The 112,865-nt window shown below is 73.0% G+C and carries 104 protein-coding genes, 3 tRNA genes and 1 pseudogene (2 of these 108 only partly in view); 78 read left to right on the forward strand and 30 right to left on the reverse strand.

Features of this window, described 5'->3' with window-relative positions:
* Nucleotides 1–1,451, reverse strand: the 5' portion of a protein-coding gene (ilvD, locus tag AC5L3Z_RS13550; protein ID WP_494841980.1) for a dihydroxy-acid dehydratase. It extends 397 nt beyond the left edge of the window; 1,451 of the gene's 1,848 nt are visible here — the first part of the coding sequence; the start codon lies at nt 1,449–1,451; its stop codon lies beyond the left edge, outside the window.
* 110 nt (nt 1,452–1,561) lie between these two features.
* Here ilvD and AC5L3Z_RS13555 point away from each other — a divergent pair, with 110 nt between their 5' ends.
* The 5 genes from AC5L3Z_RS13555 (at nt 1,562) to serA (ending at nt 9,950) form a co-directional block, all read left to right on the forward strand.
* A complete protein-coding gene (locus tag AC5L3Z_RS13555; protein ID WP_494841982.1) occupies nt 1,562–3,973 on the forward strand; it encodes a putative bifunctional diguanylate cyclase/phosphodiesterase in 2,412 nt (803 codons plus the stop codon).
* A 236-nt stretch (nt 3,974–4,209) separates the two neighbouring features.
* Nucleotides 4,210–6,135 (forward strand): acetolactate synthase large subunit, encoded by a 1,926-nt coding sequence (locus AC5L3Z_RS13560; RefSeq protein ID WP_494841984.1) that lies wholly within the window; start codon nt 4,210–4,212, stop codon nt 6,133–6,135.
* 122 nt (nt 6,136–6,257) lie between these two features.
* Nucleotides 6,258–6,773 carry an acetolactate synthase small subunit gene (gene ilvN, locus AC5L3Z_RS13565; RefSeq protein WP_088963577.1) on the forward strand — a complete coding sequence of 172 codons (516 nt, stop codon included), beginning with the start codon at nt 6,258–6,260 and terminating at the stop codon, nt 6,771–6,773.
* Nucleotides 6,774–6,890: 117 nt separating this feature from the next.
* Entirely contained in the window at nt 6,891–7,904 is a 1,014-nt protein-coding gene (ilvC, locus tag AC5L3Z_RS13570; RefSeq protein WP_494841987.1) for a ketol-acid reductoisomerase, read from the forward strand.
* 447 nt (nt 7,905–8,351) lie between these two features.
* The gene (gene serA / locus AC5L3Z_RS13575; RefSeq protein ID WP_494841989.1) at nt 8,352–9,950 is read left to right on the forward strand and encodes a phosphoglycerate dehydrogenase; all 1,599 of its coding nucleotides are present in this window, start codon (nt 8,352–8,354) and stop codon (nt 9,948–9,950) included.
* Between the two features lie 60 nt (nt 9,951–10,010).
* Here serA and AC5L3Z_RS13580 read toward each other — a convergent pair whose 3' ends face one another.
* A complete protein-coding gene (locus tag AC5L3Z_RS13580) occupies nt 10,011–10,367 on the reverse strand; it encodes a hypothetical protein (RefSeq protein ID WP_494841991.1) in 357 nt (118 codons plus the stop codon).
* 359 nt (nt 10,368–10,726) lie between these two features.
* A complete protein-coding gene (locus tag AC5L3Z_RS13585) occupies nt 10,727–11,602 on the reverse strand; it encodes an FAD:protein FMN transferase (protein WP_494842189.1) in 876 nt (291 codons plus the stop codon).
* Nucleotides 11,603–11,824: 222 nt separating this feature from the next.
* Between AC5L3Z_RS13585 and AC5L3Z_RS13590 the strand changes: the two genes are divergently transcribed.
* Both AC5L3Z_RS13590 and AC5L3Z_RS13595 read left to right on the forward strand, forming a co-directional pair.
* Entirely contained in the window at nt 11,825–12,856 is a 1,032-nt protein-coding gene (locus tag AC5L3Z_RS13590; RefSeq protein ID WP_494841993.1) for a 3-isopropylmalate dehydrogenase, read from the forward strand.
* Nucleotides 12,857–13,036: 180 nt separating this feature from the next.
* On the forward strand, nt 13,037–14,134 hold the full coding sequence (locus AC5L3Z_RS13595) for a branched-chain amino acid aminotransferase (protein ID WP_334518983.1): 1,098 nt from the start codon (nt 13,037–13,039) through the stop codon (nt 14,132–14,134).
* A 527-nt stretch (nt 14,135–14,661) separates the two neighbouring features.
* Here AC5L3Z_RS13595 and AC5L3Z_RS13600 read toward each other — a convergent pair.
* From AC5L3Z_RS13600 to AC5L3Z_RS13615, 4 genes are all read right to left on the reverse strand, one after another.
* On the reverse strand, nt 14,662–15,399 hold the full coding sequence (locus AC5L3Z_RS13600) for a tyrosine-protein phosphatase (RefSeq protein WP_494841995.1): 738 nt from the start codon (nt 15,397–15,399) through the stop codon (nt 14,662–14,664).
* Between the two features lie 56 nt (nt 15,400–15,455).
* Nucleotides 15,456–15,914, reverse strand: coding sequence for a PRC-barrel domain-containing protein (locus tag AC5L3Z_RS13605; protein WP_494841997.1), 459 nt, complete (start codon nt 15,912–15,914; stop codon nt 15,456–15,458).
* A gap of 157 nt (nt 15,915–16,071) precedes the next feature.
* The gene (gene ahpD / locus AC5L3Z_RS13610) at nt 16,072–16,602 is read right to left on the reverse strand and encodes an alkylhydroperoxidase, AhpD family (RefSeq protein ID WP_494841999.1); all 531 of its coding nucleotides are present in this window, start codon (nt 16,600–16,602) and stop codon (nt 16,072–16,074) included.
* Between the two features lies 1 nt (nt 16,603).
* Nucleotides 16,604–17,164 (reverse strand): peroxiredoxin, encoded by a 561-nt coding sequence (locus AC5L3Z_RS13615; protein WP_494842001.1) that lies wholly within the window; start codon nt 17,162–17,164, stop codon nt 16,604–16,606.
* A gap of 359 nt (nt 17,165–17,523) precedes the next feature.
* Between AC5L3Z_RS13615 and cimA the strand changes: the two genes are divergently transcribed.
* Nucleotides 17,524–19,125, forward strand: a complete 1,602-nt coding sequence (cimA, locus tag AC5L3Z_RS13620) for a citramalate synthase (RefSeq protein WP_494842003.1) — start codon at nt 17,524–17,526, stop codon at nt 19,123–19,125.
* A 14-nt stretch (nt 19,126–19,139) separates the two neighbouring features.
* Here the strand turns inward: cimA and AC5L3Z_RS13625 are convergent, their stop codons facing one another.
* Entirely contained in the window at nt 19,140–20,126 is a 987-nt protein-coding gene (locus AC5L3Z_RS13625; protein ID WP_494842005.1) for an endonuclease/exonuclease/phosphatase family protein, read from the reverse strand.
* Between the two features lie 346 nt (nt 20,127–20,472).
* Between AC5L3Z_RS13625 and AC5L3Z_RS13630 the strand changes: the two genes are divergently transcribed.
* From AC5L3Z_RS13630 to AC5L3Z_RS13665, 8 genes are all read left to right on the forward strand, one after another.
* Entirely contained in the window at nt 20,473–20,994 is a 522-nt protein-coding gene (locus AC5L3Z_RS13630; protein ID WP_494842007.1) for a hypothetical protein, read from the forward strand.
* Between the two features lie 197 nt (nt 20,995–21,191).
* Nucleotides 21,192–22,241, forward strand: coding sequence for an AAA family ATPase (locus AC5L3Z_RS13635; protein WP_494842009.1), 1,050 nt, complete (start codon nt 21,192–21,194; stop codon nt 22,239–22,241).
* An 11-nt stretch (nt 22,242–22,252) separates the two neighbouring features.
* The gene (locus AC5L3Z_RS13640; protein WP_494842011.1) at nt 22,253–23,242 is read left to right on the forward strand and encodes a DUF58 domain-containing protein; all 990 of its coding nucleotides are present in this window, start codon (nt 22,253–22,255) and stop codon (nt 23,240–23,242) included.
* Nucleotides 23,239–24,198 carry a VWA domain-containing protein gene (locus AC5L3Z_RS13645; protein WP_494842013.1) on the forward strand — a complete coding sequence of 320 codons (960 nt, stop codon included), beginning with the start codon at nt 23,239–23,241 and terminating at the stop codon, nt 24,196–24,198. The genes AC5L3Z_RS13640 and AC5L3Z_RS13645 overlap by 4 nt, the downstream gene beginning before the upstream one ends.
* A gap of 32 nt (nt 24,199–24,230) precedes the next feature.
* Nucleotides 24,231–25,091 carry a S1C family serine protease gene (locus tag AC5L3Z_RS13650; RefSeq protein WP_494842015.1) on the forward strand — a complete coding sequence of 287 codons (861 nt, stop codon included), beginning with the start codon at nt 24,231–24,233 and terminating at the stop codon, nt 25,089–25,091.
* Between the two features lie 107 nt (nt 25,092–25,198).
* Nucleotides 25,199–25,498 (forward strand): hypothetical protein, encoded by a 300-nt coding sequence (locus AC5L3Z_RS13655; protein ID WP_494842017.1) that lies wholly within the window; start codon nt 25,199–25,201, stop codon nt 25,496–25,498.
* A gap of 9 nt (nt 25,499–25,507) precedes the next feature.
* Nucleotides 25,508–25,933 carry an alternative ribosome rescue aminoacyl-tRNA hydrolase ArfB gene (gene arfB, locus AC5L3Z_RS13660; RefSeq protein WP_494842019.1) on the forward strand — a complete coding sequence of 142 codons (426 nt, stop codon included), beginning with the start codon at nt 25,508–25,510 and terminating at the stop codon, nt 25,931–25,933.
* Nucleotides 25,934–25,983: 50 nt separating this feature from the next.
* Nucleotides 25,984–26,373 carry a DUF4180 domain-containing protein gene (locus AC5L3Z_RS13665; protein WP_494842021.1) on the forward strand — a complete coding sequence of 130 codons (390 nt, stop codon included), beginning with the start codon at nt 25,984–25,986 and terminating at the stop codon, nt 26,371–26,373.
* Between the two features lie 57 nt (nt 26,374–26,430).
* Here AC5L3Z_RS13665 and AC5L3Z_RS13670 read toward each other — a convergent pair whose 3' ends face one another.
* Together AC5L3Z_RS13670 and AC5L3Z_RS13675 are read right to left on the reverse strand one after the other, a co-directional pair.
* Nucleotides 26,431–27,309, reverse strand: a complete 879-nt coding sequence (locus tag AC5L3Z_RS13670) for a 3-methyladenine DNA glycosylase (protein WP_494842022.1) — start codon at nt 27,307–27,309, stop codon at nt 26,431–26,433.
* A 33-nt stretch (nt 27,310–27,342) separates the two neighbouring features.
* Complete coding sequence (locus tag AC5L3Z_RS13675; RefSeq protein ID WP_494842024.1) at nt 27,343–28,779, reverse strand: hypothetical protein; 1,437 nt, start codon at nt 28,777–28,779, stop codon at nt 27,343–27,345.
* Between the two features lie 166 nt (nt 28,780–28,945).
* Between AC5L3Z_RS13675 and AC5L3Z_RS13680 the strand changes: the two genes are divergently transcribed.
* The 4 genes from AC5L3Z_RS13680 to AC5L3Z_RS13695 all read left to right on the forward strand — a co-directional run bounded on the left by AC5L3Z_RS13680 (nt 28,946) and on the right by AC5L3Z_RS13695 (nt 30,442).
* Complete coding sequence (locus AC5L3Z_RS13680; RefSeq protein ID WP_334534542.1) at nt 28,946–29,749, forward strand: fumarylacetoacetate hydrolase family protein; 804 nt, start codon at nt 28,946–28,948, stop codon at nt 29,747–29,749.
* A 106-nt stretch (nt 29,750–29,855) separates the two neighbouring features.
* Nucleotides 29,856–29,927 (forward strand) — tRNA-Gln (locus AC5L3Z_RS13685).
* 137 nt (nt 29,928–30,064) lie between these two features.
* Nucleotides 30,065–30,137, forward strand: a tRNA-Glu gene (locus tag AC5L3Z_RS13690).
* 232 nt (nt 30,138–30,369) lie between these two features.
* Nucleotides 30,370–30,442: transfer RNA gene (locus tag AC5L3Z_RS13695), tRNA-Glu, on the forward strand.
* A gap of 774 nt (nt 30,443–31,216) precedes the next feature.
* Here the strand turns inward: AC5L3Z_RS13695 and AC5L3Z_RS13700 are convergent.
* Complete coding sequence (locus AC5L3Z_RS13700) at nt 31,217–31,903, reverse strand: IclR family transcriptional regulator (protein WP_494842026.1); 687 nt, start codon at nt 31,901–31,903, stop codon at nt 31,217–31,219.
* Between the two features lie 49 nt (nt 31,904–31,952).
* On the opposite strand from AC5L3Z_RS13700, the gene leuC reads away from it, so the two are divergent.
* The 4 genes from leuC to AC5L3Z_RS13720 all read left to right on the forward strand — a co-directional run bounded on the left by leuC (nt 31,953) and on the right by AC5L3Z_RS13720 (nt 36,997).
* Complete coding sequence (gene leuC, locus AC5L3Z_RS13705; RefSeq protein WP_494842027.1) at nt 31,953–33,398, forward strand: 3-isopropylmalate dehydratase large subunit; 1,446 nt, start codon at nt 31,953–31,955, stop codon at nt 33,396–33,398.
* A 15-nt stretch (nt 33,399–33,413) separates the two neighbouring features.
* Nucleotides 33,414–34,001 (forward strand): 3-isopropylmalate dehydratase small subunit, encoded by a 588-nt coding sequence (gene leuD, locus AC5L3Z_RS13710; RefSeq protein ID WP_494842029.1) that lies wholly within the window; start codon nt 33,414–33,416, stop codon nt 33,999–34,001.
* A 171-nt stretch (nt 34,002–34,172) separates the two neighbouring features.
* Complete coding sequence (locus tag AC5L3Z_RS13715; RefSeq protein ID WP_494842030.1) at nt 34,173–34,784, forward strand: HU family DNA-binding protein; 612 nt, start codon at nt 34,173–34,175, stop codon at nt 34,782–34,784.
* 146 nt (nt 34,785–34,930) lie between these two features.
* Nucleotides 34,931–36,997, forward strand: a complete 2,067-nt coding sequence (locus tag AC5L3Z_RS13720) for an endonuclease/exonuclease/phosphatase family protein (RefSeq protein WP_494842032.1) — start codon at nt 34,931–34,933, stop codon at nt 36,995–36,997.
* A 73-nt stretch (nt 36,998–37,070) separates the two neighbouring features.
* Here the strand turns inward: AC5L3Z_RS13720 and AC5L3Z_RS13725 are convergent, their stop codons facing one another.
* The 4 genes from AC5L3Z_RS13725 to cofC all read right to left on the reverse strand — a co-directional run bounded on the left by AC5L3Z_RS13725 (nt 37,071) and on the right by cofC (nt 41,258).
* Nucleotides 37,071–37,955 (reverse strand): NUDIX hydrolase, encoded by an 885-nt coding sequence (locus AC5L3Z_RS13725; RefSeq protein WP_494842034.1) that lies wholly within the window; start codon nt 37,953–37,955, stop codon nt 37,071–37,073.
* A gap of 93 nt (nt 37,956–38,048) precedes the next feature.
* Nucleotides 38,049–40,352, reverse strand: coding sequence for an RNA degradosome polyphosphate kinase (locus AC5L3Z_RS13730; RefSeq protein ID WP_494842036.1), 2,304 nt, complete (start codon nt 40,350–40,352; stop codon nt 38,049–38,051).
* Between the two features lie 54 nt (nt 40,353–40,406).
* Nucleotides 40,407–40,604 carry a cold-shock protein gene (locus AC5L3Z_RS13735; RefSeq protein ID WP_494842038.1) on the reverse strand — a complete coding sequence of 66 codons (198 nt, stop codon included), beginning with the start codon at nt 40,602–40,604 and terminating at the stop codon, nt 40,407–40,409.
* 24 nt (nt 40,605–40,628) lie between these two features.
* The gene (gene cofC / locus AC5L3Z_RS13740; protein ID WP_494842040.1) at nt 40,629–41,258 is read right to left on the reverse strand and encodes a 2-phospho-L-lactate guanylyltransferase; all 630 of its coding nucleotides are present in this window, start codon (nt 41,256–41,258) and stop codon (nt 40,629–40,631) included.
* Nucleotides 41,259–41,385: 127 nt separating this feature from the next.
* Between cofC and AC5L3Z_RS13745 the strand changes: the two genes are divergently transcribed.
* The 5 genes from AC5L3Z_RS13745 to AC5L3Z_RS13765 all read left to right on the forward strand — a co-directional run bounded on the left by AC5L3Z_RS13745 (nt 41,386) and on the right by AC5L3Z_RS13765 (nt 46,443).
* Nucleotides 41,386–42,111, forward strand: coding sequence for a lysophospholipid acyltransferase family protein (locus AC5L3Z_RS13745; protein ID WP_494842042.1), 726 nt, complete (start codon nt 41,386–41,388; stop codon nt 42,109–42,111).
* Between the two features lie 76 nt (nt 42,112–42,187).
* Complete coding sequence (locus AC5L3Z_RS13750) at nt 42,188–43,195, forward strand: NAD(P)H-dependent glycerol-3-phosphate dehydrogenase (protein ID WP_494842044.1); 1,008 nt, start codon at nt 42,188–42,190, stop codon at nt 43,193–43,195.
* 7 nt (nt 43,196–43,202) lie between these two features.
* Nucleotides 43,203–44,333 carry a cystathionine gamma-lyase gene (locus tag AC5L3Z_RS13755; RefSeq protein ID WP_494842046.1) on the forward strand — a complete coding sequence of 377 codons (1,131 nt, stop codon included), beginning with the start codon at nt 43,203–43,205 and terminating at the stop codon, nt 44,331–44,333.
* 136 nt (nt 44,334–44,469) lie between these two features.
* Nucleotides 44,470–45,261 carry a putative protein N(5)-glutamine methyltransferase gene (locus tag AC5L3Z_RS13760; RefSeq protein ID WP_494842047.1) on the forward strand — a complete coding sequence of 264 codons (792 nt, stop codon included), beginning with the start codon at nt 44,470–44,472 and terminating at the stop codon, nt 45,259–45,261.
* 129 nt (nt 45,262–45,390) lie between these two features.
* Nucleotides 45,391–46,443 carry an ROK family protein gene (locus AC5L3Z_RS13765; protein WP_494842049.1) on the forward strand — a complete coding sequence of 351 codons (1,053 nt, stop codon included), beginning with the start codon at nt 45,391–45,393 and terminating at the stop codon, nt 46,441–46,443.
* 43 nt (nt 46,444–46,486) lie between these two features.
* Here the strand turns inward: AC5L3Z_RS13765 and AC5L3Z_RS13770 are convergent, their stop codons facing one another.
* Together AC5L3Z_RS13770 and AC5L3Z_RS13775 are read right to left on the reverse strand one after the other, a co-directional pair.
* A complete protein-coding gene (locus tag AC5L3Z_RS13770) occupies nt 46,487–46,687 on the reverse strand; it encodes a DUF397 domain-containing protein (RefSeq protein WP_494842051.1) in 201 nt (66 codons plus the stop codon).
* 6 nt (nt 46,688–46,693) lie between these two features.
* Nucleotides 46,694–47,539, reverse strand: a complete 846-nt coding sequence (locus AC5L3Z_RS13775) for a helix-turn-helix domain-containing protein (RefSeq protein WP_494842053.1) — start codon at nt 47,537–47,539, stop codon at nt 46,694–46,696.
* A 256-nt stretch (nt 47,540–47,795) separates the two neighbouring features.
* On the opposite strand from AC5L3Z_RS13775, the gene AC5L3Z_RS13780 reads away from it, so the two are divergent.
* A complete protein-coding gene (locus AC5L3Z_RS13780) occupies nt 47,796–48,017 on the forward strand; it encodes a hypothetical protein (RefSeq protein ID WP_494842055.1) in 222 nt (73 codons plus the stop codon).
* 144 nt (nt 48,018–48,161) lie between these two features.
* A complete protein-coding gene (locus AC5L3Z_RS13785) occupies nt 48,162–49,253 on the forward strand; it encodes a D-alanine--D-alanine ligase family protein (protein ID WP_494842057.1) in 1,092 nt (363 codons plus the stop codon).
* 41 nt (nt 49,254–49,294) lie between these two features.
* Here the strand turns inward: AC5L3Z_RS13785 and AC5L3Z_RS13790 are convergent, their stop codons facing one another.
* Entirely contained in the window at nt 49,295–49,942 is a 648-nt protein-coding gene (locus AC5L3Z_RS13790; RefSeq protein ID WP_494842059.1) for a DUF3515 family protein, read from the reverse strand.
* Nucleotides 49,943–50,176, reverse strand: a complete 234-nt coding sequence (locus tag AC5L3Z_RS13795; protein WP_132184827.1) for an Lrp/AsnC ligand binding domain-containing protein — start codon at nt 50,174–50,176, stop codon at nt 49,943–49,945.
* Between the two features lie 122 nt (nt 50,177–50,298).
* Between AC5L3Z_RS13795 and AC5L3Z_RS13800 the strand changes: the two genes are divergently transcribed.
* Together AC5L3Z_RS13800 and AC5L3Z_RS13805 are read left to right on the forward strand one after the other, a co-directional pair.
* Complete coding sequence (locus tag AC5L3Z_RS13800; RefSeq protein WP_494842061.1) at nt 50,299–51,237, forward strand: thiamine-phosphate kinase; 939 nt, start codon at nt 50,299–50,301, stop codon at nt 51,235–51,237.
* A gap of 28 nt (nt 51,238–51,265) precedes the next feature.
* Complete coding sequence (locus AC5L3Z_RS13805) at nt 51,266–51,727, forward strand: GNAT family N-acetyltransferase (protein WP_494842063.1); 462 nt, start codon at nt 51,266–51,268, stop codon at nt 51,725–51,727.
* A 159-nt stretch (nt 51,728–51,886) separates the two neighbouring features.
* On the opposite strand, the gene rpmB is transcribed toward AC5L3Z_RS13805, so the two are convergent.
* Complete coding sequence (gene rpmB / locus AC5L3Z_RS13810; RefSeq protein WP_007456456.1) at nt 51,887–52,078, reverse strand: 50S ribosomal protein L28; 192 nt, start codon at nt 52,076–52,078, stop codon at nt 51,887–51,889.
* 329 nt (nt 52,079–52,407) lie between these two features.
* Between rpmB and AC5L3Z_RS13815 the strand changes: the two genes are divergently transcribed.
* Nucleotides 52,408–54,033 carry a DAK2 domain-containing protein gene (locus AC5L3Z_RS13815; RefSeq protein ID WP_494842066.1) on the forward strand — a complete coding sequence of 542 codons (1,626 nt, stop codon included), beginning with the start codon at nt 52,408–52,410 and terminating at the stop codon, nt 54,031–54,033.
* Nucleotides 54,030–56,231: an ATP-dependent DNA helicase RecG gene (gene recG / locus AC5L3Z_RS13820; RefSeq protein ID WP_494842068.1), complete on the forward strand. Its 2,202-nt coding sequence runs from the start codon at nt 54,030–54,032 to the stop codon at nt 56,229–56,231. The genes AC5L3Z_RS13815 and recG overlap by 4 nt, the downstream gene beginning before the upstream one ends.
* 373 nt (nt 56,232–56,604) lie before the next feature.
* On the opposite strand, the gene AC5L3Z_RS13825 is transcribed toward recG, so the two are convergent.
* The gene (locus AC5L3Z_RS13825) at nt 56,605–58,104 is read right to left on the reverse strand and encodes a cell wall anchor protein (protein WP_494842070.1); all 1,500 of its coding nucleotides are present in this window, start codon (nt 58,102–58,104) and stop codon (nt 56,605–56,607) included.
* A gap of 315 nt (nt 58,105–58,419) precedes the next feature.
* Here AC5L3Z_RS13825 and rsmD point away from each other — a divergent pair, with 315 nt between their 5' ends.
* The 9 genes from rsmD (at nt 58,420) to AC5L3Z_RS13870 (ending at nt 66,126) form a co-directional block, all read left to right on the forward strand.
* Nucleotides 58,420–58,983: a 16S rRNA (guanine(966)-N(2))-methyltransferase RsmD gene (gene rsmD / locus AC5L3Z_RS13830; RefSeq protein WP_494842072.1), complete on the forward strand. Its 564-nt coding sequence runs from the start codon at nt 58,420–58,422 to the stop codon at nt 58,981–58,983.
* The gene (gene coaD / locus AC5L3Z_RS13835) at nt 58,980–59,471 is read left to right on the forward strand and encodes a pantetheine-phosphate adenylyltransferase (RefSeq protein WP_334533452.1); all 492 of its coding nucleotides are present in this window, start codon (nt 58,980–58,982) and stop codon (nt 59,469–59,471) included. Before rsmD ends, coaD begins: the two co-directional genes overlap by 4 nt.
* 135 nt (nt 59,472–59,606) lie before the next feature.
* Complete coding sequence (locus tag AC5L3Z_RS13840) at nt 59,607–60,104, forward strand: SPFH domain-containing protein (protein ID WP_334533455.1); 498 nt, start codon at nt 59,607–59,609, stop codon at nt 60,102–60,104.
* Between the two features lie 109 nt (nt 60,105–60,213).
* Nucleotides 60,214–60,777, forward strand: a complete 564-nt coding sequence (locus AC5L3Z_RS13845; protein WP_334533458.1) for a YceD family protein — start codon at nt 60,214–60,216, stop codon at nt 60,775–60,777.
* Nucleotides 60,778–60,782: 5 nt separating this feature from the next.
* Nucleotides 60,783–60,956 carry a 50S ribosomal protein L32 gene (gene rpmF / locus AC5L3Z_RS13850; RefSeq protein WP_088646032.1) on the forward strand — a complete coding sequence of 58 codons (174 nt, stop codon included), beginning with the start codon at nt 60,783–60,785 and terminating at the stop codon, nt 60,954–60,956.
* 114 nt (nt 60,957–61,070) lie between these two features.
* Complete coding sequence (locus tag AC5L3Z_RS13855; RefSeq protein WP_494842075.1) at nt 61,071–62,048, forward strand: phosphate acyltransferase PlsX; 978 nt, start codon at nt 61,071–61,073, stop codon at nt 62,046–62,048.
* Nucleotides 62,045–62,830 (forward strand): ribonuclease III, encoded by a 786-nt coding sequence (rnc, locus tag AC5L3Z_RS13860; RefSeq protein WP_494842077.1) that lies wholly within the window; start codon nt 62,045–62,047, stop codon nt 62,828–62,830. The genes AC5L3Z_RS13855 and rnc overlap by 4 nt, the downstream gene beginning before the upstream one ends.
* Nucleotides 62,823–63,680: a bifunctional DNA-formamidopyrimidine glycosylase/DNA-(apurinic or apyrimidinic site) lyase gene (gene mutM, locus AC5L3Z_RS13865; protein WP_494842079.1), complete on the forward strand. Its 858-nt coding sequence runs from the start codon at nt 62,823–62,825 to the stop codon at nt 63,678–63,680. Before rnc ends, mutM begins: the two co-directional genes overlap by 8 nt.
* 223 nt (nt 63,681–63,903) lie before the next feature.
* Nucleotides 63,904–66,126, forward strand: coding sequence for an MMPL family transporter (locus tag AC5L3Z_RS13870; RefSeq protein WP_494842081.1), 2,223 nt, complete (start codon nt 63,904–63,906; stop codon nt 66,124–66,126).
* 76 nt (nt 66,127–66,202) lie between these two features.
* On the opposite strand, the gene AC5L3Z_RS13875 is transcribed toward AC5L3Z_RS13870, so the two are convergent.
* Nucleotides 66,203–67,063, reverse strand: a complete 861-nt coding sequence (locus tag AC5L3Z_RS13875) for an endo alpha-1,4 polygalactosaminidase (RefSeq protein ID WP_494842083.1) — start codon at nt 67,061–67,063, stop codon at nt 66,203–66,205.
* Between the two features lie 144 nt (nt 67,064–67,207).
* Nucleotides 67,208–68,305: a CAP domain-containing protein gene (locus tag AC5L3Z_RS13880; RefSeq protein ID WP_494842085.1), complete on the reverse strand. Its 1,098-nt coding sequence runs from the start codon at nt 68,303–68,305 to the stop codon at nt 67,208–67,210.
* Nucleotides 68,306–68,676: 371 nt separating this feature from the next.
* Between AC5L3Z_RS13880 and AC5L3Z_RS13885 the strand changes: the two genes are divergently transcribed.
* From AC5L3Z_RS13885 to AC5L3Z_RS13895, 3 genes are all read left to right on the forward strand, one after another.
* Nucleotides 68,677–68,871, forward strand: coding sequence for a hypothetical protein (locus AC5L3Z_RS13885; protein ID WP_036374707.1), 195 nt, complete (start codon nt 68,677–68,679; stop codon nt 68,869–68,871).
* Between the two features lie 294 nt (nt 68,872–69,165).
* Entirely contained in the window at nt 69,166–72,777 is a 3,612-nt protein-coding gene (smc, locus tag AC5L3Z_RS13890; protein WP_494842088.1) for a chromosome segregation protein SMC, read from the forward strand.
* The gene (locus AC5L3Z_RS13895) at nt 72,777–73,397 is read left to right on the forward strand and encodes an HAD family hydrolase (protein WP_494842090.1); all 621 of its coding nucleotides are present in this window, start codon (nt 72,777–72,779) and stop codon (nt 73,395–73,397) included. The genes smc and AC5L3Z_RS13895 overlap by 1 nt, the downstream gene beginning before the upstream one ends.
* Nucleotides 73,398–73,484: 87 nt before the next feature.
* On the opposite strand, the gene AC5L3Z_RS13900 is transcribed toward AC5L3Z_RS13895, so the two are convergent.
* Entirely contained in the window at nt 73,485–74,435 is a 951-nt protein-coding gene (locus tag AC5L3Z_RS13900) for an SMP-30/gluconolactonase/LRE family protein (protein ID WP_494842092.1), read from the reverse strand.
* A gap of 77 nt (nt 74,436–74,512) precedes the next feature.
* Here AC5L3Z_RS13900 and AC5L3Z_RS13905 point away from each other — a divergent pair, with 77 nt between their 5' ends.
* Nucleotides 74,513–75,487, forward strand: coding sequence for an ArsR/SmtB family transcription factor (locus AC5L3Z_RS13905; protein WP_494842094.1), 975 nt, complete (start codon nt 74,513–74,515; stop codon nt 75,485–75,487).
* A gap of 19 nt (nt 75,488–75,506) precedes the next feature.
* Here AC5L3Z_RS13905 and AC5L3Z_RS13910 read toward each other — a convergent pair whose 3' ends face one another.
* The 3 genes from AC5L3Z_RS13910 to AC5L3Z_RS13920 form a co-directional block, all read right to left on the reverse strand.
* The gene (locus AC5L3Z_RS13910; RefSeq protein ID WP_494842096.1) at nt 75,507–76,037 is read right to left on the reverse strand and encodes a DinB family protein; all 531 of its coding nucleotides are present in this window, start codon (nt 76,035–76,037) and stop codon (nt 75,507–75,509) included.
* Between the two features lie 76 nt (nt 76,038–76,113).
* Complete coding sequence (locus AC5L3Z_RS13915) at nt 76,114–76,551, reverse strand: MarR family winged helix-turn-helix transcriptional regulator (RefSeq protein ID WP_494842098.1); 438 nt, start codon at nt 76,549–76,551, stop codon at nt 76,114–76,116.
* 25 nt (nt 76,552–76,576) lie between these two features.
* Nucleotides 76,577–78,289, reverse strand: coding sequence for an alkaline phosphatase D family protein (locus AC5L3Z_RS13920; RefSeq protein ID WP_494842100.1), 1,713 nt, complete (start codon nt 78,287–78,289; stop codon nt 76,577–76,579).
* A 147-nt stretch (nt 78,290–78,436) separates the two neighbouring features.
* On the opposite strand from AC5L3Z_RS13920, the gene ftsY reads away from it, so the two are divergent.
* The 10 genes and pseudogenes from ftsY to AC5L3Z_RS13970 all read left to right on the forward strand — a co-directional run bounded on the left by ftsY (nt 78,437) and on the right by AC5L3Z_RS13970 (nt 88,498).
* Complete coding sequence (ftsY, locus tag AC5L3Z_RS13925) at nt 78,437–79,615, forward strand: signal recognition particle-docking protein FtsY (protein ID WP_494842102.1); 1,179 nt, start codon at nt 78,437–78,439, stop codon at nt 79,613–79,615.
* Nucleotides 79,616–79,622: 7 nt separating this feature from the next.
* Complete coding sequence (locus tag AC5L3Z_RS13930) at nt 79,623–80,486, forward strand: aminoglycoside phosphotransferase family protein (protein ID WP_334522890.1); 864 nt, start codon at nt 79,623–79,625, stop codon at nt 80,484–80,486.
* 215 nt (nt 80,487–80,701) lie between these two features.
* Nucleotides 80,702–82,099: an ammonium transporter gene (locus tag AC5L3Z_RS13935; RefSeq protein WP_494842104.1), complete on the forward strand. Its 1,398-nt coding sequence runs from the start codon at nt 80,702–80,704 to the stop codon at nt 82,097–82,099.
* Between the two features lie 25 nt (nt 82,100–82,124).
* Nucleotides 82,125–82,463 (forward strand): P-II family nitrogen regulator, encoded by a 339-nt coding sequence (locus tag AC5L3Z_RS13940; protein WP_170285500.1) that lies wholly within the window; start codon nt 82,125–82,127, stop codon nt 82,461–82,463.
* Between the two features lie 15 nt (nt 82,464–82,478).
* Nucleotides 82,479–83,262 (forward strand): annotated as a pseudogene (locus AC5L3Z_RS13945) ([protein-PII] uridylyltransferase); the annotation flags it as partial.
* A gap of 44 nt (nt 83,263–83,306) precedes the next feature.
* Nucleotides 83,307–84,890 (forward strand): [protein-PII] uridylyltransferase, encoded by a 1,584-nt coding sequence (locus tag AC5L3Z_RS13950; protein ID WP_494842191.1) that lies wholly within the window; start codon nt 83,307–83,309, stop codon nt 84,888–84,890.
* 97 nt (nt 84,891–84,987) lie between these two features.
* On the forward strand, nt 84,988–85,890 hold the full coding sequence (locus AC5L3Z_RS13955) for an ABC transporter ATP-binding protein (protein WP_494842106.1): 903 nt from the start codon (nt 84,988–84,990) through the stop codon (nt 85,888–85,890).
* Entirely contained in the window at nt 85,880–86,701 is an 822-nt protein-coding gene (locus AC5L3Z_RS13960; protein ID WP_494842108.1) for an ABC transporter permease, read from the forward strand. Before AC5L3Z_RS13955 ends, AC5L3Z_RS13960 begins: the two co-directional genes overlap by 11 nt.
* Nucleotides 86,702–86,720: 19 nt before the next feature.
* Nucleotides 86,721–87,845, forward strand: a complete 1,125-nt coding sequence (locus tag AC5L3Z_RS13965; RefSeq protein WP_494842110.1) for a sensor histidine kinase — start codon at nt 86,721–86,723, stop codon at nt 87,843–87,845.
* Nucleotides 87,842–88,498, forward strand: coding sequence for a response regulator transcription factor (locus AC5L3Z_RS13970; RefSeq protein WP_494842111.1), 657 nt, complete (start codon nt 87,842–87,844; stop codon nt 88,496–88,498). The genes AC5L3Z_RS13965 and AC5L3Z_RS13970 overlap by 4 nt, the downstream gene beginning before the upstream one ends.
* Nucleotides 88,499–88,583: 85 nt before the next feature.
* Here the strand turns inward: AC5L3Z_RS13970 and AC5L3Z_RS13975 are convergent, their stop codons facing one another.
* The gene (locus AC5L3Z_RS13975; protein ID WP_494842112.1) at nt 88,584–89,639 is read right to left on the reverse strand and encodes an LCP family protein; all 1,056 of its coding nucleotides are present in this window, start codon (nt 89,637–89,639) and stop codon (nt 88,584–88,586) included.
* A 530-nt stretch (nt 89,640–90,169) separates the two neighbouring features.
* Here AC5L3Z_RS13975 and AC5L3Z_RS13980 point away from each other — a divergent pair.
* From AC5L3Z_RS13980 to AC5L3Z_RS14015, 8 genes are all read left to right on the forward strand, one after another.
* Entirely contained in the window at nt 90,170–91,300 is a 1,131-nt protein-coding gene (locus AC5L3Z_RS13980) for a glycosyltransferase (protein ID WP_494842113.1), read from the forward strand.
* Between the two features lie 13 nt (nt 91,301–91,313).
* Nucleotides 91,314–92,516: a glycosyltransferase gene (locus AC5L3Z_RS13985; protein WP_494842115.1), complete on the forward strand. Its 1,203-nt coding sequence runs from the start codon at nt 91,314–91,316 to the stop codon at nt 92,514–92,516.
* The gene (locus AC5L3Z_RS13990) at nt 92,513–93,676 is read left to right on the forward strand and encodes a glycosyltransferase (protein ID WP_494842116.1); all 1,164 of its coding nucleotides are present in this window, start codon (nt 92,513–92,515) and stop codon (nt 93,674–93,676) included. Before AC5L3Z_RS13985 ends, AC5L3Z_RS13990 begins: the two co-directional genes overlap by 4 nt.
* Nucleotides 93,673–94,890, forward strand: coding sequence for a glycosyltransferase (locus AC5L3Z_RS13995; protein ID WP_494842118.1), 1,218 nt, complete (start codon nt 93,673–93,675; stop codon nt 94,888–94,890). Before AC5L3Z_RS13990 ends, AC5L3Z_RS13995 begins: the two co-directional genes overlap by 4 nt.
* Before the next feature lie 4 nt (nt 94,891–94,894).
* Nucleotides 94,895–96,358, forward strand: coding sequence for an oligosaccharide flippase family protein (locus AC5L3Z_RS14000; protein WP_494842119.1), 1,464 nt, complete (start codon nt 94,895–94,897; stop codon nt 96,356–96,358).
* A gap of 148 nt (nt 96,359–96,506) precedes the next feature.
* Complete coding sequence (locus tag AC5L3Z_RS14005) at nt 96,507–97,883, forward strand: tyrosine-protein kinase domain-containing protein (protein WP_494842121.1); 1,377 nt, start codon at nt 96,507–96,509, stop codon at nt 97,881–97,883.
* A 14-nt stretch (nt 97,884–97,897) separates the two neighbouring features.
* Complete coding sequence (locus tag AC5L3Z_RS14010; protein ID WP_494842123.1) at nt 97,898–99,289, forward strand: O-antigen ligase family protein; 1,392 nt, start codon at nt 97,898–97,900, stop codon at nt 99,287–99,289.
* Nucleotides 99,286–100,362 carry a glycosyltransferase family 4 protein gene (locus AC5L3Z_RS14015; RefSeq protein WP_494842125.1) on the forward strand — a complete coding sequence of 359 codons (1,077 nt, stop codon included), beginning with the start codon at nt 99,286–99,288 and terminating at the stop codon, nt 100,360–100,362. Before AC5L3Z_RS14010 ends, AC5L3Z_RS14015 begins: the two co-directional genes overlap by 4 nt.
* Nucleotides 100,363–100,398: 36 nt before the next feature.
* Here AC5L3Z_RS14015 and AC5L3Z_RS14020 read toward each other — a convergent pair whose 3' ends face one another.
* The gene (locus AC5L3Z_RS14020) at nt 100,399–100,965 is read right to left on the reverse strand and encodes an arsenate-mycothiol transferase ArsC (RefSeq protein ID WP_494842127.1); all 567 of its coding nucleotides are present in this window, start codon (nt 100,963–100,965) and stop codon (nt 100,399–100,401) included.
* Between the two features lie 566 nt (nt 100,966–101,531).
* On the opposite strand from AC5L3Z_RS14020, the gene AC5L3Z_RS14025 reads away from it, so the two are divergent.
* From AC5L3Z_RS14025 to AC5L3Z_RS14040, 4 genes are all read left to right on the forward strand, one after another.
* A complete protein-coding gene (locus AC5L3Z_RS14025; RefSeq protein ID WP_494842129.1) occupies nt 101,532–102,842 on the forward strand; it encodes a sugar transferase in 1,311 nt (436 codons plus the stop codon).
* Between the two features lie 150 nt (nt 102,843–102,992).
* On the forward strand, nt 102,993–104,549 hold the full coding sequence (gene ffh / locus AC5L3Z_RS14030) for a signal recognition particle protein (protein WP_494842131.1): 1,557 nt from the start codon (nt 102,993–102,995) through the stop codon (nt 104,547–104,549).
* A 67-nt stretch (nt 104,550–104,616) separates the two neighbouring features.
* A complete protein-coding gene (locus AC5L3Z_RS14035; RefSeq protein ID WP_494842133.1) occupies nt 104,617–105,195 on the forward strand; it encodes a Uma2 family endonuclease in 579 nt (192 codons plus the stop codon).
* 75 nt (nt 105,196–105,270) lie between these two features.
* Nucleotides 105,271–106,350 (forward strand): amidohydrolase family protein, encoded by a 1,080-nt coding sequence (locus AC5L3Z_RS14040; RefSeq protein ID WP_494842135.1) that lies wholly within the window; start codon nt 105,271–105,273, stop codon nt 106,348–106,350.
* Between the two features lie 160 nt (nt 106,351–106,510).
* On the opposite strand, the gene AC5L3Z_RS14045 is transcribed toward AC5L3Z_RS14040, so the two are convergent.
* Nucleotides 106,511–107,107: a TetR/AcrR family transcriptional regulator gene (locus tag AC5L3Z_RS14045; protein WP_494842136.1), complete on the reverse strand. Its 597-nt coding sequence runs from the start codon at nt 107,105–107,107 to the stop codon at nt 106,511–106,513.
* 175 nt (nt 107,108–107,282) lie between these two features.
* Here AC5L3Z_RS14045 and proS point away from each other — a divergent pair, with 175 nt between their 5' ends.
* The 8 genes from proS to lepB form a co-directional block, all read left to right on the forward strand.
* Nucleotides 107,283–108,689 carry a proline--tRNA ligase gene (gene proS, locus AC5L3Z_RS14050; protein ID WP_334522919.1) on the forward strand — a complete coding sequence of 469 codons (1,407 nt, stop codon included), beginning with the start codon at nt 107,283–107,285 and terminating at the stop codon, nt 108,687–108,689.
* A gap of 67 nt (nt 108,690–108,756) precedes the next feature.
* The gene (locus AC5L3Z_RS14055) at nt 108,757–109,404 is read left to right on the forward strand and encodes a ribonuclease FAU-1 family protein (RefSeq protein WP_494842137.1); all 648 of its coding nucleotides are present in this window, start codon (nt 108,757–108,759) and stop codon (nt 109,402–109,404) included.
* 286 nt (nt 109,405–109,690) lie between these two features.
* Nucleotides 109,691–110,155, forward strand: coding sequence for a 30S ribosomal protein S16 (gene rpsP / locus AC5L3Z_RS14060; protein WP_334613294.1), 465 nt, complete (start codon nt 109,691–109,693; stop codon nt 110,153–110,155).
* On the forward strand, nt 110,130–110,390 hold the full coding sequence (locus tag AC5L3Z_RS14065; RefSeq protein WP_172862164.1) for an RNA-binding protein: 261 nt from the start codon (nt 110,130–110,132) through the stop codon (nt 110,388–110,390). The genes rpsP and AC5L3Z_RS14065 overlap by 26 nt, the downstream gene beginning before the upstream one ends.
* 2 nt (nt 110,391–110,392) lie before the next feature.
* Nucleotides 110,393–110,947 carry a ribosome maturation factor RimM gene (gene rimM, locus AC5L3Z_RS14070; protein ID WP_494842193.1) on the forward strand — a complete coding sequence of 185 codons (555 nt, stop codon included), beginning with the start codon at nt 110,393–110,395 and terminating at the stop codon, nt 110,945–110,947.
* 16 nt (nt 110,948–110,963) lie between these two features.
* Nucleotides 110,964–111,752, forward strand: coding sequence for a tRNA (guanosine(37)-N1)-methyltransferase TrmD (gene trmD / locus AC5L3Z_RS14075; RefSeq protein WP_494842138.1), 789 nt, complete (start codon nt 110,964–110,966; stop codon nt 111,750–111,752).
* 144 nt (nt 111,753–111,896) lie between these two features.
* Complete coding sequence (rplS, locus tag AC5L3Z_RS14080; protein ID WP_030335223.1) at nt 111,897–112,253, forward strand: 50S ribosomal protein L19; 357 nt, start codon at nt 111,897–111,899, stop codon at nt 112,251–112,253.
* A 193-nt stretch (nt 112,254–112,446) separates the two neighbouring features.
* Nucleotides 112,447–112,865: the 5' end (the start) of a signal peptidase I gene (gene lepB, locus AC5L3Z_RS14085; protein ID WP_494842140.1), read on the forward strand. Its footprint extends 472 nt past the window's final position; only the first 419 of its 891 coding nucleotides appear in the window; the start codon lies at nt 112,447–112,449; its stop codon lies beyond the right edge, outside the window.

A 112,865-nucleotide genomic window follows, 5' to 3' on the forward strand; every position in this document is an offset into this window, starting at 1 on the left:
TCGTAGCGGATCACCACCACGTCGCCGGCGACGACCTCCTTGGCCAGGATGGCCGTCACCGCGTCGTCCTGCGACTCGTACACCTTCGCCGGACCGCGGAAGGTCAGGCACTCCTCGGGCACCCCGGCGGTCTTCACCACGCAGCCGTCCGGGGCGAGGTTGCCGTGCAGGATGGCCAGCCCGCCGTCGGCCGAGTACGCGTGCTCCCGGTCCCGGACGCAGCCGCCGGCCGCGTCGGTGTCCAGCGACGACCAACGGTTGGTGGTGGAGAACGGCTCGGTGGTGCGCACCCCGCCCGGCGCCGCGTGGAACAGCTCGACCGCCTCCGGCTTCGGCGAGCCGCCCCGGACGTCCCAGTCGGCCAGCCACTGGGTCAGCGTGGGGGAGTGCACCGCGTGCACGTCCCGGTGGAGCAGGCCGGCGCGGTCCAGTTCGCCGAGGATGGCCGGGATTCCGCCGGCCCGGTGCACGTCCTCCATGTGGTACTGCGGCGAGTTCGGCGCCACCTTGGCCAGGCAGGGCACCCGGCGGGAGATGGCGTCGATGTCGGCCACCGAGAAGTCCAGCTCGGCCTCCCGGGCGGCGGCGAGCAGGTGCAGGATCGTGTTGGTGGACCCGCCCATCGCCACGTCCAGGGCGACCGCGTTCTCGAAGGCGGCGCGGCTGGCGACCGCGCGGGGCAGCACCGAGGCGTCGTCGCCGTCGTACCAGCGCTTGGCGATCTCCACGGCGGTGCGGCCGGCCTCGACGAAGAGCGACCGGCGCGCGGCGTGGGTGGCCAGCGTCGACCCGTTGCCGGGCAGGGCCAGACCGATCGCCTCGGTCAGGCAGTTCATCGAGTTGGCGGTGAACATGCCGGAGCAGGAGCCGCAGGTGGGGCAGGCGGAGCGTTCGATCTCGCCGAGCTGCTCGTCGGTGACCGCCTCGTTGGACGAGGCGATCATCGCGTCGATCAGGTCGATCTTGGAGTGCACGATGCCCTCGATCGCCACCGTCTTGCCGGCCTCCATCGGCCCGCCCGAGACGAAGACGGTCGGGATGTTCAGCCGCAGCGCGGCCAGCAGCATCCCTGGGGTGATCTTGTCGCAGTTGGAGATGCAGACCAGGGCGTCCGCGCAGTGCGCGTTGACCATGTACTCCACCGCGTCGGCGATCAGCTCCCGGCTGGGCAGCGAGTAGAGCATCCCGCCGTGGCCCATGGCGATGCCGTCGTCGACGGCGATGGTGTTGAACTCGCGTCCCACCCCGCCGGCCTCGGCGACCGCGTCGGCGACCAGACCGCCCATGTCCTTGAGGTGCACGTGACCGGGGACGAACTGGGTGAAGCTGTTGGCGATGGCGACGATCGGCTTGCCGAAATCGTCGTCGGTCATCCCGGTGGCCCGCCAGAGGGCCCGGGCGCCGGCCATCGTCCGACCGTGGGTGGATGTCCTCGACCGCAGCTCAGGCATGGATACCAGTCTGACACCGCCGCCGCGACGCCCCCCGCCGGTCGCGCCGTGTCCCAACAGATGCACACCCGGTGCCCCGCGGGAGGCCGCCATCCGGCACCCTGGAGGGCGTGGGTTCACCTCCGGGCATGGTCGCCGTCGCGGTGCTGAGCGGCCTGGTGGCCGCGGCCGCCACCGTGCTGCTGGCCGGGTCGGCCCGGCGCCGCACCGGCCCGCACCGCCAGTCGTACACGCTGCTGGCCGCCGCCGCGGCGCTCGCCCTGGTCGGTCTGCTGGTCGGGCTGGGGGTGGTGCTCGGCGACGCCGACCACCCGCGCCATCCGGCGCGACTCAGCGGCTGGCCCCTACTGATCTCCATCGCGGTGGCGGCGAGCGGTCTGGCCGCCGCCGCCGGCCTGCTCCGCCTGCCCGGCGCGGTGGTCTCCCGGGCGGCGACCGCGCGGCTGCTGCTCGACGCGCTGATCATCGCGACGGCCCTCTGGTTCGTCGGCTGGGTGCTCTTCTCCGCCCCGACCCGGCTGCTCGGCACGGCCACCCCGGTGGCCTGCCCGGCGATCCTGCTGGCCACGGTCAACGCCGCGCTGACCGTCGGGCTCACCCTGATCGTGCTGCTGCGCGCCGACCCGCCCCGGGAACGGCTCGGGCTGCTCGGCCTCGGCGTCACCACCACCGCCGTCGGCGGGCTCGGGGTCGTCGGCGGCGTCTGCCAGGGCGGCCCCACGATGGCCCTGACCAGCGCCGCGCTGCTTGCCCTGGGCCTGCTGGCCGTCGCGCTGGCGGTGCACCGGGGGGAGCAGCCCGGCCAGGTCGACGTGGACCTGATCCGCCGCGACGGCGCGTACGCCTTCGTCCCGATGTTCGCGATGGCCGCCTCGGCGATGTACCACCTGGCCGAGGGGGGCCGGTTCGACGCGCTGGGCATCGTCGCCGGCAGCGTCGAGGGCTTCGCCCTGGTCGCCCGGCAGTACCTCACCCTCAACGACATGCGCGGGTACGCCGGCCGGCTGGCCGAGCGGGAGGCGCACTTCCGGGAGCTGGCGCACACCGACTCGCTGACCGGGCTGGCCAACCGGCGCGGCCTGCTGCGGGAGATGCAGCGCTGCGCCGACGAGGGTGTCGGCTGCGTGCTGCTCGGGCTCGACCTGGACGGCTTCAAGAACGTCAACGACATGCGCGGCCACGACGTCGGCGACATGGTGCTGGTCGAGGTCGGCCGGCGGCTGCGCGGCAACCTGCGCCCCGGCGACCTGGCCGCCCGGCTCGGCGGGGACGAGTTCGCGGTGCTGATGCGGGGCCGTCCGGACGACGCCGGCCCGGTCGCCGAGCGGCTGCTCGGGGTGCTCGGGCGGGCGTACGAGCACCCGGGCGGGCCGGTCTTCCTCTCCGTCAGCATCGGGGTGGCCGGCCAGTGCGGCGAGCCCGACCAGGTGGCGCTGCTGCGCCACGCCGACTCGGCGCTGCGCTACGCCAAGCAGCGCGGCAAGAACCGGATCGAGCGCTACGACGGCACCCACGACCAGATGCTGCTGCGGCGGACCCGGGTGGAGCACGAGCTGCGCGGGGCGATCGAGCGCAACGAGCTGCGGCTGGTGTGCCAGCCGGTCGCGTCGCTGCCCTCGGTCCGCCCGGTCGGCGCGGAGGCGCTGCTGCGCTGGCACCATCCGGAGCTGGGCAACGTCCGCCCCGACGAGTTCATCCCGCTCGCCGAGGAGTGCGGGATGATCGCCAAGCTGGGCGCCTGGGTGCTGCACCAGGCCTGCTGGCAGCTGTCCCGCTGGCTGGCCGACGGCCACGACGTCTGGGCGTCGGTCAACGTCTCCCCGCGCGAGCTGCACGCCCCGGAGTACGTCGTGCAGGTCGCCGAGGCGTTGCGCGCCCACCACGTGCCGCCGCAGCGGCTGGTGCTGGAGGTGACCGAGCACGCCGTCGCCACCGACCTCGACGAGCTGATCCGGCGGCTGACCGCGCTGCGCCACACCGGGGTGCGGATCGCGCTGGACGACTTCGGCGCCGGATACTCCTCCCTCGGGCAGCTGCGCCGGCTGCCGATCGACATCCTGAAGATCGACCACAGCCTGGTCGCCGAGCACGAGCCGGTCCGTCCGCTGGACCGGGACGGGCCGGCCTTCGCGCCGATGGTCGACATCGTCATGCGGCTGGGCCACCAGCTCGGCCTGGAGGTCATCGCCGAGGGGGTGACCTCGCCCACCGAGCTGGCCGCGGTGGTCGCCGCCGGCTGCCGGTTCGGCCAGGGGGCGCTCTTCGGCTGGGGAGTGCCGGCCGAGCACCTGGAGGCGATGCTGGAGGCCGCCACCTCGCCGGGTGCCCGGCCCGCATCGCCGCCGCCACCACCGCCGGCCGCCCCGGTGCGCCCCGGCCCGTCGCCGCTCCTGCCCCGGCTGCGGTCCCATCCGCCCGCGGCGAAGCCGTCGGTGCCCGCGCCGCGCGTCGGTGGGACGGGATCATCGCAGGTCGGGCCGGTCGTCGGCCCCTCTCGGGGAGACGACGTCCCCCGTTCGTGAACCAACATGTGGGATCAGTTGACTCATCGCGTGAGATGCGTCAGGCTGGTCCACATGTCGTCGATCCGGTCGCTGCGAGTACTTACCTGAGCGCACTCTCCTTCATCGAGAGTGCGCTGGCCCCGTGCATCTGCACGAGGGCCGTTTTTATTGCCGTCGGACCCCACCGGGGCGGGCACCCGCCCGCGTCACACGTGTCGAAGCCGCACCCACTCCAGCCGAAGGCCTGAACCGCAATGACGAGACCCACGCCAGAGACCCTCGCCCACTCCGCCCGGCGGGCGCGTACGGCCGCCGAGCCGGCCAGCGACGCCGACCACACCCCCGCGCCGCGCTCCGGCGCCGTTCCGGCCACCCCGGCCGGTGGTGGCCGGGCCGTCCCGGACGGAGCCGCCGCGACCGTACGACCGGTTGCGCCGGCCCAGGTCTCCGGCGCCGGTTCGCTGGTGCGCTCCCTCGAGGCGCTCGGCGTCGAGGTCGTCTTCGGCATTCCGGGCGGGGCGATCCTGCCCGCCTACGACCCGCTCTACGACTCCAGCGTCCGGCACATCCTGGTCCGTCACGAGCAGGGGGCCGGGCACGCCGCGACCGGGTACGCGCAGGCCACCGGCCGGGTCGGCGTCTGCATCGCCACCTCCGGCCCGGGCGCGACCAACCTGGTGACCCCGATCGCCGACGCGTACATGGACTCGGTGGCGATGGTGGCGATCACCGGCCAGGTGGCGCGGCCCTCGATCGGCACGGACGCCTTCCAGGAGGCGGACATCCAGGGCATCACCCTGCCGATCACCAAGCACAACTTCCTGGTGCAGACCCCGGAGGAGATCCCGCAGGTGCTCGCCGAGGCGTTCCACCTGGCCTCGACCGGGCGGCCCGGGCCGGTGCTGGTCGACATCCCCAAGGACGTCCTCCAGGCGCCGACCACCTTCGCCTGGCCGCCCGCCCTGGACCTGCCCGGCTACCGGCCCACCCTGCACCCGCACGGCAAGCAGATCCGCGAGGCGGCCCGGCTGATCTCCAGCGCCCGCCGCCCGGTGCTCTACGTCGGCGGCGGAGTGCTCAAGGCCGGCGCCACCGAGGGGCTGCGCAAGCTGGCCGAGCTGACCGGCATCCCGGTGGTCACCACGCTGATGGCGCTGGGGGCGTTCCCCGACTCGCACCGCCAGCACCTGGGCATGCCCGGCATGCACGGCACCGTCGCCGCGGTCTACGGCCTGCAGAAGGCCGACCTGATCGTGGCGCTCGGGGCGCGCTTCGACGACCGGGTCACCGGCAAGCTCGACTCGTTCGCGCCGGACGCCACCGTGGTGCACGCCGACATCGACCCGGCCGAGATCGGCAAGAACCGGCACGCCGACGTGCCGATCGTCGGTGACGCCAAGCACGTCATCGACGAGCTGATCGCCGCGGTCACCACCGAGCGCAACGCCGGCCGCCGGGCCGACCTCGGCGACTGGTGGACCCAGCTGGACGACCTGCGCGAGCGCTATCCGCTGGGATACGAGGAGCCGTCCGACGGCACCCTCTCCCCGCAGTACGTGATCAAGCGGCTGGGCGAGATCGCCGGCCCGGACGCGATCTACGTCGCCGGCGTCGGGCAGCACCAGATGTGGGCCAGCCAGTTCATCTCGTACGAGAAGCCGGGCACCTGGCTGAACTCCGGCGGCCTCGGCACCATGGGCTACGCCGTTCCGGCGGCCATGGGCGCCAAGGTCGGCAGGCCGGACACGGTGGTCTGGGCGGTGGACGGCGACGGCTGCTTCCAGATGACCAACCAGGAGCTGGCGACCTGCGCGCTGGAGGGCATTCCGGTCAAGATCGCCGTGATCAACAACGGCAACCTCGGCATGGTCCGGCAGTGGCAGACGCTCTTCTACGGCGAGCGCTACTCCAACACCGAGCTGGGCACCCACAAGCACCGCATCCCGGACTTCGTCAAGCTGGCCGAGGCGCTCGGCTGCGTCGGCCTGCGCTGCGAGACCGCCGAGGACGTGGACAAGACGATCGAGGCGGCGATGGCGATCACCGACGCCCCGGTCGTCATCGACTTCACCGTCGGCAAGGACGCCATGGTCTGGCCGATGGTGGCCGCCGGCACCAGCAACGACGAGATCATGTTCGCCCGTGGCGTCCGCCCGGCCTTCGACGAGGACGAGATCTAGGTCATGACCGAATGCACCGAGCGCAGCGAGGGCCATGAGGGCATGACGAGGAAGGCTTTGGTCATGACCGAATGCACCGAGCGCAGCGAGGGCCATGAGGGCATGACGAGGAAGGCACTTCAATGACCCTGCACACCCTGTCCGTCCTGGTGGAGAACAAGCCGGGCGTCCTCGCCCGGGTCTCCGGCCTCTTCTCCCGGCGCGGCTTCAACATCGACAGCCTCGCCGTGGGCGAGACCGAGAACCCGGACGTCTCCCGGATCACCATCGTGGTCAACGCCGAGTCGTCCCCGCTGGAGCAGGTCACCAAGCAGCTCAACAAGCTGGTCAACGTACTCAAGATCGTGGAGCTGGACCCGCAGGTCTCCGTCGCCCGGGAACTGCTGCTGGTCAAGGTCCGCGCGGACCGCAACGCCCGCGCGCAGGTGCTGGAGACGGTGAACCTGTTCCGCGCCCGGGTGGTCGACGTCGCCCCGGACACGCTCACCATCGAGGCCACCGGCACCCCCGACAAGCTCGACGCGCTGCTGCGCGACCTGGAGCCCTTCGGCATCAAGGAGATGGTCCAGTCCGGCACGGTGGCGATCGGGCGCGGCTCGCGCTCGATCACCGCCGGCCCCGCGCTGCGCGCCGCCTGACCCGACCTCGCCGGCGCTGCGCGCCGCCCGATCCGACCTCGCCGGCGCTCCGCGCCGCCCGAACCACCACACAAGTCCACGACGGGCCGCTCGGACCGCCGTACGAAAGGGAAGTCAATGAGCGTTGAGGTGTACTACGACGACGACGCCGACCTGGGCCTGATCCAGGGCCGCAAGGTCGCCGTGATCGGGTACGGCAGCCAGGGCCACGCCCACGCGCTGTCGCTGCGCGACTCGGGCGTCGACGTGGTGATCGGCCTGCCGGCGGGCTCGCGGAGCCGCCCGAAGGCCGAGGAGCAGGGCCTGCGGGTGCTCACGCCGGCCGAGGCGGCGGCCGAGGCCGACGTCATCATGATCCTGGCACCGGACACCGCGCAGCGCGCCCTGTACACCGAGGCGATCGCGCCCAACCTGGCCCCCGGCAAGGCGCTCTTCTTCGGCCACGGCTTCAACATCCGGTACGGCCTGATCAAGCCCCCGGCCGACGTGGACGTGGCGATGGTCGCCCCGAAGGGCCCCGGTCACCTGGTCCGCCGGCAGTACGTCGACGGCAAGGGGGTGCCCTGCCTGGTCGCCGTCGAGCAGGACGCCAGCGGCACCGCCTTCAAGCTCGCCCTGGCGTACGCCAAGGGCATCGGCGGCACCCGGGCCGGCGCCATCCGGACCACCTTCACCGAGGAGACCGAGACCGACCTCTTCGGCGAGCAGGCGGTGCTCTGCGGTGGCGCGGCGGCGCTGGTGCAGACCGGCTTCGAGGTGCTGACCGAGGCCGGCTACGCCCCCGAGGTGGCCTACTTCGAGTGCCTGCACGAGCTGAAGCTGATCGTCGACCTGATGTACGAGGGCGGCATCGCCCGGATGCGCTACAGCGTCTCCGACACCGCCGAGTACGGCGACCTCTCCCGTGGCCCCCGGGTCATCGACTCCCGGGTCAAGGAGGAGATGCGCAAGATCCTCGGTGAGATCCAGTCCGGCGAGTTCGCCCGCGAGTGGGTCGCCGAGGACGAGGCCGGCCGCCCGAACTTCGCCAAGTGGCGGGCCGAGGGCGCGGCGCACCCGATCGAGGAGACCGGCCAGAAGCTGCGCTCGATGATGAGCTGGGTGGACCGGCCGATCACCGAGACCGCCTGACGGACCTTCCCGCACGGGGCCACGGCCCGCGACCCGACGCTCTCCCCGGCGTCGGGTCGCGGGCCGCGACTTTCACCTGTTGGGACCGGGTGATCATCGCCTCGGCCAGCCTCGGCCCGTACCGGAGCGGGGCGCGGCGGGCGAGTGGGCGCAGCAGCGCGACACGGACGGCCGGTGACATGGGCGAACTCCCTCCCCCGGGGGGTTGTGGATCCGTTGTAGCGGAGCGGTTCCACCGGGGGCACCGGATGAACGGCGGATGACCGGCGTGCGACGACGCTGTGTGAGGGCGCTCACCCCGCAGTCCGGGACACGCCGGCCGGTGCGGCACCTACCATCCCAGGTAGGTGCGTTGCCGGCACCTGACGGCCATGGCAAGGATCAGCGCAGGGCGCACCGCGGCGCCCCGTCGCCCCGGCCGACCGCATACGACGTCTACGAGGACCGATGAATCCTGTCGTACTGATCGCCGAAGAACTCGCTCCCGCCGCCATCGAGGTGCTCGCGCACGACTTCGACGTACGCCACGTCGACGGCACCGACCGCCCGGCCCTGCTCTCCGCCCTCTCCGAGGCCGACGCGGTGATCGTGCGCAGCGCCACCCAGATCGACGCCGAGGCGATCGCCGCCGCGCCGCGTCTCAAGGTGGTGGCCCGGGCCGGCGTCGGTCTGGACAACGTCGAGGTGCCGGCCGCCACCGCGCGGGGCGTGATGGTGGTCAACGCGCCCACCTCCAACATCGTCTCCGCCGCCGAGCAGGCCGTCGCGCTGCTGCTCGCCGTCGCCCGCAACACCGCCAGCGCCAGCGCGGCGCTGAAGGCGGGGGAGTGGAAGCGGTCCAAGTACACCGGCGTGGAGCTGCAGGGCAAGACCGTCGGCGTGGTCGGCCTCGGCCGCATCGGTGTGCTCTTCGCCCAGCGCATCGCCGCCTTCGGCACCCGGCTGATCGCCTACGACCCCTACATCCAGCCGGCCCGCGCCGCCCAGCTCGGCGTCCGCCTGGTCGGCCTGGAGGAGCTGCTGCGGGAGGCCGACTTCATCTCCATCCACCTGCCGAAGACCCCGGAGACCGTGGGCCTGATCGGTGAGAAGGAGCTGGCCGTCGTCAAGCCCGGCGTGCGGATCGTCAACGCCGCCCGGGGTGGACTGGTCGACGAGCAGGCCCTGGCCGACGCGATCGCCGAGGGCCGGGTCGCCGGCGCCGGCGTCGACGTGTACGCCAAGGAGCCGTGCACCTCGTCGCCGCTGTTCGCCTTCGACAACGTGGTGGCCACCCCGCACCTGGGCGCCTCCACCCACGAGGCGCAGGACAAGGCCGGCCTGGCCGTGGCCAGGAGCGTCAAGCTGGCGTTGCAGGGCGAGTTCGTGCCGGACGCGGTGAACGTGCAGGCCGGCGGCGTGGTCGCCGAGGACGTCCGCCCGCTGCTGCCGCTGGCCGAGAAGCTCGGCCGGGCGTTCACCGCGGTGGCCGGCGGGGTGGCCGCCAGCGTCACCGTCGAGGTGCGCGGCGAGATCGTCAGCAACGACGTCTCGGTGCTCAAGCTCGCCGCCACCAAGGGGCTCTTCAGCTCCGTGGTGGAGGAGCAGGTCACCTACGTCAACGCGCCGCACCTGGCCGCCGAGCGGGGCGTCGAGGTCACCCTGGACACCCAGGCCGAGACGGTCGACCACCCCAACCTGGTCACCGTCCGCGGCGCGCTGCCCGACGGCCGTACGGTCAGCGTCTCCGGCACGGTCACCCAGACCGGCGTCCGCGACGTCATCAAGCTGACCGAGGTGGACGGTTTCGACGTGGAGATCGGCGCGGAGGGCATCCTGCTCTTCCTGCGCTACGCCGACCGGCCGGGTGTGGTCGGCACCGTCGGCACGCTGCTCGGCGAGGCCGGCGTCAACATCGCGGCGATGCAGGTGGCGCGTCGGGAGGCCGGCGGCGAGACGCTGATGACCCTCACCGTCGACCAGGCGCTCGGCGCCGACCTGCTCACCTCGGCGGCCGACTCGATCGGCGCGACCTCGGCCAGCGCCGCGGACCTGCGCGACGAGTAGTCCACACGCGACGCATCGGGGGCTCGGCCGTCACGGCCGGGCCCCTCGTCGTACGGGGAGTCAGGGAGCCACGTAGGACGGTGGCGGGTAGACCGAGCCGTCCTGGGCGTCGAAGAGCATCAGCCCGTGCTCGCCGGCCAGCCGCTCGATGTCGAGCAGAACCTGGTCCTCGCAGGTCGGCACCAGGTTGAGTTCCACGTGGTCGCTGGCCGCGTGCAGCGGCGCGACCTCCCACGGGGTGCCCGGGACGGCCGGCCGGTCCGGATAGGTGGCCGTGATGGCCCGGTAGAAGCGAACCACCCGGGGGTCCGGGTACTGGTCGCTGTGGCGTCCCTCGCGGCACCGCCGCACCGCCGCCCGGACGTCCTCGGGCGTGGCCCCGTCAGGCAGGGCCCACACGCTCAGATCGAAACTCACGGCGCACAGCGTGCCATCAACCCTTCACCCGGACGCAACTGACCCGCCGTGCGGCGGGGAGAGGATGTCGCAGGTCCGGCCCAGACGGTCCGCTGTGGAGACTCTTGCGTCGAGTTGCGTCGATTCGCTAGCGTACCGGTGCGGTCGCCGGCTGGCGGGGGTGTCCGACCCGTCTTCGGGTGACGAGGTCAGGCGTCCGACCGGCCGGTCCGCACCCCTCGATTGCGCGAGCCACGCGCACTCGTCGCTGACCGGCCCCCACGGTCGTTGCCGAGACCGTGGGGGCCGATCGCGGGGCCCGCCGACCGCGCCACGGTGTGGACCCCCTCCACACCTCGGCCGGCGCGCCGCCCGGCGCCTCAGCGGCGCCGGTGGGCGAAGAGAGCCTGATATCCCGAGTCGTTGCGGAACCATGCCAGCCCGGTCGGGCCGGCGGCGTACAGCGCGGTGGCGTAGGCGTCGGCGACCGTGAGGTCGGGCCCGACGACGGTGGCGGCGACCAGCTGCTCGGCCGGCTCGCCGGTGTGCGGGTCGACCACGTGGCCCCGCCGGCCGCTGACGCCGGAGGTGCCCACCGCCCCGGCGGTCATCTCCAGCACCAGCGGTGCCCGGCGTCCGTCGGTCGGGTGGTGCACGGCCACCCGCCAGGGGCCGCCGTGCGCGGCGTGCCCGCGGACGGTCAGGTCGGCGCCGGAGAGCACCGCGTAGTCGACGATGCCGGCGGCGCGCAGCCGGGCCGCGGCCCGCTCCACCGCCCAGCCGTTGAGCAGGCCGCCCGGGTCGAAGCCGCCCGGTACGGCCCAGGCGTCGAACCAGCCGTCGGTGGCGGCGCGCATCGCCGCGCAGCGGTCCACCAGGTCGGCCAGCGGCGGGTACGACTCGGGGCTGATCTCGTCGCGCCGCAGCCGGGAGACCAGGCTGTCCGGGCGGGTCGGCCCGTAGGTGAGGTCGATCGCGCGCAGCTCGGCGACGGCGTCGCGCAGCGCGTCGCCGACGGTGCGGCGGCCCAGGTGCTCGGGGGCGTTCAGCAGGAGCGAGTACTCCGCGGTGCCGGTCCGGACGGTGTGCTGGACGGCGATCCGGTCGGCGGGGGCGGCGTTGGGACGGTCGACCCGGTGGCTGCGCGTGCCCAGCCGCAGGTCGGGTCGGCGGAGGGTGAACGCCGCCTGGTCCACCCACCGGGTGCGTGGCTGTTCGTCCGTCCGTACCGTTGCGTGCCGCTGGTCGATCCGCATCACGACTGCTCCTTCGCCGACGGTGCCGCGGCGCCGCGGCGGAATCCGTCCCGGGCCCCCGTGACCCGTTCGTCTGTGACCCTAGACAGCGGAGATGACTGCACCATGAATGTCACCTGGGAGACTCCTGAGGCTTCGTCCGTCCCGCATCCTGGAAGACGCGTACCGGGGGACGGGACGGCGACGTACGGTGCACGAATACGACGAGGTGAGGAGCGCCAGGTGGCACGGATCGCGGTGGTGGCCGGGGACGGGATCGGACCCGAGGTGGTCGGGCAGGCCCGCAAGGTCCTCGACGCCGTGCTCCCCGGGATCGAGGCCACGGAGTACGACCTGGGCGCCGCGCGGTACCACCGCACCGGCGAGGTGCTGCCCGACTCCGTGCTGGCCGAGCTGGCCGGGCACGACGCCATCCTGCTCGGCGCGGTCGGCGACCCGACCGTGCCGCCGGGGGTGCTGGAGCGCGGCCTGCTGCTGAAGCTCCGCTTCGCCTTCGACCAGTACGTCAACCTGCGTCCCGCCCGGCTCTGGCCCGGCGTGTCCGGCCCGCTGGCCAGCGTCAAGCCGGGCGAGGTGGACCTGGTGGTGGTCCGCGAGGGCACCGAGGGGCTCTACGCGGGCGCCGGCGGCACGCTGCACCGGGACACCCCGGCCGAGGTCGCCACCGAGGAGAGCCTGAACACCCGGCACGGCGTCGAGCGGGTGATCCGGGACGCCTTCGCCCGGGCCTCCCGCCGGGAGCGCCGCAAGGTGACCCTGGTGCACAAGACCAACGTGCTGACCCACGCCGGGTCGCTCTGGGCCCGCGCCTTCGACGCGGTCGCCGCCGAACACCCCGACGTGACCACCGAGTACCAGCACGTCGACGCCGCCGCGATGTTCCTGGTCACCCAGCCCCAGCGGTACGACGTGGTGGTCACCGACAACCTCTTCGGCGACATCCTCACCGACATCGCCGCCGCGGTCACCGGCGGCATCGGGCTCGCCGCCAGCGGCAGCATCAACCCCGACGGGACGTACCCGTCGATGTTCGAGCCGGTGCACGGCTCGGCGCCGGACATCGCCGGCAAGGGCCTGGCCGACCCGGTCGCCGCGGTGCTCTCCGCCGCGCTCCTGCTCGACCAGCTCGGCCACGCCGACGCCGCCGCCCGGGTGGCCGGCGCGGTCGCCACGGAGCTGGCCGGCCGGACCCCGGGCGTACCGCTGCGCACCGAGGAGGTCGGCGACCGGCTCGCCGGCCACGCCGTAGCCTGACCGGGCGGTACGCCGCCCGGTCCCACCCGGGTCCAGCCGGCCCGTCCCGCGCCGCACCCGATCGGGTGCGTTCGATCCGCGGGGCGGAGCTATCCGCTGAACGACCGTTCGGGGTAAGTTTCTGGCACCAGATCCGGTGTGCGGCACCGCACGCCGTCCAGCCGCAGGGAGGTCAGCGCGATGAGCGGTGGTGACAAGCTCGATTTCGAGATCCGTCCGAATCCCGCGCCGGTATCCGCCGCTGACCGGGCCGCCCTGCTGGCCAACCCGGGCTTCGGCCGGGTCTTCACCGATCACATGGTGACCATCCGGTACGCCGAGGGCAAGGGCTGGTACGACGCCCGCGTCGAGGCCCGCGCGCCGATCCCGATGGACCCGGCCGCCGCCGTCCTGCACTACGCGCAGGAGATCTTCGAGGGGCTCAAGGCGTACCGGGCCGCGGACGGCTCCGTCACCATGTTCCGGCCCGAGGCCAACGCGGCCCGGTTCATCGCCTCCGCGCAGCGGCTGGCCATGCCGGAGCTGCCGGCGGAGACGTTCGTCGAGTCGCTGCGCCGGCTGGTCGAGGTCGATCGGGAGTGGATCCCGGAGGGCCCGGACGCCAGCCTCTACCTGCGGCCGTTCATGTTCGCCAGCGAGGTCTTCCTCGGTGTGCGGCCGGCCAACGAGTACCTCTACTGCGTCATCGCCTCGCCCGCCGGGGCCTACTTCGCCGGCGGGGTCAAGCCGGTGACGGTCTGGGTCTCCCCGGACTACACCCGGGCCGCGCCCGGCGGCACCGGCGCGGCGAAGTGCGGCGGCAACTACGCCGCCTCGCTGGCCGCCCAGGCCGAGGCGATCGAGGCCGGCTGTGACCAGGTGGTCTTCCTCGACGCGGTGGAGCGCCGGTTCGTCGACGAGCTGGGCGGCATGAACGTCTTCTTCGTCTACGACGACAACACGCTGGTCACCCCGCCGCTGACCGGCACGATCCTGCCGGGCATCACCCGGGACGCGGTGCTCACCCTGGCCGCCGCCGGCGGGCACCGGGTCGAGGAGCGGCCGGTCAGCTTCGCCGACTGGCAGGCCGACGCCGCCAGCGGGCGGCTGCGCGAGGTCTTCGCCTGCGGCACCGCCGCGGTGATCACCCCGATCGGCCGGGTGCGCTTCCCCGACGGCGAGTTCCTCGTCGGCGGCGGCGAGCCGGGCCGCTCGACCATGGCGCTGCGCGAGCAGCTCGTGGCGATCCAGCGCGGCGAGGCCGAGGACTCGCACGGCTGGGTGCGACGGGTGCTCTGACCTCCGGTGCCGTCTGCCGGCCCCGCCTGAGCGGGGCCGGCAGACCGCTCTCGGGCCGGCCCTTTCCGGGTCCGCCGCTCTCGGGCGGGGCCTCCTGGCCTCGGCGCTCTTCGACGGGGCCGGCGGGGAACTCGCGGTTGGCCGCTCGGCCACCACAGCTCCCGTTGGGACGACCTCCTGGGTGCGGGCCCTTTAGAGCTGATGACGCGAACGAATCGCCGGGTTGGGTCGGCCCCGCTGTCGGACGATGGGCGCCGGTCGGATCGACAGGCCGGTGGTGGGTCCGCTCGCGGTGATTCGTTGACGTCATCAGCTCCAAAGGACGCGCTGAGGACCCGCCGACCTTGGACGAGGTGGTGCCGTTCGGTCTCAGGGCGAGGTGGTGCCGCCCGCTGTCGGTGCGCGGAGTTGCCGTCCGGTCTCGGTGTGAGGTGGTGGCGCCTGGTTTCGGCGCACGGTGGCGCCGTCCGACCTTGGCGTGGGGTGATGTCGCCCCACGGCGCCGGCCGCGAGGTGGGGACGGGCTACTACTCCAGCAGGTGGTCGCGGAGGGCGGTGAGCTGGGCGTCGGTCAGGCCGGCCCGGCGCAGGTAGTCCGCCACCGTGCCGTACCGCTGCCGCAGCTCCGCCAGGAAGAGCGTCATCGCCGCGGCCGGGGTGGTGAGCGGCGGCAGCCCCGCCGGCATCTGCTGGCCGGTGCTGGCGAACCAGGCCTGGAACCGCGACGCCGCCTCGGTGCTCAGCGCGTAGTCGGCGGCGATCTCGGCGTCGGAGACCCCGAGCGCGGCCAGGGTGAGGCCGCAGACGAGGCCGGTGCGGTCCTTGCCCGCCACGCAGTGCACCAGCGCGGGCGCGTTCGTCTCGTCGGCGATCAGCCCGACCGCCTCGGCCAGCCCGGCGGCGCCGGTGTCGGCGAGGTCGGCGTACCGGTCGGCGAGGTAGCGCGGGAGGTCCGCGCCCTGCCGGTAGGGGCGCTCAGCCCAGTCGACGTGCTCCGGGTGGATGTGGCGGTAGGCCAGCCCGTCCCGCTCGGGCACCCGACCGTCCCGCTCCACCTCCGCGGGCCGGCGCAGGTCGATGACGGTACGGATGCCGAGGGCGGTGAACGCCTCCAGGTCGGCCCCGTCGAGGCGGTGCGGTGAGTCGGAGCGGTAGAGCCGGCCCCAGCGCACGGTACGTCCGTCGTGGCCGGGGTAGCCACCGACGTCGCGGAAGTTGAACATCGCCGAGAAGGGGATTCTGCGATTGACCTCGATGGCGTCCACGTCGACACGGTAACGGCCGGCGGGGCCTCGCCCCACCGGCCGTCAGGTCGGATCGTCTACCGTGCGGTGCCCGGGGGCATGTTGCCGTAGCTCTCGTCGTAGTAGCCGCCCAGCCTGTCCCGGTACGCCGGGTCGCTGTGGCTGTTCTCGTCGTACTCCGGTGCGGCCTTGATCTGGTCCTTGTCGCGGTCCACGTGCACCTTGCGGTCGTCGTGGTTCACCTGGTTGACGGTGCCGGCCGGCAGCATCACCTTCTTGCCGAAGATCCACGGGCCGGTGTCGACGACCAGGTAGCTCCCGCCGACCTCGTGGCTCGCGCTGTCGATCTTGCCGATGCTGCCGTCGGTCGCCTCGACCTTGTAGCCGACCAGGTCGGCGTCGGCCACCCCGGCGTGGTCGCGGTAGCTCCACGGGTCGAACGGCCCGCCGGGTGCGCCCCCGGCGATGGCGCCCCGACCGTCATCGATCATCGGGTCGGTCGCGCCGTGCGTGCTGTGCGGGTCGAGCCTGTCCATGACTGCTCCTGCCTCGACTGCGGTAGTCGTATCGGAGTGAACGTGCTCCGTGTCCGATGGAGCAGGTACCCGGGCCGGGGAGCCTCCACACTCGGTGACCGGAAACGACGATGGGCCGACCCGCGGTACGCGGTGTCGGCCCATCGGGGTGACCGGGTCAGGCCAGCGCGGCCTGCGCGTCGAGCGCCACCGCGGCGGCGTGTACGACGGCGGCGATGCGCAGCCCCTCGTGCACCTGCTCCCGGGTGAACCCGGTGGAACGCAGGGTCTTCTCGTGCGACTCCAGGCAGACGCCGCAACCGGTGATCGCCGAGACGGCGAGGCACCAGAGCTCGAAGTCGCCCTTGTCGACACCCGGCTTGGCGATGATCTGCATCCGCAGCCGGGCCGGCATCGACGCGTACTGGTCGTCGCCGATGAGGTGCTTGGCCCGGTAGTAGACGTTGTTCATCGCCATGATGGTGGCGGCGCCCTTGGCGGCCTCGACCGCCTCGGGGGTCAGGTGCGTGGCCGCCTCGGCGGCGATCTCCCGCAGCACGACCGGGTTGCGAGCCGCGACCGCGCAGGCCAGGGCGGTGCCCCAGGCCTGCTCCGGCTTCAGCGTCGAGGTGGCGACGGTGGAGCCGAGGTTGAGCTTGATGTCCTTGGCGTACTCGGGCAGCGCCGCCTTGACCGCGTCCAGACCCATGTCAGATCCCGGCGCCGGCGAGGAGCGCGTTGGCGTCCAGGGTCTCGCCGCCCTTGTTCCAGTTGCACGGGCAGAGCTCGTCGGTCTGCAGGGCGTCGAGCACCCGCAGCACCTCCGAGACGTTCCGGCCGACCGAGCCGGCGGTCACCATGGCGAACTGGATCTCGTTGTCCGGGTCGACGATGAAGGTGGCGCGCTGGGCGACGCCGTCGGAGCCGAGGACGCCGCAGGCGGCGGTCAGCTCGCGCTTGATGTCGCTGAGCATCGGGAAGGGCAGCTCGCGCAGGTCGGGGTGGTCCTTGCGCCAGGCGTAGTGGACGAACTCGTTGTCCACCGAGACGCCGAGCACCTGGGCGTCGCGGTCCGCGAACTCGTCGTTCAGCCGGCCGAACTCCGCGATCTCCGTCGGGCAGATGAAGGTGAAGTCCTTCGGCCAGAAGAAGACCACCCGCCACTTGCCCTCGTGGGACTTGTGGTTGATCGTCTCGAACGCCTTGTCGGCCTCGAGCGACACGCAGGCGGTGAGTTCGTACTCGGGGAAGCGGTCACCGACAGTGAGCACGGGTCCTCCTTGACAGCGGCCTGGCGGCGACGCCAGGCCGGTAACTGGATCGGTTCCAGATACTTCCGCAGCGCTGTTTTCTCCAGGTGGCGGCCGGGTGACTTGTGAAGTCGATCACCGACGGCGGGTTCCGCTCCGGATCGGAGGGCCGATCGGCTATGGCCACGGTGCGTCACGATCCCGCCATGTGGATTTCGCCTCCCAAAACCGCGGGCGAGGTGGCAGAGTAGCGATCGTGACCAGCACCGTCCTGATTATCGGCAACTAGCGCGCCGGCCTTCCCTCCGCCGAGCGCGCAGACCTCCCGCATCCGCGGGGGGTCTTTTTGTTGCCGCTCCACCTTTGTTGAAGGGACTCCCATGACGTTCCAGGTCTACGACACCACGCTGCGCGACGGCGCCCAGCGCGAGGGGCTGAGCTACTCGGTGGTCGACAAGCTCGCGGTGGCCCGACTGCTCGACGAGTTCGGGATGGGCTTCATCGAGGGCGGCTGGCCCGGGGCGGTGCCGAAGGACACCGAGTTCTTCCGCCGGGCCCGGACCGAGCTGGACCTGCGGCACGCGGTGCTGGTCGCGTTCGGCGCCACCCGCCGGGCCGGGCTGGACGTGCGGGCCGACCCGCAGGTGCGGGGGCTGCTCGACGCCGAGACCCCGGCCGTCGCCCTGGTCGCCAAGGCGGACATCCGGCACGTCGAGCGGGCGCTGCGCACCACCGGCCCGGAGAACCTGGCGATGATCCGCGACACCGTCGCCCACCTGGTCGCCGAGGGCCGGCGGGTCTTCGTCGACGGCGAGCACTTCTTCGACGGCTACCGGCACGACCCGGCGTACGGCGCCGCGGTGGTGGAGACCGCGCTCGCCGCCGGCGCCGAGCGGTTCGTGCTCTGCGACACCAACGGCGGGATGCTGCCGTCCATGGTCACCGCCGCGATCGCCGACCTGACCGCGCGCACCGGCATCGCCCCGGAGCTGTTCGGCATGCACGCGCAGAACGACACCGCCTGCGCGGTGGCCAACACCATCGCCGCCGTCGAGGCCGGGGTCCGGCACGTCCAGGGCACCGCCAACGGGTACGGCGAGCGCCCCGGCAACGCCGACATCTTCGCCGTCGTCGCCAACCTCCAGCTCAAGCTCGGGCTGCCCGTCCTGCCGGACGGCTGCCTGGAACAGATGGTGCGGGTCTCGCACGCCATCGCCGAGATCGCCAACATCGCCCCCGACACCCACCAGGCGTACGCCGGGGCCGCCGCCTTCGCCCACAAGGCGGGGCTGCACGCGAGCGCGATCAAGGTCGACCCGTTGCTCTACAACCACGTCGATCCGTCGGTGGTGGGCAACGACATGCGGATCCTCGTCACCGAGATGGCCGGCCGGGCCAGCGTCGAGCTCAAGAGCCGCGAGCTGGGCCTGGACCTGGCCGGTCATCCGGAGGCGCTCTCGAAGGTGACCAGCCGGGTCAAGGAGCTGGAGGCGGGCGGCTGGTCGTTCGAGGCGGCCGACGCCTCGTTCGAGCTGCTGGTCCGCTCCGAACTGCCGGACGCCGCGCCGCCCCGGCCGTTCGCGCTGGAGTCGTACCGGGTGCTGGTGGAGCACCGGGAGGACGGCGCGGTGGTCTCCGAGGCCACCGTGAAGATCCGGGTACGCGGCGAGCGGGTGATCGCCACCGCCGAGGGGAACGGCCCGGTCAACGCCCTGGACGAGGCGCTGCGGGTCGGCCTGTCCCGGCACTACCCGGAGCTGCGCGACTTCGAGCTGGCCGACTACAAGGTGCGCATCCTGGAGGGCAGCCACGGCACCGGCGCGGTCACCCGGGTGCTGCTGGAGACCGCCGACGGCGCCGGCCGCGACTGGACCACCGTCGGCGTGCACCCCAACGTGGTCGAGGCGTCCTGGCACGCCCTGGTCGACGCGCTCACCTACGGCCTGGACCGCGCCCGCGTGGCCGGGGGCGCCGCTGCCTGACGCCCCGTCCCGGCTCAGCCCGCCGCCGGCAGGCGCAGCTCGGCCAGGACCGCCCGGTGGTCGCTGCCGGGCACCGGGTGCACCGCCACGGCGCGGACGGCGATCCGGCGGTCGACCAGGACGTGGTCGATGGTGACCGGTGGGATCGGGTCGCCGTCGTACGGGCCCCAGGTGCCGTGCAGCCCCGCCCCGGCGGCGTCGGCCGCGTCCACGTACCCGCTGTCCAGCAGGGCGCGCAGCGGCGCGTGGTCGAGGGTGGCGTTGAAGTCCCCGGCGAGCACGCTCAGCGGGCCGTCGGGGGTGGCCCGGGGCTGGGCCCGCAGGTCGGTGAACCACTCGTCGACCACCTCGACGGCGTACGGCGCGGCCGGGTGCGCCGACTCGACCCGCAGCGGGGGCGCGCCGGGTGCCGTCAGGGTCGCGTACGCCTGGGTGAACTGGAAGCCGGCGTTGCGCCGGAAGCCGTCGTCGGAGAGCGGGAACCGGGCGTAGATCCCGGAGCCGGTGGTGCCGACCTCCGGGTTGAGCGTCCGGTGGGGAAGGAGCGCGGTCAGTCCCAGCCGGTCGAGCTCGGTCCGGGACCACGGGGTGAACTCCTGCACCGCGAGCACGTCCACCCGGTGTCGGCGTACCAGGTCGACCAGCGTCCGGCTGTCGGCCTCGCCCTTGAGCAGGTTGGCGGTGAGCAGCCGCAGCACCGGCCCGCCGGTGGCCGGCTGCCCGGAGCCGACCGCGCGGGGCGCGACCGTGCCGATCAGCGTCACCGCCACCACGGCCGCGGCCACCGCCGGCCACCGGCGCCGCAGGGCGAGCGCCAGCACCAGGGGCGCCAGGCTCCCTCCCGCGACGTACGGCGTGAAGGCCATCGCCTGCACCAGCGGTCCGCGCTCCAGGCCGGCGAGGCGGGCGACCGCCCACAGGGCCGCCGGCGCAACGGCGAGCCAGCAGAGCAGGGTCGTCGCCCGACGTCGAGGCGCCGCCGCGGGCGCTGTACCGGTCATGATCGTCAGGGTAGCGGCGGTCCTCGCCGCCGTGGGGCGCGGATACTTTTCATGAATGGCGCAGCGCTCGCATCTCACGATTTCAAATAGCGTGCCGAGAATCGCAGCATCTATTGATCTACTATTGACGCTCGGCTTTTTCCGGTGCTACCTTCCTCCTGGTTGTGGCGCCGCAACAGAGCGTAGTAATACCTGATCAGAGCGGGTATGAGATGTTGCAGAAGCAGCATTTCAGGTGCGGGTGAAGGCGTTCTGCTTTCGTCTATCCGGCTCATCCCCAGATTTCGCCCGGCTCGTGGAAATGCGAGTCGGCCGTATCACCACGGTCAAAAAAGGGAGACCTGTCATGGCCACATTCTTCAGGCGTAAGGCGGCGGCGGTGACGCTCGGCGTCCTGGCGCTCACCCTCACCGGTGGTGGGATCGCCGCCGCCCAGCCGACGACCAAGGCTCCGGCCGAGGTCGCCCAGCCCGGGGCCCGGCAGCCCGGCGTCGGCACCCAGCCGCCGGTGTCCGAGGCCGGGGCCCGTCAGGCCAGGGCGGCCATGGACATCACGCTGGCCCCGCCGGCGGCCGGCACGGTCGCCTGGGCCGTCGTCGCCAGCAACGGCACCCTGCTGTACAAGTCGCCGAACGTCGTCTCGACGACCAAGTACGGCCCGGGGCAGTACCAGGTGCTGCTCGACTACGACGTGCGCCGCAAGGCGTACGTTGCCACCATCGGCACCACCGACCAGTTCAACGTCCCGCCGGGCGGCGAGGTGTCGGTCGCGCCCCGCAACCTGACCCCCAACGGGGTCTTCGTCCAGACCCGGACCTCCGGCGGCACGCCCGCCGACCGGCCGTTCCACATCCACATCGCCAACTGACCGCTGACCGCTGACCGCTGACCGCGACGGTGCCGGCCCCCACGGGGTCGGCACCGTCCGGTGCCATTCGCCCGCTCCACCCCCGGCTACGCGGTTGCCGACCGCCCGGGCGGCTCGTCCCGCTCCGGGCGGGAAACGGCCCCCCAAGGGCTGATATTCCGACGTTTGCCCACCCAGCGGGCCGGGAAGCAAGCACCGTGACGGACATCTCGGACACCCTGGCCAGCCTGCCCACCTCGGCCGACCCCGACACGCCGGGCGCCGAGCTGGAACAGACCCTCTTCGAGGTCAGACGCGTGATCGTCGGGCAGGATCGGCTCGTCGAACGCCTGCTCACCGCGTTGATCGCCGACGGGCACTGCCTGCTGGAGGGCGTGCCGGGCGTGGCGAAGACACTCGCCGCGCAGACCCTCGCCACCGTCGTCGGCGGCACGTTCTCCCGGATCCAGTTCACCCCCGACCTGGTCCCCTCGGACATCGTCGGCACCCGCATCTACCGGGCGTCCCGCGAGAACTTCGACATCGAGCTGGGCCCGATCATGGCCAACCTGGTGCTGGCCGACGAGATCAACCGGGCCCCGGCGAAGGTCCAGTCGGCGCTGCTGGAGGCGATGGCCGAGCGTCAGGTCTCCATCGGCGGCCGGAGCTGGCCGGTGCCGGAGCCCTTTTTGGTGCTCGCCACCCAGAACCCGATCGAGTCCGAGGGCGTCTACCAGCTGCCGGAGGCGCAGCGCGACCGGTTCCTGATGAAGGTCGTCGTGGACTACCCGAGCGACGCCGACGAACTGGCCATCCTCTACCGGATGAGCACCGACCGGCCCCGCGCCCACCAGGTGCTCGACCCGGCCCGGCTGCGCGCGCTCCAGCAGCGCGCCGCCCAGGTCTTCGTGCACCACGCGATCGCCGAGTACGTCGTCCGGCTCATCCTCGCCACCCGCGACCCGGGGCGGTTCGGGCTGCCCGAGATCGCGCCGCTGCTGGCGTACGGGGCGAGCCCCCGGGCCACCCTCGGCCTGGTCGCCGCCGCCCGCGCCCAGGCGCTGCTGCGCGGTCGGGAGTACGTGCTGCCGGAGGACGTCCGGGAACTGGCGGTGGACGTCCTCGCCCACCGGCTGGTGCTCTCCTTCGACGCGGTCGCCGACGGGGTGGCCGCGGAGGCGGTGGTGCGCCGGCTGGTCGACGCGGTGCCGCCCCCAGTGCTGGCCACCGGCCGGCCCGAACAGGCGACCGACCTGGCGGCGGCGTGAGGCGCGCCGCCGTGCCGGCGCCCGCCCACCCGGGCCTCGCCGAACTCACCCCCGACCAGCGGCTGCGGCGACTGGAGCTGACCGTCACCCGACGGCTCGACGGGCTGCTCCAAGGCCAGCACCGGGGCCTGCTGCCCGGACCGGGCAGCGAGATCGCCGGCAGCCGCGAGTACCGCCCCGGCGAGGACGAGGTCCGCCGGATGGACTGGGCGGTGACCGCGCGGACCACCGTGCCGCACATCCGCGAGGTCGACGCGGACCGGGAGCTCTCCACCTGGCTGCTGGTCGACGCCAGCCCCAGCATGGAGTTCGGCACCGCCGAGCTGGACAAGCGCGAGCTGTCGGTGGCCGCGGTGGCGGCGATCGGCTTCCTCACCGCCGGCACCGGCAACCGGCTCGGCGCGCAACTGCTCACCTCGGCCGGGCTGCGCCGGTTCCCCGCGCGCAGCGGCCGTACCCACCTGCTCGGCCTGCTCCGCGCGCTGCTGACCGCGCCCCGCGTCGGCGGGCACGACGGACCCGCCCCACCGGTGGACCCGCCCCACCTCGGTGAGGGGCTCGCCGGGCTGCAGCGGGTGGCGAACCGGCGCGGGCTGGTCGTGGTGGTCTCCGACTTCCTCGACGGGCTGCCCGACGACCACGACGACCCGGCCGCCTGGGAGCCGGCGCTGCGGCGGCTGGCGGCCCGGCACCAGGTGCTCGCGGTCGAGGTCACCGACCCTCGCGAGCTGGAACTGCCGGACGTCGGCCTGGTCACCCTGGTCGACCCGGAGACCGGCCGGCGGCGGGAGGTGTGGACCGGCGACGCGGCCCTGCGCCGCCGCTACGCCAGCGCCGCCGCCGCCCAGCGCGAGCAGGTACGCCGCGCGCTGCGCCGGTCCGGCGCGACCCACCTGACGCTGCGCACCGACCGGGACTGGACCGCCGACATCGTGCGGCACGTGCAGGCCCAGCGCCGGCTGGCCGCGGCACCCGCACCGACCCGGGGAGGTCGCTCGTGACCTGGCAGTCGCCCGTCCGACTCTGGCTGCTGCTGGGGGTGCTCGCCCTGGTCGTCGGCTACCTGCTGATGCAGCGCCGGCGCAGCCGGTACGCCGTCCGCTTCACCAACCTGCGGCTGCTCGACCGGGTGGCGCCGAACCGGCCGGCCTGGCGGCGGCACGTGCCCGCCGGCCTCTTCCTGGCCATGCTCGCGCTGCTGGTGGTGGGCTTCGCCCGGCCCAGCGCGGAGGTGCGGGTGCCCCGGGAACGGGCCACCGTGATGGTCGCCGTGGACGTCTCCACCTCGATGCTCGCCACCGACGTGGAGCCCGACCGGCTGGCGGCGGCGAAGGAGGCGGCCCGCCAGTTCGTCGACGGGCTGCCCGACGAGTTCAACGTCGGGCTGGTCGCGTTCGCCGGCAGCGCGGCGGTGCTGGTGCCGCCGAGCACCGACCGGGGGGCGCTGGACGACGGCATCGGACGGCTGGCCGAGGGGATCACCGGTGTGCAGGGCACCGCGATCGGCGAGGCGATCAGCGCCTCGCTCGGCGCGGTGAAGAGCCTGGACGCCAAGGCGGCGCAGCAGCCACCACCGGCCCGGATCATCCTGCTCTCCGACGGGGCGAACACCTCCGGCGCGGACCCGATGGAGGCCGCGGCGGCGGCCGTGGCGGTGAAGGTGCCGGTGCACACCATCTCGTTCGGCACCCCGGACGGGTTCGTCGACCGGGGCGGCCGGCCGATCCAGGTGCCGGTGGACGGGCAGACCCTCCGGGCCGTCGCCGACGAGACCGGGGGCGGCTTCCACGAGGCCGGCTCCAGCGAACAGCTCCGCGAGGTCTACGAGGACATCGGCTCCTCGGTGGGCTACCGCAAGGAGCGCCAGGACATCTCCGCCCGGTTCATCGGCCTCGGGCTGGTGTTCGCCATGGGCGCCGCGGCCGGGTCGATGCGGTGGTTCTCCCGCCTGCCCTGAGCCCGTCGGACCGACCAGTGAGGAGCGGACGTATGGCAGTGCAGACCGGACTGGGCGAGCCGCGGGGCCCGTGGTTCCTCTCCCCGGAGCTGGGCCCGGACGGGCGGCCCCGGTGGGACGTACCCGGGTCGGGACAGGAGCCGTCCCGGCGGCGCTGGGGTGGGCGGCTGCTCGCCGCGGCGGCGGTGGTGGCCCTCTCCACGGTCTCCGGCGCGGTGGCCGGTGGCTGGGTGGCCGGCCACGACGCGCCCGGACCCGCGGCGGCCTCGGCCGCTCCCGTCCCGGCGGAGCTGGTCACCGCGGCCCGCAAGACCGTGCCGGGCGTGGTGTCGGTGCTGGCCGGCGGGGCCTCCGGGTCCGCCGCCACCGGGTCCGGGTTCGCCATCGACAACCAGCAGCACATCATCACCAACGACCACATCCTGGCCAAGGGCGGCGGGGGTGCGGTGACGGTGGAGATGCCGGACGGCCGGCGGTTCGCCGCCGAGGTGGTGGGCCGGGAACCGGGCAGCGACCTGGCGGTGCTCCGGGTGCCGGCCGCGGCCGGGTTGGCCCCGCTGCCGCTGGCCAAGCCGCGCACCACGCGGGTGGGGGAGCCGGTGCTGGCGGTCGGCTCGCCGCTCGGCCTGGCCGGCACGGTGACCGCCGGCATCGTCAGCGCGCTCGACCGGCAGGTACGCCTCGGTACCAACCGGCGCAGCGCGGTGCAGACCGACGCCTCCATCAACCCCGGCAACTCCGGTGGCCCGCTGGTCAACGCCCGGGGTGAGGTGGTCGGGGTGAACACCGCCATCGCCACCATCGACGGCAACGGCTCGATCGGCATCGGCTTCGCCATCCCGATCGACCAGGTGCAGCAGACCGCCGACACCATCATCGGCAAAGGCGGCTGAGTCGGGACGCGCCAGGACCGGCCGGTCGTAACGGGAAAACTGTCGGATTCCTGCCGCGGGACCATCGGCCCATAGAAATATCACGCTGGGTATGGATACTGGCGTGGGTGGAGCTTCCTCTCATGGCGGTCCTGCTGGCGGTGGGACTCTTCCTCGGTTGGGCGGTCGGCGCCCAGTACGCCCGGGCCCGGCGCGGGTGGACGGACTACAAGGCGGCCAAGAACGCGGTGCCCGGCGCCCGGCGTACCGCCTGGCTGTTGATCCGGGCGGTCACCACCAAGGTCGGCGTCATCGCGCTGCTGCTCGTCGGCGCGGTCGCGTACGCCGCCGTCGGGCCCGATCACGAGCGGGCGGAGCCGGCACCCAGCCCCTCGCCCAGCGCCACGGCGACCACCCCGGGGCGTTAGCCTCGGGACGTGGACGACGGACTGCGGGTGACCGACCGGTGGGTCGTACCCGCCGCCGAACTGCGGGAGCGGTTCTCCCGCTCCTCGGGGCCGGGTGGGCAGGGCGTCAACACCACCGACTCCCGGGTCGAGCTGAGCTTCGACCTGGCCGCCTCGCCCAGCCTGCCGCCGACGCTGCGCGCCCGGGCGCTGGAACGCCTGGCCAACCGCCTGGTCGACGGGGTGCTGACGATCGCCGCCAGCGAGCACCGGGCGCAACTGGCCAACCGGGAGGCGGCCCGGGAACGGCTGGCCGAGCTGCTGCGCGCCGCCGTCGCGCCGCCGCCCCCGCCCCGGCGACCCACCCGCCCCTCCCGGGGCGCCAAGGAACGCCGGCTGGCCGACAAGAAGCGCCAGTCGCAGCGCAAGCGGGACCGGCGGGTCGACGGGGACTGAGCGGCGAAATCCGGCTGCCCCGCCCCGGCCCGCCCGCCTACGCTGCCAGCATGTCCGCCGACACCCTGGTCACCCTGCACGGCCGCGCCGTGCTCTCCTGCGCCCCCGACGGCCCGCGACTCTGCGGCGGCGACGACGCGATGGACGTGATCGGCGCGGCGCTGGGTCACGGCGCGGACCTGGTCCTGCTGCCGGTACGACGGCTCGCCGCCGAGTTCTTCACCCTGCGCACCGGGGTGGCGGGGGAGGTGGTGCAGAAGTTCGTCAACTACCGGCTGCGGCTGGCCGTGGTCGGCGACATCTCCGCGCACGTCGCGCGCAGCACCGCCCTGCGGGACTTCGTCACCGAGTCCGACCGCGGCGACCAGCTCTGGTTCGTCGACACCATGGCCGAGCTGGAGGAGCGCCTGCGCCGCCGCGACCAGCGAGTTACCGGGTAGGCGGTCGAGGCCGGCGGACGCGCCACCACCCGGCGGGGTGAGCCCGACCGCTCCCGGTCAGGCGGCGAGGAGCCGGTCGCACTCCGCGATCAGACGCGAGCGCAGCGGCGCGGCTCGTTCCGCGAACGACCGCTGCGCCTGCACGTACTCGTGCCGGCCCTCGACCGTCTCGACCCGCACCGGCGGACAGCCCAGCGCGGAGAGGTCGTACGGGGAGGCCCGCATGTCCAGCGTGCGGACCTCCCGGGCCAGCGCGAAGCACTCCGCCACCAGCTCGCTCGGCACCAGTGGGGAGAGCTTGTACGCCCACTTGTAGAGGTCCATGTTGGCGTGCAGGCAGCCCGGCTGCTCCAGCGCGTGCTGGCTCTCCCGGGTCGGGGTGAGCAGGTTCAGCGGCCGGGCCGGCGCGGTGAAGAACCGGTACGCGTCGAAGTGGCTGCACCGCACGCCGCGCTCCTCCACCACGGCGGCGGTCCGCTCCGGGCTCAGCCGCAGCGGCCAGGCGTTGTGCCGGACCTCGTCCTGGGTCTGCCGGTAGACCATCGCCCACTCGTGCATGCCGAAGCAGCCGACGTGGGCGGGCCGGCCGGCGGTCGCGGCGAGCAGCCCCCGGATCCACTCGATCGAGTCGGCCCGCCGGGCGCGTACCCGCTCGGTGTCGAGGGTGACCCCGGCGGGGTCGGCACGGTAGTCCCGGCCGAACTCGGCGGGGTCGGCGTCGCGCAGCAGCACCCCCGCGCCGGGGTGCCAGCGGCGTAGCTGGGCCGGCCGGTGCGAGTAGTAGGTGAAGAGGAAGTCCTCCACCGGGTGCCGCCCGCCGGCGCGGCGGCGGGCCAGGTGCGGCGCCAGCCAGGCGTCCACCCGCTCCTCGTGAGCGCGTCGCCGGGCCTGCCAGTCCGCCGCGTCGAGGACGGCGGGAGCGAGGGCGGCGGTCACGGCCCAAGGGTACGACCGCCGCCCCGGGCCCGGTCAGGGCACGTCCACCCGCACCCCGGCGGAGAAGACCCCGCTGCGCAGTTCGAGCTGCTTCGGCTGCTGTGCGCCGCGCAGGGTGAAGACCAGCGGCAGCACCACCCGGCTGCCCGCCGACACCGGCTGGGCGAAGACGTCCCGCCCCAGGTTCGCCAGCTGGGTGGCGTCCTCGTCGGTGCTCACCCAGTTGCCGTCCGGCAGGTAGGCCCGCTGGAGCTGACCGTGCCAGGTCTGCTGCTCCGGGGTGACGTTGCGCACCCCGACCGTCGCCTGGCACCGCCGGTTCGCCGCCATGCCGGGCTCGCAGCTCATCCGGTAGACGGTGAACTCGAACGCCTGCTCGCGCAGCGGCACCCCGAGCGCACCGGTGGCGCTGCGGCCCTTCCAGGCGCCGCTGGTGGGCTGCTTGGCGGTGTCGATCGCGGCCACCCGCTGGCTGCCCGTCCAGACCGCCGCCAGGACCACCCCGGCCAGCACCGCCACGGCCACCCCGACCATCAGCCAGGCCGGCGGGGTGCGGCGTCGCCCGGCGGGCCCCGGCGCGGCCGGCCGCGGATACACGGTGCCGCCCGCCGGGGCGCCCGGTCCACCGGCGTACGGCGGTCGACCCGCTGCCGTGGGCGCCGCGCCGGTCGGCTCGAACCCGGTCCGCCGGCGTCGGGCCCGCTGCCACCACCACACGCCGGCGGCGGTGAGCGCCAGCAGCACGGCCAGCGCCCCGCCCAGGATCGGCGGCCGGCGCCAGGGCTGCGCCTCGGTGACCTGCGTCGCCGGCGACGGCACGGCGGCCTGCCAGGTGGCGGTGCCGCAGTCGTACGGCCGCTCGTCGCTGGAGAAGGCGCAGGCCGGGGCCGTCACCGACCGGCCCGGCCCGGTGGCGGTGAGCGCGGTGTCGAGGGTGGTGGTGCTGCGGGCGGGCAGGGTGAGCCGCCACGTCACCTCGCCGGCGCCGTTGCGCCCGAGGGGGCGGCTGGCCCACCCGCCGGCGCTGACGGCGGTCGCCGACGAGCCGACGGGCAGTTCCTGTCGCACGGTCGTGACGACCGGCCGGCTGCTGTCGTTGCGGACCCGGATCCGGTAGCCCGGCGCCGGCGTGCCGGCGGGCGCGACCGCGACGGTCACCGGCGGCGCCGGTCGCGGTCTCCCCGGGTTGGCTGTGGTGGTCATCCCGGGTGCCGGCGCGGCCGGTGTGACCGGGATGACCCCTCCGGTCGCGGCCACCCCGGGCGCTCCCGGTGGGGCCGGCGCCCGCTGTCCCGCCTCCGGCTTGCGCGCGGCCTCGGCCGCCGCGGGCGTCGGGCTGGCCGGGGCGACCAGTGCCGCCTCGACCTTCGTCGCGGGTGTCGCCGTGGGCAGTGCCGGCACGGCGGCGAGGATGCCCAGTCCGTGCACGAACACGGCGAGGGCTCTGTGGTGTCGTCTCGATGCAGGCATACGAACGAACCTCCGGAGCCGACGGTATGGGCCCGGACCCTCCGGGCGGGTACGAAGTGCCGAATCCCGCACCGACCGGCCGCGACCGGCGTACGCTGCGCCGACGCCGGCACGGTCCCGGCGTCGGCGCCCGCGGACGGCCGCATCGGGGAGCTAGATTGGCCGGGTGCGTATCGCTCGTTTTGCTCATGCCAAGGGAATGTCGTTCGGGGTCGTCGAGGGCGAGTCGGGGGCTGGGCCGCAGAGCCTGACCATCGCCGAGATCGAGGGCCACCCGTTCGGTCAGCTCCAGTTCTCCGGCGCCCGTTGGGCGCTCTCCGACGTCCGGCTGCTCTCGCCGATCCTGCCCAGCAAGGTGGTCTGTGTCGGTCGTAACTACGCCGACCACGCCGCCGAGCACGGCAGCGAGGTCCCGAAGGAGCCGCTGCTCTTCCTCAAGCCCTCCACCTCGGTGATCGGGCCGCGCGACGCGATCCGGCTGCCGATCTTCTCTAAGCAGGTCGAGCACGAGGCGGAGCTGGCCGTGGTGATCGGCGTGACGGGCGCCCGCCGGGCCGACCGGGCCGCCGCGGAGAAGGCCATCTTCGGCTACACCTGCGCCAACGACGTCACCGCGCGCGATCTCCAGCGCTCGGACGGGCAGTGGGCCCGGGCCAAGGGCTTCGACTCCTTCTGCCCGATCGGGCCGTGGATCACCACCGGGCTGGACGTCTCCGACCTGGAGATCCGGTGCGAGGTGGGGCGTGACCCGGAGCAGATGGAGGTACGGCAGCTGGGCCGGACGAAGGACATGGTCTTCGACGTGCCGGGTCTGGTGTCGTACATCTCGCACGTGATGACGCTGCTGCCCGGGGACGTGGTGCTGACCGGCACGCCGGCGGGGGTTAGCCCGCTCACCGACGGGGATACGGTCACCGTGCGGATCGAGGGGATCGGCGAACTCACCAACCCGGTGGTCCCGGTCGCCTGACGCGTCCGACACCCTGTTTCCGCAGCTCACAGGCGTCTCAGGGGGTTGGATTTGGCCTCTCGGTGCGGGGAGGGTAAAGTTCATTCCCGGCACCGCAAGGGGCCGATGGGGTATGGGGTAATTGGCAGCCCGACTGATTCTGGTTCAGTTAGTCTAGGTTCGAGTCCTGGTACCCCAGCGCAACCGCGGATTCGCGAGAATCCCGGACGCTGGATTCTGGCGGAGTTCCGCTCCGCTCCCTCCGGGGAGCGGAAGATGATCTCTGGTAGAGTGCAGCTCTCCCACCCGCGAGGGTGGGAGAGCAGGTGAAGTTCTGGCCCCGTCGTCTAGCGGCCCAGGACGCCGCCCTCTCAAGGCGGTAGCGCCGGTTCGAATCCGGTCGGGGCTACACGTCGACAGCCCGTCCCACCTCGGTGGGGCGGGCTTCTTCGTGTCTCCACCCCCCTCGCGTCGCCCGGGCCGCGGGCACCGTGGTGCGGCGCGGCGCTGCCAGGGCCCCGGTCGTCCGCGGACGGGCGCGCCCCGGGCGGGAGACCCGGCCCCCGTCGTCGCGGCGGCGAGCGGTGTCGCTAGACTACAACCGCGCCGCCCGGCCAGGGTGGTGAAGCAGGAAAGTGCCTGGCCCCGTCGTCTAGCGGCCTAGGACGCCGCCCTCTCAAGGCGGTAGCGCCGGTTCGAATCCGGTCGGGGCTACACCGTTGAACGGCCCGTCTCACGTCAGTGAGGCGGGCCGTTCGCCTTCCAGCCGCAGCCCCGTCCGGCTGTGCTCCCACTGAACCCGGCTGTGCCCCCGCTGAACCGACCGTCGGCCCCGCCGCTTTCCCGCCGCTCCCCACGGTGTCGGTGCGGCGCGCACCGCTGCGCCCGGTGCGGGATGCGGGGGTCGGCGAGCCCGGCCGATGCCGGAGGCCGCGGCTCAGCAACTGCCGGTCCGTCCGGTGCGTGGTCGCGTAGGCGGCGGGGCCGGGGAGCGACTGGTCCGGGAGCGACTGGTTCCGGGAACGGCCCGCCGAGCGGGAGCCGCAGGGGTGTCGCAGACGCTTTAGAGCTGATGTCGTAGACGAATCACCAGTCGTGGGCCGGTAGTGGCCGGTGACGGCTCATCCCACCCGTGATTCGTTCACGACATCAGCTCTAAAGCGGGCGACCCCCTGCTCCGACGGGGGCCGCCCAGTCAGGAGAGGCCGCCGCCCCGGCCGTCCCGAGACCGACCTGGCCGCAGCGTCATGCGTCTCGAAGGCAGCGGCGTCGCCGTTCGACACCCTTGGTGAGCAAGAGGCTTGCTTCACGCCGGAGGCGTGACGCTGACGCAAACCTCTTGGTCAATCCCCCGACCCGGGCGGGTCAGTGCCGGGTTGGGCGGGGGCGTGGGGCGGGGCAGGGCCAGGTCGGGTGCGGTGAGGCCGGCACAGGGGTCGGTCGGCGCAGGGGTCGGTGCAGGGGGATGGGTCGGGGGAGGTGCTGGGGTCAGAGGCCGGAGAGGCGTTGGCCGGCGCGCACCACGGCCATGGCGTGCCGCTCGCCGGGGCGGCGGCCCAGCCGCTCGATGGGGCCGGAGATGCTGACCGCGGCGATCACGCGGCCGGTGCGGTCCCGGATCGGGGCGGAGACGCTCGCCACACCGGCCTCCCGCTCGGCGACGCTCTGCGCCCAGCCGCGGCGCCGCACCTCGGCCAAGGTGCGGCCGGTGAACTTGGACCGGGGCAGCAGCGGCATGACGGCCTCCGGGGGCTCCCAGGCCAGCAGGATCTGCGCCGCGGAACCCGCGGTCATCGGCAGCACCGAACCGACCGGCACCGTGTCGCGCAGGCCGCTGGCCCGCTCGGCGGCGGCCACGCAGACCCGTTCGTCCGCTCTGCGCAGGTAGAGCTGGGTGCTTTCGCCGGTGGCGTCCCGTAGCGCGGCCAGCAGCGGCTCGGCGGCGGTCAGCAGCACGTCCGGCGCGGCGTTGGCCAGCTCGCCGAGCCGGGGCCCGGGACGCCAGCGCCCCTGGGTGTCCCGGACCAGCATCCGGTGGATCTCCAGGGCCTGTGCCAGCCGGTGCGCGGTGGCCCGGGGCAGCTTGGTGCGTTCAACGAGTTCGGCCAGGCTGGCGCCGTCGACACAGGCGGCCAGAATGACCACCGCCTTGTCGAGGACGCCGACACCGCTCATACTGTGTCCCACAAGCCGAAACATACCTCCCAGAATTTAGGATGTCCAGATGGTGGGAGTCACTCCTGAGCCGAGGACCCTGGCCGAGAAGGTCTGGGACGCGCACGTCGTACGCGCCGCCACGGGTGAGCCTGATCTGCTCTACATCGACCTGCACCTGCTGCACGAGGTGACCAGCCCGCAGGCCTTCGACGGGCTGCGCCTGGCCGGCCGCCGGGTCCGCCGTCCCGACCTCACGCTCGCGACCGAGGACCACAACACCCCGACCGGGTACGACGACCCGGCGTTCCGGTCCCGCCGCGGTGACCTGCTGACCATCGCCGACCCGACCTCGCGCACGCAGATCGAGACGCTGCGCCGCAACTGTGCCGAATTCGGCGTGCGGCTGCACCCGCTCGGCGACGAGAACCAGGGCATCGTGCACGTCATCGGCCCGCAGCTCGGCCTCACCCAGCCCGGCATGACGATCGTCTGTGGCGACTCGCACACCGCCACCCACGGCGCCTTCGGGGCGCTCGCCTTCGGCATCGGCACCAGTGAGGTCGAGCACGTGCTGGCCACCCAGACGCTGCCGCAGGCCCGCCCGAAGACCATGGCGGTGAACGTCACCGGCCGGCTCGCCCCCGGCGTCACCGCCAAGGACCTCGTCCTCGCGCTGATCACCCAGGTGGGCACCGGCGGCGGTCGCGGCCACATCGTGGAGTACCGGGGCGAGGCGATCCGCGCGCTCTCCATGGAGGGGCGGATGACCGTCGCCAACATGTCCATCGAGTGGGGTGCCAAGGCCGGCCTGATCGCGCCGGACGAGACCACCTTCGCGTACCTCAAGGGGCGGCCGCACGCACCCCGGGGCGCCGAGTGGGACGCGGCGGTGGCCTACTGGCGGACCCTGCCCACCGACGAGGGCGCGACCTTCGACGCCGAGGTGACCCTGGACGCCAGCCGGGTCACGCCCTTCGTCACCTGGGGCACCAACCCCGGCCAGGGAGCGTCGCTGGACGCGACGGTGCCGGACCCGGAGGAGTTCGTCACCGAGTCCGAGCGGGCCGCCGCCCGCCGCGCCCTGGAGTACATGGACCTGCGCCCCGGCACCCCGCTGCGGGACCTCGCGGTCGACGTGGTCTTCGTCGGCTCCTGCACCAACGGCCGGCTGGAGGACCTCCGGGCCGCCGCCGAGGTGCTGCGCGGCCAGCAGGTCGCCGCCGGGGTGCGGATGCTGGTGGTGCCCGGCTCGGCCGCCGTCCGCGAGGCCGCCGAGGCCGAGGGGCTGGACAAGGTCTTCGCCGACGCCGGCGCCGAGTGGCGCTTCGCCGGCTGCTCGATGTGCCTGGGCATGAACCCCGACACCCTCAAGCCGGGCCAGCGCTCGGCCTCGACCTCCAACCGCAACTTCGAGGGCCGTCAGGGCCGGGGAGGGCGCACCCACCTGGTGTCCCCGCCGGTCGCCGCCGCCACCGCCGTGGTCGGCCGGCTGGCCGCCCCCGCCGACCTGTAGAAGGGCAGCCGCACGATGGACAAGTTCACCACCCACACCGGCACCGCCGTGCCGCTGCGGCGCTCCAACGTGGACACCGATCAGATCATTCCCGCCGTGTACCTCAAGCGGGTGACCCGGACCGGTTTCGCCGACGGGCTCTTCAGCGCGTGGCGGGAGGATCCGGGATTCGTGCTCAACGATCCCGTTCATTCCGGGGCGTCGATTCTCGTGGCCGGTCCCGAGTTCGGTACCGGGTCCTCCCGGGAGCATGCCGTCTGGGCGCTGCGCGACTGGGGTTTCCGCGCGGTGATCTCTCCTCGATTCGGTGACATCTTCCGCGGCAACGCCCTCAAGGAAGGCCTCCTTCCAGTCGAGCTCGAATTGAAAGCCGTCGAGGAGATCTGGGATCGGATCGAGTCCGACCCGACCACCCAGGTCACCGTCGACCTGGCCGCCCGCGAGGTCCGGGTCGGGGAGGCCACCTGGGGGTTCCCGCTCGACGACCACAGCCGCTGGCGGTTGATGGAGGGCTTGGATGACATTGGACTGACTTTGCGACACGAGGCCGAGATCAGCGCCTACGAGACCGGCCGGCCGTCGTTCACGCCCGCCGTCGCATAGCCGTACGCCCGATCGCTCATCCGTATTCGCCCCCACCGGTCCACCGGTGGGGGCGAATCCGTTACGACACAAGGGCTTTTTTCCATCGAATGTTTGTGTCCAGGCAGCACAGGGCATACCGTGCGCGCAGAATGGCTCGCGTCGAGTCAGTTGCACAATCGGGAGGAAGTCGTGAACAAGGCCGAGCTCATCGAGGCGCTCGCCGATCGCCTGGGGGACCGGAAGACGGCGACGGCAGCGCTCGACGCGGTCATCGCCGAGGTCCAGGCGGCGGTCACCAAGGGCGACAAGGTGGCGATCACCGGATTCGGATCGTTCGAGAAGCGCGTCCGGGCCGCCCGAACAGCGCGCAACCCGCGTACCGGTGAGGCGGTGAAGGTCAAGAAGACCTCCGTGCCGACCTTCCGCCCGGGCGCCGGTTTCAAGGAGATGGTGGCCAGCGGCAAGGCGCCGAAGGCCGCCGCGCCGGCCAAGAAGACCGCGGCCACCAAGACCGCCGGCGCGAAGGCCACGGGCGCCAAGGCGGCCCCGGCCAAGAAGACCGCCCCGGCGAAGGCCGCCAAGACCACCGCCAAGGCGGCCAAGAAGACCGCCCCGGCGAAGGCCGCCAAGACCACCACGGCCAAGGCGACCACCAAGAAGGCCGCCCCGGCGAAGAAGACCACGGCGGCGACGAAGGCCACCGCGGCGAAGAAGACCACCGCCACGGCCAGCAAGAGCGCGGCCGCCAAGAAGGCGCCGGCGAAGAAGTCCCCGGCGAAGAAGGCCGCTGCCAAGCGCTGAAACCGCACGTGAAGGGCGTCCACCGACGGGTGGGCGCCCTTCGGCGTATCTGGCGGGACGGGGCCCGGCCCGCGCAGACCTGTTGACCCGGCACGCCGGCCGCACGCAGAATCGGCCGACCCCCACCGGTCGGCGAAAGAGGGCCCGTGCGTCACCGCCACCTCACCACCGCCACGCTCGCCCTGGGCGTCGTCCTCCTGGTCGACGTGCTGCGGGTCTTCCTGCCGGCGGTCATCACCATCTTCGGGCAGGCCGCGTCCACCCCGGCCGAACTGCTGGGGGCGTTCGCGCTCGGCTGGTTCGTGCTCGCCCTCGCGGCGCCGGCGCTGATCCGTCGCGTCGGCGCCCGCCCGGTGACCGTGGTCGCGGCGGTGGCGCTGGCCGTCGTCCGGGTCGCTCTCACCGGCCAGCCCGGTGGCCCTCTCCAGCTCTGGCTCGCCACGGCCGGGCTGCTCGCCGGCCTGGTGTGGCTCGCCGCCACCGCGGCCGTGACGGACCGCCCGGTGCCGGGGCTGGCCGTCGGTCTCGGCGCCGGCGCGGTCCTGCACACCATGCTGGACACGTACCGGTCGGGGTGGGCCGGGGGCGCGGACGCCTGGCTGGCCGCGGTCGTGGTCGCCGCGCTCTTCCTGGCCGGGCAGGCCCGCCCGGCTCCGCCCGCCGGCGCCGGGGGCGTGCGCAGCTGGCTGCTGGCCGGCCCCACGGTGTTCCTCGCCGGCCTGGTGGCGCTCTCCCCGGCGGTCGCCCGGACCGCGACGTCGTACCAGTTCGGGTGGTTGAGCTGGCCTTCCGGCGGCGACGGGCCGGTGGCCACCACGCCCGGGCCGCTGCTCGGCCTGGCGCCGTTCGCGGTGGCGGTCGGCGGCTTCCTGTTCGCCGCGCTGGCGCCGCCCGCCCGCACCACCCGGTGGCTCGGCCCCGCGCTCCTGCTGGCGGGAACCGTGCTCTTCGTCGTGGGCGGTGGCGGCCTGCTGCTGCCGGCCGTCCTGCTCGCCGCCGCCGGCCTCGGCGGCTGCCTGGCGCTGCTCGCCGCGGCGGACGACCGGGCCGCGGCCGACCTGGTGGGGGCCGACGACCGGGGCAGGGCGGACGAACGGGTCCTGACGGTCCAGCGGGGTGCGGCGGGCGGAGGTGACACCGTCGACGCGCGGGTCACCACCGCCCCCCACCTCGACGTGCCGGGCCGGCGCGGCGGGACGGAGGAGCGTGCGGTCGCCGGCCGGCGGGCCCTCGCGGCCGTCGCGGGAATGCTCGCCTTCGCCGTCCCGACGACCGTGTACTACGCGGCCTACGACCTGGGCCATCCGAACGCCTGGGTGCCGGTGCTGGTGGCCGCGCTGGTCGGTGTGGCCGCGTTCACCGCCGGCCGCACCCCGACCGCCACCGCGCCGACCCCGCCCTCGTCGGCGCCGCCCCGGCTACGGATCGCCGGCTCCGCCGCCGTGCTGGTCCTGCTCGCCGCCCTCGTCGGCGACGAGACGCTGGTCGCGGAGAACCGGGCCGGGGCGTCCGAGCGGATCCGGGTGGCGGCGTACAACATCCGGATGGGCTTCGGCCTGGACGGGCGGTTCGACCCGGACCGCCTCGCGCGGGCCGTCCGGGACGCCGATGTCGTCCTGCTCAGCGAGGTGGACCGGGGTTGGCTGCTCAACGGCGGTCACGACAGCCTGGACCTGCTGGCCGAGCGGCTGGACCGGTGGTACGTCTTCGCGCCGGCGGCCGACCCGCTCTGGGGCGACGCGGTGCTGAGCCGCTGGCCACTGCGGTCGGTCCGCACCCGGGCGCTGCCGGCGGTGGGGGCGCCCACCGGGGCGCAGGCGCTCGGCGTCACCGTCGACTTCGGCGCCGCTGAGCCGGGGCTGGCGGTGGTGGCCACCCACCTGCAACCGCCGCCGGGGCGCGAACCGGTGGTCCAGGCCCGCGCGGTGGCCGACTTCGCCCTCGGGTACGCGGCCGGGCGGCCGCTGGTCGTCGCCGGTGACCTGAACACCGAGCCGGGCGCGCCGGCCTTCGCCGAGTTCACCGGGGCCGGCCTGACCGACGCGCTGGCCGCGGCCCGGCCCCTGCCGACCAGCCCCGCCGACGACCCGCGTGAACAGATCGACCACGTCTTCGTCTCGTCCGGTGTCGGCGCCGCCGACGCGGTCGCCCCGCCCGGCACCGCCAGCGACCACCTGCCGGTGCGGGTGACCCTGACCCTGCCGCCCGCCTGACGCGGCCCCTGCCGTCCGCGCCGGGGGCGCGGCCGGCAACGGCCGGTGGTGCGCTCGTCCTGCCGGTGCCGGGTCAGAGGCGGTCGGCGGCGACCAGCCGGTCGGCGGCGAAGGCGAGCAGCCAGCCACCGCCCTTCGGGGTGGTCCAGTCGTCGACCCGGCCGGTCAACCGCTCCAACGCTCCCGGAATCACCTTGCCCTGGCTGCACACCCCCGCCCGGTCGCCGGCGGCGGCCAGCCCGGCGAGGCGGGCGGCGGCGGCCAGCGCGCACTCGTCGGGCTGCTGACCGGGGCGGGGCTCGTCCAGCTCGCCGGCCACCTCGATCGGCAGGTCCAGCAGCGCGGCCGCCGGGTCGAGGGTCTGTACGCACCGACGCGCCGAGGCCGACAGCAGGCGGGTCGGGCGGATCAGCGCCACCAGCGGGGCGAGCGCCTCGGCCTGGGCCCGGCCGGTGACGTCCAACGGGCGTCCGTCGTCCGGGCCGGACCAGGTGGCGCGCTTGCCGGCGTGCGCGTGCCGGACCAGGGCGAGCGTCGTGGTCACCGGCGGCAGCGCGGCGAACGCGCCCAGCACCTCGGCGTCGTGCGGATAGCTGACCAGCCGGACCGCCTCGTCGGTGGCGAGCCAGCGCACGTCGTCGACCTCCGTGTCGGGCTGGAAGCCGCCCTCGCCGACGGCCCGCATCGACCAGTAGTCGACGGTCTTCGGCCGGCCCTCGCTGCGGTACCGCACGGTGGTGAGCCGGACCTGCGGCACGGCCCGCACGTCGGTCTCCTCGGCCACCTCGCGGACCGCGGCGAGCAGCGGGTGCTCGCCGCGCTCCAGCTTGCCCTTGGGCAGCGACCAGTCGCCGTAGCGGGGGCGGTGCACCAGGCAGACCTCGGTGCGGCCGTCGGCGTCCGGCCGCCAGGCCACCCCGCCGGCCGCCCGGATGCCGACCGGTTCCTCCTCCACCATCTCGTCACCCTACGTCCGGTTGTCCCGTCGTACGGGCCGCTCGGCTCGTCCCGGCGGGGAGCGCCGCGCCGCCGCCCACGCGGCCCGGCCCGGTCAGCCGGGGGTCCCGCCCACCCGGCGCAGCAGCAGCTCCTGGAGGTCGACCAGCGGCTCCTCCGGTGCGCCGGTGCGCCGCGTCCAGGTGCCGTCGGAGGCCAGCTCGAATCCGTCCACCTCGGAGCTGAACGCGGCGGTCAGCACGTGGTCCAGTTCGGCCCGCGCGACCGGGTCGCTCACCTGCACCAGCGCCTCCACCCGGCGGTCCAGGTTGCGGTGCATCAGGTCGGCCGAGCCCATCCAGAACTCGGCGTCGCCGTCGTTGCCGAACCGGAAGATCCGGGAGTGTTCGAGGAACCGGCCGAGGATCGAGCGGACCCGGATGTTCTCCGAGAGTCCGGGCACCCCGGGCCGCAGCGTGCACATGCCGCGGATCAGCAGGTCCACGTGGACGCCGGCCCGGGACGCCCGGTAGAGCGCGTCGGTGATCTCCTCGTCGACCAGCGCGTTCACCTTGAACTGCACCAGCCCCGGCATGCCGAGGCGGACGTGGGCGATCTCCCGTTCGATCCGCTCGATCAGGCCGCTGCGGATGCCCTGCGGCGCCACCAGCAGCCGCCGGTACGCGGTCTGCCGGCTGTAGCCGGTGAGCACGTTGAACAGGTCGGTCAGGTCGGCGCCGATCTCCGGGTCGGCGGTGAGCATCCCGAAGTCCTCGTAGAGCCGGGCCGTCTTCGGGTGGTAGTTGCCGGTGCCGATGTGGCAGTAGCGGCGGATCTGGTTGCCCTCCTGGCGTACCACCAGCGCGGTCTTGCAGTGCGTCTTCAGACCCACCAGGCCGTAGACGACGTGGCAGCCGGCGCGCTCCAGGGTGCGTGCCCACCCGATGTTGGCCACCTCGTCGAACCGGGCCTTCAACTCCACCAGCACCACCACCTGCTTGCCGGCGGCGGCCGCGTCGACCAGGGCGTCGACGATCGGGGAGTCGCCGCTGGTGCGGTAGAGGGTCTGCTTGATGGCGAGCACGTCCGGGTCGGCGGCGGCCTGCTCGATGAAGCGCTGCACGCTGGTGGCGAACGAGTGGTACGGGTGGTGCACCAGCACGTCGCCGTCCCGCAGCGTGGCGAAAACGCTGCGCGGCACCTCGCCCTCGGCGAGCCGGGGGTGGGTGGCCGGCACGAACGGCGGGTCCTTCAGGTCCGGACGGTCGGCCTCGCCGTAGAGCTGCCACAGCGCCGAGAGGTCGAGCAGGCCGGGCACCCGGAGCACGTCGTGCCCGTCCATGTCCAGCTCGCGGACGAGTAGCTCCAGCATGTGGTCGGAGATGGAGGCGGCGACCTCCAGGCGGACCGGTGGCCCGAAGCGACGCCGGGCCAGCTCCCGTTCCAGGGCCTGGAGCAGGTCCTCGTCCCGGTCCTCGTCGACCTCCAGGTCGGCGTTGCGGGTGACCCGGAACAGGTGGCACTCCACCACCTGCATGCCGGAGAAGAGCTGTCCCAGGTGTACCGAGATGAGCTCCTCGACCGGCAGCATCCGCACCCCGGGCCGGTCCCTGGCGACCCGGACGAACCGGGGCACGTTGTTGGGCACCTTGACCCGGGCGAAGAGCTCCGATCCGCCGTCGGGGTCGCGGACCGCCACCGCCAGGTTGAGTGACCGGCCGGAGATGTACGGGAAGGGGTGCGCCGGGTCGACGGCGAGCGGGGTGAGCACCGGGAAGATGTGCTCCCGGAACCAGGTCCGCAGCCGTTCCCGTTCGGGGTCGTCCAGCTCCGCCCAGCGCAGGATGCGCACGTCCTCCGCGGCGAGCTTCGGCAGCACGTCGTCGACGAAGCAGGCGGCGTGCCGGGCGACCAGGTCGGCGCTGCGTTCGGTGATCAGCTCCAGCTGGGTGCGCAGCGGCAGCCGGTCCCCGCCGCGCACCGGCAGTCCGGCGGAGCGGCGGCGCTTCAGGCCGGCCACCCGCACCATGTAGAACTCGTCCAGGTTGCTGGCGAAGATGGCCAGGAACTTGGCCCGTTCCAGCAGCGGCGTGCGGGGGTCCTCGGCCAGGGCCAGCACCCGGGCGTTGAAGTCGAGCCAGGAGAGCTCCCGGTTGAGGAAGCGGTCCTCCGGCAGCGGCGCGGCGGCGGGCGGCTCGTCGTCCGGCCCGGCGGGCGGCGGCGGAGGCGGCCCGCCGGAGTCCAGCACCTCCTCCAGCCCGGCCGAGGCGGCGGCCGCGTCGGGAACGTCTCCGGTGCCGACGACGTCCTCGGGGGCGCGCGGGGTGCGGGACCCGCCCCGGCGGCGGGCGCCGGTGCGGGGGCCGGTGGGATCGGCGGCGTGGGGCTGACTGGCGGGGTGCTCGCGAGGGGTGCTCACCCGCTCATAATCACCCGATCCCGGTTAACGCAAAATGAACTCGGTCCGGGTCGGTCAGGCCATCGTCGGCAATGTCACCCGGACCACCGTGCCGTCCGGGTCGGTCTCCACCCGCAGCCGCTGCCCGAGGCGGAGCAGGCGCAGCCCGGAGGCGTCGAAGGCGCGGGCCGGGAAGGCCAGCTCGGAGCCGTCGTCCAGGAGCAGCACCCCGGAGCGGGTCTGCGCGTCGAAGGTGGCCACCGTGCCCTGCATGCCCAGCACCGTACACCGCCGGCGTCAGGGGCACGCCGTGGTGAGCGCGGCGGTGCCCGGCCCGAGCCCCAGCCGCCGCGCCGCCGCGAGGTCCGCAGCGGTGTCCACGTCCCGGCGCAGCGAGGGCCACGGGCCGGTCAGCGGCAGCGCGCCGCTCGCCGCGTGCGCCCGCGCCGAGTCGACCCCGAACCGGGGCGCCAGGGCCACCCCGGGCGGCGCGGTGAGCAGCACGGTGCCGGTGCCCGGGGCGTCGGCCACGAACCGGCGTACCGCCGGGGGTGTGGCGGCCGCCGTCAGCGCCGCCGCCAGTTCGGCCGGGCGCAGCGCCGGCAGGTCCGCGGTGAGGGCGGCCACCCAGGCGCCGGCGGCGGCCGTCGCCGCGCCGTGCCGCAGGGCGGCGTTCAACCCCGCGTCGGGTGCGTCCGGCACCACCCGCGCCCCGGCCGCGGCCAGCAGCGCGGCCGCCCGGTCGTCGTCGGTCACCACCAGGACCTCGGCCACCGCGGGGCAGGCCCGCGCCGCGCGGACCGTGTCGGCCGCCAGCGCCAGCGCCAGCTCCTCGTGGGGTACGGCCGGCAGCGCGCCCCGCAGCCGGCTCTTCGCCGCGCCGAGGCGCTTCACCGGTACCACCACGGTCCACCTCGGCTGACCCACGCGACAATCCTGCCAGCGTCGACGGTGGTACCCGCACTGGCCGTACCCGGGGCGAGCAGGCATGATTTCCGCGGCGGGCCGCACCGGGCGGGTGCGACGCGTGGGGTCGGGGTGACGAGGAGGCAGGTTGACACGGCGCAAGCTGGGTTTCTGGCAACGTTTCGCCGTGGTGCTGGTCAAGCCCGTGATGCTGGCCTGGACCCGGCGCACCTGGCGGGGCGCGGAGCACCTGCGCGGCGACGGCGGGATCATCATCGTGCCCAACCACATCTCGCACGCCGACCCGCTGGTCTCGGCGCACTTCATCCACGACGCCGGCCGCTGGCCGCAGTTCCTCGGCAAGGCCAGCGTCTTCCGGGTGCCGGTGATCGGCTGGATCCTGCACCGCTGCAAGCAGATCCCGGTCGAGCGCGGCACCGCCGACGCGGTCAAGTCGCTGGACAAGCTGGTCGCCGCGCTGAACGCCGGCGGCGCCGTGGTGATCTACCCGGAGGGCACCACCACCCGGGAGCCCGAGTTTTGGCCGATGAAGGGCAAGACCGGAGCCGCCCGCCTCGCGCTGGCCACCGGCGCCCCGGTGATCCCGCTGGCGATGTGGGGCCCGGAGAAGCTGTTCGACCCCCGGACGACCCGGTTCGGCCTGCGGCCCCGCACCCCGGTGACCGTGGTCGCCGGCCCGCCGATCGACCTGAGCCGGTGGGCGGGCGCCACGCCGAGCCGGGCGGTCCTGGAAGAGATGACCGACGAGATCATGCTGAGCCTGCGCGACCTGCTCGCCGGCATCCGCGGCGGCACCCCGCCGCCGCTGTGGCAACGTCCCGCCCGTCCGCGTACTTCCGAGGTGACCGAATGAGCGACCCGAGCGGGCGGACCGCCTGGGGTGGAGCGGTGGTGCCGCGCGGCGGCGCCGACGGCAGGGAGGCGACGGCATGAGTGGCCACGTGGCGGTGCTGGGGGCCGGTTCCTGGGGGACCGCCTTCGCCAAGATCCTCGCCGACGCCGGGCGGGACGTGACGATGTGGGCCCGGCGGGAGTCGGTGGCCGAGGCGATCCGGTCCCGCCGCCGCAACCCGGACTACCTGCCGGAGCTGCGGCTGCCCGAGCGGGTCACCGCGACCGGCGACGCCGCCAAGGCGATCGCCGGCGCCGAGCTGGTGGTGCTCTCGGTGCCCTCGCAGACGCTGCGCGGCAACCTCGCCGAGTGGGCCGGCCACCTCGCCCCGGACTCCACCCTGGTCTCCCTGATGAAGGGCATCGAGCTGGGCACCACCAAGCGGATGAGCGAGGTGATCGTGGAGACCGCCCGGGTCAGCCCGGACCGGGTGGTGGTGGTCTCCGGCCCCAACCTCGCCCCGGAGATCGCCGCCGAGCAGCCCGCCGCGACCGTCGTGGCCGGCACCGACGCCCGGCGTGCCGCGCTGGTGCAGGCGTCGATCCGGACGCCGTACTTCCGGCCGTACACCAACGACGACGTGACCGGCTGCGAGCTGGGCGGGGCGGTCAAGAACGTGATCGCCCTGGCGTACGGCATCGCCACCGCGATGGGTTTCGGCGACAACACCCGGGCGATGCTGATGACCCGCGGGCTCGCCGAGACCGCCCGGCTGGGCGTGGCGCTCGGCGCCGACCCGATCACCTTCGCCGGGCTCGCCGGCATGGGCGACCTGGTCGCCTCCTGCTCGTCGCCGCTGGCCCGCAACCGCACCTTCGGTGAGCACCTGGGCCGGGGGGAGACGCTGGAGCAGGCGCAGGCGGCGACCCGGCAGACCGCCGAGGGGGTCAAGAGCTGCCTGGCGATCCGGGACCTGGCCCGGGCGCACGGGGTGGAGATGCCGATCACCGAGCAGATCGAGCGGATCTGCCACGAGGGCATGGATCCCCGGCTGGCCGTGGACACCCTGATGAGCCGGACCGCCAAACCCGAGTCGTACGAATGAGGCCCCGGTGACCGACTTCCACGACGGCACCCGGTGCGTCCGGGCCGGGCTGCCCGAGCCGGCCCCCGGCGACCCGTTCCTGCCCGGGCCGGTCTTCGCCGCGCCGTACCACCTCGACCCGTGGCAGGGCCCGGCCGCCTCGACCAACGGCTACGGTCGGCCCGACAACCCCACCCGGCGGCTGCTGGAGGCGGCCATCGGTGAGCTGGAGGGGGGCGACTGCCGGGTCTTCGCCAGCGGGCAGGCCGCCATCACCGGACTGCTGCTGGCCGTGCTGCGGCCCGGGGACACCGTGCTGCTCCCCGCCGACGGCTACTTCCCGGTGCGCGCCTTCGCCACCGCCACCCTGGAGGGGATCGGGGTACGGGTCGGGTTCGTGCCGACGGCCGGGCCGTACCCGTCCTTCGACGGCGTGCGGCTGCTGCTGCTGGAGACCCCGGCGAACCCGGGGCTGGACGTGGCCGACGTCGCCGCGCTCGCCGAGCGGGCCCACGCCGCCGGCGCGCTGGTGGCCGTCGACAACACCACCGCCACCCCGCTCGGGCAGCGCCCGCTGGACCTCGGCGCGGACCTGGTCGTCGCCTCCGGCACCAAGGCGCTCACCGGGCACTCGGACCTGCTGCTCGGCTACCTGGCGACCCGGTCGGCGGAGCTGCTGGAGACGGTGACGAGCTGGCGTACCGCCACCGGCGCCGTGCCCGGCGCGTTCGACGCCTGGCTGGCGCACCGTTCGCTGGCCACCCTGGACCTGCGGCTGGCCCGGCAGACCGCGAACGCGGCGGCCGTCGCCGAGCTGCTCGCCGGCCGCGCCGACGTGCGCGGGCTGCGCTGGCCGGGGCGGCCGGAGGACCCGGCGTACCCGGTGGCGTCGGCGCAGATGCGCCGGATGCCCGGGGTGCTCTCCTTCAACCTCGGCGACGCCGACCGGGTCGCCCGGTTCGTCGACGCCGCCCGGCTGGTGGCCGCCGCGACCTCGTTCGGCGGGCTGCACACCACCGCCGACCGGCGAGCCCAGTGGGGCGACGACACCGCGCCGGGGTTCGTCCGGCTCTCCTGCGGGGCCGAGGACACCGCCGACCTGGTCGCCGACATCGCGGCCGCGCTGGACGCCGCGGAGCCGGCCCGTCCGTTATCGTGAGGCCGGCCCGCAGCAGGCCCGACCGGGGGAGGTGAGTCCGATCCGCCAGACGACCGGACCGGCGCTCCCCGCCGGGTCCCCGTCGCCGGAGTAGGCGACGGCGGGAGCGCCGACGAGCGCCCCCGAGAGGCATCCCATGACACCGACCTCGTTCCACCCCGACCGGCCCGCCCTCATCGGGCGGCTGCGCGCCGCCGGCTGCGTCTTCGCCGAGGACGAGGCGGAGCTGCTGATCGCCGCCGCCGACTCGCCCGAGGCGCTGACCGCGCTGGCCGACCGCCGGGTCGCCGGCCAGCCACTGGAGTACCTGCTCGGCTGGGCCGAGTTCTGCGGCCTGCGGGTCGCCGTCGACGCCGGCGTCTTCGTGCCCCGGGGTCGTACCGCCCTGCTGGTGGAGGCCGCGGCGGCGGTCGCCGGGCCGGCGCCGGCGGTGGTCGACCTCTGCTGCGGCTCCGGCGCCATCGCCGTGGCGCTCGCCGAGCGGCTGGCCCCGCGCTGGCTCGCCGCCGTCGACGTGGACCCGGCCGCGGTGGCCTGCGCCCGCCGCAACCTCGCCGGCCGTGACGTCGCGGTCCTGCTGGGCGACCTGTACGAACCGCTGCCCCGCGACCGGCGGGGACGGCTGGACCTGGTGGTGGCCAACGCCCCGTACGTCCCGACGGCGGCGGTGGCGCTGCTGCCGCCGGAGGCGCGGCTGCACGAGGCGCCGGTGGCGCTGGACGGCGGCGCCGACGGGCTGGCCGTGCTGCGCCGGGTGGCCGCCGGCGCGGTGGACTGGCTGGCCCCCGGCGGTCACCTGGTGGTCGAGACCAGCGACCGGCAGGCCGAGGCGCTCTGCGCGTCCATGCGGGCGCTGGGCCTGGCGCCGAGGGTGCTGCGCGCGCCGGAGTGGGACGCCACCGCGGTCACCGCCCGCCGACCGGGCTGAGCGGGCCGGTCCGCCGGGCGGGGCCGGGCGGGCGGCCCGGCGGATCGTCCCCGGCGGGCTGGCCGTTCGCGGCATGGCGGGGGCGGGAAAGGGGAACTAGCCTCGCCATCAGGTTGGCGTCGGGAGGCGGTGGGCGGTTTGGACGTGCCGGTGGTGGTCGGCCTGGACAACGGGGGCACGAGCGACAACGCCACCGTGCTCACCCTGGACGGCCGGTTCCTGGTCGACGGGCTGCTGGAGATCCCCAGCGAGGTCCAGGCCGGTCCGGAGGCGGCGATCGAGGCGCTGGCCCGCGCGCTGGACGGCGTGCTGGCGCACACCGGCGTACCGCGGGAGCTGGTGCGGGCGGTCGGGCTGGACACGCCCGGCCCGGCCAGCGCCACCGGGGTCATCTCGTCCCGGGGCTCGACCAACTTCGCCCAGCCGGCCTGGCACGGGTACGACGTGCGCGGCGCGCTGGAGCGCCGGCTCGGCCTGCCGGTGGTCTACCACAACGACGGCAACGCGGCCGCGCTCTACGCCCACCACGTCCACTTCGGGGCGGACGCGATGACCCGGTCCTCGGTGTCGGCCATCGTCGGCACGGGGCTCGGTGGTGGCGTGGTGGAGAACGGCCGGGTGGTCACCGGCGCGGCCGGGATGGCCGGCGAGTTCGGGCACGTGCACATCCCGCTGACCAACCTGCTCGCCCCCGGCCAGCCGGAGCCGACCTGCGCCTGCGGCTTCGTCGGGGACGCCGAGAGCGTCGCCTCGCTGACCGGGATCCGGCGCAGCCTGCTGCCGTACTGGCTGACCCGCCACCCCGGCCACCCGCTCGCCGCCGAGCCGGTCGACCGGGCCGCCAAGCTGCTGCGCGGGTACGCCGAGCGGGGCGACGAGCTGGCCCGGGAGGTCTTCGCCCAGCAGGCGGCGGCGCTGGGCCGGCTGTTCACCATCGCGGCCAACTTCACCGACCCGCACGCGTACTTCGTGGGGGGTGGCGTGGTGGAGGCGGCGCCGGAGTTCCGGGAGTGGTTCCTCGCCGTCGTGCGGGAGCACACCGTGCTCCGCGCCGAGCAGGCCGCGGTGGCCACCTTCGCCCTGGTGCCGGACCGGGACATGGCCGGCGCGCGCGGCGTGGCCATCGCCGCTCTGGAGAGCCTCCGCGCCGCCCCGCCCTCCCGACCCACGCTGGCCGCCTGACCCCACCCGCGACCGCCCTCGGACGGCGCGGGTGGGGGACCGGTCAGGGGCGGGGCGGGGCGGTGGTGAAGGCGGCCCAGGCGGCCGGGGGGAAGAGCAGCACCGGGCCGGCCGGGTCCTTGGAGTCGCGGACCGCCACCAGGTCCGGCACGGTCGCCAGCTCCACGCAGGCGCCCTGGTCCCCGCTGTAGGTGCTCTTGCGCCAGTTGGCCGTCGCCAGCGCCGCGGTGATCGTCGGTGTCATCGGTTCCTACCGTCCCTTCAGCAGTTCGAGGAGCTGGTCGCGGCTGTCGGCGGGGCTGAGCGCGACGGTCCGCAGGTGTTCCATGATCTTGGTGCAGGTACGCAGGTCGCCGGGGCGGTCGAGGACCATCTGCCCGGCGACGGTCTCCACCGAGGCGATGATCGGGTCCTCCGGGTCGGCGAACTCCAGGATGTGCAGCGAGCCGCGGGTGCCGCGGTGGTAGCCGGCGGCCAGCGGGATCACCTGGACGGTGACGTTCGGCAGCTCGGCCATCTTCAGCAGGTGGCGTAGCTGGCCGGCCATCGCCGTCCGGTCGCCGACCGGGCGCAGCAGCGCGCCCTCGTCGATGATCGCGTCGAAGATGGGCGGGTCGGTGGCGGTCAGGCGTTGCTGCCGGTCCAGCCGGAGCTTGACCCGTTGCTCCACCTGGTCGTCGCCGAGGGTGTGCGGGCCGCCGCGCATCACGCCGCGGATGTAGTCGGCGGTCTGCAACAGGCCGGGCACCACCGACGGCTCGAAGTTGGCGATGCCGGTGGCCTCCGCCTCCAGGGCGATGAAGTCGATGGTGCGCTTGTCCAGCAGGTGCGAGTACGGCACCCACCAGCCCGGCTTGCGGGTGTCCTTGGCCAGCTGCACCGCCGCCGCGATGTCGTCGGACCCGACGCCGTAGAGGCTCAGCAGCGCGCGGACCGTGGCCGGACTGACCAGGGTCTGCGCGTTCTCGTAGCGGGACAGGGTGCTGCGGGTGCTGTTGATCTCGTCGGCGGCGGCCTCGAGGGTGAGGCCGGCGGCCTCGCGGTGGGTACGCAGGGCGATGCCCAGCCTGCGGGCCCGGGCGGTCTTCGGAGCCATGCGTCGATGGTGACATAGGTCCTTGGGAATGTGTGCATGAGAGAACGTCGATGAGAGTTGCATTCATGCGTGTCCACCTGTCAATCTGTGACGGCGTCCTCACCCGCGGTTGTCGTGGCGACGGCGAGGGTGAGTGACCGGAGGGGATGGGGCACGTGGCGATCGGGGTTACTCCCCCGTACCCGATCGCCACGGGCCCGCCGCCGCGCGGTGATGAGAGGCTGATGTGGGTGTCCGGATGCCGGGATGGGTCGTGATGACCAGATTCCTCGTCGTGCTCACCGACGTCCGTCACGTCGAGGGGGAGGCCCGCGACGAGCGGAGCCGCCCGGAGCGCCGCCGGCAGGTCGTCGGGGCGAACAGCCGCGAGGCCGCGGACCGGATCGCCGGCGCCTTCATGGCCCTGGGCATGGTCCGCGCCGGCCGGCAGCGGGTGAAGGTGATCGCGGTCGGCCGTCGGCACGGCGCCGACCGTTAGTCACGCACCGTATCGGTACGTTCGACCGTTTGCGAGGGCGACACGCGTCCTCCCGGGTATCGCCATCGGTCCGCCGCCACCCACAGTAAGGTCAACCGGGTGAGCCGCCGGCGGCTCCGCAGTCGCGTACCGAGAGGTGACCCAGTGACCACCCCAGGCAAGACCCGCGTGGCCATCGTCTTCGGCGGACGCAGCCCCGAGCACGGCATCTCCTGCGTCAGCGCCGGCAGCGTGCTCGGCGCGCTCGACCCCGACGAGTTCGAGGTGGTGCCCGTCGGCATCACCCGGCAGGGCCAGTGGGTGTTGACCACCGGCGACCCGGGCCAGCTGTCGATCCAGGCGCGCAAGCTGCCCGAGATCACCGCCGGCTCCGGCGCCGAGGTGGTGCTGCGCGCCGACCCGACCGCCGGTGGCCTGATGGTGCTCGACCCGACCGACGGGCCGCGGGCGCTGGCCGACGTCGACGTGGTCTTCCCGGTGCTGCACGGCGCGTACGGCGAGGACGGCACCATCCAGGGCATGCTGGAGATGGCCGACATCCCCTACGTCGGCGCGAACGTCTTCGCCTCCGCCGCGGCGATGGACAAGGAGTTCACCAAGAAGCTCTGCGTCGCCGAGGGCATCCCGGTCGGCCCGTACGTGGTGCTGCGCAACGGCATGACGCTGCGCGAGGAGGACAAGGAGCGGCTCGGCCTGCCGGTCTTCGTCAAGCCATCGCGCGCCGGCTCGTCCTTCGGCATCACCAAGGTCGACGACTGGGCGCAGCTCGACGCCGCCGTCGCCACCGCCCGCGAGATCGACACCAAGGTGCTGATCGAGGCCGCGGTCGTCGGCCGCGAGATCGAGTGCGGGGTGCTGGAGGGTGAGGCCGGCGGCGCCCCGGAGGCGTCCGTGCTGGCCGAGGTCCGGGTCGTCTCCGGCCACGACTGGTACGACTTCGAGGCGAAGTACATCGACGACGCCTGCGAGTACGACATCCCCGCCGGCCTGCCGGACCGGGTGACCCGCCAGGTGCAGGAGTACGCCACCCGCGCCTTCACCGCGCTGGACTGCTCCGGGCTGGCCCGGGTCGACTTCTTCGTCACCCCCGAGCTGGACGTCTACCTCAACGAGATCAACACCATGCCCGGGTTCACCCCGACGTCGATGTTCCCCCGGATGTGGGCCGCCTCCGGCCTGGAGTACCCCAAGCTGGTCAACCGCCTCATCCGGACCGCCCTGCGCCGCGACCGCTGAGCGGGACACCCGCCGACGTCCGCGGCGCGGGGCGGCAGCGGTCAGCGGCGGCAGCCGGTGGGCGGAGTGCCGCCCGAGGGGACCGAGGCGACGATCGTGTCGGAGATCGGCGACACCCGCTGCAACGCCGGACCGTAGGAGCGGGGCACCCGGACGGTGACCGGGACCTCCCGGTCCACCGTGGTGAGCGCGGTCGCCCCGGACTCCTCCGTCGCGTGCCAGCAGACCTTGTTGACCACCCAGACGTCGTCGGTGTCCCCGACCGCCGGCGCGGCGGTGCCGCAGGCCACGGTCAGCGCCGGATCGCCGTACGCGGCGTTCTGCTCGGCGCCCGCGGTGACCGGCCGCTGGGCCAGGTCGCCGACGGTCTGCGGCAGCTGCGACATCAGCGCCCGGCAGACCACGCCGGGGCGCTCGGCCAGGGCCGGGGCGGCCATCTCGACGGGGGCGGTGGACTGCGCCGAGGCGGACGTCACGGCCGGCTCCGGCGCGGCGACCGGCTGCTCGGGGGCCAGCTTCGCGAAGGTGAACCCGGCCACCGCGACGGTGATCGGCACCGCGACCAGGGAGGCGATCAGGGCGGCCCGCCGGGTCGACCGGTCCCAGCCGGAGCGGGGCCGGTCGTCGGTCGACGGCGTGGCGTTCCCGGGACGGGAGCCGGTGGTCGGGGAGGAAGTGATCTGGTCCACTTACAGTCGCACCACCGAACACGTGAGGGTGCGCGTGATGCCGGGCACCAGCTGCACCTTGCTGACGATGAGTTTGCCGAGCTCGTCGACGGTGTTCGCCTCGGTGAGGACCACCACGTCGTACGGCCCGGTGACGGCGTCGACCCGGACCACACCGGCCAGGTCCGCGATGAGACCGGCCACGTCACGCGCCCGGCCGACCTCGGTCTGGATGAGGATGTACGCCTGTACCACGACTCGACCTCCGTCCGTCGCCGCCCAGGGGCGGCCCGAAGGGTGAAACTACCTTACGGAGCAGGCGTGATCCCTATCGGTGGTCGAGGGACAGCACTGAGCGAGCGCGGCGAGAGGATGACATGAGTGTCGCGGGTGTCGGCGAGTTCGGCCTGATCGACCGGATCACCGCCCGACTGACGTACGGATCGACGTGTCTGCTCGGCCCGGGCGACGACGCGGCGGTGGTGGCCGCGCCGGACCGGCGGGTGGTCGCCTCCACGGACGTGCTGGTCGAGGGGCGGCACTTCCGGCGGGACTGGTCGAGCGCGACGGACGTCGGGCACCGGGCGGCGGCGGCGAACCTGGCCGACATAGCCGCGATGGGGGCCACCCCGACCGCGCTGCTGGTCGCCCTCTGCATGCCGGCCGAGCTGGAGACCAGTTGGGCCGAGGGGCTGGCAGACGGGCTGGCCGCGGAGGCGGCCCGGGTCGGGGCGAGCGTGGTCGGCGGCGACATGTCCGCCAGCCCCACCCTGACCATCGCGGTGACCGCCCTCGGCGACCTCGGCGGCCGGCCGCCGGTGGTCCGCTCCGGCGCGCGCCCCGGTGACGTCGTCGCCCTGGCCGGGCGGGCCGGCTGGGCGGCCGCCGGGCTGACCGTGCTCTCCCGCGGCTTCCGCACCCCCCGGCTGCTGGTCGAGGCGTACCGGCGGCCGGAGGTGCCGTACCCGGCCGGGCCACACGCCGCCCGGCTGGGCGCCACCGCCATGATCGACGTGTCGGACGGCCTCCTGGCCGACCTGGGGCACGTGGCGAAGGCCAGCGGGGTCGGCATCGACGTGCACCGGGACGCCTTCGAGGTGCCCCGGCAGATGAGCGACGCCGCGCAGGCGCTCGGCGTCGACCCGTACACCTGGATCCTCGGCGGAGGCGACGACCACGCGCTGGTCGCGACCTTCCCCCGGTCGGTGGCCCTGCCGGCGGAGTGGCGCCCGATCGGCCGGGTGGCGGAGGGCGCCGGCGTCACCGTAGACGGCGCCGCGCACGCCGGTCCGGCCGGCTGGGACCACTTCCGGTAAGGGCCGCCAGCCGTCGTAACCTTCACCGGTGAGTGAGATCGAGATTCGGCCGCTGCCCTTCGACTCGCCGGTGGCGCAGTCGCTGATCCGGGCGGCCCTGGCCGACCTGGGTCAGCGCTACGGCGGCAGCGGCGACGAGACGCCGGTGGACGCGGCCGAGTTCACCCCGCCGCACGGCGTCTTCCTCGTCGCCCACCTCGACGGCGAGCCCGTCGGCTGCGGCGGCTGGCGCAGCCACGGCGACGACACCGCCGAGCTGAAGCGGATGTACACCGTCCCGGCCGCCCGGGGCCGCGGGGTGGCCCGCGCGGTGCTGGCCGCGGTCGAGGAGTCGGCCCGGCACCACGGCCGCAAGCGGATCATCCTGGAGTGCGGTGACAAGCAGCCCGAGGCGATCGCCATGTACACCGCCGCCGGGTACGAGCGGATCCCCAACTTCGGCTTCTACGCCGACGCGCCGGGCTGCCTCTCCTTCGGCCGCCCCCTGTAGCACCGGTCGGGCGCGGCGAGGCGTCGTCGCGCCCGCCGCGGCCCGGGCCGAACTCGGACAATCGGACGAGGGGTTCGACCGGACCCGGACACGACAACACCGGCGGACCGTGACGGTCCGCCGGTGTTGGCGAATGTTCGAGCCGGAGGCGCTACCGCGTCAGGCGCGGGTGACCTTGCCGGCCTTGATGCACGAGGTGCAGACCTGCAGCTTCTTGGTGTTACCGCCACCGGCCGGGGTACGCACCGACTGGATGTTCGGGTTCCAGCGGCGGTTGGTCCGCCGGTGCGAGTGGGACACGTTGTGGCCGAAGCCCGGCCCCTTGCCACAGACGTCGCAGACGCTAGCCACGGGATACTCCTGGGATTGAAACGTTCATGAGGTCGCCGGCAGGTGCTGCACGGGCAACCTAGCCAGCTTACCCGATGACTCCTACCCCCGCCCAACCGGTCCGATGGACCGGTGGGGACGTGAGGGCGGTCACCTGCCACGACGGCCGGCCCGCCCGCCCCGCGAGGACACCCGACGAAGGGACGCCATGAGGCTAGTGCCCGCCCGGGGCGCCGGCGTGATCGGGGCCCGTCCACCCGCCGGCCGTCCTGACCCGCGGCGCGGTGGACACGCCGTGGTGGGCCGGCCGACCCCGGCGGGTGTCGGTGCGCGCCAGTAGGCTTCTGGCCGTGTTGGACACCCTCGACGCCGCCGCGGTGCGCCGCTGGTGCGCGAGTGGGCTCACCGCGCTGCGGCACCACCAGCGCGAGATCGACGACCTCAACGTCTACCCCGTGCCCGACGGGGACACCGGGACCAACATGGTGCTCACCCTCACCTCGGCCCAGCAGGCCCTGGCGATGGACCTGGAGACCCTCCCGGAGGACGGGCACACCCCGCACGGGCGCGCGCTGCGCCTGATGGCCCGGGGCGCGCTGCTCGGCGCCCGGGGCAACTCCGGGGTGATCCTGTCGCAGATCCTGCGCGGCCTGGCCGACGCGCTCGCCGACGCGCCGGCGGTGGGCGGCCGGCAGCTGGCCGGTGCGCTGCGCCACGCCACCACCGCCGCGTACGCCGCGGTCGCCCACCCGGTCGAGGGCACCGTGCTCAGCGTGGTGGCCGCCGCCGCCGCGGCGGCCGAGCAGGCCGGGAGCGACGACCTGCGCACGGTGGCCCGGGCCGCGGCCGGGGAGGCGGGGCGGGCCCTGGCCCGCACCCCGGAGCAGCTGCCCGAGCTGGCCCGCGCCGGGGTGGTCGACGCCGGTGGCCGAGGGCTCTGCCTGCTCCTCGACGCGCTGGTCGAGGTGATCACGGGGGAGAGCCCACCCCGCTCGGCGCCGGTGACCCGCACGGTCCGCCCGCCGCTCACCACCGTCCGGGAGTCCGGCTCCGAGGAGTACGCCTACGAGGTGCAGTTCCTGCTGGACGCCGGGCACGAGGCGGTGGCCCGGCTGCGCGCCGAACTGGCGACGCTGGGCGACTCCCTGGTGGTGGTCGGCGACGGCGCCTCGCCCGCCGCGTCCACCACCTGGAACGTGCACGTGCACGTCAACGACGTCGGCGCGGCGGTCGAGGCGGGGGTCGTCGCCGGCCGGCCGTACCGGATCTCGGTGACCCGCTTCGCCGACCAGACCGCGCCGGCCCCGCGGCCCGGCCCGCCGGCGGACGGCCGGGCGGCCGTGGTGGTCGCGGCCGGCGCGGGCATCGCGGAGCTCTTCACCGGCGAGGGCGCCACCGTGGTGCCCGGCAACCCCTCCACCGGCGAGCTGCTGGACGCCATCCGGGCCACCGCCGCCGCCCGGGTGGTGGTGCTCCCCAACGACCCGAACACCCAGGCGGTGGCGAGCGCCGCCGCCCGGGAGGCGCACGGGCTGGGGATCAAGGTGAGCGTGGTGCCGACCCGCTCGCCCGTGCAGGCGCTGGCGGCCCTCGCCGTCCGCGACCCGAAGCGGCGCTTCGAGGACGACGTCATCGCGATGGCCGAGGCGGCCGGCGCCTGCCGGTACGCCGAGGTCTGCCACGCCAGCCGGGAGGCGCTGACCGTCGCCGGCCCGTGCCGGCCGGGGGACGTGCTGGCGCTGGTCGAGGGGGAGGTCCACCTGATCGGCGCCGACCTGGTCGACACCTGCTCCGCGGTGGTCGACCGGATGCTGGGCGGCGGCGGCGAGCTGGTCACCCTGCTCACCGGCGTGGACGCCCCGGACGGCCTGGCCGAGGCGGTCCGGGCACACGTCGGCCGGCGCTGGCCGTTCGTCGAGGTGCACGCGTACGAGGGCGGGCAGCCGCACTATCCGCTCCTGGTGGGGGTCGAATGACGTCCGAGCCGTCGACGGTGGACACGCCGCTGAAGAAGCTGGTCGGGGAGAAGACGGCGAAGGCCCTGGCCAGCCACCTCGACCTGCACACCGCCGGTGACCTGGTCTACCACTTCCCCCGCCGGTACGACGAGCGCGGCGAGCACACCGACATCCGCTCGCTCGACGTCGGCGAGCAGGTCACCGTGCTGGCCCAGGTGCAGCGCACCGCGGTGCGGCCGATGCGCCAGCGCCGGGGCAACCTGCTGGAGGTGACCGTCGGCGACGGCTCCGGCGGGGTGCTCACCCTGACCTTCTTCGGCAACCAGGCGTGGCGGGAGCGGGAGCTGCGCCCCGGCCGCTGGGGGCTCTTCGCCGGAAAGGTCACCGAGTTCCGGGGCAAGCGCCAGCTCAACGGCCCGGAGTACGTCCTGCTCGGTGAGGGTGGCGACGCGGAGGCGGCGGCGAACGAGGAGATCGAGGAGTTCGCCGGTGCGCTGATCCCGGTCTACCCGGCCGCCGCGGCCGTACCGACCTGGGTGATCGCCCGCTGCGTCCGGGTGGTGCTGGACACCTTCACCCCGCCCGAGGACCCCCTGCCGGCCACCGTGCGGGCCAGCCGCAACCTGGTCGGCATCGGCACCGCGCTGCGCGAGATCCACCGCCCGTCCAGCAAGGAGGAGCTGTACCGGGCGCGTCGCCGACTCAAGTGGGACGAGGCGTTCGCCGTGCAGCTCACCCTGGTGCAGCGCAAGGCGCGGGCCGCGTCCTGGCCGGCGAAGGCCCGACCGCCCCGCGCCGGTGGGCTGCTCGACGCGTTCGACGCCCGACTGCCGTACGAACTGACGCCCGGTCAGCACGACGTCGGCGCCGAGATCGCCGCCGACCTGGCCACCCCGCACCCGATGCACCGGCTGCTCCAGGGCGAGGTCGGCTCCGGCAAGACCGTCGTCGCGTTGCGGGCGATGCTCCAGGTGGTCGACGCCGGGGGCCAGGCGGCCCTGCTCGCCCCGACGGAGGTGCTCGCCGCGCAGCACCACCGGGGCATGCTCGACCTGCTCGGCCCGCTGGCCCAGGCCGGTGAGCTGGGCGCCGCCGACGGCGCCACCCGGGTGGAGCTGGTCACCGGCTCGCTCGGCGCGGCGGCCCGGCGGCGGGCCCTGGCGGAGGTCGCCGCGGGGCGGGCCGGCATCGTGCTCGGCACCCACGCCCTGCTCTACGAGGGGGTCGACTTCGCCGACCTGGGGCTGGTGGTGGTCGACGAGCAGCACCGGTTCGGCGTGGAGCAGCGGGACGCGCTGCGGTCCAAGGCCGACCAGCCGCCGCACGTGCTGGTGATGACCGCGACCCCGATCCCGCGCACGGTGGCGATGACCGTCTACGGCGACCTGGAGACCTCCACCCTGTCCCAGCTGCCGCAGGGTCGCTCGCCGATCGCCTCGCACGTGGTGCCCGCCGCGGAGAAGCCGGCCTTCCTGGACCGGGCCTGGCGCCGGCTGCGCGAGGAGGTCGCCGCCGGCCACCAGGCGTACGTGGTCTGCCCACGGATCGGGGAGGGGCCGCAGAGCGAGGAGGAGCCGCCGCCGGAGGACGACAACGGACGGCGGCCCCCGCTGGCCGTGACCGAGGTGGCGCCGCTGCTGGCCGAGGGGCCGCTGCACGGGCTGCGGATCGGCGTCCTGCATGGCAAGCTGCCCGCCGACGAGAAGGACGCCGTGATGCGCTCCTTCGCCGACGGCAAGCTGGACGTGCTGGTCGCCACCACCGTGGTGGAGGTGGGCGTCAACGTGCCCAACGCCACCGTGATGATCGTGCTGGACGCCGACCGGTTCGGCGTCTCCCAGCTGCACCAGCTTCGCGGCCGGGTGGGCCGGGGCTCGGCCGCCGGGCTCTGCCTGCTGGTCACCGAGGCGGCCGAGGGGTCGTCGGCCCGGGAGCGGCTGGACGCGGTGGCCTCCACCACCGACGGCTTCAAGCTGGCCGAGCTGGATCTGGAGCAGCGCCGCGAGGGCGACGTGCTGGGCGCGACCCAGTCCGGTCGCCGTTCGCACCTGCGCCTGCTCTCCCTGCTGCGCGACACCGACCTGATCCGGGACGCCCGCGCCGAGGCGGTCACCCTGGTCGGGGAGGACCCGGAGCTGGCGCGGCACCCGGCGCTGGCCGCCTCGGTCGCGGCGCTGGTCGACGAGGAGCGGGCGGAGTACCTGGAGAAGGGCTGAGCGTGCCGTGCCTGCTCGCGTGACCTGACGATTTGGAGCTGCTCGACCAGGCTGGTGCTTGTTGACGGTGCGGGCCTCGGTGCATCGATCCGGCAACGGTGCTTCGATGCCTTGCCGCCCGAGCCCGGCATTTCGCGGCGGCCGAGCGCTTCAGGGTCTCCACGATCCGGGCGTTCCACATATCGGCGGCTCGGGCCGCGACCTGAGCGGGTCGCCGGCTCGGACGCGGGCGCGGTGGAGGCGGGCGCGGGGATCGCCCGGTGGGAGGGGCCGCGGCAGCTTGAGCAGGGTGCGCTTCCGGCACCGGACGAGCGAACGCCGAGGGCGCGCCGACCGGATGGTCGACGCGCCCTCGGACTCAGTCCAACTCAGCTCACGCGGTGAAGGTCACCCGACGGCGCCGGGCGATGACGAAGAGCACCGCGCCCGCGATCAGCAGGGCGACCGCACCGGCGGCGATGCCGCCTGCCGCCGCGCCGGTCACCGGCAGGCCCGGCTCCTCGCCGCCGCCCCCGCCACCGCACTCACCTTCCGGCGAGTAGATGGCTTCCATCTTCAGGTCCAGGCTGGGCAGGACGACGAGCGCCGATTCGGCCTTACCGGCCTTGAAGGTCACCTTCTCCGCCCCGCCGGCCGCGACCGTACGTGCCTCGGTCTGCTTGCCGTAGGTGAACTCGACCTTGGCCGGCAGGCCACCCTTCGGGTTGGTCACCGTCAGGGTGAAGCTCTTGCAGTCGGCCTCGGTGGTCAGGGTCGGCAGCGGGCAGTCCTCGGGACGCTGCCACGAGTAGGTGCCGTTTTCAATGACCTTGCCGTCGACCAGTACTTCAATCTTGCCGGCGTCGGCGGCCGGCACCACGACGCTGTCGGCCTTACCGGCCTCGACGGAGACCTTCTTGGACCAGCCGTTCTCGCCCTTGACCTCGAACTCGACCGGGTACTTGCTGATCTTGCCGTCGTTGCTCAGCGCAATCGCCACGGAACCGTCGCAGTTGGACGTGAAGGTGGACGCCGGGGTGGTGCAGGTCTTGTCGCCGCCGTTGTACCAGCCCTGCGGGCCCGCTGACCGGTTGCCCGGCGCGCCCCGCGATCCCAGCTTCTTGTCGCCGTAGCGCTTGCCGCCATCGACCAGCTCATCGATGACCTCGTCAGCGCCGCCCCAGATCAGGTCGACCTGGGTGTGGCAGTCGGGGATCTCGACGTTCAGCGTGATCTCGTTCTGGGTGCCGCCGATCCAGTCGCTGTCCGGCGCGCCGTACACGTACTGCGGGGTGGCGAACTGTGGGCGCGGCGCGAAGTAGGACACCAGGGTGAACCACTGCTTGCCCTCGCCGCAGATCGGCAGGTCGCCGTCCAGCTTGACGGTCGCGGTGCCCTTCGGGCCGTCGAAGGTGTGGCTGTACTTGGCCTGGCTGGCGTCGACGCACTTCGGCGCCGGGGTGCAGGGCTCGTCGGCGGCCAGGTTGATGCTGCCCTCGTTGGTCCGCTCCCGCCCGTTGTCCCAGAGCCCCTTGACGGTCAGCTTGGCGCTCATGGTGTTGCCCGGCACCCGCTGCACGGCGTCGACGGAGTCGCCCTTGGGGATGACGACGCCCTCCAGCCCCTTGCTCTCGGTGGCGTCGACCCGCACCGTCACCGGGGTGGCTGGCTCCGCGGTCACCTGCTGAAGGGTCGCGGCCTTGTCCTGCTCGCTGTTCTCGACGTTCCACGTGATCACGCGTTCGCCGCTGAGCTGGTCGCACGTGGCGGTGGCCTTGATGGTGGTGTGGTGCGCACTGGCTGGGGCGGCCACCGCGACGGCCCCGGTGAGGCCGATGAGGGCGGCCCCCAGGACGGCCAGGGGTCGCCGCAGCGACAGCTTCGGTCGGATCACGCGTACTCCCGGGTGAAGATGCTGAGGGGTTTGCGGCGTGGGGGCGGGCGCTGCCGGGACGCGGCCCGGGTGCGGTGCGGTCCGCGCCGGCGCCCTCCCGACGCCGCGGCCGGCGGAGACTCGCCGGCACGCGGCAGACCCTAGTGGGATCGCCCCGCCCGGCCCAGCGTCCACGTACGACGGACAAGGATGTTATCCATCTGAGATCCTTGATGTACGGGTCGTGATCAACCGGCCACTCGGCCGGGTCGTGCCCGGGTGGCTCGGCCCACCCCGCCCGTCGCGTAGCGTCATCCCCATGAGCAGGGGGAGACGGTGACCAGGATCGTGGCCGGCACGCTCGGCGGGCGGCGGATAGCCGCCCCGCCCGGCGCCGGCACCCGACCCACCTCCGACCGGGTCCGCGAGGCGCTGTTCAGCGCCGTCCAGGCCGAGGTGGACCTCGCCGGGGCCCGTTTCGCCGACCTGTACGCCGGCTCGGGCGCGGTCGGTCTGGAGGCGCTCTCCCGGGGCGCCGCGCACGTGCTGCTGGTCGAATCCGACCCGCGCGCGGCGCGGATCATCCGGGAGAACGTCGCCGCGCTGCGGGCCGCGCCGGCCGCCCGGCTGGTCACCGGCAAGGTGGCCGGCGTGCTGGCCGCCGGTCCGGGGGGCGAGCCGTACGACGTGGTCTTCGCCGACCCCCCGTACGCCCTGCCGGACGCGGAGATCGAGGCCATGCTCACCGCGCTGGTCGAGCGCGAGTGGCTGGCCCCCGACGCGCTGGTGGTCGTGGAGCGGTCCAGTCGGACCGGGCCGGTCGACTGGGTGCAGGGCATCACGGCTGAGCGCAGTCGCCGTTACGGCGAGACCACCCTTTGGTACGGTCGCCGATCATGAGACGTGCGGTGTGTCCCGGCTCGTTCGACCCGGTCACCAACGGACACCTCGACATCATCGGACGGGCCAGCCGGCTCTTCGACGAGGTGATCGTCGGCGTGCTGGTGAACCAGTCGAAGAAAGGCCTGTTCACCGTCGAGGAGCGGATCGACATGCTCCGCGAGGTGACCGCCTCGTACGACAACGTCCGGGTCGAGTCGTTCCGTGGCCTGCTGGTCGACTTCTGCCGGGCGCAGGAGGCCAGCGTGCTGATCAAGGGGCTGCGGGCGGTCAGCGACTTCGACTACGAGTTGCAGATGGCGCAGATGAACATCGGCCTCGCCGGGGTCGAGACGCTCTTCATGCCGACCAACCCGCTCTACTCGTTCCTCTCCTCCAGCCTGGTCAAGGACGTCGCCAAGTGGGGCGGGGACATCTCCTCGCACGTCCCCGACCGGGTCCGCACGGCCCTCCAGGCCCGGCTGGGCCCCACCCCGCCCACTCCCTGAGCGGGTCGGCGCGACGCGCCGGGCCGGGCGGTGGGGGAACCACTCGCTCGGGCGCGACATGATGGGTGGGGCGCCGAATCCGGCCGTAGCCCGCATCATGTAGGTCGGCCGAAGAACGACAGGAGTGAGGTACCGGTGGACCCGCTCGATCGCATCGACGAACTGATCGCCATGGTGGAGCAGGCCCGCTCCGTCCCGATGTCCCGGAACAACTGCATGGTCGACCGGGGCGAGATGATCGCGGCTCTGGACGAACTGCGCGCCGACCTCCCCGCCGACCTGCGCCGGGCCGCCGCGCTCCTGGAGGAGCGCGACAAGATCATGGAGGCGGGCAAGCGGGAGGCCGACCGGATCATCAGCGAGGGTGAGGCGGAACACGCCCGCCTGGTCTCGGTGAACGAGATCACGGTCTCCGCCGAGCACGAGGGCGCCCGGATCATCGCCGAGGCCCGCGCCGAGGCGCAGCGCCTGCGCGACGAGGTGGACGACTATGTCGACACCGCGCTGGCGAACTTCGAGCAGTTCCTGACCCGGGCACTGGCGTCGATAGAGCGCGGCCGGGACAAGATGCACGCGTTGCGGGAGATCGGCACCTTCGGTGGGGACGAGGCGGAACGCCCGCTACCCTTCTGAACGGCACCTCACCAGCCGACAGGCAGGGCGGGCGTCGCCCCCGGTTCGACGTTCCGGTGGTCGCCCAGGTAACCTTTTTTGTCGGCCTCTCACCGGCCGGAGTCTGACTATGCCCAAGCACTCGCCATCGACACTCGACCCCAGGTCGCCGCTGGTCCTCGACACGAGAGACCTGCCGCGTCGGCCTGGCGCGTTGCGTACGGTCAAGCGGATCGCCCCGGCACCGGCGGACCTCGGCGTGGAGTTGATCGGCGTGCCGGAGGGCGCGGACCTCGACCTCGACCTGAGGTTGGAGTCGGTGTCCGAGGGCGTGCTCGTCTCCGGGACCATCAGCGGTCCCGTCCGGGGCGAGTGTGGCCGGTGCCTGCGCCAGATCAACGACTCGGTGGTCGTGAACGTCCAGGAGCTGTACGCGTACGAGAACAGCGCCACGGACGAGACGACCGAAGAGGACGAGGTGGGCCGGATGCAGGGCGATCTGATCGACCTTGAGCCGGCGCTGCGGGACGCGGTGGTGTTGACGCTGCCGACCAACCCGCTCTGCCGGGAGGACTGCCCAGGGTTGTGCCCCGAGTGTGGGGTGCACTGGGACGATCTGCCGGCCGATCACAGCCACCAGCAGATCGACCCGCGTTGGGCGGGCCTGTCGCAACTGAACCGTACAGAGGAGTAGGAACCGTGGCCGTCCCGAAGCGCAAGATGTCGCGCAGCAACACCCGGTCCCGCCGGGCGAACTGGAAGGCGGCTGTGGTCGCGACCGTGGCCTGCCCGCAGTGCAAGTCGCCCAAGCTGCCGCATGCCGCGTGCTCCGTCTGCGGCACGTACAACGGCCGCCAGGTTCTCGAGGTCTGACCTGGACGCCGAGTGACGCCCCCGACCCCGGGTCGGGCGGCGCGCGCACCCTGGCGATCGCCCGGTGCCCCGGCTCCCTCCGACGCCGGCCGGCCCGATCCGGCCGGCGATCCGATGGAGCCGGGCACCGCGCGGATCGCCGTTGACCTCCTCGGCGGGGACGATGCTCCCGCCGTCGTGGTTGACGGCGCTCTGCGGGCGGTGCGTGCCGACCCCAGCCTGCACCTGCTGCTCGTCGGCCCGACCGAGGTCGCGGCCGCGGTGACCGACGCCCTCACCCCGGCGCAGCGCGCCCGGGTGACCGTCCGGCCGGTGCGGGCCGCGGCCGGCGCCACCGACCACACCCCCCGGGCCGACACCACGGTCCGCGCGGCCGTCGTCGCCGTCCGCGACGGCGCCGCCGACGCCCTCGTCTCCGCCGGTTCCACCGGCGCCACCGTCTCCGCCGCCGCGCTCGCCTTCGGCCGCTGGGACGACGTCCGCCGGCCCGCGCTGGTGGCGACCATTCCCGCCGTCGCCGGTCCCGTCGTCCTGCTCGACGTCGGCGGCTCGCTGGAACCCCGCCCGGTCACCCTCGTCCGGCACGCGGTGCTCGGCGCCGCGTACGCCGCGGTGGCGCACGCCGTCGCCGCGCCCCGGGTCGGCCTGCTCTCGGTGGGCACGGAGGCCGGCAAGGGCGACCGCTCCCGGCGCACCGCCGACCCCCTGCTCGCCGCCGTGCCGCTGCCCTGCGACGGCAGCTACGTCGGCCTGGTCGAGGGGTACGACGTCTGCCTCGGCGCGCGCGCCGATGTGGTCGTCACCGACGGGTTCACCGGTAACGTGCTGCTCAAGGCGATCGAGGGCGCGTACGCGATGGCCGGCGGCCCGCCCGCGCAGGGTGGGGCCCCCCGCGCGGCGGCCCTGCTCGGGGTGGCCGGCACGGTGGTGGTCTGCCACGGCGCCGCGGCGGCCGACGACGTCGCCTCCGGGATCGCCCTCGCCGCCCACCTGTGGCGGCGCGGCGCCACCGACCGGGTCCGCGCGCTGGTCGCCGGCGCTCCCGAGAACCTCTCGCACATCGACAGCAACGACACCGAGGTAAGCGCATGACCAACGACAAGCGGCGGCGTGCTCCCGTCGGTCACCTGGAATCGGCGTTCGGCGTGACGCTCGACCCCGAGCTGCTGGAGCGGGCCCTCACCCACCGCTCCTACGCGTACGAGAACGGCGGGCTGCCCACCAACGAGCGGCTGGAGTTCCTCGGCGACTCGGTGCTCGGCGTGGTCATCACCACGGCGCTCTTCCGCAACCACCCGGACCTGCCCGAGGGGCAGCTGGCCAAGCTGCGGGCCAGCGTGGTCAACATGCGGGCCCTGGCGGACGTGGCCCGGGGGCTCGGGCCGGACGGGCTCGGCGCGTACCTGCTGCTGGGCAAGGGCGAGGAGAGCACCGGCGGCCGGGACAAGGCGAGCATCCTCGCCGACACCCTGGAGGCGCTGCTCGGCGCGATCTACCTCCAGTACGGGCTGGACACCGCCGGCGAGGTCATCCACCGGCTCTTCGACCCGCTGATGGCGGAGTCGGCCGGCCGGGGCGCCGCGCTGGACTGGAAGACCAGCCTCCAGGAGCTCACCGCCGCGCTCGGGCTGGGCGTCCCGGAGTACCGCATCGAGGGCACCGGGCCGGACCACCTGAAGACCTTCACCGCCTGGGTGGTGGTGGCCGGCAACCGGTACGGCGGCGCCGAGGGGCGCAGCAAGAAGGAGGCCGAGCAGCGCGCGGCCGAGGCGGCCTGGCGGGAGCTGACCGCGCAGGCCGAGCGGGAACGGGCCGAGGCGGCCGCCGCCGAGTCGGCGGGCGACCCGGCCGAGGTGGGCCTGGGTCGTGCCTGAGCTGCCCGAGGTCGAGACCGTCCGGCAGGGCCTCGCCCAGTGGGTCACCGGCCGGCGGATCGCCGCGGTGGAGGTCCGCCACCCGCGGGCGGTGCGCCGCCACCTGCCCGGCCCGGACCACTTCGCCGCGGTGCTGGCCGACCGGACGGTGACCGACGTGCGACGCCGGGGCAAGTACCTCTGGCTGCCGCTGGACAGCGGGGACGCGCTCGTCGGCCACCTGGGGATGAGCGGCCAGCTGCTGATGCAGCCGGCCGAGGCGGCCGACGAGCTGCACCTGCGGGTCCGGTTCCGGTTCGCCGACGACGGTCCGCAGCTGCGCTTCGTCGACCAGCGCACGTTCGGCGGGCTCTCGGTCAGCGAGGGCGGCGCGGAGCTGCCCGGCGAGATCGCGCACATCGCCCGGGACCCGATGGACCCGGAGTTCTCCGACGCGGACTTCGTGGCGGCGCTGCGCCGGCGGCGTACCGAGGTGAAGCGGGCGCTGCTGGACCAGACCCTGATCTCCGGCGTGGGCAACATCTACGCCGACGAGGCGCTGTGGCGGGCGAAGCTGCACGGCGCCCGCCCGACCGACGCGCTGACCGGCCCGGCCGCGGCCCGGCTGCTCGGCCACGTCCGGGACGTGCTCGGCGAGGCGATCAAGCAGGGCGGCACCAGCTTCGACGAGCTGTACGTGAACGTCAACGGCGAGAGCGGCTACTTCGACCGGTCGCTGAACGCGTACGGCCGGGAGGGCGAGCCGTGCCGGCGGTGCGGCGCGCCGATCCGCCGGGAGGCGTTCATGAACCGGTCGTCGTACAGCTGCCCGCGTTGTCAGCCGCGCCCCCGGGGAGCCCTGAAGGGGTGACCCCGAGTGGGCTCGGGGTTGCGCCGGTGTGCCACGCCGGGCGCGCCCCGGCTTCCCACCCGGTTTCACCGCCTCTGCCCGGTTGACCCACCCGCTCCCGTCCGATCGGGCCGCTCCGGTCACGTCCGGGACGAGCCCGGGCCGTTCCCCGATGTCCCCGAACGCCCCTTTCCCTAGCGTCAGCAGGGTCGGCAGAGCGCGGACGTGCGGAGGGGGTCAGCGGATGGGCAGGAGACCGGTGACGGTGCGGGTGGCGCGGTGGAGCGCCGAGCACCCGTGGCGCGCGATCGCGCTCTGGGTGGTGTTCGTGGCGGTCTGCTTCGTCGGGGGCAACGCCGCCGGCCTGAAGGAGGCCACCGACGCCGACATGGCGATCGGCGAGTCGGGCCGGGCGGACATCATCGTCACGGCGGGGGACTTCGACGACCCGGCGGTGGAGAACGTCCTCATCACGCCCCGCTCCGGGGTGCTGCTGGACCGGTCCGCCGCGCAGGCCGCGGCGACCGACGCGGCCGAGAAGCTGCGGCAGGTCACCGGGGTGGCGTCGGTGGGGGTGCCGGTGCCGTCCCGCGACGGTGGCGCGCTGCTGCTGCCGATCACCATGTCCGGCGACCGGCAGGACGCCTCCGAGCGGGTCCAGCCGCTGCGCGACGCCACCGCCCAGGTGCAGCAGGCCCACCCGGGGCTGCGGGTCGAGCAGGTCGGTGGGCCGTCCATCAACAAGGCGCTGGACGACACCCTCGGCAAGGACTTCAAGCGGGCCGAGCTGCTCAGCCTGCCGGTGACCCTGGCCATCCTGATCATCGCGTTCGGCGCGCTGATCGCCGCCGGGGTGCCGGTGCTGCTGGCGCTCTCCTCGGTCGCCGCCGCGATGGGGCTCTCCACCCTCGCCTCGCACCTGGTGCCGGCCACCGACACCACGTCCAGCGTGATCCTGCTGATCGGCATGGCGGTGGGGGTCGACTACTCGCTCTTCTACGTCCGGCGGGAGCGGGAGGAGCGGGCCAAGGGGCGGTCCGGGCTGGACGCGGTGGAGATCGCCGCGGAGACCTCCGGGCACGCCGTGGTCGTCTCCGGCTTCGCCGTGATCATCTCGATGGCCGGGCTGCTGCTCGCCAACGACGCGGTCTTCTCCTCCCTCGCCGTCGGTTCGATCCTGGTGGTCGCGGTCGCGGTGGCCGGTTCGCTGACCGTGCTGCCGGCGCTGCTGGCCAAGCTCGGCCGCTGGGTGGACCGGCCCCGGGTGCCGCTGCTCTGGCGACTCACCGCGGCGCGTACCGACCGGCGCGGTCAGCCGGTGCCGCCGAGGTTCTGGCCGGCGGTGCTTCGCCCGGCCCTGAAGGCGCCGGTGGCCACCCTGGTCGTCTCGGTGGGCCTGCTGCTCGCCCTGGCCGCCCCGGCGCTGGGCATGAAGCTGAAGTTCCCCGGCATGGAGGACCTGCCCCGGAGCACCCCGGCGATGCAGGCGTACGACCGGCTCACCGCCGCCTTCCCGAGCACGGGCACGAGCCACACGGTGGCCGTCCGGGCGCCGGCCGAGCAGGCCGACCGGGTCCGGGCCGCGCTGACCGACCTGGCCGGCCGGGCCGGCGCCGACCCGCTCTTCGCCCCGGTCGAGGGGGACGGGCCGAAGATCGAGGTGTCGGCCGACCGCCGGGTGTCGGTGCTGGAGGTCGCCACCCCGTACGCCAGCCGGGACGACGAGGCGGTGCGTTCCCTGGACGAACTCCGCGGTGACCTGCTCCCGGCCGCGCTGCGCGGCATCCCCGGGGTCGAGTACGCCGTCGGCGGCGGGGTCGCCGCCAGTGAGGACTACGCGCAGCACGTGCGGGAGAAGCTGCCGATCGTGATGGCCTTCGTGCTGGCGCTGACCTTCCTGGTGATGACCTGGACGTTCCGGTCGGTGGTGGTCGCGGTCACCTCGATCCTGCTCAACCTGCTCTCCGCCGGCGCCGCGTACGGGCTGCTGGTCCTGGTCTTCCAGGGCGAGTGGGCCGAGGGGCTGCTCGGCTTCACCTCGATGGGGGCGATCGTCTCCTGGCTGCCGCTCTTCCTCTTCGTGGTGCTCTTCGGGCTCTCCATGGACTACCACGTCTTCGTGGTCAGCCGGATCCGTGAGGGCATCCGCGGCGGCATGGCGAACCGGGACGCGGTGGCGTACGGGATCACCTCGTCGGCGGGGGTGGTGACCAGCGCGGCGGTGGTCATGGTCGGGGTCTTCGCGATCTTCGCCTCGCTCAGCACGATCGACATGAAGCAGCTGGGCGTCGGCCTGGCCGCGGCGATCCTGCTGGACGCCACGATCATCCGCGCGGTGGTGCTCCCGTCGCTGATGACCCTGCTCGGCGACGCCAACTGGTGGGCCCCGCGTTTCCTGCGGGCCCGGGCCGACGCCCCGCCGGCCGACCCGCCGGCCCCGGCGCCGGAGCTGGTCGGCGCCCGCTGAGCGACCCGTACCGCCGGGGCCCGGACCGCGTCGCGGTCCGGGCCCCGGCAGGCCGTTCCCGGCCAGGTCGCCCGGGTCAGGGCAGCCGGCAGGGTTCGCGCCAGGAGTCCCGCTCGCGGGTCTTGCGGATCGACGAGAAGCCGTACCCGAGGGTGGTCACGCAGAACTGCTCCGGGGTGCCGGCGTACTCGACGTGGAACACCGGCTTCCGCGCGTCGGCGAAGGGCAGCAGCTTGGCGCACTGGCGCAGCCGGACGCACTCCTCGTTGACCGCGAAGTCGAAGTCGGGGGCCAGCGCGGCGACCTGTCCCACGTCGTTGACCAGTCCGGGGGAGAGGTCCAGGGAGCGGGCCAGGGTGGCCAGCCGCCGGTTGAACAGCAGCTGGTCGTCGAAGCCGAGCGGGAAGCCGGTGCGGTGGGCGTACCCGTCGGCGTCGACGAGGGCCACCGACCCGAATCCCTTGCCGCGGCAGAGCCGGAACCGGTCGGCCAGCACCGGTTCGAGGACGTCCCACCGGCGGATGTCGAGCCAGCGGCGCTGCGGTTGGCCGGTCGGGGCGCCGCGCAGCGCCGCGGGGAAGCGGCTGGCGTCCGGGTCGGTGCCGGCGTAGGACCCGACGGGGACGTGGCAGATCAGGCGGCGGTCCCGCCTCCGCAGCGCGGTGGTGTCGGCGGCGGTGACCCGGACCGGGTCGAGCAGGAAGACGTCGGCGTCGACCGTGACGTCGAGCGGGCCGTCGAGCTGCCACTGCCACTGCCACCGGTGCGCCAACGCGGTCGGCCAGGGGGTCGGCGCGCCCGGCGGGGTCAGCGGGACGACGCGGCAGGCGTACACCGGGGTGAGCAGGGTGAGCGCGACGGCGGTCGACAGGACCCGACGGGCCGCGCGGCGACGCGGCGGCCGGGTCTCGGCGCGGCGGGCTCGCCGCGGCCCCACGCGCCGCGCGCACGCTGGCAGCCGGATCCGCATCGGCAGCTCCCGGGTCCCGGCGGCGCCTTCGTCGCCGCACGCCTCACCCGGTCAAACGAGCGCCCCCCGCCGGCGACGTGGTCACGTCGCGACGGGGGGCGGGCGTCCGCCTCAGCGGGGGGCGGCGAAGACCTGGGTCCAGTACGGCCCGTTGCTGCTCGCGATGCCGACGCCGATCTCGGTGAAGGCGCAGTTGAGGATGTTCTCGCGGTGGCCGGTGCTGGTCATCCAGGCGTCCATCACCTCGGCGGGCGTCTGCTGGTTCCAGGCGACGTTCTCGCCGTAGGTGCGCCAGCTGTAGCCGACCCGGTCCAGCCGCTCGCCGGCGTCGCTGCCGTCGCTGCCGTCGTGCGACATGTCCTTGTTGTCGGCCTGGTCCTGGCTGTGCCGCTGGGCGGCGGTCATCAACTTGTCGTCGATGGTGACCGCGCCGCAGCCGGCCTTGGCCCGCTCGGCGTTGACCAGCCGGACGACCTCCTTGGCCTGGCTGCCCACCTGCGTGCCGCCGCTGGGGGCGCTGGTCGTGCCGCCGCCGGTGGGGGTCCGGTCGGCGCGCTGCCGGGAGGCGGCCGTGGTCCGCTTCGGCGCGGGGGTGGGCTTGACCGTCCGGCTCGGCGACGGGCTCGGCTTCGCGGTGGTCGGCGACGCGGACGGGGAGGCGGTGGGGGCGGCCGACGCCTCGCTCGGGGCCGCCGTGGTCGCCGGGACCACCGGGGCGGCGGCCACGGTGTCGTCGAACGAGGCCGGGTCGGTCCGCTCGTCGCCGCCGGGCAGCACGAGGGCGCCGACGCCGAGGCTGACCACGAGGGTGGCCGCGGCGGCGGCGCCGCCGATGACCAGGGAGCGCGGGAAGCGGCGGGGCTGCCGGTGCCGGCCCTGCGCCTCGTCGCTCGCCGGGCCGGCAACGGCCGCCCTGGGCGCGGTGAGGTCGACGGGCGGGACGGGCGCGGTGCGGTCCGGCTCGACGTACGGCCCACCCACGGCGGCGAACCCACCGGTGGGGGTGTCGGCCCACCGGTCGCCGGCGGGCGGGGCGAACCGGTGGTCCGGGGCGACGGTCCGGTCACCCGGTTGCCCCGGTTCGTCGCCGAAGAGGTACGCCGACCGCGGTTCGGTGCGGTCGTTCAGCCAGGCCGGCGGCTCGTCGCTCGGTTGCTGCGGTCGCCGGGGGGTGCCCTCCGGGTCGATCGGGTCGTTCCAGCCGTACACGCCTCTGCCTCCAAGGGTCGGTTGCGGGCCGGCGGTGACGCTACGGGCGGGCCGTGAGCTGCGGCAACGTGGCTAAGGAAGAGTTAAGGCGAACTCGACTCACGTGGTGACCGTACCCACATTCCCGGGCGTACAGTTAAGGAGTCCGGACAGAGCGTGTCCGAGCCTTGTGGCCCCCCGGCAAGTGGACAGGGTAGACGTGGAGATGATCTACGGCCTGCGAGAACTTGACGAAGGAGGGGGTATCGGCTCAATATGTAGGTGTCGCCAGTCGCGCCCGGTCATGCCCGCATATCGCTGGGATGACAGCCGCGAACACGAATGGGCGCGCGTTGGCCGGCCTTTCCGGCAGCGCATATCAAGGAGTCAGCATGGCGAAAGCCCTCTACGGCCACGTAGGTGCAGCGCCCGACCGGCGTCTGCTCGACGAGGTCACCCGTCTACGTTCCAGGGTCCAGGCACTGGAGTTCGAGATCACGCGGCTGCGCGCCGAAAATGATCGGCTCGCCGCCGCCGCGGCGGAGGCTGACGACCTCCTCCGGCTGGCTGAGCCGGCGCTCACCTGATCTCCAGATCTCCAGTCGGTTCCAAAACTGAATCGCACCACAGAAAGAACGCGCGCCGACACATATGTGCCGGCGCGCAGCTCTGTCTCCCCCCGTTTATCGACACGCAATTCCGCGATCTTGTCGTGAGTGGCGGCGTCCGCGCCGCCCCGCCGCCTCCCGAACTGCCGCCCGTCACCGCCACCCGAGGCGGGTCGCGTGCCGGCCGACCGGCGCTGACCGGTTAGTCTGCGGGTTCACCAGGGGCCGCGCAGCCCGCGCCGGTTCGGCGGCCACCGGACGAGGATCGAGAAGGTGCATCTCAAGAGCCTGACGGTGAAGGGCTTCAAGTCCTTCGCCTCCGCGACGACGTTGAAGCTGGAGCCCGGGATCACCTGCGTGGTCGGCCCGAACGGCTCCGGCAAGTCCAACGTCGTCGACGCCATCGCCTGGGTGCTCGGCGAGCAGGGCGCCAAGGCGCTGCGCGGCGGCAAGATGGAGGACGTCATCTTCGCCGGCACCGCCGGGCGGGCGCCGCTCGGCCGGGCCGAGGTCACCCTCACCATCGACAACACCGACGGCGCGCTGCCGATCGAGTACACCGAGGTCTCCATCACCCGCCGGATGTTCCGCTCCGGCGAGAGCGAGTACGAGATCAACGGCGACTCCTGCCGCCTGCTGGACATCCAGGAGCTGCTCTCCGACTCCGGCATCGGCCGGGAGATGCACATCATCGTCGGCCAGGGCCGGCTCGACGGGATGCTGCACGCCAAGCCGGAGGACCGGCGGGCGTTCATCGAGGAGGCGGCCGGCGTCCTCAAGCACCGCAAGCGCAAGGAGAAGGCGCTGCGGAAGCTCGACGCGATGCAGGTGAACCTCAACCGCCTGACCGACCTCACCGCGGAGCTGCGCCGCCAGCTCAAGCCGCTGGGCCGGCAGGCCGAGGTGGCCCGGCGGGCCGCCGCCATCCAGGCCAACCTGCGCGACGCCCGGCTGCGGCTGCTCGCCGACGACCTGGCCACCCTGCGTACCACCCTCGATCGGGAGATCGCCGACGAGACCGCGCTGCGCGAGCGGCGGGAGCAGGTCGAGGCGGAGCACGCCGAGGTGCAGGGCCGCCTCGGCGAGCTGGAGGCCGCCCTCGCGGAGGACGCGCCGCTGCTCGCCGCCGCCCAGGACACCTGGTACAAGCTCTCCGCCCTCCAGGAACGGTTCCGCTCCATCGAGCAGCTCGCCCGGGAACGGCTGCGCCACCTCAGCGCCGTCTCCGACGACGAGCGCCCCGGCCGGGACCCCGACCAGCTGGAGGCCGAGTCGCAGCGGGTCCGGGAGCAGGAGGAGGAGCTGCGCGAAGCGCTCACCGACGACCAGATCCGGCTCGCCGAGGCGGTCGAACAGCGCCAGGAGCTGGAGCGGCAGCTCGCCGCCGCGGAACGGGAGCTGGTCGCCGCCGCCAAGGCCATCGCCGACCGGCGCGAGGGGCTGGCCCGGCTCACCGGGCAGGTCAACTCGGCCCGCGCCCGCACCACCAGCGCCGGCGAGGAGATCGACCGGCTCGCCGCCGCGCACGCCGACGCGATGGCCCGCGCCGACAAGGCGCAGGCCGACCTCGACGCGGTCGCCGAGCAGTCCACCGAGGCCGACCGGGACAACGCCGACCTCGACGAGCGGCACGCCGAGGCGGTCGCCCTCCAGGAGAAGGCCCAGGCCGCCGTCCGGTCCCTCGCCGACGCCGAGCGGGCCGCCGAGAAGGACGCCGCCACCTGGAAGGCCCGCGAGGAGGCGCTCGCCCTCGGGCTGCGTCGCAAGGACGGCGCCGGCGCGCTGCTCGCCCGGGCCGGTGAGGTCCCCGGGCTGCTCGGCAGCCTGGCCGGCCTGCTCACCGTCGCCCCCGGCCACGAGGCGGCGCTCGCCGCCGCGCTCGGCGGGCTCGCCGACGCCGTCGCGGTCAGCGGCGTGGACGAGGCCGTCGAGGCGATGCGACTGCTGAAGATCTCCGACGCCGGCCGGGCCGGGCTGCTGGTCGGCAGCCCCGCCGGCCCCGGCATGGACGGCTCCGTCGACGCGCTGCGCCCCAAGCTGCCCGACCGCGCCCGCTGGGCGCCCGACCTGGTGGAGTGCTCGGCCGAGATCCGGCCGGCGGTGCACCGGGCGCTGCGCGACGTGGTGCTCGTCGACGACCTGGCCGCCGCAGCCGAGCTGGTCGCCGGCAACCCGGAGCTGCGGGCCGTCACGCCCGACGGGGACGTGGTCGGGGCGTACGCCGCGGCCGGCGGATCGGCCAAGGCGCCCAGCTACATCGAGGTGCAGGCTGCCGTCGAGGAGGCCCGCGCCAACCGGCTCACCGCCGAGCGGACCAGCGCCGAGCTGCGCGAACAGCTGGTCGACGCGCGCGCCGAGGTGGCCGCCGCCAAGGAGGCGGTGCAGCACGCCGCCGCCGCCAAGCGGGAGGCGGAGAGCCACCGCAACGCCGCCGCCCGTCGGCTCGCCGAACTCGGCGCCGCCGCCCGCTCCGCGAAGGCGGAGACCGACCGGCTCGGCGAGTCCCGCTCCCGCGCCGAGGCGGCCCGGGACCGCGACCTGCTCGCCCTGGCCGAGCTGGAGGAGCGGCTACGCCTGGCCGAGGCGACCCCGATCGACGCGGAGCCCTCCACCGAGGAGCGGGACCAGCTCGCCGCGATGGTGCCCCGGGCCCGGCAGAACGAGATGGAGGTCCGGCTCGCGGTGCGTACCGCCGAGGAGCGGGTCTCCTCGATCGCCGGCCGGGCCGACTCGCTGGCCCGGCAGGCCACCGCCGAGCGCGCGGCGCGGGAGCGGGCGGCCGCCCGGCGGGCGGCGCGGACCCGCGGCGCGGCGATCGCCCGGGCCGTGGTCGGCGGCGCCCGGGAGGCGCTCACCCGGCTCACCACCTCCATCGCCGCGGCCGAGGAGCACCGCGACGCCGTGGCGCGCGAACGCGCCGCCCGCGAGGCCGAGCTCCAGGAGGTACGCGGCGCGGCCCGGCGGCTCGGCGCGGAGCTGGAGCGGCTCACCGGCCAGGTGCACCGGGACGAGGTGGCCCGCGCCGAGCAGCGGCTGCGCATCGAGCAGCTGGAGGCGAAGGCGGCCGAGGACTTCGGCCTGGACGTGGAGACCCTGGTCGCCGAGTACGGCCCGACCCAGCTCGTTCCGCCCACCCCGGTGGACGTGGCGGCGGCCGAGCGGGACGGCCTGCCGGTGCCCGAGCCGGTCCGCTACGAGCGGCCGGTGCAGGAGAAGCGGGCTGCCAAGGCGGAGCGCGAGCTGGCCCTGCTCGGCAAGGTCAACCCACTGGCGCTGGAGGAGTTCGCCGCGCTGGAGGAGCGGTTCAAGTTCCTCTCCGAGCAGCTGGAGGACCTCAAGGCCACCCGGCGGGACCTGCTCACCGTGGTCAAGGACGTCGACGAGCGGATCCTGGAGGTCTTCGCCAGCGCCTTCGCCGACACCGCCCGCGAGTTCGAGCAGGTCTTCACCGTGCTCTTCCCCGGCGGCGAGGGACGGCTGATCCTCACCGACCCGGAGGACCTGCTCACCACCGGCGTCGAGGTGGAGGCCCGGCCACCCGGCAAGAAGATCAAACGGCTCTCCCTGCTCTCCGGTGGGGAGCGGTCGCTCACCGCGGTGGCGATGCTGGTGGCGATCTTCCGCGCCCGGCCCAGCCCGTTCTACATCATGGACGAGGTGGAGGCGGCTCTCGACGACGTGAACCTCGGCAGACTGATCACGCTGCTGGCACAGTTGCGGGAGAAGAGTCAGCTGATCGTCATCACCCACCAGAAGCGGACGATGGAGATCGCCGACGCGCTCTACGGCGTGACCATGCGCGGCGGGGTCACCCAGGTGATCAGCCAACGGCTCAACCGGGCCGACGACGACGAGCGGCAGCGCCGCGGCGAGGAGAACACGTAGTGGGTCGGGAACGCGCGACAGCGCTCCTGCTGGACTTCGACGGCGTACTGCGCCGCTGGGACCCGGCGGTGGCCGCCGGCGTCGAGCGGGAGTACGGGCTCTCCGAGGGTGTGCTCGGCGAGATCGCCATGCAGTGGAGCCGGCTCCAGCCGGTGCTCACCGGGCAGGTCCGGCACGCCGAATGGGTGACCAGTGTCGCGGACGCGCTCACCGAGTCCGTCGGCAGCCCCGAGCGGGCCCGGGCCGCCGTCGAGCAGTGGCAGCGGTACCGGGGCGAGGTCGACCCCGACGTGCTGGCCTTCGTGCGCGACGTGCGGGCCGCCGGCACCCGGGTCGGACTGGGCACCAACGCCACCGATCTGCTCGACTCCGACCTGGCCGCGCTCGGTCTGGTCGGCGAGCTGGACGTGGTGGTCAACTCCTCGGTCATCGGGGTGCACAAGCCGGCCAAGGAGTACTTCCAGGCGGCCTGCGAGGCGTTGGAGACCCCGCCGTCGCGGGTGCTCTTCATCGACGACGAGGACTGGGCGGTCCGCGGCGCCCGCGCCGCCGGCCTCTCGGCGCACCGCTGGTCCGGCCCCGGCGACCTGCGCTACCTGCGCGCCGCGCTGGCCGCCTGACCGTTCCGTCCCGGCTGCGGCACGCCGGGTGCTCCCGGTCGGACCGGGCCCCGACGTGCCGCGTCCCGGGTCGGGCCGGACGGCCGGTCACCGCAGCCCGGGTACCTCGGTGACGGTGAAGGGTGGTCGCGGGGCGGGGGCGTTGAGCTGGCTGTTGACCCAGAGCAGCCGGCCACCGTCCCGGGCGATCGTGGTCGGCGACTCCGCCAGGCCGGCCGGTCGGGACTGCCGGACGACCCGGGCGGTGCGACGGTCGGCGTCGAGGATCGCCAGGTTCACCGCGAAGCTCCAGCCGCCGTGGCCGTCGGGGAAGTTGACCACGCCGTAGAGCCGGTCGCCGGTCAGCAGCAGCCCGTCGGCGCCCAGCTGCCCACCGGCGACCGCGACCTCGCCGACCGTGCCGGTGCGCAGGTCGACCCGCCAGAGGCGCTCGGTGCCCGGCGCGCCGGTGCCCTGGTCGGCGACGAGGGCGATCCGGCCGTCGGCGGTGGCGACGATGCCGTTCAGGAAGCCCGGGGCGACGGGGAACCCGGCCGGCGTGAGCCAGGGGACGAGCTCGCCGACCTCCTCGCCGTGCAGGCCGGCCCGCCAGATTGTGCCGGTGGCCGAGTCCGTCACGTGGACGGCGTCCGCGGTGACCACCAGGTCGTTGAGGGCCGCGCCCGGCGCCGTCCGGCGGGCCAGCAGGGTGCCGTCGGGGGCGTGGACGAAGAGCGCGCCGGTGTCCCAGCCGGCGACGAAGAGCCGGCCCCGCCGGTCCAGGTGCACCCCGGCGGCGCTGCGGCGACCGTCGGCGCCACCGGGCAGGAACGGGCGCAGCGTCCGCTGCCGGACGTGACCCCGGTAGACCGCGCCGGTGGCGACGCTGGTGACGTACATGGTGCCGTCCGGCGCCACCGCGATCCCCTCGGGCAGCACCCCCGGCTCGTGGGAGACGACGTACGTGTCGGGTCGCCCACGGGCGGCGGAGGCGGGCTGCGGTACGGCGACGGTCAGGGCGGTGAGACCCGCGGTGGCCGCGGCGAGAAGCTTTCCCATGGGGTGAGGCTGCGGGCGGCGACGGCCGGCCTCCACCCCCTTTCAGGTGTGCCCGAAAGGTGACTAGCGTTCCCGGCGTGACGACCCTGCACCTCAACGCGACGGACCTCAGCCGCACCGTCCTGCGGTCCGCGCCGGCGGTGCTGCTGGAGCTGGGCGCCGCCGGCCAGCGCCTCTTCGAGACCGCCGTCCCGGAGCACCTCACCGCCTGGCGGGCCCGTACCCGGGCCGCGCTCCGCCCGCGGATGCGCCCCTACCTGGACCTGTGCCGCCTGCCCGGGTGGTTCCCGGATTTCCTCACGCCGCCCCGCCTCGGCACCGACCTGACCGTGGCCCTCGACGAGGTGGCCGCCACCCCGGCGGCGGCCCTGGAGGCGGAGCTGCGCCCCCGGATCGAGGCCGGGCACCTGCCGCCCCGGGTCGGCGCCCTCGCCGCCGGGGAACCGGCCGCCCGGCACCGGCTCCGGGCGGCGATGGTGGCGTTCCACGAGGTCGCGGTGGCGCCGTACTGGACGACGATCACGGCGGCGGTGCAGGCCGACCGCGCCGTGCGGGGACACACCATGGTGGACGCCGGCATCGACCGGGTGTTGCGCGACCTCAGCCCCTACCTGTCCTGGACGTCGTCCGGTGAGGGGTACCGGCTGTCGTACGAGTGCGGCTTCGCCCACCGGATCGACCTGACGCCCGCCGGCCGGGGGGTCACCCTGGTTCCGTCCTACCTGGTGCCGCGCCCGTGCGTCCTCGACGACCCGGCGGGCCCGCTCGTGCTGGCCTATCCCATCCGGCTCACCCAGCGCGAGCTGGCCAGCGGGAAACCCCTCGCCGACCTGCTCGGGCGGACCCGGGCGGCGGTGCTGGGCGCGGTCGCCGACGGCCCCAGCACCTCGCAGCTCGCCCGGACCGTCGGCATCTCGGTCGCCTCGGCCAGCCAGCACACCACGACGCTGCGCTCCGCCGGGCTGATCAGCACGGACCGGGTCGGCCCGGCCGTACGGCACACGCTGACCCCGCTCGGCGAGCACCTGCTGCGGGCCGGGCGCGCGCGGTGACGGGCGCCCGGCGGGCAGGTCACTCCCCGGTGACCCCGTCGATCCGCTCCCGCAGCAGGTCGGCGTGGCCGTTGTGGCGGGCGTACTCCTCGATCATGTGCACGTAGACCCAGCGGACGTTCATCTCGTCGGCGCTGCCGTCGCGGCGGGGCCGGCGGAACGTGTCGTCCAGCGACAGGCCGGCGACGGCCTCGCGGGCGGCGGCGACCTCGGCGGCGAAGGTGGCGAAGGTGGCCTCCGGATCGGCGTCGGCGACCGCGTTGAGGTCGGCGTCCGGGTCCTCCTCGCCGTCGTAGAGGCCGGGGATGTCCTGTCCGGCGGCCCGGATGCGGAACCACCAGCGCTCCACGTCCGCCAGGTGCCGGACCAGGCCGAGCAGGGTCAGCCCGGACGGCTCCACGCTCGGGGTCCTCAGCTGCTCGGCGGTCAGCCCGGCGCACTTGAGCAGCAGGGTCTGCCGGTGGTAGTCGAGCCAGCCCTCGAGCATGGTGCGCTCGTCGCCGACGTACGGTTCGGTGGTCCGGGTGATCTCCGGTGCTCTCCAGGTCATCGGGACATCCTGGCCCTCGGGTGCGACAGCCGCGAACGGTTATCAGCGGGTGCGCACCGTTTCCGGCCCGACCCGGTCAGAAGCTGTCGTTGAACCGGTGCAGCAGCCGGGCGAACTCCGCCACGTCCCGCCTCGGCCAGCTCTCCAACGTCCGGCGGATCTGGCCCAGCCGGGCGGCCCGGGCCGCGTCGAAGCGGCGGGTCCCCTCCTCGGTGAGGCTGAGCTGGGAGGCCCGCCGGTCGGTCGGGTCCGGGTCGCGGTGGACCAGGCCGAGCAGCTCCAACCCGTGGATCTGCCGGCTGAGCGTGCCCTTGCCGACGCCGAGCCGGGTGGCCAGGTCGGTCAGCCGGATCGAGCCGGACCGGCGCAGCCACAGCAGCAGCCCGTACGCGTCGGGCTCCAGGTTGGGATGCACCTCCCGGGCGATCTCCGAGGACAGGCCCCGCCCCCGGCGCAGCAGCGCGGTCAGCTCGTGCTCGACCGCGCGCAGGCTCTCGGGCAGGTGGTCCTCCACGGCACAGAGCGTACGGGCCGTGACATCAGTCCCCGGCGGCCAGTCGCTGGCGGGCCACCTGGCGCAGGTGGCCGTCGCTGGTGGTGCCCTCGATCAGCACCTCGGCCCCCCGGCCGGAGTGTTCGAGGGTGGCCACCGCGTTGCCGAAGTACGGCCCGGCCAGCTTCTTCCACCGCACGCTCGGTCGACGCACCCCGGCGGAGCGGGCCAGCGCCCGGGCCGCCGCGGCCGGCCCCGGACTCCACCCCAGCTTCATCAGCGGGCGCATCACCGCCGGCACCTGGTTGTGGATCGGAGAGCAGGTCAGCTGGTGCACCGGGGTGCGCACCGACGGGTCGTCGAACCGGACCCGGGCGACGTAGGAGTGGTGCACGTCGCCGGAGAGCACGCTGATCGAGGCCGGCGGCGCGTACGCCGGCCCGGCCCCGACCCGGTCGCCGGTCTCTCCCGGCGTGCCGCTGCCGATCCGGGCGAAGAGCGCGCCGAGGGCGTCGAAGGAGCGGCGGAACGCGGCCCAGTGCTCCAGGTCCCAGGCCCGGCGGATCTGCTCGGAGAGCCGGCTGGGCCAGCGGCGGCGGGAGTCGGCGAGGCGCTCGTTCCACGCCTCCACGTGGTGGATGGCGGGTGGCAGCAGCCAGGGCAGCGAGGTGCCGACCACCAGGTGGTCGTAGACGCCGTGCGCGCGGTCCAGGAACCAGGACCACTCGCCGGGCGGCAGCATCGCCCGGTTGCCCGGCTCCAGCACCCGGCTGCACCGGTTGTCGAGCATGACCAGGCGGGTCCGGCCCAGGTCGAGCGAGTAGCTCCACTGGTACTGCACGGCCCTCCAGCGCTCGGTGTCGTGCGCCTCGTCGGCCTCGCGGTCGACCCGTTCGCCGAATTCGCGCAACACCGAGGTGGCGTCCTCGGCGGCGACCACCTTGGCGTAGAGCGGGTCGTCGGCGATCTCGTCCGGGGAGAGGTTGCCCAGGTGCTGGTAGACCCAGTAGGAGGCGAGGCCGCTGCGGATCCGCTCGGCCCACCAGGGCTGCTGGCGCAGCTCCGCCCGCCAGGACGCCGAGGTGTTCCAATCGTCGATCACCTCGTGGTCGTCGAAGATCATCACGCTCGGCACGGTGGAGAGCAACCAGCGGATCTCCGGGTCGCGCCACGACTCCAGATAGAGCTTCGTGTACTCGTCGAAGCTCACCACCTGGTCGGTCGGGGCGTCCTTCGGCCGCCGCCGGCGCCGCTTGAGCAGCCGCCGCACCGTGGGCGAGGTCACGTCGGCGTAGACCTGGTCGCCGAGGAGCACCAGCAGGTCGGGCAGGGCGCCCGGCTCCGGCTCGGCCATCAGCCGCCGGGCGTACGCGTCGAGCGCGTCCGGGGGCAGCCGGCGCGTGGTGGCGTGCTGGGTGGTCTCCCGGCACGAGCCGAAGATCAGCTTCACCGGCTGGTCCCGGTCGTCGGCGGCCCGGGTCCGGATCACGCTGGGCGGGAAACCGCTCTTCGCCACCGGCCAGGCGAGCTCGTCGTCGATCAGCACCTCGTAGCTGGTGGCGCTGTCCGGGGTGAGCCCCTCCACCACCACCAGGGCGTAGTGGTGGTCGTACGCGGAGAAGGTCGGCGCCTGCCCGGAGGCGCCGTCGGCGGTGCGGACCCGGACCACCGCGGGCCCGCTGGTCTCCACCCAGACGGTCGCCCGCGTGCCGACGACCCGTCGCAGCAACGGGCCGATGAGCAGGCGGGAGCTGGGCATGGTGGCACCTCCGAGCAGAGAACGTTTCACCATTTCTACCCGGTCGGCGGGCCCGCCACCCCTGGCTGCGGCGAGCGTACCCGCAGCTCGTCCGCCTCCGGAGGCGGTGAGTGGGACGTGGCCGCCGCCATCTGACAGGATTTCGGCATGACGGAATACCTCCTCGTCGCGCTCGCCCTGCTCGGACTGCTGATCCTCGGCGGCCTCAGCCTGGTGGTGCCCCGGCTGCGCCGGCGCCCCGAGCCGCCGCTGCCGGAGACCGAGGTCGACACCCGGGCCGAGGAGGATCTGGCCGGTCCACCGGTGGAGGCGCCGGAGTCGGAACTCTCCACCGGCATCCTGGTCGAGCCGCCGGTCGTGGCGCCCCCGCTGGAGGTGCCGGAGCCGACCGCCGGCCGGCTGGTGCGGCTGCGCTCCCGGTTGTCCCGTTCCCAGAACGTCTTCGGCAAGAGCCTGCTCGGCCTGCTCAGCCGCGACCACCTCGACGAGGACACCTGGGAGGAGATCGAGGACGCCCTGATCACCGCCGACATCGGCATCGAGGCCACCCGCGACATCGTCGACCGGCTGCGCGAGCGGAGCCGGGTGCTCGGCACCCGCTCCGCCACCGAGCTGCGCGCCCTGCTCGCCGCCGAGCTGGTCAACGCCCTCGACCCGAGCCTGGACCGGTCCCTGCGCACCACCCCCAAGGACGGCAAGCCGGCGGTGCTGCTGGTGGTCGGGGTGAACGGCGCCGGCAAGACCACCAGCTGCGGCAAGATCGCCCGGGTGCTGATCGCGGACGGCCACAGCGTCACCCTGGGCGCGGCGGACACCTTCCGCGCCGCCGCCGCCGACCAGTTGCAGACCTGGGGCGGCCGGGTCGGCGCGGAGACCATCCGCGGCGCGGAGGGCGCCGACCCCGCCAGCGTCGCCTTCGACGCGGTCCGCCGGGGCATCGAGGCCGGCACCGACACCGTGCTGATCGACACCGCCGGCCGGCTGCAGAACAAGATCGGCCTGATGGACGAGCTGGGCAAGGTCAAGCGGGTGGTGGAGAAGCACGGCCCGATCGACGAGACCCTGCTGGTCCTCGACGCCACCACCGGCCAGAACGGCCTGGAGCAGGCCCGGGTCTTCACCGAGGTGGTCAACGTCACCGGCGTGGTGCTCTCCAAGCTCGACGGCACCGCCAAGGGCGGCATCGTGATCGCCGTGCAACGCAAGCTCGGCATCCCGGTCAAGCTGGTCGGCCTCGGCGAGGGCGCGGACGACCTGGCCCCGTTCGACCCCGTGCAGTTCGTCGACGCGCTGCTCGGCACCGAGCCGCTCGCCCGGGACGCGTAACCTCGCGGTGACGAACGACGATCGCGCCTACGCCGGTTGGCGGGACCCCCGCCGCGCGGCACCGGGCCTCGGGAGACCGTACGTGACTTCACAGGAGATCCCGCTGCACGGCGGGAACGTCAGCACCGTGGTCCGGGTGGGCGACACGGTCCGGCGCAACGCCGGACCGTGGACACCGTCGGTGCACGCGCTGCTGCGCCACCTTGAGTACGTCGGTTTCTCCGGCGCGCCCCGCGCCCTCGGCATGGACGAGCGCAACCGCGAGGTCCTGTCGTACCTGGAGGGGGAGTGCGGGGAGTACCCGCTGGCCCCGCACTGGGTCACCGACGAGGCGCTGGTGACGGTGGCGACCATGCTGCGGATGTTCCACGACGCCCAGTACGGCTTCGCCCCGCCGCCCGGGGCGGTCTGGCGCTCGTTCGGCCCGCCGCCCCCGGACACCGAGGTGATCTGTCACCACGACGCCGCTCCGCACAACGTGATCTGGCGGCCGGACGGCACCCTCGGGCTGATCGACTTCGACCTCGCCTCGCCCGGCGCGCGGATCTACGACGTGGCGTACGCGGCCTGGACGTGGGTGCCGATCTTCTCCGACCGGGACTCGATCACGCTGGGCTGGAAGCGCCCCGACCGGCCGCGCCGGCTGCGGCTCTTCGCCGACGCGTACGGGCTGATCCCCCGGGACCGGCACCGGCTGATCCGCACCATCCGCAAGCGGATCGTGGACCACGTGGAGGGCATCCGCCGGATGGCGGCGGCCGGGGAGCCGGCGTTCGTCCGGATCGTGCACAAGGGGCACCTGCGCCGGCCGATGCGCGACCTGCGGCTGCTCGACTACGAGCGGCACGCGCTGGAGCGCGCCCTGCAGTAGGCCGGCCGACCCCCCGCCGGGTGGCGCCAACCCGGTAGGGGCCGGCGACCATGATCGTGGTTCTTCACACGCCGGAAACAACCCGTCACGCCCCGGAAATCGAGGGGTGTCGGTGAAGGAAACAGCCGGAGGCGAGAGTTCCCGCCAACCGGCTGACGGGCGATGCTGCCAGGTACCAGTCGGATGGGAGGACTTCCACACCGAGAGGAGGCAGCGTGGAGATCAACACCGGCAACACCGCCTGGTTGCTCCTGTCGTCTGCGCTCGTGCTGCTCATGACGCCGGGTCTGGCCCTGTTCTACGGCGGGCTGAACCGGTCCAAGGGCGTACTCAACATGATGATGATGAGCTTCTCCGCGATCGGGCTCATCTCCGTTCTCTGGGTCATCTACGGCTTCACCCTCGCGTTCGGCACCAACGACGACGCGGGCGTCAACAACGTGATCGGCAGCTTCACCCAGTACCTCGGCACCGAGACCGACTTCATCGGCGAGGAGTGGCTCTTCCTCGGCGCGGGGACGGGCATCCCGACCTATGTCTTCATGGCCTTCCAGATGATGTTCGCCATCATCACGGTCGCCCTGATCAGCGGCGCGGTGTCCGACCGGTTGAAGTTCTCCGGCTGGCTGCTCTTCGCCTTCGCCTGGTTCACCCTGGTCTACGTCCCGGTCGCGCACTGGGTCTGGGGCGGCGGCTTCATCGGCGCCAAGATCAAGGCGCTGGACTTCGCCGGTGGCACCGCGGTCCACATCAACGCCGGCGCCGCCGCGCTCGCCCTGGTGCTGGTCCTCGGCAAGCGGCTCGGCTGGCCGCGGGAGAGCTTCAAGCCGCACAATGTGCCGCTGGTCGCGCTCGGCGCCGGTCTGCTCTGGTTCGGCTGGTTCGGCTTCAACGCCGGCTCCGAGCTGACCGTGGACGGCACCACCGCCGTCGCCTTCGTCAACACCCAGGTCGCCACCGCCGCCGGCCTGGTCGGCTGGATCATCGTGGAGTGGCTGCGCAGCGGGAGACCGACCCTGGTCGGCGCCTCCTCCGGCGCGGTCGCCGGTCTGGTCGCCATCACCCCGGCCTGCGGCTTCATCGCCCCGCTGCCGGCGGTGCTGCTCGGCCTGGTGGCCGGCGCGGTCTGCGCGGTGGCGGTCGGCCTCAAGTACAAGCTCGGCTTCGACGACTCGCTCGACGTGGTCGGCGTGCACTTCGTCGCCGGCTGGATCGGCTCGCTCGCCATCGGCTTCTTCGCCACCCTCCAGGTCAACTCGGCGATCGAGGGGCTGGGCGGCAGCGAGGGACTCCTCTACGGCGGCGGCTTCACCCAGCTCGGCCGGCAGGCGTTGGCCAGCGGCATCGTCTCGGTCTACTCCTTCGGGATGGCCCTGGTGATCGCGCTGGCCGTCAAGGCGCTGATCGGCCTGCGCTCCGACGCCGACGACGAGGTCGCCGGCATCGACGTGGCCGAGCACGCGGAGAGCGCGTACGACCTGTCGCCGACCACCGGCAGCGCCGGCAGCGGGGCGTTCGCGATGGCCGGGCTGGCCCCGGGCGCCGGGAGACCGGCCCCGGACGACACGGCCGCGCCGGCCACCGCGCCGGTGGACGAGAAGGTCGCCGGTTAACGTTCCTGGGATGGAGGGGTTGGACATGAAGCTGGTGACCGCGGTCATCAAGCCGTACCAGCTGGACGCGGTGAAGGAGGCCCTGCACGCCCTCGGCGTGGCCGGCCTGACCGTCAGCGAGGTCCAGGGGTACGGGCGGCAGAAGGGGCACACCGAGGTCTACCGGGGTGCCGAGTACACGGTCGAGTTCCTGCCCAAGATCCGGGTCGAGGTGCTCACCGACGAGATGGACGTCGACAAGATCGTGGACGCGATCGTGGCGGCGGCCCGGACCGGGAAGATCGGCGACGGCAAGGTGTGGGTGACCGGCGTCGAGGAGGTCGTCCGGGTCCGCACCGGCGAACGCGGCCTCGACGCCCTGTAGGGAGAGGCCACCCCGATGACCTCGTCGATCAGGAGGAACGCGTCAGGGAACACCGGTGACGGCGACGCGAACCTCCTGGTCGACGGGGTCGTCGGCGTCCCCGGGGGCGTGGGGGAGGAGGCGCGGGCGGCGCGGGCCGCGGCGTTCGACGGATGGCTGGCCCGGCTGGTGCCCGAGCGGCCGGGGGTCGCCCTGGTGGCGGTCGGCGGGCTGGGGCGGCGGCAGTGCGCCCCGTACGGCGACCTCGACCTGGTGCTGCTGCACGCCGGCGTGCCCGGCATCGACGAGCTGGCGGCGTCGCTGTGGTACCCGATCTGGGACGCCGGGCTGCGACTGGACCACTCCGTCCGCACCCTCGCCGAGGCGCTCTCGGTGGCCCAGGACGACGTCAAGGTCGCCCTCGCCCTGCTCGACGCCCGCTTCGTCGCCGGTGACCGGGCGCTCGCCGCCACCCTCACCCGGACCGCCACCGACCACTGGCGGCGTACCGCCGTCCGCCAACTGCCCAGCTTGCGGGAGATCACCGCCGCCCGCTGGCGCACTCACGGGGAGTTGGCCTTCCTGCTGGAGGGCGACCTCAAGGAGGCCGCCGGCGGGCTGCGCGACGTGGGCATCCTGCGGGCCATCGCCACCGCCGGCATCACCGACGCGCTGCGACCCGCCGTCCGCGCCGCCCACCGGCGCCTGCTCGACACCCGCGACGCCCTGCACCGGCAGGTCGGCCGCCGGGTCGACCGGCTGGTCGCCCAGGAGCGCGCCGGAGTGGCCGCGCTGCTCGGCCTGCGCCAACCCGGGGCGTCCGACGGCCCGCCGCGACCGGCGACCGGGGACGACGGCGACGCGCTGCGCGTCGGCCACGGCGACGCCGACGCACTAGGCGTCGGCCACGGCGACGGCGACGCGCTGCGCGTCGGCCACGGCGACGGCGACGCGCTGCTGCGCCGGGTCGCCGGTGACGCCCGCACGGTCAGCCACGCCCTCGACGACGCCTGGCGCGCCGCCGACCGGCTGCGCTCCGGCCGCCGCCGGGGCGCCGACGGCCGCCCGCAGCGCCGTCCCGTCGCCCGGGACGTCGTCGAGCACGACGGTGAGCTGGTGCTCGCCCGCACCGCCATCGGCGCCCGCCCCGACCCGAGCCTGTCGCTGCGGGTGGCCGCCGCGGCCGCCACCACCCGGCTGCCGATCGCCCGGGCCACCTGCGAGTGGCTCGCCGCGTACTGCCCGCCGCTGCCCGCGCCCTGGCCGCCGGCCGCCCGCGCCGCGCTGGTCACCCTGCTCGGCGCCGGTCCCGGCCTGGTGCCCGCGTGGGAGACCTGCGACCGGTACGGGCTGATCGACGGCTGGCTGCCCGAGTGGACCCGGCTGCGCAGCCTGCCCCAGCACAACCCGGTGCACCGGTTCACCCTCGACCGGCACCTGGTGCAGACCGCGTACGAGGCGAGCCGGCACACCCGCGACGTGGACCGCCCCGACCTGCTGCTGCTCGGCGCGTTCCTGCACGACATCGGCAAGGGACTGCCGGGGGACCACAGCACCGTCGGTGCGCCGCTGGCCGAGGCGATGGTCACCCGGATCGGCCTGCCCGCCCCCGAGGCGGCGCTGATCGGCACGCTGGTGCGGCTGCACCTGCTCCTGCCCGACGTGGCCACCCGCCGCGACCTCGCCGACCCGGTGACCATCGCCGGCGTGGCCGAGCGGGTCGGCGACACCACCACCCTGGACCTGCTGCACGCCCTGGTCCGGGCCGACGCGGCGGCGACCGGGCCGGCCGCCTGGTCGGACTGGAAGGGGCGGCTCGTCGCCGAACTGGTCGCCCGGGTGCGTACCGCGCTGGACACCGGGGCGCTGCCCGCGCCCCCCGCCCCGGACCCGGCGCTGGTGGCGGGGCCGCTGCCGGTCGTACACCTGACCGGGGACCGGGTGTCGGTGGCCGCGGCGGACCGGCGTGGCCTGCTCGCGACGGTCGCCGGGTGTCTGGCCCTGCACCGGCTGGAGGTGCTCTCCGCGGACGCCGCCACGGTCGACGGCCGGGCCCTGGTCCAGTGTCGGGTGCAGCCGCGCTACGGGCTCGCGCCCGACCCGATCGCGCTCGGCGCCGACCTGCGCCGCGCCGTCGACGGCGACGTCTCGGTGACCCAGCGGCTGCGCGGCCGGGCCCTCGCCGCGCGCGGGGAGGGCGCCGCCCCGAGGGTGGTGTGGCACCGTGAGGCGGCCACCGACGCGGTGCTGCTGGAGCTGCGCGCCGCCGACGCGGCCGGACTGCTGTACCGGGTCACCTGCGCCCTCGACGAGGCCGGCGCGCAGGTCCGGGCGGCCCGGATCTCCACCCTCGGCGCCGACGTGGTGGACGCCTTCTACCTCGTGGGCGGCTGGCCCGGCGACGCCGAACGGGCCCGCCTGGAAGCGGCCGTCCTGGCCGCTGTGTGAGGGCCCCTCCCGACACCTCGGCCTACGTCCGGCGACGTAGGAAAAGGGTCGCCCGCGGGGCGACGAGCAGCGGGCCGGCGGGCGGCACGCTCAGGGCATGAACCTGCCAGTGCAGACCCAAGGGCTCACCAAACGGTACGGCGGGCTGACCGCCGTGCGGGACCTCGACCTGGCCGTCCGGGCCGGCGAGGTGTACGGCTTCCTCGGCCCGAACGGCGCCGGCAAGACCACCACCCTGCGCATGCTCCTCGGGCTGGTCCGCCCCACCGCCGGCACCGTACGGCTGCTCGGCCGGCCACCCGCCGCCGGAGGACTCGGCGGGGTCGGCGCGCTGATCGAGGGGCCGGCCTTCTACCCCTACCTCTCCGGCCGGGACAACCTGCGCGTGCTGGCCCGCTACGCCGGCGTTGGTCCGGGGCGGGTGGCCCTGGTGCTGGACCTGGTCGACCTCACCGACCGGGCCGGCGACCGGTACGCCGCCTACTCGTTGGGCATGAAGCAGCGCCTCGGCGTGGCCGCCGCCCTGCTCAAGGACCCCCGCCTGCTGATCCTGGACGAGCCGACCAACGGCCTCGACCCGGCCGGCATGGCGGACATGCGCACGCTGATCCGTCGGCTCGGCGCCGGCGGCTGCACCGTCCTGGTCTCCAGCCACCTGCTCGGCGAGGTCGAGCAGGTCTGCGACCGGGTCGGGGTGATCTCCCGGGGGCGGCTGATCGCCGAGGGGAGCGTGGCGGAGCTGCGCGGCGCCACCGGCCTGCGGGTGCTCGCCGACCCGCTCGACGCGGCCGCCGCCCGGGCCGGGGAGCTGGTCGGGGCGGAGCGGGTACGGGTGGTCGACGGCGGGCTGGAGCTGACCGTGGAGCCGGAGCGGGCCGCCTGGCTCAACGCGGAGCTGGTCGGCGCCGGCGTGGCGGTCCGCGAGCTGCGACCCCGCGAGCGGGACCTGGAGCAGGTGTTCTTCGACCTCATCGAGAAGGGAACGGCCGATGTCGCGTAGCTTCCGGGCCGAACTGGCCAAACTCGTCCGAAGGCCGGCGTCCTGGCTGCTGCTGGCCATCACGCTGATGCTCTCGCTGATCTTCACCTACGTCTTCCCGTACGCGAGCATCGCCGGCGGGACCGCCGGCCCGAACACCGACCGGACCCTGCCGATGCTGCTCCCGGACCACCTGGTCGGGAACTCGCTCGGCGGTCTGCCGGTCTTCCTCGGCGCGATCATGCTGATCCTCGGCGTCCTCGTCGTCGGCGGCGAGTACGGCTGGGGCACCTGGAAGACCGTCCTGTCCCAGGGCCCCTCCCGGCAGCAGGTGTACGCCGGCAAGCTGCTCGCCCTGGCCGCCGCCGCGCTGGTCGTGGTGCTCTCCGTCTTCGCCGTCGGCGCGGTGGCCGCCGCGCTGATCGCCGTCGCCGAGTCGCAGCCGGTGGCCTGGCCCGGCGCGGGGGACCTGCTCACCGGGATCGGTGCGGGGTGGCTGATCGCGACGATGTGGGCCATGCTCGGTGCCGTGCTCGCCGTCGCGCTGCGCGCGGTCGCCCTGCCCGTCGGGCTGGGCCTGGTGTGGCTGCTCGCGGTGCAGAACCTGCTCGCCGCGATCGCCGCGCCCCTGCTGGACTGGGTGGCGCAGATGCAGAAGGGTCTGCCCGGCCCGAACGCGGGTTCGCTGGCTGCGGCGCTCGGAGCGGCCGGGGACACCCCCGGGGTCGCGATGGTCGTCGGCGGCGGGCAGGCCGCCCTCGTCGTCGCGGCCTACCTGGTCGCCTTCGCGGCCCTGGGCGGGCTGCTGCTGCAGCGCCGGGACATCGACTAGGCCGGGCGGGAGGGGACGGGTGGACCGGAACCGCGGTACCGGGTGGGGTGACGGGCTCCTGGACGCCGTCGTCGCCCTGGTGCTGCTCGGCATCGGACTGGTCGGCACCGGAGCGGCCGGCGCCGAGCAGGGGGTCGGCACCGGCCCGGCGACGTACCCGTTGGTGGTGGTGGCCGCGCTGGCGCTGGCGGTGCGCCGGCGCTGGCCGCTGGCGACCCTCGCCGTGACCACCGCCGCCAGCACGGCGTATCTGGTGCTCGGCTACCCGTACGGGCCCATCCTGCTGTCGCTCTTCGTGGCGGTCTACACGGTCGCCGCGTACCTGCCGCTGCGGAGCGCGGTGGTGGCCGGCGGGGTGGCCCTCGCCGCGCTGCTGGTGCACGTGCTGGTCGGGGTACGCCCGCCCGGGGTGCTCGGCGCGATGCCGGCCGCCGCCTGGGTGGTGGTCCCGTTCGCGGTCGGCACCACGGTCCGGCTCGCCCGGGAGGCCGCGGCCCGCGGCCGGGTCGACGAGGCCCGCCGGCTGGCCGACGCCGAGCGGCTGCGGGTGGCCCGGGAGGTGCACGACGTGGTCGGGCACGGCCTCGCCGCGATCCACCTGCAGGCGGAGATCGCCCTGCACCTGCTGCCGAGGAAACCCGAGCAGGCCGAGGCGGCGCTCACCGCGATCAGCCGCACCAGCAAGGAGGCGCTGAACGAGCTGCGGGTGACGCTCACCGTGGTCCGGCGGGACGAGGCGGCCGACGAGCGGGCGCCGACGCCGGGGCTGGCCCAGCTGCCCCAGCTGCGCGACCGGCTGGCCGGCGCGGGGGTGCCCGTCACCGTGGAGGTCACCGGGGAGCCCCGGGTCCTGCCGGTCGCCGTCGACCTGGCCGCGTACCGGGTGGTGCAGGAGTCGTTGACCAACGTGCTGCGGCACGCCGGCCCGGCCACCGCCACGGTCCGGCTGCACCACGCGCCGACCGGCGTGGAGGTGGAGGTGACCGACACCGGCCGGGGGGCCGTGAGCGGCCCGGGAGGCGGTCTCGGCCTGGCCGGCATGCGGGAACGGGTGACCGCACTGGGCGGCACGTTCACCGTCGGCCCCGGACCCGGCGGCGGGTTCCGGGTGTCGGCGACCCTGCCCGTGGAGGAGGCTCAGTGATCACCGTGGTGCTCGCCGACGACCAGGCCCTGGTCCGGATCGGGCTGCGCGCCCTCGTGGAGAGCGAGGACGACCTGACCGTGGTGGGGGAGGCCGCCGACGGGCTCGACGCGGTCGCGCTGACCCGGCGGGAACGCCCCGACGTGGTGCTGATGGACGTCCGGATGCCCGGCGTCGACGGCATCGAGGCGACCCGCCGGATCGTCGCCGACCCGGACCTGGCCGGCACCCGGGTGGTCGTGCTGACCACCTTCGAACTCGACGAGTACGTCTTCGACGCGCTCCGGTACGGCGCCAGCGGCTTCCTCACCAAGGACACCCGGCCGGCCGAGCTGCTGCGGGCGATCCGGCTGGTCGCCGAGGGGGAGGCGCTGCTGTCGCCGTCGGTGACCCGACGGGTGGTCCGGGAGTTCGCCACCCGGCCGGCCCGGGTGCCCCGACCGCATCCCCGCCTCGGCGCGCTCACCGACCGGGAGCGGGAGGTGGTGGCGCTGGTCGGGGAGGGGCTGAGCAACGCCGAGATCGCCGACCGGCTGGTGGTCAGCCCGGCCACCGCGCGTACCCATGTGAGCCGGGCCATGGTCAAGCTGGGCGCGCGGGACCGGGCCCAGCTGGTGGTCTTCGCCTACCAGTCGGGGCTGGTCTCGGGCTAGCCCCCCGTCGGTCGCCGACGCCTGCGCCGGCCTGCTCCCATCGGCGGTCGCGCAGGCGTCAGCGACCCTCCTCATGCGGCCAGGGTCAGCTACCGGGCCTTTTCTGCGGGTGGGCGGCGAGCCACTCCTGAATGGTGTCGTCGCGCACCGCGGCGAACATTTCCTTCGCCTTGGCGTCGTCGAGCTTGACCGCCGATCCGGCGTGCGTCTTCAGGCTGGCGCTGGTGTACGGGACCGTGGCGAACTTGATGTTCGCGGGCTTGATGCCCTTGGCGGTGAGCGCCAGTTCCTTCAGGTCGAGGTTCTTGTCGATGGTCAGCGACTCGGCAGCGGTCAGCAGCAGTTCGTCCAGCTTCAACGGGTTGGTCAGCATGCCCTCGGCGGAGGCCTTCTCCGCGATGGCCTTGACGACCAGCTGCTGGTCGTGGATGCGTCCGAAGTCGCCGCCGGGCACGTTCTTACGCTGACGCATGAACTCCTCCGCCTCCGCCCCGTCGAGCTGGTGGCAACCCTTCTCCCAGACCTTCTCCGAGAAGGTCGACCGGACCGTGTACGGGATGCAGACCTGGACACCGTCGACCGCGTCGACCATCTTGTTGATGCTGGCGAAGTTGGCGATCAGCGCACCGTCGAGCCGCACGCCGGTCAGCTTCGTGATGGTCTTCGCCGCGTGCGGTGCGCCGCCGAAGGCGAACGCGGCGTTGAGCTTGTTCATGCCGCCGTGCCAGCCCTCCGCCGGCGGCACGTCGACGTAGCTGTCGCGGGGAATCGAGACGATGGTGGCACGGTCCAGGTTCTTGCTGAAGTGCACCAGCATGATGGTGTCCGACCGCTGCCCCGCGTAGCGCCCCTCGTCGGCCTCGCCCTCGCGTGAGTCGGTGCCGAGGAGCAGCAGGTTGAGCGGGCCGCTCTTCCAGCGCTGCTCGTCCTTGGGCTCGGCCGCCCCGCCGAGGAGGTCCTCCTGCTTGGCCTTGCCCTCGTAGCGGTTGACGAGGGTGAACGCTCCGACGCCACCGCACGCCCCGGCGACGAGCAGCGCGGCGAGCAGGACGATGAGGACCTTCTGCCAGCGCTTCAACGCGCGGAATCCCTTCGCCCGAGGAGGCTCGGGCGACATGGCTGCGGTCGACGCGTAGTACATCTGATCCTCAATGTGGATGCTGCGGGGAGAAGCTCTTGATCCAACCGGCAATTACCGGTCTCCTCAAGCGCGGAGCCCAGTGGTGACCAGCACACTGGGCATGAACGGCTGATGGGGCGGCGCAGGAAGGGCCGAACGCTCTGCTTATTCAGCCGATCGGGCCAGGGGTGTGGCGCCTTGCCGAAGCCAATTAGAAGGCGCACGAAAGCTGCCAAAACGGGCATTGGATGCCCCTTTATGTCTTTTTTGCTACTTATGCGGACCGGATGTAACGCTTTACGGCTGTTGACAGGCGTATCGCGATGAGGTGTATTGGCCCGCGTTCGTAGGCGGTGATGATCACTGCCGCACGCCCCCGCGCAGGGACTCTGCCGGGCCCAGGGCGTACTTCCAGACTGCCGAAACCGGAGGTGCCGGGTGGATTCCGCCACGCCACATGAGGGGATCGTCATCCCTTCCGCCTTCTGTGGCGGGATGACGTCCGCAACGCACGGCGGGGTCGGCGCACGAACGAGAACCGGCAAGCAATCGTGACGACGAACGCCCTGCCACATCACGGGATTCCGGCCCCCACGGCGCTCGCCGGCAAGTCCGTCGCACTCGTCCACGAGTGGTTCAGCGCGACGGGCGGCTCGGAGCAGGTCTACCTCCGCATGGCCGAGGTCGTTCCGCATGCCCGACGGTTCGTGCTCTGGAAGGAGCACGACGTGGCTGAGGAGGCCGAGGACATGCAGGAGTCGTGGATGTCCCGGACCCCGCTGCGGCGGAGCAAGGCCCTCGCACTGCCGGTCATGCCGCTCACCTGGCGCACTCTCACGCGCGACAGCTATGACGTGGTCATCTCGTCCAGCCACGCCTTCGCGCATACGGTCAAGCTGGGCGACTCGCCGGAGACTCGTTATCTGAGCTACGTGCACTCCCCGGCCCGGTACGTCTGGAGCCCAGAGCTGGATCAGCGCGGAGCGCAACCGCTTCTCGCTCCGATGCGCCGAGTCCTGCAGGCGAGCGACCGGCGCCTGAGCCGCCACGTGCACAGTTACGCGGCGAACTCCCGCGAGGTCCAGGGCCGGATTCGCCGCTACTGGGGCCGGGAGGCGCGCGTCATCAATCCTCCCGTCGACGTCGACTTTTTCGCCGACGCCCCGGAAGTTGTCAAGCAACAGGGGCGCGACTACCTGCTGGGCGTCGGGCGGTGGATCAGCTACAAGCGATTCGATCTGATGCTGGAGATTGCGGCCGAAGTCCGGCTCCCCCTGGTTCTGGCCGGCTCGGGGCCGGAAGAGGCGGCGCTTCGCCGCCGGGCGGAGCGGCTGGATGTTCCGGTCACATTCGAAATCCGGCCGACGAATGAACGACTGCGGGAGCTCTACTGGGGTGCCCTGTGCCTGCTGTATCCGGGGCACGAGGACTTTGGGATGATTCCGGTCGAAGCGCAGGCCTGTGGCACGCCGGTAGTCGGCCTCGCCCGCGGCGGGCTCCTCGAGACCGTCGAAGAGGGCCGGACCGGCTACCTTGTCGACGGGTTCGAGCCGTCGGCCTATGCCGCGCGGATACGCCAGGTGTCCGAGCTATCCACCGAGGCGGTTCTCACCAACGCACACCGCTTTTCCGTGAGCGCCTTCCAGTCAAGTCTGGCGTCCTGGATCGCCGATAACGCCTGAAGGGCTTGAATCTGTGTCACATTCCGCCGAAGGGCATTCGGGTGCGGTCAACGTACTCGTGCTCGGCACCGCCGAGTGGGATTCGCCCATCGCTACCAACCAGCACTACGTGGTCCGGGAACTCGCCCAGGCCTTCGATGTGACGTTCGTCGAGTCCTTGGGCCTCCGCCGGCCCAAGCTGGAGCCGCGCGACCTGAAGCGGATGGCGCAGCGGTTGCGCAGGTCCATGTCGAGCGTCCAGCGATCCGCTCGATCCAGGCCGGAGAACGTCCGGATCGTCTCACCCGTGGTGGTGCCCCTTCACCGCGCCCCGACCCGCCCTGTCAACCGGGCGCTGCTGCACCGCTCAGTCTCCGACTGGGTGAACAGCAGCGGTCCGCGCGTGCTCTGGACCTTCACCCCCGTGACGTACGGACTGGAGGCCCTGGCCGAGCTGACGGTGTACCACTGCGTGGACCTGCTGGCCGAGTTCCCCGGTATCGACGGTCCGGCCGTCCGGCGAGGGGAGGAAAAGCTCTCCTCGCGGGCTGTTCTGGCGATCGGGACCAGTCACGCTGTGGCCGACCACCTCACCGCGGTTGGCTTCCCGACGGTGCGCCTCTTGACCAACGTGGCCGACACCGTCGTGTTCGAGTCCGCGAGCCTGCCGGCGGAACAGCGGCGCCCTGCGGCGCTCTTCGCCGGGAACCTGTCGCCGCACAAGCTTGACTTCGACGTGCTGAAGTCCCTGGCCACGGCGCTCAAGGGGCGTGGCGACCTGCTGCTCGCCGGTCCCATCGCCGCCGGCGGCGGGGGCTACGACCGGCAGGTCGAGGAGTTGACGAGTCTGGGAGCGCGCTACCTAGGCGTCCTCGACCTTCCGGCACTCGCGGCGGTCGCTGGTCAGTGCACCGTCGGTCTGGTCCCCTATGCCCTCAACGCATACACCCAGGGTGTCAGCCCCCTCAAGTGCTACGAATACCTGGCGTCGGGCATGGCGGTTGTCAGCACCCCCCTGCCTGAGGTTCGCAAGGTCGCCGACGACAACCCGCATGTCTCGGCAGTCGAGCCGCAGGAATTCCTTGACCGGGTGCTCGCCGCGCTCGCCCCCCCCACGGACAGTGCCCGCCGCGACAGGATGGTGCGTGCTCGGCAGGGAAGCTGGTCCGAACGCGGCCAGCTCCTACGTGATCTCCTTGCGTCCCTGCTGACGTCCTCGACGAGGGAGTTGCCATGAGAGTGCTGTACGTGACGTGGCGGTTTCCGAAGCTGTCCGAGACCTTCGTGATGAACGAAGCGCGGGAGTTGTTGGCGAAGGGCGTGGACGTCCGTGTCGTGTCGCTCCGGACGCCGGAATTCCCGCCGCCGCCCGACCTGGCGGAGCGCGTGCTGCAGGTGCCGGCGATCGATCTCGGGCGCGGCCTGCTGTCACCGCCACTGCGCGATATCTATGACGACGACTACCGGGTGAGGCTGCTGGCGCCGGCGTACGCCAAGGCGATCGTCCGAGCCCTGGGTTCCTGGCGGCCGGACGTCGTGCACTGTCACTTCGTCAACCGACCTGCGCCCATCGCACTGAAGGTCGCCCGAGACATGGGTGTTCCTTGCACGCTGGTCGCGCACGCGGGCGACTGGATCGTCGACTGCACCCCGCGCGCCCTGGCGAGCAAGGTGGAACACGCCGATCATGTCTTCACGATCAGCCATGTGACTTCGAAGTCGTTGGCCGAGAAGATCGGGGGCGCGGGCACCGAGAAGATGAGTGTCCTGCGAGCCAGCTACCGCTTCGCACCCTCATCGGCTGACCTTGACCTGCCTCCGCGATACGTGATCTCGGTGGCGCGGCTCGTGCCCAAGAAGGGGCTCGACATCGCGATCAAGGCGATCGCGCGGGCGAGGGTGAACGGTGCCGAGATACCGCTGGTGATCATCGGTTCTGGCTCGGAGCTGGAGGCACTCCGGGATCTGGCGGCCCGGCTGCGTGTCGGCGACCTCGTCCGATTCCTCGGAGCACGGCAGGCCGCTGAGACGCAGAAGGCCATTCTGGGCGCTCAGGCCATGCTCCTGCCGTGTCGCGTGCTCACTGACGGTGACGCCGACGGAATCCCCGTGGCGCTGATGGAGGCCGGCGCGGCTGGCATAAGTGTGATCACTACGCCGGTAGCCGGAATTGGTGAACTCATCCAGGACGGCGTCAGCGGTTGTCTCGTCGCACCGGAGGATGTCGACGCCGTGGCGGACAAGCTGATCGAGTTGTGGCAGGACGACGCGAAACGGGAGCGGATCGGTCGCGCGCTACAGGCAGCAGTACGTGAGGAGTTCGCGCCTGAACTGCAGGCGTCTCGGTTGATCAGCCAATGGTCGACGCTGGTCGAGAACCACGCGAGGCGTCCGTGACCAGTCGTCCCCTGCGGGTGCTAGCTGTATCTTCCTTTCTTCCCTACCCCGTCGATCGTGGCGATCCGCAGAGGGTCTTCAGGATTCTGCGAGGTCTGAGCGGGCTGCGGCTAGCCGACGGCACTCCCATGTTCGACGTCCGGCTGGCCAGCGTCCTCCGGCATGATTCCTCGCCCGGCGATGTCGACTCCCTGCACGAGGCGTTGGGGATTCCCGTGCACGCCGAGCCCTCATCGTGGCCGTCACCGAAGCGCTCGGCCAGTCGCGCCGCGAGCTGGGTGTCGGGCGGAATCGTCGGCACTCCCAACTGGATCGTCGAACGCAGGTCGCAGCGGCTGGCTAGCCACCTCTCGTCCGCCTCCGCCGACGTCGGCCTGATCTTCGGTGAGGCTGCCGGCGTCTACGCGGGGCAGCTGAGGGGGAGAATGCTGGTCGTTTGGGACAAGTCCAACGTTCTCGGCGCATCTTCCCGTGAATTGTGGGCTGGCCGGGCAATCCGCTCGCGCCTCGCCGAGAGTTCCGCTCTGCGCTTCGAGCGTCGGGTCCTTCCCACGGTGGACAGGGTGACCGTCACATCCGAGGTCGAGGCCCGCCGACTGCAGGCGGCCTACCAGCGGCAGGCGGACGCCGTCGTCCCCTCCCCGATCGACATCTTTCCGGCAGCATCGTGGGGGCGAAGCCGGCGGATCGGATGGATGAGTTCCTTCTCCTACTCGGCCAATTCCGACGGCCTCATCAAGTTTCTCCGGGATGGCTGGCCGAAGCTGGCAGCCAACGGATTCACGCTCGAGATCGTCGGTGTGGGGAAGTGCTCGAGTGGCCTACGCGACGAAATCGCGAGGAGCACAAACGTCTCCCTCCTGGGATTCGTTGAGAATCTGCACGACTGGATGGACGGGCTGCAGGCGGCTGTCATACCGCTGTGGGCCGGTGCTGGTGTGAAGCTCAAGACCCTGCACTGGCTGATGTCCACGATCCCGACCGTCGGCACGAGCGTGGCCTTCGAGGGAATTCCGGTCGTCCCCGGTGAGCACGCCGCCGTCGCGGACGGCCCCGAGGAGATGGCGGCCGAGATACTTCGGCTCGATCAGTCGGAAACCGCAGTGGTGGAGACAAGGGGAGCGGCGGCTCGCAGCCTGATCCTTGAGGGCTTCAGCACGGACACCGTCGTGGCCGAATACGGCCATCATCTCCAGAAGTGGCACGCGGGGTGACCCGGTGAACAACGTTGCGGTCAGTTCAGGGGGACGCAGAATAACCACCTCGGCCGTTCTGCAGCTTGTCTCCCGATTGTCGGGCGCAGCCGCCGGCGGGGTGGCCAGTGCTTTTCTCGCACACGGCCTCGGGCGCACCGACTTCGGTTGGTTCGCCTCCACCCTCGCCATCGTCAGCCTGGTGAACCTCGCGGCCGATCTGGGCCTGACGCAAACGGTCACCAGGCAGATCGTGATCAACCCGGGCGGCGAACGTCGCATCATCGAGGCAGCACTTCTCGTCCGTCTGTCCCTGGCCGTAGTCATGCTGGTCTTCGCCACATGGTGGGCGGTGCACGCGGACGGGGCGCCGAAGCTGTCGATGGCGCTTCTCCTCGCGGCCGTGCCCATCAGCGCTCTCAGCGTGTATCAGAGTGTGCTTCTCGCCAGGCTGAGGCCGGACGCGATCGCCCTCGGCAACATCGTCCAGAGCCTTGTCTGGACCGGTGGCTGCGCGGTCGCTCTCTTCCTCAACGCCTCCGCTGTCGCGTTCGCCGCTATTTTCGCCGGCGCGACGCTGCTGCAGATGGCCCTGGTGGCGCTCTTCGCGCGCCGGTATCTGGCCGACGCCGACGCCGACGACCTACCGCGAGTCCGGATTCGGACCGCGACATCACTGCTCGCGGCGTCCTGGCTGGTCGGGGTCGGCTCGCTGGCCTGGGCCGCCTTCAACCGAGGACCACTGCTGATCGTGGTGTCCCTCGCCGGCCCGGATGCAGCAGCGGCCCTGGGCGCGGCCGCACGATTCGTGGACGCCGCCTACCTGCTGCCGACGATTCTCGCATCGATGCTGCTGCCGATAGCGACGAGCCGGTTCCGTGTGGGCGAGGAGATCGGAAGCATCATCCGGGCGTCGATCGGATGGATCACGATCGCTGGCGCGCTCGTCGTGCAGTTCACGGCCGTCCTGGGTGAGGGGATCGCGGCGTGGCTGCTGGGGCCTGGGTTCTCGGACCTGGGCCTCATCCTGACGATCTGCTTGGCGGCCACCATCCCGTTCGGCTGGGATTGCGTCTGGGGGACGGCCATCATTGCCGCCGGTCGGGGGAGCACGATGGCGTGGACCGGCCTCGTGGCCGTCGTGATCAGTCTCGGCGGATCCGCCCTCTTCGTTCCTGAGTACGGCGCGATCGCCGCAGCAGTCTCGATCCTGGTGGCCCAGGCGACGCGGGCACTGTTGCTCGCCGTGGCCCAGGATGGTCTCGCGGCAGTGCGTTTCCCGTACCCGGGTGTGATCGGCCTGATGGTCTTGACGTTGGTGATCTGCTGGCTGGGGCTTGATGCCGTGGGCCCACGCGAGACCGTCGAGCGGGTGGCCATCGCGCTCACCGGTGCTCTGGGCACGCTGGGGATGGCGAAGGTCGCGGGTCTCCTGCCGGCCGGCGGTGTGGGGCGGTACCTCGGGAAGGGGACCCGGATTCACTCATGAAAACCGGTGATCGTGTTCATCGGTGTAGTCCGCTGGGCGATTCGACGGTGGTGGCGCCGACGGTAAGCTCAGCCGGTTGCGGGCACCTGCGACCTGTTCGTAATTGTGTGTGGGCGCCAGACTGCATCGCCCTGAGTTCAGGAGAAAAATGAGCCTCGCTGATTACCTACGCCTGATTCGCGGGCATTGGATCATGGTGGTGCTGGCGACTGCCTCGGGGGTCACTCTTGCTGCGATCCATTCGGCTACCCAGAGTCCCGTGTATGAGGCGACTGTGCAACTGTTCGTGTCGGCGAGCGGCAAGGAGGGAGACAACAGCCAGCTCAACCAGGGCGGCATCTTCAGTCAGCAGCGGGTCAAGTCGTATGCGGCTCTGGTGGCCAGCCCCGATGTCGCCCAGACCGTCATCACGTCGCTCGACCTTCCCTACACGCCTGCGGAACTCGTCAAGAACATCGCGACGGAGACCCCGCCCGATACTGTCCTGCTGGACATCACCGTCCGGGACGGTTCCCCTGAACGTGCCCGGGACATCGCCAACGAGATCGCCGAGGAGTTTCCCCGCCTCGTTGACAAGATCGAGACGCCGAAGGGCGAGACGAACTCCCCGGTCAAGGTCTCCGTCACCCAGCAGGCCACCGCTTCCGACGAACCCGTCGCTCCGCGCACCAAACTGAACGTGGCGCTCGGCCTGATCCTCGGTCTCGGTCTCGGCCTCGGCGGTGCCATCCTGCGGGGGACACTTGACCGGACCATTCGCGGCAAGAGAGACGCGGAGCAGGCGGCCGGCGCTCCTGTCCTCGGTGCGGTGCCGCAGGATCCCAAGAAGAGCCCGAACCCCCTGATCGCGGATGAGCAGGCGACGGCACGGGCGGAGGCGTTCCGGCAGTTGCGCACCAACATCAGGTTCCTGTCCATCGACCGCCGCATCACCAGCTTCGTGGTCACCGGTTCACTGCCCGCCGAGGGCAAGACGACGACGGCGGCGAATCTGGCGATTGCCCTCGCTCAGGCCGGTCAGGCGGTCGTGCTCGTCGACGCTGATCTGCGACGGCCCAGCGTGGCGGACACCTTTGCGCTGTCGAACGGAGTCGGGCTCACCAATGTACTGTTGGGCGATGTAGGTGTGAACCAGGCCATGCAGCAGTGGCGGGGCGATCTGCCGTTGTACATCCTCCCGGCCGGGCCGACGCCTCCCAACCCCAGCGAGTTGCTGGGGTCCACCCGATTGAGCAAGGTGGTCGCCTCGCTGGAGGCGGCGGGCATGACCGTGATTTTCGATTCGCCGCCCCTCCTACCGGTGACCGACGCGACGATCATCGCTCGCATGACGGGCGGTGCCGTGGTGGTGGCCCGGGCTGGCTCTACCCGTACCGACCAGCTTGCCGCCGCCGTGGATTCGCTGCGGCGCGTGGACGCGCCCGTGCTCGGTCTGGTGGTCAACCGGCTCAGGCCAGACAAAGCCCTACTCAAGAACAACTACTACAACACGCCCGCCCCTCGGCGTACGCGCTCCAAGAGCTGAGTCACCAGCCCACCATGACATGGTCTGAGTTCGGTGCTGTGGTCGTAACCGGATGTGCCATTGTCCTTCTAGGACCATGGTTCTACCTGCGCGTCGGCGGCAAGAGGGCCACTGTCGCGATCCTCGCGTTCGCGCTGGTAGCCGTAGAGGAATTGTTCGCCAGTGCGAGAAACGCTCAGGAGGGTGCCCTCGAAGCGCCTTCGATCGTGACCGTGGGTCATCAACTGCACAGCGTCTCGGCGTTCGGGTTTCCGCTCCTCGTCCTGATTGCGATCGCCGCCGCTCCGCTGCTCGTCGGGCTGTCCGCCGAGAAGAGGTTCCCGCTCGCATATCTCGTGCCCGTCGGCCTTCTCATGGCAGCCGCCGCTTTCTCGGGACTCATCAACGGCGGCCCGACGTCCGCCGCCAAGGGCGCGAGTGTGGCCGTGCTTATTCTCGTCGGAATGGTCATCGGAAGGCACCTGCGGGACTTGGACGATCAGGCGATGGCTCGAACGCTGTTGGCCGTGATGGCGGTCAAGGCGGTCGTTGCCGCGCTCGTCACGGCCGGCCTCGGGGCAAGAAGCTCACGCTTCGTCTTGTATTACGACTCAGTAACCCCGGCTCTCGCCGCCGCGATCCTGCTGGCGGTGTTCCTACGGCAAAAATGGGACCGGCTGCACATCTGGCTCGCATTGACGGCGAGCGTCGTACTGTTGCTCAGCCCGCGACGCACGCCCCTGCTCGCATTGGTCGTGTCGAGCCTGCTACTACTGGTCGTGGCCCGCGGAGTGCGTGTGATCAAACGGGCGCTGGTCGTGGGGGCGTTAATGGGTCTCGGCTTGGCGTTCTCGTCCTACCTGCCAGAAAGCCTGCGTCAGCGCATCGAGAGTGGTCTCGGCGTGCTGACCGGATCGGAACAGGAAGACTCAGCAACTGGCCACTTCAACGACCTGTACCGGGGATGGGAGCTGGGCGTCGACGGACCCTTCTTCGGACTCGGCCCGAACGCGCGGCAACCGTTGGGCCTGGCCGCCAACAAGGCCAACGCTCTCTACATTCACGACGAGTTCCTGCATGTCTGGGTAGGTCTGGGCCTCTTGGCGGCGCTGGCCTTGTGCACCTTGCTGATCCTGTCGACGGTCCAAGCGGCGCGCACGACCCGGCACGCTGCTGCGGGCGGTGTGTCACTGGTCGAGTCGGTTGCCGCCTGCTTTCTCCTGCAAATGCCCGTCGTGCTGGTCTTCTTTCCGTACCTCAGCACTACCACGAGATGGCCCATGCTGTATGGGATTGCGGCAGTGATCGTGGCGGGATTATGGGGCGCCGCTCGGAGGTCGGCCCAATCCCCGGGGGCGACGACATCGGCAACCAGGGTGAATGCGGCGGTTGTTGTGCACCAAGCGAACGGCGAAGGAAAAGCATGACAGTAAAATTGAGTATCGGCATCGTCTCCGTATCGGAAACCGCAGGCGGGGCGGAGGCGCACACGCTCGCACTCGCTCAGGGCCTTGCCGAGCGCGACCACACCCTCGTCCTCCACGGTCGCTGCCCCGGCTGGGACAGCACCGCTCTCCCCCGGACGGTGCCGAGCTTGGGCCCCAAGTGGTCACGTCGGACCCTCCTCCAAGGGATCCTGCGTGTTCCGATTGAGCAGCGGGCAGTGCAGGCCCTGCCCCCGTCCTCCGTTTACTACATGCAGTTCAAGAGAGAACAGATCGCGCTGACTCGGACGCTCGCCCAGAGGGCTCCCGTCGTGTGGACGGAGCACGGGCGGTGGACGGGAGCTCTGGGTGGGAGGGCTCTTCTCGCGGCCTACGCCCGGGCGGCGCGGCACGTGTCTCGCATCGTCTGTGTAAGTGGCGAGGTGGCGCAGGATCTTCGCGACGTCGTGGAGCCAGAGCGGCTGGTTGTTATTCCAAACGCCATCGACACTGATCGGTGCACTCCCTGTTCTCCCGATCAAAAGCGCAGTTTCCGGCAGCGGCTGCTTCCGGCGCACCTCCAGGACCGACCGGTTGCCGTACTGGCCTCACGCCTTCATCCCGCGAAACGTCACGAGCGCGCCATCAAGGCGGCGATTGCCGGCGGCATCGCGCTCGTCGTGGTGGGCGACGGACCGGATCGGACTCGGCTGGAGGATCTCGCCAACGGCAGGGATGACATCGTCTTCATGGGGTGGCGCGACGACACCATCGATGTCCTCAGGGCCAGTGACCTCTACCTCTACTGCGGCGCCGACACCGACGGGACGTCCCTGGCCCTCCTGGAGGCCGCATCATGTGGCCTGCCAGTGGTCGGCTTTGACGGAGACCCCGGAAGCGATCTGGTCTCCCGATGCGGTGGCCTGCTGCTGACGGACACCGATGAGCTGACGCCGGGTCGTGTCGACGAACTCCTGTCCACGCCCGGCGGCGGACGTGACTACGTCACCAGGATGCACGGAATCGACACCTGGCTCGATTCGTACGAGCGGATTTTCCTTGATGTCGCCGCATAAGCGCTGCCGTCCCCGCTTGACTGGGCGGCGTCGGAGCTACACCACACCCAGGATCGTCTCGATCGCCTCTTCGATCTGGTCCGCCGCGACGCGGTAGTCCTGTCTGGTGCCACCCATGGGATCGGCGATGTCGAAGCTCTCGGGCGGCAGTGGCTGCAGGTAACCGCGCCGCTGCTTGACCACCCGTGCCAGGTTGGCCGCCCGCTCGACCGCGTAGTTCCCCGGCACCTCGTCGGGTTTGAGCCCGCGCACCAGCCACGCCAGTTCTCGCCAGGTGAACGTGTAAGGGAGGGCCCTGGGCACCTGGGCGACAACCTCGTCACGGTGCTTGCGGGTGGCGGTGAGGACGAGGTGCGCACGTGCCACAGCGCCCAGGTCGAGCAATTGGGAGACGAAATGGTCCGCGGGCACACTGCGGCTTTCCAGCTCGGCAATGGCGAAGGGCTGCATTGGCCGGCCGGGCGGCCCCTGGGTACCGCCGCTCGTCACAAAGATCGATTCGGCTGCCCGTCCGTATCGATCCCGGAGGCCGGCCTCCATCAGTCGTAGGGCAATTGGTGACCGGGCCTGGTTCCCGGTGCATACGTGAATGATGCCCCCCATTGCAGACCTTCCCCCATCGCCACGGCCGGCAGGGAGAAGGATACCTACCGTGCGGGCTGCGGCCTCGGCGGAGAGTGAAGCCAGCTACGTGCATCTATCGCCTGCGGTAGTCGTGGAAGCACGCTCCGTAATGGACCTCACTGCGGCATCGAAAGCTCGGTTCAGATCCGCCTGCGGGGTGGATAACCGGTCCACCAAACAGCCGATGGGGTTCGCCTTTTCGCTGCTGGCGGGGCCTTCTGTCCAGGTTAAGATCACGAGCGCTGCATGCGGGGAGATTCGCATCTGGAGTAACGCGCACGTCCCCGGCGGCGCTCGTCACAATGACGCGCGGCTTAGGCCCGCGGATTGACGTGCCATTCGCGGGGGAGACGCGCAAGGTGGGTTCTGGACAGACAAGCTTGTCGACGGCTGTGTTCACGCCGCCCGTGCAGATGAGCCGGGGCGCCGTCGATGCGGAGACTCTCGACCTGCGGATACCACCCGGCGGGCTGCGGGGAGACGGCGTCCAGCCGCCACCGGCCCCAGCTCCTGAGCGGGCGACGATCGGCTATCTCCGGGCTTGGATGCTCGTGCTGCCCGTGGACCTCGCCGTCATGTTGGCTCCGGTGCCCTTCAACGCCGCTCACTGGCGTGGCCTGATGGTCATGGGTCTCCTGACCATCGCCCTGCTGGCCTCCGGCGGCCTCTACCGATCCCGCCTGCACCTCTCGATCCTCGACGAGGCACCGGTGATCCTCAGTCGTTTCCTCGTGGCAGCGGCGCTGGTCGCCTTCGTCGCGGCCCTTCGGCACGAGAGCTTCGCCAACTTCGGAAGTCTGCTACGCGCGGCCACGGTCATGGTCGTACTGCTGCTCATCGGCCGAGGCCTGACGATGTGGACGATCATGATGGGCCGTCGGCGACGGATAGTCGGCCACGCGACCATCCTCGTCGGCAGCGGCCCCGTCGCGGCTGACCTGGCCGAGGTGCTGGCCCGCTACCCCCAGTACGGGCTGCGGGTCGTGGGTTTCGTCGACAACCCGCACCGCGCCGGTCACGCGGTGCACGACCTGACGCACCTCGGTGACCTGGACGACCTCACCGCGGCGATGGCGCGGGCCAAGGCTGACGTGCTGCTCATCGCCGACCCGGACATCACCGACAGCCGGTTCGCTGGGCTCCTTCGCCAGGCGATGGCCACCACGTACGACATCCTGGTCGTGCCGCGGATGCACCAGTTCCAGACTCAGACCGCGCGGCCGGACCACATCGGGGCGATCCCGGTGATGCGGATCCGCCCACCTCGGTTGAGCGGCTGGCGATGGGCCCTCAAGCGATCGGTTGATGTCATCTTCAGTGCGCTGGCGCTCCTCGCCCTCGCTCCGGTCCTTGCCCTCTGTACGTTGGCGGTGCGGATCGAAGGCGGGCCGGGGGTCCTCTTCCGTCAGCAGCGGGTGGGCCGGCACGGCAAGCTCTTCGAGGTCCTGAAGTTCCGTTCCATGCGTCCCGCCAGCGAGGCCGAGTCGCAGACCACCTGGTCGGTGGCGAACGACAGCCGGGTGGGGCCGGTGGGGCGCTTCCTGCGGCGGACGTCGCTCGACGAGCTGCCCCAGCTGTGGAACATCCTGCGGGGTGACATGACGTTGGTCGGCCCGCGCCCGGAGCGGCCGCACTTCGTGGAGGTGTTCTCCGCCGCCCACAGCCACTACTCGTGGCGCCACCGCGTCCCCGCCGGTCTCACCGGGCTGGCTCAGGTCAGCGGTCTGCGCGGCGACACCCCGATCTCCGATCGGGCGCGCTTCGACAACTACTACATCGAGAACTGGTCGCTGTGGTTGGATTTCAAGATCCTGCTGCGGACGATCCGCGAGGTCCTGGTCGGCGGAGGCCGGTAGCCGGGCAGCCGGCGTACGTTGCCCGCCGTGTGGATCGCTGGCTGCCACGGCGCGGGGCGCGGGTGCGGACGGCGGGATACCCTTGCGGTGGCCGGTTCCTGCACCCCGGCTGTGTGTGCCCGCCCTAACACTGACAAACGGGATGTTCGCGTGTTTGACACCTTGAGTGACCGCCTGTCCGGGATCTTCACCAAGCTCCGCGGCAAGGGGCGGCTCACCGACGCCGACATCGACGCCACCGCGCGCGAGATCCGCATGGCGTTGCTGGAGGCGGACGTCGCGCTGCCCGTGGTCAAGGGCTTCATCGCCAACCTCAAGGAGCGGGCCCGCGGCGCGGAGGTCTCCGAGGCGCTCAACCCCGCCCAGCAGATCATCAAGATCGTCAACGACGAGCTGGTCAACGTGCTCGGCGGCGAGGGACGGCGACTCCAGTTCGCCAAGCAGGCGCCGACGGTGATCATGCTGGCCGGCCTCCAGGGTTCCGGTAAGACCACCCTCGCCGGCAAGCTGGCCCGCTGGCTCAAGGCCCAGGGTCACCAGCCGCTGCTGGTCGCCGCCGACCTCCAGCGCCCCAACGCCGTCGGGCAGCTCCAGGTGCTCGGTGGCCGCGCCGGCGTCGAGGTGTACGCCCCGGAGCCCGGCAACGGCACGGGCGACCCGGTGCAGGTCGCGCGCGCCTCCATCGAGCACGCCCGGCGTGCCGCCCGGGACATCGTCATCGTCGACACCGCCGGCCGGCTGGGCATCGACGCCGAGATGATGCAGCAGGCCGCCGACATCCGCGACGCGGTCGACCCGGACGAGGTCATCTTCGTCATCGACGCGATGGTCGGCCAGGACGCGGTCCGCACCGCGGAGGCGTTCCGCGACGGCGTCGGCATCACCGGTGTGGTCCTCTCGAAGCTCGACGGCGACGCCCGCGGTGGCGCCGCCCTGTCGGTCCGGGAGGTCACCGGGCAGCCGATCCTCTTCGCCTCCACCGGCGAGAAGCTGGAGGACTTCGACGTCTTCCACCCCGACCGGATGGCCAGCCGGATCCTCGGCATGGGCGACGTCCTCACTCTGATCGAGCAGGCCGAGCAGGCCTTCGACTCCGATCAGAAGGAGAAGATGACCGCCAAGCTGATGGGCGGCGAGCAGTTCACCCTGGAGGACTTCCTCGACCAGCTCATCGCGGTCCGGCGGATGGGCCCGATCGCCAACGTGCTGGCCATGATGCCGGGCATGGGGCAGATGAAGGACCAGCTCGCCGAGCTGGACGACAAGCACTTCGACCGGGTCACCGCGATCATCCGGTCGATGACCCCGGCCGAGCGCACCAACCCGAAGATCATCAACGGCTCTCGCCGGGCCCGGATCGCCAACGGCTCCGGGGTCACCGTGATGGACGTCAACCAGCTGCTCAACCGCTTCACCGACGCGCAGAAGATGATGAAGCAGATGGGCGGCATGATGGGCCTGCCCGGCGCCGGGCGGCGCAAGGCCACCAAGTCGCCGAAGAACAAGCGCAAGGGCACCAAGGGTGGCGGCCGGCCGCGTACCGGGGCGGGCGCCGGCATGCCGGGCGGCTTCCCCGGCGGCATGCCGCAGCTCCCACCGGGCATGGACCCGGGCGACCTGGCCGGCGGCCAGGGCCTGCCGCCGGGCTTCAAGCTCCCGAAGATCGACTTCAACAAGCTGGGCAAGGGCGACCAGCGGCCCCGCTGAGCGTGTCGGTGGCGGTGGGCGACGTCTTCGGCGCTTAGGGTGACGTCTCCCCCTGGAAGGAGATGTCATGACCGCGGCCCCGATCTTGCCCGAGCGGCACGAGTGGACGGTCGACGACCTGGGTGACCTGCCCAAGGACCTTCCGTACGAACTGATCAACGGAAGGTTGATCGTGCCGTCGCCCACCGCCGTGCACCAGGACATGCGTGTCCGTCTGCTGCTCGCGCTTCGGGTCAACTGCCCACCGGAGTACCTGGTCAGCATCGACCTGTCGATGCGGGTCGACCGGCGCAACGAACCCCGGCCCGACGTGGTGGTGATCCGCCGCAAGCACGCCGACCGCTCGCCCGTCCCGGTCGAGGACGCCCTGCTCGCCGTCGAGGTCGTCTCCCCGACGTCCACCTTCCGCGACATGTACGACAAGGCCAAGGTCTACGCGCACGCCGGGGTCCGGTCCTACTGGGTGGTGGATCCGCTCCAGGAGCGGATCACGCTGACCGAGTACGCGCTCGGCGCGGGCCGCGAGTACGAGCAGGTCGCCCACACCGAGGACCTGTTCGTCACCGAGCGCCCGTGGAAGGTGTCGGTCGACCTGCCGGCCCTGACGGTGCGACGCAACGACCTGCGCGCCGCCGACGGGGAGTGACCCCGGCAGCGGCGCGCGGGCCGACGTGCCCGGCCCGTCACGCGCGTCCCGTGCCGATCCGGTAGGACTGTGCACATGGCTCTGCATGTGCGTGGTGTGCTCCTGCCCGACGACGAGGTCCGGGACCTGTGGCTGGTCGGTGACCGGGTCACCTTCGACCCGGTGCCCGGCGCCGAGACCGTGGTCGACGGCGGGTTCGTGCTGCCCGGCCTGACCGACGCGCACTGCCACATCGGTATCGCCCGGGGCGGCGCCCCGATCACCTCCCTGGACCAGGCCCGCGAACTGGCCCGGACCGACCGGGACGCCGGGGTCCTCGCCATCCGCGACGCCGGCTCCCCGTACCCCTATCCCGAGCTGGACGACGAGCCGGACCTGCCCCGGCTCGCCCGCGCCGGGCGGCACGTCGCCCCGCCGAAGCGCTACCTGCGCGACATCGGCGTCGAGGTCGGGCCGGCGGAGGTCGCCGCCACCGTGGCCGAGCAGGCGGCGGCCGGCAACGGCTGGGTCAAGCTGGTCGGCGACTGGATCGACCGCGGCGTGGGCGACCTCGCGCCGGCCTGGGACGCCGACACCATGACGGCGGCCGTGGCCGCCGCACACGCCGCCGGGGTACGCGCCGCGGTGCACACCTTCAGCGAGTCCGCCGTGGAGATCATGGTGCGGGCCGGGGTGGACTCGGTGGAGCACGGTACCGGCCTCAGCCTCGACCTGGTCGACCTGATGGCCCGGCAGGGGACCGCGCTGGTCCCCACGATGATCAACATCCGGACGTTCGGCGGGATCGCCGAGCAGGCGCGGGCGAAGTTCCCCGGCTACGCCGACCACATGATCGCCCTGCGCGACCGCTTCCCCGAGGTGGTCCGGGCGGCGTACGAGGCGGGGGTGCCGATCTACGTCGGCACCGACGCCGGGGGCGGCATCGACCACGGGCTGGCCGCCGAGGAGATGCTGCTGCTGCACGAGCAGGCCGGCATGTCGGCGGTGGACGTCCTCGCCGCCGCCTCCTGGGGCGCCCGGGACTGGCTCGGCTTCCCCGGCCTGGTCGAGGGCGGTCTCGCCGACCTCACCGTGTACCCGCAGGACCCCCGCGCCGACCTGCGCGTGGTCCGCACCCCGTCCCGCATCGTCCTGCGCGGCCGCGTGCTCCGCTGACCCCGCCCCCCGCGGCCCGGACTGCAACGCGCGGCTCGGGGTGCCCTGCGGCGGCAAGATCGCGCTCGATCCTGGATGTAGTGGCCTGCGTCGCGCTTTGATGCCACTACATCCAGGAAGTAGCGCGATCTTGGCGTGCGGCGTGCGGGTGCGGCGTGCGTCAGCGGGGCGGGGTGGTGGCCTGGAGGAAGAGGTGCAGGGCCAGGTCCGCGAGGGCGCGGGCGGTCTGGTCGACCGGGGCCTGGGGGAGCACGATGTGGCTCACCACCAGGCGGACTGTGGAGTCCGCCGCGAAGGCCAGGGCGACCGGGTCGGTGCCGGGAAGGATGCCGTCGGCCCATTCCAGCAGCGCGCCGGAGGCCTCGGTCAGGACCAGGTCGGAGCGGGTGGTCAGGTACGGCAGCAGCTCGTCCGAGCCGCCCCGGGCGCTGGTCAGGATCGCCTTGATCAGCGGGTTGTCCGCCGCCGCGGTGAGGGTGTGCCGGATGGCCGCGTACGCCCCGGCGCGAACGTCGGCGCCGTGCTCGCCCAGCGCCGCGCGTACGTCGTCGACGAACCGGTCCACCTCGCGGCGGGCGAGGGCCTCGGCCAGCCCGGCCTTGCTGCCGAATTCGTTGTAGACGGTCTGCCGGCTCACCCCGGCGGCGGTGGCCACCGCGCCCATCCGTACGCCGTCCCAGCCGTGCGCGACGGTCAGCGCTCGGGCGGCGTCGACGATGCCGTCCCGCACCGGACTGCTGTCCCTGTGCTCAACCATGGTGGTCGAAGTCTAGGTCGGTGGCGCCACCGACCTGCCACCAGCCGGGCGCGGGGCTGTACTCCGGCGGCGGAGTCGCTCGGGCACGCGGATCGAGGGTCGCCATGACGGCGGATGCTCGGAATGCCGCGCCCGATCGCGCTGCCCCCACCGGCGACGCATAGGATGTGCGGTCATGGCACGCGTGCTCACTCCCCGTGCGGAGGACTTCCCCCGCTGGTACCAGGACCTGATCGCCAAGGCGAAGCTGGCCGACAACGGCCCGGTCCGCGGCACCATGGTCATCCGACCGGCCGGCTACGCCATCTGGGAGCGGATGCAGGCCGAGATGGACGCCCGGATCAAGGCGGCCGGCGCGGAGAACGCGTACTTCCCGCTCTTCATCCCGGAGAGCTACCTCAAGCGCGAGGCCGAGCACGTCGAGGGCTTCTCGCCGGAGCTCGCCGTCGTCACCCACGGTGGTGGCAAGCAGCTCGCCGAGCCGGTGGTGGTGCGTCCCACCAGCGAGACGGTGATCGGCGAGTTCATGGCCAAGTGGATCGACTCGTACCGGGACCTGCCGCTGCTGCTCAACCAGTGGGCCAACGTGGTGCGCTGGGAGCTGCGGCCGCGGATCTTCCTGCGGACCAGCGAGTTCCTCTGGCAGGAGGGGCACACCGCGCACGCGACCCGCGAGGACGCCCGCGCCTACGCCCGGCGGATCCTGCACGAGGCGTACGAGGACCTGATGGTCAACGTGCTCGGCATCCCGGTGGTGGTCGGTCTGAAGACCGCCCGGGAGCGCTTCGCCGGCGCGACCGCCACCTACACCTGCGAAGGCATGATGGGTGACGGCAAGGCGCTCCAGCTGGGCACCAGCCACGAGCTCGGGCAGAACTTCGCCAAGGCGTTCGACATCAGCTACTCCTCGGCCGAGGGCGGCCGGGAGCACGCCTGGACGACCTCCTGGGGCACCTCGACCCGGATGCTCGGCGGCCTGATCATGGCCCACGGCGACGACAACGGGCTGCGGGTGCCGCCACGGGTGGCGCCGGTCCAGGCGTACGTGATGATCGTCAAGGACGGCGAGGGCGTCGGCGAGGCGGCGGCCAAGCTCCGCGACGCGCTGCGCGACGCCGGTGTCCGGGTCGCGCTCGACGACCGCACCGACACCGCGTTCGGCCGCCGGGCCGTCGACGCCGAGCTGCGCGGCTATCCGGTACGCGTCGAGGTCGGCCCGCGCGACCTGGCCGCCGGCAACGCGGTGGTGGTCCGGCGGACGGACGGCTCGAAGTCCCCCACCCCGGTGGCGGACGTGGTCGGCGCGGTGCTGGCCGCGCTGGAGGCCGACCAGCAGGCCCTGCACGACCAAGCCCTGGCACACCGGCAGTCCCGCACGGTCGAGGTGTCGACCCTGGCCGAGGCGATCGAGGCGGCGGCGACCGGCTGGGCCCGGGTGCCGTGGTCGGCGGTCGGCGTCCAGGGTGAGGCGGAGGCGAACGGCCAGGGCGTCACCGTGCGTTGCCTGCTCCGCGCCGACGGCTCCGTGCCGGACTCCGAGGACGAGCCCGACCTGGTCGCCATCCTCGCCCGCGCCTACTGACGGGGGAGAAGGCCCTTCCTGCCGCCTCCGGTGGGGGAGGGGCCCGTTGACAGGCGGGGGTGGTGAGGTGCGCTTCGAACCGGGTCGGCTGATCATGCACCGGAACGTGCGGCACGGCCGGATCGGCTGGGTCCGCCCGGGTCGGGTGGTCAGCGACGACGAGCGTGGGCTGCTGATCTGGATCGCCCGGGACTCGCCGGTGGCGCACGAGGTCACCGAGGCCGGGCTGGGCATGCGGGCGATGCCGTTCGCCGAGTGGATCACCTCGTCGTACCGGCTGGCCCGGGGCCGGTGGAACGGGCCGCCGCTGCTGAAGTTCCTGCCCACCGGCGCGGCCCACTCGGTCTGGTGGTTCCGCGACGCGCAGGGTCGCTTCGTGAACTGGTACGTCAACCTGGAGGAGCCGGGCGTCCGGTGGGACGACGGCCCGGTGGCCGGGGTGGACGTGGTCGACCAGGACCTCGACGTGGTCGTCCACCCGGACCTGAGCTGGCAGTGGAAGGACGAGGAGGAGTTCGCCGAGCGGCTGGCCTTCCCCGACGACTACTGGGTGACCGACGCCGCGGCGGTACGCGCCGAGGGGGAGCGGGTGATCGGCCTGGCCGAGGCGGGGAAGTTCCCGTTCGACGGCACCTGGTGCGACTTCGCCCCGCCGCCGGACTGGCAGGTCCCGGACGGCCTCCCCGCCGGCTGGGACCGTCCGCCGGTCCGCTGAGCCCGCACCACCGCCCTCGTCCGGCCGGCCCTCGCCGACCCGGGAGGTGAGTGACGTCCGTCACGTGGGGCCGCCGCGCGGGTCGGCATGACCGTCCGGTGTGAGAGATCGGTGGGCCATCTGGCAGAATGGTTGGCTGGTATCCGGCGTGTGTCCGGCGCCCTCTAACCCGGGCACGTCGCCAGTCCACCGAGCAGTCTCCGGCACAACCCCACTGTGCCGGTCGGCGCTCACCCGTGCACCGCCCGTACCGGGCCGGTGAGATCGCAACAGGAGCGAAACAACTGTGGCCGTAAAGATCCGGCTCCTGCGGATGGGCAAGATCCGCAACCCGCAGTACCGCATCGTCGTCGCCGACTCGCGCACCAAGCGTGACGGTCGCGCGATCGAGTTCGTGGGCGTGTACCAGCCGAAGGAGGACCCTTCGGTGATCGAGGTCAAGTCGGAGCGGGTCCAGTACTGGCTCTCCGTCGGCGCGCAGCCGAGCGAGGCGGTGCAGCGTCTGCTGGAGCTGACCGGCGACTGGCAGAAGTACAAGGGCCTGCCGGCCCCGCCGCCGCTGAAGGTCGCCCCCGAGCGGGCCGACCGCAAGGCGGCGTACGAGGCCGAGGCGAAGGCCGCCGCCGGCCTGGCCCCGGAGACCCCGGCCAAGCCGGCCAAGAAGGCCGCCAAGGCCGAGACCGAGGCGCCGAAGACCGAGGCTCCGGCCGAGGCCCCGGCCGCTGCTGCCGACGCCGGTGAGCAGGCCTGACATGCCACTGCGTCCCGCGCTGGAGCACCTGGTCAAGGGCATCGTCGACCACCCGGACGACGTCCGGGTCCGGATGGTCGATTCCCGTCGGGGCAAGCGGCTCGAGGTCCGCGTGCACCCCGAGGACCTCGGCACGGTGATCGGGCGGTCCGGCCGGACCGCCAAGGCGCTGCGCCAGGTGATCGGCTCCATCGGTGGACGCGGCGTACGCGTCGACATCGTCGACTCGTACTGATGCTGCTCATCGTCGGCAGGATCGGCAAACCGCACGGGATCCGCGGTGAGGTCACCGTGGAGGTGCGGACCGACGAGCCCGAGGCGCGGTTCGCCCCCGGCACGGTCCTAGGGACCGAGCCGGGGGCGACGCCCCCCGCCAACCCGGCCGCCGGTCCCGGCGTGCCCTTCCGCGTCCCCGAGGAACTGGTGATCGAGTCCGCCCGCTGGCACCAGGGGCGGATGCTGGTGGCCTTCGAGGGCATCCTGGAACGGGACGTCGCCGAGGCGCTGCGCGGCACCCTGCTCACGGTGGACAGCGCCGACGTGGCGCCGCCGGAGGACCCGGAGGAGTTCCACGACCACCAGCTGGTCGGGCTCGCCGTGGTCACCCCCTCCGGAGAGCGGCTGGGCGAGGTGGCCCGGATCGACCACGCGCCCTCGTCGGACCTGCTGGTGCTGCGCCGCCCCGAGGGGCGTATCGCGCTGATCCCCTTCGTCAAGGCGATCGTTCCCGAGGTGGACCTCGCCGGCGGTCGCGTCGTGGTCGACCCACCGGCCGGTCTGCTCGATCTCTGACCCGGAGCGACCCCTCATGCGCGTCGACATCGTGTCGATCTTCCCCGAGTACTTCGCCCCGCTCGACCTGTCGCTGATCGGTCGGGCCCGGGAGAACGGGACGATCCGGCTGGCCGTACACGATCTGCGGAGCTGGACCCACGACGTGCACCGCACGGTCGACGACACGCCCTACGGCGGCGGCCCGGGCATGGTGATGCGGCCGGAGCCGTGGGGCGAGGCGCTCGACGCCCTCGCCCCCGACGAGCTGAGCCCGGACGGCCACACCCTGCCCCGGCTGCTGGTCCCCTCGCCGGCCGGCGTCCCCTTCACCCAGGCGATGGCGCACGAGTTGGCCGCGGAGTCGCACCTGCTCTTCGCCTGCGGCCGGTACGAGGGCATCGACCAGCGGGTGCTGGACCACGCCGCGACCCGGATGCGGGTCACCGAGGTCTCCCTCGGTGACTACGTGCTCTTCGGCGGCGAGGTCGCGGTGCTGGTGATCCTGGAGGCGGTCACCCGGCTGCTGCCCGGGGTGCTCGGCAACGCCGGCTCGCTGGACGAGGAGTCGCACGCGCACGGCCTGCTGGAGGCCCCGATGTACACCAAGCCGGCGAACTGGCGCGGGCACGAGGTGCCGGAGGTGCTCCGCTCCGGTGACCACGGCCGGATCGCGCGGTGGCGCCGGGACGAGGCGCTGGCCCGCACCGCCGGCCGCCGGCCGGACATGATCGCCGCGCTGCCCCCGGACAGCCTGGACAAACGGGACGTCGCCGCGTTGGGCCGGGCCGGATTTCAGCTGCCACCGGGGGATGTGGCAAAGTAGAGGGGTTGCCGCATCCGCCCGCGCCCGCGGGTGGCTGCGAGGATCCCCGACCGGGGGTCGGCCCGCCGACCACCACCCGGGGATCAGAATCACCCATCCGCGCACCGACTGACGGTGCGCCGTGAGCCTCACGAGGACGCAGCGATGAACATCCTGGACGCCCTTGACGCCCAGTCGAAGCGGACCGACCTCCCCGACTTCCGTGCCGGTGACACCGTCAAGGTGCACGCGCGGGTCGTCGAGGGCAACCGGTCCCGTGTCCAGATCTTCCAGGGCGTCGTCATCCGCCGCCAGGGTGACGGTCTGCGCGAGACCTTCTCGGTCCGCAAGGTCAGCTTCGGTGTCGGCGTCGAGCGGACCTACCCGCTCAACGGCCCGGGCATCGACCGCATCGAGGTCGTGACCCGCGGTGACGTGCGTCGCGCCAAGCTCTACTACCTGCGTGAGCTGCGCGGCAAGAAGGCCAAGATCAAGGAGAAGCGGGAGAAGCAGCCCAGCTGACTTCCCGCTCGCCACGCCGCCTGAGCTGCGCGGATGTCGTATCGACCGGATCGCACTACCCTGGTCGGTACGGGCGCAGCAGGGCAGCGACGCCGCGACGGCAGTCGACGGCGATGCGATTGTCCACTACCGCCCGTGGAGCCTCGTCGAGGCTCCCGGGCGGTAGTGTCGTTTCTGCGGACCGGAGAGTGGCGTGGTGCAGGTGCTTGACGAGGACGGCGCAGTCGATCCGTGGCGTCGTCGGGTCCGGCGCGGCCGCCGGCAGATGCCCCTCTGGCAGGAGCTGCCGCTGCTCCTCGTCGTCGCCTTCTGCCTCGCGGTGTTGATCCGCACCTTCCTGCTCCAGGCCTTCTTCATCCCCTCCGGCTCGATGGAGGACACCCTCCTCATCGGCGACCGGGTGCTGGTCAACAAGGTCGTCTACGACGTGCGGGACCCGGTGCGCGGTGAGGTGGTGGTCTTCCGGGGCACCGACCGGTGGATCGCCCAGGAGAGCCCGGCGCCGCCGGCCGGCATCGTCGGCCGGACGAGCCGGACCCTGGGTGACCTGGTCGGGGTCAGCCGGCCCGGCGAGAAGGACTTCATCAAGCGGGTGATCGGGGTCCCCGGTGA

The sequence above is a fragment of the Micromonospora sp. LZ37 genome (assembly GCF_059359015.1).

Excerpts from the sequence above, each read along its gene's own strand:
- AC5L3Z_RS13560 (WP_494841984.1), top strand. The coding sequence starts at position 4,210 with ATGACGAGACCCACGCCAGAGACCCTCGCCCACTCCGCCCGGCGGGCG.
- ilvN (WP_088963577.1), top strand. The coding sequence starts at position 6,258 with ATGACCCTGCACACCCTGTCCGTCCTGGTGGAGAACAAGCCGGGCGTC.
- ilvC (WP_494841987.1), top strand. The coding sequence starts at position 6,891 with ATGAGCGTTGAGGTGTACTACGACGACGACGCCGACCTGGGCCTGATC.
- serA (WP_494841989.1), top strand. The coding sequence starts at position 8,352 with ATGAATCCTGTCGTACTGATCGCCGAAGAACTCGCTCCCGCCGCCATC.
- AC5L3Z_RS13585 (WP_494842189.1), bottom strand. The coding sequence starts at position 11,602 with ATGCGGATCGACCAGCGGCACGCAACGGTACGGACGGACGAACAGCCA.
- AC5L3Z_RS13595 (WP_334518983.1), top strand. The coding sequence starts at position 13,037 with ATGAGCGGTGGTGACAAGCTCGATTTCGAGATCCGTCCGAATCCCGCG.
- AC5L3Z_RS13605 (WP_494841997.1), bottom strand. The coding sequence starts at position 15,914 with ATGGACAGGCTCGACCCGCACAGCACGCACGGCGCGACCGACCCGATG.
- ahpD (WP_494841999.1), bottom strand. The coding sequence starts at position 16,602 with ATGGGTCTGGACGCGGTCAAGGCGGCGCTGCCCGAGTACGCCAAGGAC.
- cimA (WP_494842003.1), top strand. The coding sequence starts at position 17,524 with ATGACGTTCCAGGTCTACGACACCACGCTGCGCGACGGCGCCCAGCGC.
- AC5L3Z_RS13625 (WP_494842005.1), bottom strand. The coding sequence starts at position 20,126 with ATGACCGGTACAGCGCCCGCGGCGGCGCCTCGACGTCGGGCGACGACC.
- AC5L3Z_RS13630 (WP_494842007.1), top strand. The coding sequence starts at position 20,473 with ATGGCCACATTCTTCAGGCGTAAGGCGGCGGCGGTGACGCTCGGCGTC.
- AC5L3Z_RS13650 (WP_494842015.1), top strand. The coding sequence starts at position 24,231 with ATGGCAGTGCAGACCGGACTGGGCGAGCCGCGGGGCCCGTGGTTCCTC.
- AC5L3Z_RS13665 (WP_494842021.1), top strand. The coding sequence starts at position 25,984 with ATGTCCGCCGACACCCTGGTCACCCTGCACGGCCGCGCCGTGCTCTCC.
- AC5L3Z_RS13675 (WP_494842024.1), bottom strand. The coding sequence starts at position 28,779 with ATGCCTGCATCGAGACGACACCACAGAGCCCTCGCCGTGTTCGTGCAC.
- AC5L3Z_RS13700 (WP_494842026.1), bottom strand. The coding sequence starts at position 31,903 with ATGAGCGGTGTCGGCGTCCTCGACAAGGCGGTGGTCATTCTGGCCGCC.
- leuC (WP_494842027.1), top strand. The coding sequence starts at position 31,953 with ATGGTGGGAGTCACTCCTGAGCCGAGGACCCTGGCCGAGAAGGTCTGG.
- leuD (WP_494842029.1), top strand. The coding sequence starts at position 33,414 with ATGGACAAGTTCACCACCCACACCGGCACCGCCGTGCCGCTGCGGCGC.
- AC5L3Z_RS13725 (WP_494842034.1), bottom strand. The coding sequence starts at position 37,955 with ATGGTGGAGGAGGAACCGGTCGGCATCCGGGCGGCCGGCGGGGTGGCC.
- AC5L3Z_RS13735 (WP_494842038.1), bottom strand. The coding sequence starts at position 40,604 with ATGCAGGGCACGGTGGCCACCTTCGACGCGCAGACCCGCTCCGGGGTG.
- AC5L3Z_RS13750 (WP_494842044.1), top strand. The coding sequence starts at position 42,188 with ATGAGTGGCCACGTGGCGGTGCTGGGGGCCGGTTCCTGGGGGACCGCC.
- AC5L3Z_RS13760 (WP_494842047.1), top strand. The coding sequence starts at position 44,470 with ATGACACCGACCTCGTTCCACCCCGACCGGCCCGCCCTCATCGGGCGG.
- AC5L3Z_RS13770 (WP_494842051.1), bottom strand. The coding sequence starts at position 46,687 with ATGACACCGACGATCACCGCGGCGCTGGCGACGGCCAACTGGCGCAAG.
- AC5L3Z_RS13775 (WP_494842053.1), bottom strand. The coding sequence starts at position 47,539 with ATGGCTCCGAAGACCGCCCGGGCCCGCAGGCTGGGCATCGCCCTGCGT.
- AC5L3Z_RS13780 (WP_494842055.1), top strand. The coding sequence starts at position 47,796 with ATGACCAGATTCCTCGTCGTGCTCACCGACGTCCGTCACGTCGAGGGG.
- AC5L3Z_RS13800 (WP_494842061.1), top strand. The coding sequence starts at position 50,299 with ATGAGTGTCGCGGGTGTCGGCGAGTTCGGCCTGATCGACCGGATCACC.
- recG (WP_494842068.1), top strand. The coding sequence starts at position 54,030 with ATGACGTCCGAGCCGTCGACGGTGGACACGCCGCTGAAGAAGCTGGTC.
- coaD (WP_334533452.1), top strand. The coding sequence starts at position 58,980 with ATGAGACGTGCGGTGTGTCCCGGCTCGTTCGACCCGGTCACCAACGGA.
- AC5L3Z_RS13845 (WP_334533458.1), top strand. The coding sequence starts at position 60,214 with ATGCCCAAGCACTCGCCATCGACACTCGACCCCAGGTCGCCGCTGGTC.
- AC5L3Z_RS13855 (WP_494842075.1), top strand. The coding sequence starts at position 61,071 with ATGGAGCCGGGCACCGCGCGGATCGCCGTTGACCTCCTCGGCGGGGAC.
- rnc (WP_494842077.1), top strand. The coding sequence starts at position 62,045 with ATGACCAACGACAAGCGGCGGCGTGCTCCCGTCGGTCACCTGGAATCG.
- AC5L3Z_RS13870 (WP_494842081.1), top strand. The coding sequence starts at position 63,904 with ATGGGCAGGAGACCGGTGACGGTGCGGGTGGCGCGGTGGAGCGCCGAG.
- AC5L3Z_RS13885 (WP_036374707.1), top strand. The coding sequence starts at position 68,677 with ATGGCGAAAGCCCTCTACGGCCACGTAGGTGCAGCGCCCGACCGGCGT.
- AC5L3Z_RS13900 (WP_494842092.1), bottom strand. The coding sequence starts at position 74,435 with ATGGGAAAGCTTCTCGCCGCGGCCACCGCGGGTCTCACCGCCCTGACC.
- AC5L3Z_RS13910 (WP_494842096.1), bottom strand. The coding sequence starts at position 76,037 with ATGACCTGGAGAGCACCGGAGATCACCCGGACCACCGAACCGTACGTC.
- AC5L3Z_RS13920 (WP_494842100.1), bottom strand. The coding sequence starts at position 78,289 with ATGCCCAGCTCCCGCCTGCTCATCGGCCCGTTGCTGCGACGGGTCGTC.
- ftsY (WP_494842102.1), top strand. The coding sequence starts at position 78,437 with ATGACGGAATACCTCCTCGTCGCGCTCGCCCTGCTCGGACTGCTGATC.
- AC5L3Z_RS13940 (WP_170285500.1), top strand. The coding sequence starts at position 82,125 with ATGAAGCTGGTGACCGCGGTCATCAAGCCGTACCAGCTGGACGCGGTG.
- AC5L3Z_RS13955 (WP_494842106.1), top strand. The coding sequence starts at position 84,988 with ATGAACCTGCCAGTGCAGACCCAAGGGCTCACCAAACGGTACGGCGGG.
- AC5L3Z_RS13960 (WP_494842108.1), top strand. The coding sequence starts at position 85,880 with ATGTCGCGTAGCTTCCGGGCCGAACTGGCCAAACTCGTCCGAAGGCCG.
- AC5L3Z_RS13975 (WP_494842112.1), bottom strand. The coding sequence starts at position 89,639 with ATGTACTACGCGTCGACCGCAGCCATGTCGCCCGAGCCTCCTCGGGCG.
- AC5L3Z_RS13990 (WP_494842116.1), top strand. The coding sequence starts at position 92,513 with ATGAGAGTGCTGTACGTGACGTGGCGGTTTCCGAAGCTGTCCGAGACC.
- AC5L3Z_RS14005 (WP_494842121.1), top strand. The coding sequence starts at position 96,507 with ATGAGCCTCGCTGATTACCTACGCCTGATTCGCGGGCATTGGATCATG.
- AC5L3Z_RS14010 (WP_494842123.1), top strand. The coding sequence starts at position 97,898 with ATGACATGGTCTGAGTTCGGTGCTGTGGTCGTAACCGGATGTGCCATT.
- AC5L3Z_RS14015 (WP_494842125.1), top strand. The coding sequence starts at position 99,286 with ATGACAGTAAAATTGAGTATCGGCATCGTCTCCGTATCGGAAACCGCA.
- AC5L3Z_RS14020 (WP_494842127.1), bottom strand. The coding sequence starts at position 100,965 with ATGGGGGGCATCATTCACGTATGCACCGGGAACCAGGCCCGGTCACCA.
- AC5L3Z_RS14025 (WP_494842129.1), top strand. The coding sequence starts at position 101,532 with ATGCTCGTGCTGCCCGTGGACCTCGCCGTCATGTTGGCTCCGGTGCCC.
- AC5L3Z_RS14035 (WP_494842133.1), top strand. The coding sequence starts at position 104,617 with ATGACCGCGGCCCCGATCTTGCCCGAGCGGCACGAGTGGACGGTCGAC.
- AC5L3Z_RS14040 (WP_494842135.1), top strand. The coding sequence starts at position 105,271 with ATGGCTCTGCATGTGCGTGGTGTGCTCCTGCCCGACGACGAGGTCCGG.
- AC5L3Z_RS14045 (WP_494842136.1), bottom strand. The coding sequence starts at position 107,107 with ATGGTTGAGCACAGGGACAGCAGTCCGGTGCGGGACGGCATCGTCGAC.
- proS (WP_334522919.1), top strand. The coding sequence starts at position 107,283 with ATGGCACGCGTGCTCACTCCCCGTGCGGAGGACTTCCCCCGCTGGTAC.
- trmD (WP_494842138.1), top strand. The coding sequence starts at position 110,964 with ATGCGCGTCGACATCGTGTCGATCTTCCCCGAGTACTTCGCCCCGCTC.
- rplS (WP_030335223.1), top strand. The coding sequence starts at position 111,897 with ATGAACATCCTGGACGCCCTTGACGCCCAGTCGAAGCGGACCGACCTC.